Source organism: Streptomyces sp. GbtcB6 (assembly GCF_019091475.1).
Classification (GTDB): domain Bacteria; phylum Actinomycetota; class Actinomycetes; order Streptomycetales; family Streptomycetaceae; genus Streptomyces; species Streptomyces hyaluromycini.
Genome location: NZ_JAGXJL010000023.1, coordinates 57672 through 173014 on the forward strand (window position 1 = coordinate 57672; position 115343 = coordinate 173014).

Here is a 115343-nt window from a genome sequence, read left to right on the forward strand (position 1 = left end):
CACCGCCACGATCGCCGTGTACTCCAGCAGCAGGTCCCAGCCGATGAACCAGCCCGCGAACTCGCCGAGCACCGCATAGCCGTACGTGTACGCCGACCCCGCCTTCGGGATCAGCCCGGCGAACTCGGCGTACGACAGCGCGGCGCAGGCGCTCGCCAGGCCGGCGATGAGGAAGGAGACCGGCACGGCGGGGCCCGCCGTCTCGTTGGCCACCGTGCCGGCGAGGGTGCTGTGCTTATCTGGGGGACACCCCCAGACCCCCGGTACCCGCGCCGATGATGCCGCCCACGCCGATTGCGGTCAGCTGCCACAGCCCCAGCGGCCTGTCCAGCTGAGGCCCCTCGCTGACCTCGGTCTCCTCGAAGTGTTCGATGGGTTTGCGACGGAGAATTCATTCACCCATGCGGAGCCTGGCCATGTGCCTCACCTCTTCGCTGATCGCGAACGGCTGACGGCCGATCATGATGGCTCAGGGGCGTCAAGGACGGAAGACGCCACGCACGGTCTCGGCCCAGCCCGGCATCCAGGTACGGGCGGCGGTGCGCGGCGGGCGGGCGTCGGCGAGATGGGTGCGCAGGGCGGTGAGCGCCGGGTGCGGATTGGCGGCGGCCCACAGCAAAGAGTGCGGGTAGACGGGGGTCGGGTCGACCAGCGGGATCCGGCGCAGACCGTGGCCCTCCGGCCAGACCAGCCGGGTCTGCTCGCTGACCAGGGTCGCCAGGGTGTCGGAGCCCGCGAGCGCGTCCTGCAACGCCCCGGAGAAGTTGGGGCCGGAGGAGTCGATGGCGAGCCCGAACTCGGCGGCGAGCGAGGCGTAGTACGCGGCCCACTCGGTGCCGTCCACGATTCCGGGGATCCAGATCCGGTGCCCGGCCAGCTCCCCGGGCGTGACCGAGGCCCGGCCGGCCAGGACGTGCCCCGGGCCGGTGAGCAGCTGGACCGGCTCGTCGTACACCCGGGCGGCCTCGACGCCCCTGGGCAGCGGCCGGCCCGGCATGGCGACGGCCCGGAAGGACGCGTCGACCGCACCGGAGCGCAGCGCGGTCAGCGCCGAGTCCACGTCGAAGAGCGTGACGACGTCCAGCGGGAGGTCCGGATGCGCCTCGTGGAAGCCGCGCAGCAGCGCCGCCGGGGCGAGCCGGGCGCCGACCACGTCGACCCGCAGGGGGCGCCGGCCCCGCCGTACGGAGGCGGCCGCCCGTTCCTCGGCCAGCAGCAGCTCGCGGGCGTACGGCAGGAAGGCCTGGCCGTCGGCGGTCGGCTCGGCACCTCGGGCGGTCCGGGTGAACAGCCGCACCCCCAGTTCCTTCTCCAGTGCGGCGATCCGCTTGGACACGGCCTGCTGGGTGACCGCCAGCACGGCCGCGGCCTCCTGGAACTGCCCGCAGTCGGCCACGGTGACGAAGGTGCGCACGGCGGTGAGGTCCACGTCCACACCGTACAACCGGCGGTTGTGGCAGCGGGCCCGGGGGTTGTTTGATTCGGCGGCCACCTGCACGTTTTCATGTCCCGGGTCAACGGGAGGTTGTGCATGGGGCGGCGGTTCGGGTGGCTGTGGGCCGCGTACTCGGTGAGTGCGCTCGGCACCTATCTCGCCTTCGACGCGTTCTCGGTGATCGCCGTCATCGCGCTGCACGCGGGGTCCGCCGAGGTGGCGCTGCTCGCCGCGACCGGGCCCGCCGTGGGTGCGGTGGCGGCGGTGCCGCTCGGGCCGTGGGTGGAGTTCCGGCACAAGCGGCCGGTGATGATGGCGATGGACCTGGTCAGGTTCGCCGCGCTGCTCACGGTCCCGGCCGCCTACGTGCTCGGCGCCCTGGGCGTCGGCCAGCTGCTGCTGGTCTCGGTGGTCGTCGCGGCCGCCGACATCACCTTCGGCGCGGCCTCCGGCGCCTTCCTGAAGTCCCTCGTCCCGGCCGACCGGCTGCTCACCGCGAACGCCCGCTTCGAGTCCACCAACTGGACCGCGCTGGTCCTCGGCCCGCCCCTCGGCGGCGCCGCGATCGGCCTGTTCGGCCCGGTGACGACCGTCGCGGCGAACGCGGTCAGCTTCCTGCTGTCGGCCCTGGGCATCCGGGCCGTCGGCGGCGGCGAACCCCGCCCCGCACCCAGGGCGGCGCACCGCCTGCGCGCCGGCGACCTGCTCGACGGCTGGCGGTACATCCTCGCCAGCCCGGCCCTGCGGCCCCTCTTCTTCAACAGCCTCGCGGGCAACGCCCTGATCATGGTCGCCGCACCCCCGCTGGCCGTCCTCATGCTCGGCCCGCTCGGCTTCGCCCCCTGGCAGTACGGCCTCGCCTTCGCCGTGCCCTGCCTGGGCGGCCTCCTCGGCGCCCGGCTGGCCCGGCCGCTGGTCGCCCGGTACGGGCAGTGGCGGGTGCTGCGCGCCGCGAGCGCCCTGCGTGCCGTCTGGCCCCTCGGGCTGGCCTTCGTCGGGCCCGGGCTGCCCGGACTGCTGCTGGTGATGGTCCTGGAGCTCGGCGTGATCACCTGCTCGGCCGTCTACAGCCCGGTGTACGCCACCCGCCGCCTGGAGCACACCCCGGACGACCGGGTCGCCCGCACCCTGTCCGCCTGGTCCATCACCGGCAAGGCCACGACGGCCGCCATGACCGCCCTGTGGGGCCTGCTGGCGAGCCTCACCGGCCCGCGCACCGCGATCGCCCTCGCCGGGATCCTGCTCCTGGCGACCCCGCTGCTGCTCCTGCGGGAAACCGCTACGGAACGACCGTCACCGGCCACCGTCCCGCCTTCACCAGACGGATCGCGACCGAGCCGATGAACCGGTGGCCGGCCTGCTCGGAGGCGCCCACCACGACCGCGTCGGCCTTCAGCTCGTCGGCCGCCTTCACCAGTCCGTTGTAGGCGTCGCCGCGGAAGGTGTGGAACTCCCAGCGCACCTCGAATATCCCCTTGAGCCGCTCGGCCGCGTCCCGGATCTGCGCGACCAGGTCCTCCGCGATCTCGTCGGTGGTCTCCGCCACCGGTGCCCCGAGCGCCGCCCCGGCTGCCAGGACCGGCTGGACGTACACGACGGCCAGCAGCGCGTGCTGCCGCCGGGCCAGACCGCCCGCGTAGGACGCCGCGCGCCACGAGGAGTCCGAGCCGTCCACACCGACCACGATGACCTTGGGGCCGTCCGTGCCCCGCTCGAACTGGTGTTGTTCCGCCACGATCCGAGGCTATCGGAATTCGCAGGTCCGGTGGGTGTCAGGGGCCCCGCCGGTCCCGGCCGCGCGCCGTAGGGTGCGGGTCGGTGGGGGCTGGTCGCGCAGTTCCCCGCGCCCCTAAGGGGCGCCAGGTGTACGCCCCTGAAAGGGGCGCGGGGAACTGCGCGAGCAACCACCCACAGCCCGCACCCGTACGCCGGGCGAGCTGGGTCCGGCCGGGCCCGGGCCGCTCGACGGGCGGGCCGGGCGGGCCCTTCCTACAGTCGGAAACATGAGTGCCGCCGTGGAGCCCGCCACGGGCAGGGAGCGGGCGGGCCCGATACGCCCGCCCGGCGACGGGCGGCTGACCTGGGTGCCGGAGGCCTTCGGGACCTTCTTCGGCACCCTCGCCCTGCTGTGCGCCCTGCTCTCCTTCGTCGCCCCGCTGCGCGTGCTCCTCCACCCGGTCGTGCACTTCATCGACGCCGTCGTGGTGCCCGTCAGCCCCAACCTGGCCTACGCGGTCTTCCTGTTCCTGCTCGCCGGCGCCACCGCCGCCCGCAAGAAGGTCGCCTGGTGGCTGGTGGTGCTCTACCTCGGCCTGCTGGTGCTGGCCGACGTCCTGACCGTCGCCTTCGGCTTCGGCTGGTACCCGTTCAGCTCACTGGTGGTCTGCGGACTCGCCCTGGCCCTGCTGATCGTGGCCCGCCGGGAGTTCTACGCCGCCTCCCGAAGGGCCGCCGTCCGCCGGGCCCTCGGCGTCCTGCTGATCGGCCTGCTCGTGGCGATCCTGGCCGGCTGGGGCCTGGTCTCGCTCTTCCCCGGCTCGCTCCCGCACGGCCAGCACCTGGCCTGGGCGGCCGACCGGGTCTGCGGCGGCCTGGTCTCCGTCCGCAGCTACGGCGGCCGCCCGCCCCGCTTCGTCGCCTTCCTGCTCGGCCTCTTCGGCGCCCTCGCCCTGCTCAACGCCGCCGCCACCCTGTTCCGGTCACAGCGCCTGGAAGCCGCCCTGCACGGCGACGAGGAGACCCGCATCCGCGCCCTCCTCAAGGCCTACGGCGACCGGGACTCCCTCGGCTACTTCGCCACCCGCCGCGACAAGGCCGTCGTCTTCTCGCCCAGCGGCAAGGCCGCCGTCACCTACCGGGTCGAGGCCGGCGTCTGCCTGGCCAGCGGCGACCCCGTCGGCGATCCCGAGGCCTGGCCGCACGCCATCGCCGCCTGGCTGGACGTGGCCCGCCGGCACGCCTGGGCGCCCGCCGTGATGGGCGCCTCCGAGGACGGCGCCAGAGCCTACGTCCGCGCCGGGCTCGGCGCCCTCCAGCTCGGCGACGAGGCGATCCTGCACGTCGCCGGCTTCGACCTGGGCGGCCGCGAGATGCGGGTCACCCGGCAGGCCGTCAACCGCGTCCGGCGCACCGGCGCCAGCTGCCGCATCCACCGCCACGCCACCCTCACCGAGACGGAGATGGAGGAGGTCGTCGACAGGGCCGACGCCTGGCGCGACACCGAGACCGAACGCGGCTTCTCCATGGCCCTGGACCGGCTCGGCGACCCCGCCGACGGCGACTGCCTGCTCGTCGAGGCCATGGCCGAGGACGGCAGACTGCTCGCCCTGCTCTCCTTCGTGCCCTGGGGCGCCGACGGTGTCTCCCTCGACCTGATGCGCCGGGACCGCACCGCCCCCAACGGGGTCATGGAGTTCATGGTCGCCGACCTGTGCGCGGCCGCCCCCAAACTGGGCGTGCGCCGCATCTCGCTGAACTTCGCCGTCTTCCGCTCGGTCTTCGAGGAGGGCGCCCGCATCGGCGCCGGACCGGTGCTGCGGCTGTGGCGCGGGCTGCTGCTGTTCTTCTCCCGCTGGTGGCAGCTGGAGGCCCTGTACCGCTCCAACGCCAAGTACCGCCCCGAGTGGTACCCGCGCTTCCTCTGCTACGGCGACGCAGGCTCCCTCGCCAGGATCGGCCTCGCCTCCGGAATCGCCGAGGGCTTCGTCTCCGTACCGTCCCTGCGCACACTCTGGGGAAAGGGGCACCCGCGGACCGGACCACGGCCCGTCGAGGCGCCGCCGTCCGCGCCGCTGCCCGGTGTCGACGGAGGGGACGAGACCGGGCCCGGCGCACCGGACGCCGGCCTGCCGGACCAGTTCCGGGTCCGGCGCCGCAAGCTGGACCGGCTGCGGGCGGCGGGCGTCGACCCCTACCCGGTGGCCGCCGGTGCACCGCCCGGCGCCCTCGCCGACGTGCGCGACGGCGAGACGGCCACCGTCGCCGGGCGGATCATGCTGGTCCGCGACTTCGGCGGCATCGTCTTCGTGACGCTGCGCGACTGGTCCGGCGACCGCCAACTCGCCCTCACCCGCGACGGCTCGGGACCCGCCCTCGACCGGTTCACCGCCGACACCGACATCGGCGACCAGATCACCGCCACCGGCCGGGCGGGCGTCAGCGGCACGGGCGAACCGACCCTCTTCGTCACCGACTGGCAGCTCACCGCCAAGTGCCTGCGCCCGCTGCCCGACAAGTACCGCGGCCTCGTCGACCCCGAGGCCAGGGTCCGCCGCCGCTACCTCGACCTCGCCACCAGCACCGCCGCCCGCGCCGTGGTCCGCACCCGCTCCACCGCCGTACAGGCGCTGCGCCAGGGCCTCCTGGACCGTGGCTACCTGGAGGTCGAGACCCCGATGCTCCAGCAGATCCACGGCGGCGCCAACGCCCGCCCCTTCACCACCCACATCAACGCCTACGACCTCGATCTCTACCTGCGCATCGCCCCCGAGCTCTACCTGAAGCGGCTCTGCGTCGGCGGTCTGGAGAAGGTCTTCGAACTCGGCCGGACCTTCCGCAACGAGGGCGTCTCGCACAAGCACAACCCCGAGTTCACGATGCTGGAGGCCTACCAGACGTACGCCGACTACGACGTGATGCTCGACCTCGCCCGCGAACTGATCCAGGGCGCCGCCACCGCCGCCCTCGGCGCGCCGGTGGCCCGCAGGGACGGCCGGGAGTACGACATCTCCGGCACCTGGCCGGTCAAGACCGTCCACGGGGCGATCTCCGAGGTGCTGGGGGAGGAGATCGGCCCCGGCACCGAACTGCTGCGGCTGCACCGGCACTGCGACCGCGTCGGGGTGCCGTACACCGCCGACGACGGGCCCGGCGACGTGGTGTTGGAGATGTACGAGCGCCTTGTGGAGGAGCGCACCCAGCGGCCCACCTTCTACAAGGACTTCCCGACCGACGTCTCCCCGCTCACCCGGCAGCACCGCTCCGACCCGCGGCTCGCCGAACGCTGGGACCTGGTCGCCTTCGGCACCGAACTCGGCACCGCCTACTCCGAACTGACCGACCCCCTCGAACAGCGCCGCCGGCTCACCGCCCAGTCGCTGCTCGCCGCCGGCGGCGACCCCGAGGCGATGGAACTGGACGAGGACTTCCTCGACGCCCTCGAATACGCGATGCCGCCCACCGGCGGTCTCGGTATCGGCGTCGACCGGCTGGTCATGTTCCTCACCGGCCTGACCATCCGCGAGACGCTCCCCTTCCCGCTGGTCCGCCACCATTGATGTTTTTTGATCTTTTCTTACCGAAACCTCTCGCTGCTGGTCCGTGCGGGTGCTTTCCCGCCGCCGCACCGGTGTCGAAGTGGTGCGCCGGAGCCCCGCCGGGCGACTGATGACTCATGGAGAAGGATCAGTTGTTCACCCGACGCCGGCTGCTGCTCGCCGGCGGCGCCGCTCTGGGAGCCGCGGGTACCGCGGGAGTCGTGCTGGCGAGCAGCGCCGAGGAAGGGGCCGGCGGAGTCGCCCCGGCCGCGGGGGCGCAGGCCCGCCCGGCGCTCAAGTCCTCCGCCTTCCGGCTCCAGCCGCTCACCGGATACGGCCCGCCGCCCACCGGGCCGGGCAAGCTCAAGGTCCGCAAGGAGCCCATCACGGAGATCTCCGGCAGCGGCAGACGCATGATGCTCACCTTCGACGACGGCCCCAACCCGAACTACACCCCGCACATCCTGGACACTCTCGCCAAGTACGACGTACGGGCGATGTTCTTCCTGTGCGGGGAGTGCATCGTCGTGAACCGGGAACTGGTCGCGCGGATGGCCGAGGAGGGTCATGTGGTGGGCAACCACACCTGGACGCATCCGCTGCTGACCACCCTCGACCGCAGTGAGATCCGCGACGAGATGACGAGCACCAGCGACGTCATCGAGGACACCTACGGCGAACGCCCGCAGTGGTTCCGCGCGCCCTACGGCGCCTGGAACCGCGCGGCCTTCCAGCTCGGCGCCGAGATGGGCATGGAGCCGATGGCCTGGACCGTGGACAGCACCGACTGGACCGTCCCGGGCACCCGCACCATCGTCGACACGATCGAGAACGGCGCCGCCCCCGGTGTCGTGGTCCTCTCCCACGACGCCGGGGGCGACCGCTCGCAGAGCGTCCAGGCCCTGCGCGAGTATCTGCCCTATCTGCTGGACAACGGCTACCACCTGACCGTGCCGCGCCGCCGTATGTGAACGGGCCAGCGCCCGCCCGGTGGTGGCCTCAGCGGGCCTCGACCAGGCGGGCGAAGACCACGACGTTCCCGTCGTAGCCGTTCTGCTTCGAGAAACCGCCGCCGCAGGTGATGACCCGCAACTCCGGTGTGCCCTTGGAACCGTAGACCCGGTCGCCCGGGAAACCGGCCTTCGCGAAGACCTCGATTCCGTAGATCTCGAACACGGCCGTCCTGCCGTCCTGGCGGTCGACCTCGATCCGGTTTCCCTTCTTCAGGGAACCGAGTCCGTAGAAGACCGCCGGGCCCTTCGTGTTGTCGACATGGCCCACGACGACGGATGTGCCGTTCTCCCCGGGCGAGACACCCCCGGTGAACCACCCGGCCAGATTCGGGTCCTCCGGCGGCGGTGCCGCGATCCAGCCGTCCGTGTCCAGACCCACCGGCATCACCGGTGCGTCGACCCGGATCGCCGGGATCCTGATCCGGTCGGCCGTGGCGAACGGCAGCGGGGCGGGCGCCGTGGCGAAGGTGCCCGGGACCGTGGTACGGCTGTCCGGGGCGGCGGCCGAGGCCGGCTGCGGGGGACCGACGTCGAACTCTCCCGAACCGTTCCGAATGAGTGCCAGACCGGTCAGCAGAACGAGCGCTATCACGCCCCAGGGGGCACGCTTCCTCCGCCGCTCCTCCTCTTCGGCCAGCTCGGAAAGTTCGGACGCAGACATTCGCCATCCCCTCTCGACGCGGCCGCCTTCAGGTCCGTATTGCGCATGGGAAAAAGCTAAGTCCCCCACGCGTGTGCGGCGACGGGGCGACGGGCGAACGGGTGGCCCGCGGGTATTCCGGTGAGCCATCCGAGTTGCCGTTCCCAGGATTTTTCTGACGGTCCGTGACCTGCGGCAATATCCGATTGTGCGCTTTTCTCTCGGCGTGTCTCCTCACCAGGACGGACCATTCTCGAAATGCGGGCGTGTTCAGGGCGTCTGAGGGTCTTGTCGGGAGGTGCTTTCTCGCCGATCCACCGGGGACCGTTCCCGGGGCGCCTTCCGCGGAGGAAGAGATGCGAAACTCACGTGCGCTGGCGGCCGCGTGCACAGTGGTCGCCGTTCTCGGGGCCGCCGCCCCCATCGCCGTCGCGGACGGCATGGGCAACGGCGGCGGCCCTGCCAACACCCAGGCCCCGGTCGTCGGTGGGACGGGCGTCGCCCCTGGGACCGGAGTGGGCGGGGTGGGCGGAGTGGGCGGGGTGGGCGTCGCCCCCGGGACCGGAGTGGGCGGGGTCGGAGTCGCCCCCGGGGTGGGTGGGGTCGGAGTCGCTCCCGGCGTCGCGGCGGTCCCCGGAGTAGTGGTCCCCGGACTCGGGGTGGGCGGGTTCGGTGACGGGCGTTTCAACGGCGGCTTCGGCGGACGGGGCAACGAGGGCTTCGGCGGACGGGGCAACGAGGGCTTCGGCGGTCGGGGCGGCGAGGGCTTCGGCGGGCGGGGCGGCGAGGGATTCGACGACTTCGGCGGCCGGGGTGACGGGCGCTTCGACAACTTCGACGGCCGGGGCGACGGCGCGCGCGACATCGTCGCCCAGCCCCGGTCGATCGCCACCGGCCAGCGGCTCACCGTCACCGTCAACAACTGCCGCAACGGCGTCATGACCTCCCGTGCCTTCCGCACGGCACCGCTGTTCCCGTTCGGCGGCGACATGGCGCGCGGTGTCGCCACCATCGAACGGAATGCCAGCCCGGGCCCCTATGACCTGACCGTCCGCTGCGACGGGCGCACGCTGCTCCGGCCGGCCGCGTTCTTCGTGCTCGGCGGGGTGCGCGGCGGACTCGGCGGCAGCATCTCCACCGGGGCCACCCCGACCGACATGGCGATCGGCGGCGGCATGGTGGGTGCTGCCGTGCTCGCCGGCTGCGGGTTCTGGGTGCGCCGCCGGAGCGAGAAGCGGATCTGACCCGGCGGGCCTGTGCCCCGGTCCCTCGGCGGACCGGGGCACAGGCCCGCCCGGCCACATCGTGGTCAGGCGCCGTCCTCGCCGGCGCGCCTGCGCGAGAGCCGGTACGCCGTACCGACCGAGCCCACGACGAGCGCCGCGCCGAGGCCGATCTCCCTGACGTCGAACCCGCCGATGCTGCCGCCCTCACCGGCCTGGACACCCCGCCCGGGCGGAATGGGCTGCGGGTTGAGCGACTCGCCGCTGCCGGAACCATCGTCCGTGCGCCCGTCGGTACCGGCGTCGGTGCGGCTGTCCGTGGGGGTCTCGGTGCGACCGGCGCTGTGCTCGCCCGTGCCGCTGTCGGTGCGCCCGTCGGTACGTCCGCCGTCGTTCCCGCCGCTCTGGTCGTCGGCGTGCCCGTTTCCGTCTGTGTCGCCGTGTCCGGCCGACGCGCCGCTCGCGATGGCCAGTTCCGTCGTCGCGCTGGACCCGTCGCAGTTGAACGTCACCCGGTACGACGCCTGCGACTTCGCGTCCCGGTCGACCGTGGCCGTCACCGAGTCCCGCTCCGACGGGATGCGGACCGTGTCGAACACACCCGAAGTGACCGTCGCGGCGCCCCGGCAGCCGCTGCCGCGGTCCAGGTGCAGACTCACCCGGCCGCCCGCCGTCACGGTGGTGGGCGTCACCCGGAAGCCGAAGGGCGTGCCGTCCCGGCCCCCGTCGCCGCTGTCGCTCGCGAGGATGGCCGGAGCGGAGAGGGCGAGAGCACCGACACCCAGCAGTGCGGCCGAAGCAACGCGTATCGCGTGCATGGTGGTTCCTCCGGTCCCCGAGGAGCAGCATGCGGACCTGTTCCGCCAGTGCCGGGAATGCGCCTCGATGATCGGAACGCTAGAAACATCCGCACACGCGCGCGAACGCAGTAGTGCGAACGGGGGAGATGTCTGGGCCGTCCGGGGGACGCCGGCGGCGTGGCGCCGTGTCCCCCGGGGCACTTCCCGGACCTCGCTACCCCTTGATGTGCGGGAAGAGGTTCAGGAACGGCTGTGCCGTCGCCGTGATGCCGCGGCTGTACGGTTCGTCGAAGTCCCAGATCAGGAACAGCATGAAGGTGATGGTCGCGGAGAACAGACCGGCGAGGATCAGCTCGCGACGGGTGCGCCTGATCTGCAGCGCGAAGACCATGCCGATGGTGATCGCCGCTCCGGCCAGCAGCCCGATCCACACCACGTTCGGCATGGTCGCCCCGGTCGCGTCGGCCCGGGCGCTGCGCGCCTGGTCGAGAGCGGCCACCTGGTCCACCAGCGGCTGGTAGGCCTGCGCCTGGAAGTCGGTCTTCGGCTCGTAGTCGGTGACGTCCTGACGGATCTGCGCGAGCAGATCGGCACTGCGCTGGGAGAGCCGGCCGTGGTCGGCCATCTCCTTCCACTCCCTGTCGACGACCTGGGCGGCATAGGCGTCGACGTCCGCCCGGATCCGGTCACGCGTGTCGGGCGGATACACCCGCACCCGTTCGTAGATCTCGTGCAGCGCCTGCGCCTCCGCCTGTACATGGTCCTGGGCGGCGCTGCGGGCCTCCCACACCCCGGCCACCGCCAGACCGAGGACGATGGCGTAGATGACGCCGATCCACATCGTCATGTACTCGATGACGTCCGGCGTCTCGGAGGGATCCTCGTCCTCCGCCGCCCTCTTGTCGCGAACGAGGGTGATGATCACGACCACGGCGACGGCCGCGAGCATCGCGAGGACGAGAACAAGCCAATCCGGCAACGGAAGCCTCCAGGAATCAGTGGGCCGGCCGTCAGCGCGCGCGGAACGCGGCGACGGCGATGATCGCGGGTACGGCGATGAGCAGGACGTAGGTGACCGGGGAGGTGCGGTTCGGGGCCGCCGCGCCGGTCGACTGGACGTGGTACGGCGGGTAGGTCACCGGGGTCGGCGAGGGCCGCGGGGTGGGCTTCGGCGACGGGGTGGGGGTCGGCGTCGGCTTGGGCCGGGGCCGGGGAGCCGGTGGCGGGGTGGGCGTGGGTGTGGGTTTCGCGGCCGGCGCCGGCCGGGGTGGCGGCGGTGGTGCCGGGCGCGGGGGCGGCGGGGTGGGGCGCCGCGGCTTCGGCGTCGGGGTGGGTTTGGGGGTGGGCTTCGGTGTCGGTGTCGGTGTCGGGGTTGGAGTGGGCGTGGGCGTGGGGCAGGGCGGCGGGGTGGGCGCCGGACACGGCGGGGGAGTGGGCCAGGAGCCCCCGGCGACGGCCACCGCGTGAATGCCGTCGGGGCCCGTCGAGGCGGAGGCGCAGGCGTCGGCCGACGCCGTACCGACCGGACAGCCCACCAGGGTCCACGTCAGCGTCAGCAGGGCCAACACCCTTGGGACGGGCGCGAGTCTGGTCGCTTCGGGTGCATGCACGACGGAGATCATGGGGTGTCGGGCGCCGTCGCACGCCGGAGTACCGGGTGATTGGCCCGAACGGGGGACATGTGGCGTAAACCGGTTTGAATCATGCCGTCCCGTAGATGGCTCGAAGCGTACGCCCGTGCGGGATGCGGTCCGTGGCCACAGTGTGCCGAAAGAAATTTGTGCGCCCGTTGAACACTTCGGCCCCCGGCATCCGTACCTGGTGTCGTGCGGCGGCGCAGAGGCGCTGCAATAACCAGGCGATTAATGGGAGTTGACGATGAAGACCTCGTGGAGGAGCGCCTCGCTGGTGGCCACGGCCGCGGGGGTGATGGTGTTCGCGACGGCGTGCGGTCAGGACAACACGACCACTCCGTCCTCGGCGGCCCAGAACGTCGGTGCCACGGCCCCGGCCGGCATCGGCAGCATCACCAACCCCTCTGCCTCCACCGGCGCGGGCAACGGCTACGGCGCCGACGGCAGCCAGGCCTCCAGCTCCCCGGCCGCGGTCGCGCCCGCCGGCAAGCTGACCGTGGCCAGCAACCCCGACCTGGGCAAGGTGCTGACCGACGGCAGCGGCCTCACCCTCTACCGTTTCGATGCCGACACCGCCAATCCCCCCAAGTCGAACTGCGACGGCGACTGCGCCACCACCTGGCCGCCGGTCCCCGCCAACGACGCCACGGCCGGTGCGGGCATCGACAAGTCGCTGCTCGGCGAGGTCACCCGCACGGACGGCACCAAGCAGCTGACCGTCGCCGGCTGGCCGGTGTACCGCTACGCCAAGGACGTCAACGCCGGTGACGTCAACGGCCAGGGCGTGGGCGGCAAGTGGTTCGCGGCGGCTCCCGACGGCAAGAAGGCCACGCTGGCCTCGCTGCCCGGTCTGTCGGTGCGCAAGGACGCCAAGCTCGGCGACATCATCGTCGACAAGAACGGCATGACGGTCTACCGCTTCATCAAGGACAAGGCGTGGCCCAAGGTCGTCTCCAACTGCACCGGTGACTGCCTGGTGAAGTGGCCGGCCGTCGGGGAGGTCGCCTCCAGTGACACCAAGGGCATCGTGAAGAAGGGCCTGATGGGCTTCACCCGGCCCGACAACGGCCAGAAGCAGCAGACGGTCAACTGCTGGCCGATCTACACCTTCTCCGGGGACGCGAAGGCCGGGGACACCAACGGCCAGGGCGTCGGCGGTACTTGGTACGCCGTCTCGCCCGAAGGAAAGCTGGTCGGCGCGCCGAGCTAGTAGGGATCACCTCCCCAGGGCCGCACGCCGACACAACGGCGCACGACCGCCCGCCCCCTCCACACCGCACGGAGGGGGCGGGCTTCTTGGCGTCCCAGAGGGTTCTTTCCGAAGCGTCCCGATGCAACGCGCCCGCACCCGACGGAATGCCCGAACACCCCCAAAGCAACACCCCGAATTCCCAGGCCATGACCGGGAACGGACGGTCAATTTCCGTTTCGGCTCGCCCTGTTCGCAGACGATCAGTAGCCTCTGCTCGAACACCGGATCGCCTCAGCCTTGGAGAGATACATGGAGCGTCCCGCCTGGGCCCCACGAAGCATCGACATCTCGGTGCCGAGCGTTTCGCGTATCTACGACTACTACCTGGGCGGTTCGCACAATTTCGAGGTCGACCGGGAAGCGGCCCGCAAGGCGATGACGCACCTGCCCGGCCTGCCGAAGATCATGCAGGCCAACCGGGCCTTCATGCGCCGCGCGGTGCGCCACGCGGTGGGCACCGGCATCGACCAGTTCCTGGACATCGGTTCCGGCATCCCCACCTTCGGCAACGTCCACGAGGTCGCGCAGGCGGCGCACCCCGGCGCCCGCGTGGTGTACGTCGACCACGACCCGGTGGCCGTGGCGCACAGCAACGCCGTCCTGGAGGGCAACGAGGACGCGGACGTCGTGGCGGCCGATCTCCGCAAGCCCCAGGAGATCCTGTCGAGCCCTCAGGTGGAGCGCCTCATCGACCTGAATCGGCCAGTGGCGTTGCTTCTCGTTGCCATACTGCACTTCGTGGAAGACGCGGACGACCCGTACGGGGCAGTGGCACAGCTGCGCGACGCACTCGCGCCCGGCAGCCTGCTTGTTCTCACGCATGCCTCGTACGAGGGAATCCCGTTGCCGGCGGAGCGGGCCGAGGGCGCGGTGGACGTATACAAGGACATTCGCAACCCGCTGATCATGCGCTCGCGCGACGAGATCGCGCGGTTCTTCGAGGGGTACGACATGGTGGAACCCGGACTGGTGCCGATGCCTCGCTGGCGGCCGGAGTCGGCGCCGGAGGACGAGGATCCGTATGCCTTCTCCGGATTCGCCGGCGTGGGGATCGCGGCGTGACCGCGGAGCCGGGCGGCCCGGAGGACAGACTGCGCAGGTTCGCGACGATCTGGAGCCGGGCGGTGTTCCCGGTCACCTCGACGTCCCTGACCCGCCCGGAGTTCGAGGAGCAGCTGCTGCCGCTGGCCCGCCGGCTGAGCGAGATCCTGCTGGCGCACGGCTTCGACGCCGACGAGACCCGGCAGGTGGGCGCCGCGCTCATCGACGCGCACTGCACCGACCCCGAGGCGCTGACCCGCACCCTCGACTGCGTCGACGCGTACCTGGTCCTGTACTGCGGCGAGGACGGCCCCCAGGAAGAGCTGCGGATGCGGTCCTCACGGATCCAGCACGCGATGGCCGCCGGGTTCGCCCAGGCGCTGCGCGAGCGCACGCTGGCCGAGCAGGAGGCCATCGCCCAGGCCGCGTTGCGCGCCCAGGGCGTGGTCGCACAGGCGCTGCACGCCAGCGAGGCCCGCTTCCGCGCTGTCTTCGAGGGCGCGGCGATAGGAATCGGCATCGCCGACCTGGAAGGCAACGTCCTCCAGGTCAACGGCGCGCTGCTGCGCATGTTCGGCGGCTCCGAGCAGACCCTGCGCGGCCGCAACGTCATGGAGTGGACGCATCCCGAGGACGCGCCGCAGACCTGGCGGCTCTACGAGGAGCTGGTGCGCGGCGAACGCGAGCACTACCACGTGGAGAAGGCCTTCAACCGCTCCGACGGGACGGTCCTGTGGACCAACCTGACCGTCTCCCTGCTCCGGGACGCGGACGGCGACCCGCAGTACCAGCTGGCTCTCATGGAGGACACCACCGAGCGCCGCCTGCTCAACCTCCGGCTGCGCTACGAGGCCACCCACGACGCGCTCACCGGCCTGCCCAACCGCACGCTGTTCTTCGAGCGCCTGGAGAAGGCCCTGTCGGCCGGCGAGGGCCAGCGGTTCGGGCTGTGCTACCTCGACCTGGACGGCTTCAAGACCGTCAACGACAGCCTCGGCCACTCGGCCGGCGACCGGCTGCTCGTCGAGGTCGCCGACCGGCTGCAGTCCTGCGCGACCGCGCCCGGCGAGATGGTCGCCCGGCTCGGCGGCGACGAGTTCGTGGCGCTGACCACCGGCCCGGCCACCCAGCGCGAGGTCGACGACCTGGCCGACCGCATCATGAACGCCCTGGTCACCCCGATCAGCATCGACGGCCGCGACCTCATGGTCCGCGGCTCCATCGGCATCGTCGAGGGCCCGGCGGGCGAGCGCACCCCGGCCGAGGTGCTGCGCAGCGCCGACATCACGATGTACCGGGCCAAGTCGGCGGGCGGCAACCGCTCCGAACTGGCCGACCCGGAGGCGGACGCCCGCGCGATCACCCGCCACGGCCTGACCACGGCGCTGCCCGCCGCGCTGGACCGGAACGAGTTCTTCATCGAGTACCAGCCGCTGGTCCATCTCGGCGACGGCAGCGTCCGCGGCGCCGAGGCCCTGGTCCGCTGGCTGCACCCGCAGCACGGCGTCCTCGGCCCCGACCGGTTCATCCCGCTCGCCGAACACACGGGTCTCATCGTCCCGTTGGGCCGCTGGGTCCTGGAGGAGTCGATCCGCCAGGCCCGCGAATGGCGAGAACGCTATGGCGAGGACACGGCCGCCGGTCCGCTGCGGATCAACGTCAACCTCTCCCCGTGCCAGCTCAGCCACCCCGGCCTGGTCCAGGACACGGTGGACATCCTGGAGCGGACCGGGGTGGCCCCCGACGCCCTCTGCCTGGAGGTCACCGAGTCGGCGCTCATCGGCGCCGACGACGACCTCCTCAAACCCCTGCGGCGCCTCGCCGAGATGGGCGTGGACATCGCCCTGGACGACTTCGGCACCGGTTACTCGAACCTCGCGAACCTGCGCCGCCTGCCGGTGAGCATCCTCAAGCTGGACCGCTCCTTCACCCAGAGCATGCAGCAGTTCCCGGCGGATCCGGTCGATCTCAAGATCGTGGAGGGCATCGTCACCCTGGCCCACAGCCTGAACCTCGCGGTCACGGTGGAGGGCGTGGAGACGGGTGCCCAGGCGGAACAACTCCGGATACTGGGCTGCGACACGGCCCAGGGCTGGTACTACGCCCGTCCGGGCCCGCCGGAGCGCCTGCACGAGCTGGCACTGGTGGACGCTACGGGCTGACCCGGCGTCCCCTCGGGGGCCCTCAGTCGAGGTGGAAGATCTCCTCGGCGGGGGCCCACCGTTCGTTGTCGGCAGCGGTGTCCAGCGGCTGCTGACAGGGGTCGGTGCGGGCCCACCACTCGCGGGACACCGGGTCGGCGGCGATCTCCGCGGTGTCGGCGGCGTAGTCGCTCCCCGAGTACTCGAGGTAGCTGAACAGCAGCCCGTCCCGCAGGAAGATCGAGTAGTTGCCGATGCGGGCACGCTTGAGGGCCGCCAGCACCCCCGGCCAGGCGGCCGCATGCAGTGCGCGGTACTCGGACTCCTTCTCCGGGCGCAGCCGGATGACGGCGGCGAAGCGCTGCACCTTGCTCACCTCTCTCCTGAGGGACGAACGGCGAAGAATCTGTTTCATCTGTCGAGCAGGACCCTAAGGATCAGATCCTTCCAGCGCAACGGCCCTGAGAGATGTCGCTTACAGGCGGTATCGCCCTGTCTCATCAGGCACTTGAATCCAGTTCTGTTCAACATCTTCCCTGCGCGTAACGCGGATGTCATAGTGACCACCGCCGATGAACCTGATTAATTCGAACGCAGAGGAGGGGGTACACCGTGGCCGATCCGGCAGCGGTCTCCGACGGTCCCTACCGGCCGGGGTACGAACTGGTCGCCGAACAACTGCTGGAGTACATCGCCGAGCAGAACCTGCGGCCGGGCGACCGGCTCCCCACGGAGGCAGGCCTGGCCGAGATCCTGGGGGCGTCCCGCAACGTCACGCGTGAGGCCGTCAAGGTGCTGGCCGCCATCGGCCGGCTGAGCGTGCGCCGGGGTGCCGGCATCTTCGTCGCGGAGGCGTCCGGCGGGCTGGTGGACGACCACCTGTCGCACTTCCGGCCGACGAGCATGGAAGACGTCCTGATGCTGCTGGACTACCGCACGGTGATCGAGTCGGAGACGGCCCGCCGGGCCGCCGGCCTCGCCACCCCCATCGAGGTCCGCACCATCCGCGAGGGCGCGCAGAGTTCCCTGACGGCGGCCCAGCAGAACGACGGGCACGCCTTCGCCCGGGCCGACGAGGCCTTCCACGACGCGGTGGGCGCGGCCTCGCACAACGTGTTCCTGCGGTCGAGCGTCGCCGGCGTACGGCGCCTCGCGTCCCAGTCCGACGTGCTGCTCTTCCACGGCGACGCCCCCGGCTCGCTGGAGGTCGCCGCACGGCAGCATCTCGCCATCGCAGAGGCGGTCGCCGCGGGGGAGGCCGATCTCGCGAGCGAGTTGATGGTGGAGCACATCGCCACCACGCAGAGCCAGTTCGAGCGGAAGATCCGCGACCGGCTGTTCAACCTCGGCGACCGCGCAGCCCCCGGGGCACCCGCGCGGCCGTCGTCGGACAGCGGCCCCGGGGACTCCGGCCTTCCGCCGCAGACATCGGTGTCGTAGGCCGGTCGACGCGGTGCGGCCCGTGGGTGGTTGCTCGCGCAGTTCCCCGCGCCCCTGAAGGGGCGCCAGGTGCACGCCCCTGAAAGGGGCGCGGGGCTGTATCAGTATGCGGCTCCGCCGCGTGGGCGCGACCAGCCCCCACCGGCCCGCACCCGTACGACGAAGGTCCGCACCCCGGGAACCGGTCGGACGACCCGGTTCCGATGCTTCATTCCACCAGGCGATTGGATCTCCGTGTCTCTTCTGTCTGTGCGCAGGGGCAGAGCCGTGCCCCTGCCGAGAACCCTCATAGCCGCCCTGCCCGTCGCCCTGGCGATGGCCCCCCTGGCCGTCGCCCCGGCCCAGGCGGCCCCGAAAGCGTCCGGGCTCACCGTCTACGTCTCCCCGACCGGCAAGGACACCGGCCGGGGCAGCGCCGACCACCCCTTCAAGACCCTGGAACACGCACGGGACTACGTGCGCGACGCCAAGAGCAAGGTCGACGGCGACGTCCATGTCCGGCTGCTGTCCGGCACCTACCGGCTCAGCCGCACCTTCGCCCTCACCGCCCAGGACTCCGGCAGGGACGGGCAGCGGATCGTCTACGAGGCCGCACCCGGCGCACACCCGGTGATCAGCGGCGGCAAGCAGGTCACCGGCTGGACCAAGGCCGACGCCGACGGCAAGGTGTACAAGGCGAAGCTGACCGGCCTCGACACCCGCCAGCTGTATGTGAACGGCGAGTTGAGGACGCGGGCCCGCAGCGGGAAGAACCCCGCCGGCTTCAGCAAGACGTCCACCGGCTACACCTTCACCGACAGCAGCATCAGCAGTTACAAGAACCCCTCGGACCTCGAAGTCGTGAGCTCCTGGGGCTGGAAGCTGATGCGCTGCCCCGTCGAGTCGATCTCCGGCAACACGATGACGATGCAGCAGCCCTGCTGGCACAACGCCAACCTCCAGCAGGGCCAGGAGATCCAGAACCCGACCTGGCTGGAGAACGCGCGCGAGCTGCTGGACAGCCCGGGGGAGTGGTACCTCGACAAGAGTGCCGGCGAGGTCTACTACATGCCCGAGCAGGGCGAGAACATGAAGACCGCGGACGTCACCGTGCCCGTGGTCCAGGACCTGGTCGACCTGAACGGCACCCGTGACCACCCCGTCGCGAACGTGTCCTTCCAGGGCATCACCTTCTCCTACTCCACCTGGCTCGAACCGAGTTCGTCCGACGGGCTCATCGAGGGCCAGGCCGGCTTCCGGATGGTCGGCGACGACAACCCGACCTTCGACTCCACGCGCCTGAACTGGAAGAAGACACCCGGAGCCGTCAACGTCAGCCACGGGCAGGGCGTCGAGTTCACCGGCAACACCTTCACCCACCTCGGCGCCGTCGGCCTGAACCTGAACACCGGCACCCAGCACACCGCGATCACCGGCAACGTCTTCCGCCAGATCGCCGCGACCGGCATCCAGATCGGCGGAGTCACCTGGGGCGACGCCCATCCCGACGACCCCCGTGACATCACGAAGGACACGCTGGTCGATGACAACGTAGTCACCAAGGTCGCCGACCAGTACAACGGCTCGCTGGGCATCCTGGCCGGTTACACCGACTCCACGGTGATTACCCACAACAAGGTCCACGACCTGCCCTACAGCGGCATCTCCGTCGGCTGGGGCTGGGGCCTGACCGACCAGGGCGGCAACTCGGCCTATCCGAACAACGCCGGCGTCCCGGTCTCGGACACCCCGACGATCAGCCGTGACAACGTGGTCAGCGACAACGAGATCAGCGACATCATGCAGTCGCAGGCCGACGGCGGAGCCGTCTACACGCTCAGCAGCGACCCCGGCGGCAAGGTCACCGGCAACTACATCCACGGCATCCCGGCCCCCGCCTACGGCGCCGTCTACCACGACGAGGGCAGCCGGCACTGGGAGAACACCGGCAACGCGTTCTGCGACGTCTCCTTCCAGTGGCTGCTGATGAACCACGCCCAGGACAACGCGGCGACGGGCAACTACACCACCCAGCCCGCCTTCAGCGTCCAGTACCTGAGCCAGAACAACGACGTCAGCGGCAACACCACGGTCGGCTCCTGCGACCAGCTGCCCGCCTCGATCGTGAACAACGCCGGCCTGGAGAAGCCGTACCAGCACCTCGACCCGGGTCCCGCGGTCACCGACCACCAGGCACCCACCGCACCCGGCGACCTGACCTCCGTCACCGACTTCCCGACCGTCGCCGACCTCGGCTGGAGCGCCGCCACGGACGACACCGGGGTCACCGGCTACTCGGTCTTCCGGGACGGCAAGCTGGTCAGCGCCTCCGGCAAGACCTCGGTACGCCTCTCCGGCCTGACGGCGGGTCAGACGTACACCTTCACCGTCACCGCCCGTGACGCGGCCGGCAACGAGTCCGCGCCCAGCCGGTCGCTGAAGGTCACCATGCCCGACGGCGCGGACCTGGCGCTGAAGAAGCCGGTCACCGCCTCCTCCGACTCCGAGGGCAACGTCCCGGCCAAGGCGGTCGACGGCGACCTGTCGACGCGCTGGGCACAGGGCCTCGGGCTGCCCGACCCGTCCTGGATCCAGGTCGACCTCGGCGCGTCGTACGACGTGACCGGCGCGATCACCACCTTCGAGAAGAGCAGCGGCTACAAGTACCGCATCCAGGTGTCGCCCGACGAGGTCCACTGGCAGACGCTCGCGGACCACACCGCCGAGAACACCACCGCGCAGACCGACTACGCCGACACCGGCACCCCGGTCGCCGGCCGCTTCGTACGGCTCACCGTGACCGGCTCCAGCGGAAACGGCGGCAGCATCTACGACTTCCAGGTCTACGGCACCGCCCGCACCCCCGGCACCGACCACACCGCCCCCACGGCACCCGGACAGCCCACCGCCAAGGCGCTGCTGCCCAGCCTGGTGGACGTCAGCTGGCCGGCCGCCACCGACGACACCGGCGTGACCAGTTACGTCGTCTACCAGGACGGCACGCGGATCGGTGTCACCGGCGACACGACCTACCGGGTCGCGGGCCTGAAGCCGGGGACGAAGTACTCCTTCACCGTGGTCGCCCGCGACGCCGAGCTCAACGCCTCCGACCCCAGTGCGGCGGCGGAGGTCACCACCCCGTCCGACGACGACCTGGCCCTGGACAAGACGGCGACCGCGTCCTCCGACTCGGAGGGATACGCTCCGGCGAAGGCGGTCGACGGCGACCTGTCGACGCGCTGGGCGCAGGGCCTCGGCCTGCCCGACCCGTCCTGGCTCCAGGTGGACCTCGGCAAGGACACCAGTGTCTCCGCCGTGGTCACCACCTTCGAGAAGCCGAGCGGCTACAAGTACCGCCTGGAGTACTCCGCCGACGGCGAGAACTGGTCGACCTTCGAGGACCACACCGCGGACAACACCGTCGCGCAGACCAACTACTCCTTCGCCGACGAGCCCGTCACCGCCCGCTACCTGCGGCTGACCGTCACCGGCTCCAGCTGGAACGGCGGCAGCGTCTACGAACTCCAGGCGTACGGGGGCTTCTGAGCCGTCCGCTCCCGGCCGCCGTCGCCATCCCCTTTCCCACAGAAACGAAAGCCAGGATGAAGATCACCCATGTCGAAGTACACCGGATCGACGTTCCGGCGGCCAGCCCGCCCTTCCGCTGGCGGGAGGGTCTGAGCGGCAGCGCTCCGGTCGGCGACGGCGCGGTGCTGCGCATCGGCACGGATGAGGGGGCCGAGGGAGTGGCCCTGTTCGCCCGCCCGGGAGCCTTCACCACCCTCACCGAGCTGGTGGACCGGGTCTTCCGCGAGGAACTGGTCGGGGCCGACCCGTTCCAGCGGGAGTGGCTGTGGCACCGGGTGTGGGAGCTGGACCGTATCCACGAACTCCCGCTCCCCACCCTGGGCCTGATCGACATCGCCCTGTGGGATCTGGCCGGCCGCTACCACGGCCAGCCGGTCTGGCGGCTGCTCGGCGGCTTCCGCGAAGCCATTCCCGCCTACGCGTCGACGTCGACGTTCGCCACCACCGAGGAGTTCCTCGACGTCGCCGACCAGTGCCTGGACCTCGGCTACCGGGGCATCAAACTGCACGCCTGGGGCGACGCCCGCCGCGACGCCGAGCTCTGCCTGGCCCTGCGCGCGCACGTCGGCCCGGACGTGCCCCTGATGTACGACGGCTCGGCCGGCTTCGACCTGCCCGACGCGATCCGCCTCGGGCGGGCCCTCTCCGAGGCGGACTACCTCTGGTACGAGGAGCCGATGCGCGAGTTCAGCGTCTCCGCCTACCAGCAGCTCGCCGCGGCCGTGGACGTCCCGCTGCTGGTCGCCGAGACCTCCGACGGCGTCCACATGAACTCCGCCGACTTCATCCGGGCCGGCGCCGCCACCTTCGGCGTCCGGGCCGGCACCACCCTGCGGGGCGGCATCACCGGCGCCATGCGCACCGCCCACCTCGCCGACGCCTACCGGCTCCGCGCCGAGGTGCACGGTTCGGACATCCCGAACCACCACCTGTGCATGGCCATCTCCAACACCACCTACTACGAGTCCCTGGTGACCGCGACCACGGTCGTGCGCGAACGCCACGTGGACGACCGTGGCCTGGTCCACGCCCCCACGGGACCCGGCATCGCCCTTCCCCTCGACCTCGGCTACGGCAGCGAACTCCTGCCGTTCGTCGAACAGCCGCGCTGACCGGCAAGAACAGAAAGGCAAGACGATGAGGTCTTCCACGTCCATGAGAACTGGGGCCCCGAGACCGGGCCGCCACCGCACCGCACTGCGCACCGCGGCCGCCGCGCTCTCCCTGTCCACCGCGGCGCTCCTGGCCGGCTGCGCCAGCGCCGACACCACCGCCCAGTCCTCCTCCGGCCAGGCGACCTTCAAGCCGGCCACCCAGAAGGACGGCTCGCAGATCACGGTGTGGACGGACTCCACCCGCCTGCCGTCGGTGCAGAAGTACCAGAAGGCACACCCGGACGTGAAGATGGACATCGTCACGTACGACGGCGGGGCCGACGGCTCGACCTACCTCCAGTCCAAGGTGCAGCTCTTCGACCGCACCGGCAGCGGCTGGCCGGACGTGGTGTTCGGCTCGCCCACCGACGTCACCTGGGCCTCGGAGCCCACCAAGCCCGGCGTGCAGCCGTTCGCCGCCCCGCTGGACGACAAGCTCGTCCCGCAGAACACCCTGGACGGCTTCGCCAAGGGCTCCCTGACACCCTGTCAGTTCAACGGCCACACCTACTGCCTGCGCAACGACATCGCCCAGGTCGTCCTCTGGTACAACAAGTCCCTCATGGACAAGTGGGGTTACCAGGTCCCCACCACCTGGGAGCAGTACGAGGCCCTCGGCAAGAAGGTGGCCAAGGAACACCCCGGCTACCTGGTCGGCTCGGTCGGTGACACCAACTCCCACGAGTCGTACTTCTGGTCCGGCCAGTGCCCGGCGTTCGACCTGGTGAAGCCGGACACCCTGCGCACCGACCTGCAGGACCCGGACTGCACCCGCACGGCGAAGCTCCTGGACGGCCTGATCGACGCCAAGGCCGTCACCACCAAGGGCTTCTTCAGCCAGGGCTTCGCCAAGGAGAGCGGCAACAAGGTCCTGATGGCGTACGGCCCGTCCTGGTACGGCCAGTACCTCTTCAAGGCGGCCTTCAACGCCCCGGCCAAGCAGATCGCCGCGGCACCCCCGCTCACCTGGGAGGGGGAGACGAAGGCGGCCACCGGCAACGTCGGCGGCGGGGTCTGGATGGTGTCCTCGCACAGCGCCAACCTCAAGGCCTCCACGGACCTGGTCACCTGGCTGACCACCTCCGACGAGAACCAGGCGTCCGCGCCCACCTACCCCGCCTACACCGAGGCCGCGCAGGCCTGGCTGAAGAACCCCGCCAACAGCGACTACTTCGCCAACGACGTCAGCGAGGCGTTCCAGCAGGCCGCGGACGAGGTGTGGACCGGCTGGTCGAACACCAAGTTCTCCGACGCCACCGCCTGGTCCAGTGTCGTCCTGCCCGCGCTGACCGCCGGAAAGAGCCTGACCGACACGCTGCCGGCCTGGCAGAAGGAGATCAGCAACGAGGCGAAGGCACACGGATACAAGGTGGAGAACCAGTGACCCTGCTGGAGACCGAGCGCGTCGCCGTCTCCCCGCTGCGCCGCGGCACCCAGCCGCGGCGCGGCGGCCGCGGCCGCGCGGGCTACTGGTTCGTCGCCGGCTACGCGCTGCTGCTGCTCGCCTTCGGCATCGTCCCGACCGCGTACTCCTTCTACCTGGCGTTCACCAACGACCAGGGCCGGTTCACCGGCCTGAACCAGTTCGTCAAGGTGGTCCAGGACTACCGCTTCGGGCCGGCTTTCACCCACATGCTGATCTACCTGGTGCTGTGGCTGGTCACTCTCGTCGTCCTGGTCGTCCTGGTCGCGGTGATCCTGCGCAGCCGGGTCCGTCCCGGCACCTCCGCCCTCTTCCGCTTCCTCTACTACATCCCCGGCGCCCTCGCCGGCGTGGCCAGCGTCCTGGTCTGGCTGTTCATGCTGGACCCGGACGTCAGCCCGGTGTCCTGGCTCCTCAAGAGCCTCGGCATGCAGACCTTCGCGGCCGTCCTCGCCCCCGCGAACCTGCCGTGGATCCTCATGCTCATCGCCTTCTGGACCGGCGCCGGAGGCTGGATGGTGGTGATGTACGGGGCGCTCAACAACATCCCCGACGAGGTCATCGAAGCGGCCCGGATGGACGGGGCGGGTCCCTGGCGGACCGCCTGGCACATCCAGATCCCGATGATCCGGCAGTGGATCGTCTACATGACCATCATGGCGTTCGCGACCGGCACCCAGCTGTTCGTCGAGCCCCAGCTGCTCCAGACGGCCAGCCTCGGCCGGGTCAGCCCCACCTGGTCGCCCAACCAGCTCGCCTACGTGTACGCCTTCCAGCAGGGCGACTTCAACGGTGCCGCCGCCATCTCCGTGGTCCTGCTCGCCGTGGGACTCCTGGCCGCGGGCCTGCTGGTCGCCCGCTCGAACCTGTTCAAGTTGGATGAGTCATGACGCAATCAACTCTCTCCCCGGCAGCGCCGATCCGACGCGCCCGGCCGGCACGAGCCCTCTCCTTCCTGATCGTGGCCCTGCTCCTGGCCTTCCTGCTGGTGTTCTTCGTCCTGCCGGTGATCTGGCTGCTGCTCGCCCCCTCCAAGACGGCCGGGGAGGTGGTCCGCGACAACCCGCTCTCCTTCGGCTCGTTCGGGCAGATCGGCGCGGCCTGGCACCATCTCTTCGCCTTCCAGGACGGCGCGATGCTCACCTGGCTGAAGAACTCGGCGATCTACTCCGGCGGTTCCCTCGTCCTGACCCTCGCCGTCAGCGTCCCGGCCGGCTACGCCCTGGCCCTGACGAAGTTCAGGGGCCGCAAGACGCTCCTCGTGATCACCCTGGTCACCATGATCATGCCGCAGGCCACTCTGGTGCTGCCGGTCTTCCTGGAGCTCAACCGCTTCCACCTGATCGGCACGGTCTGGTCGGTGATCCTGCCCTTCTCCTTCTACCCGTTCGGCGTGTACCTCGTGTACATCTACTTCGGCAGCAGCCTGCCCAGGGACCTGCTGTCGGCCGCACGGATCGACGGCTGCACCGAATGGCAGCTCTTCTCCCGCATCGCGCTGCCCCTGGCGAAGCCGGTGATCGGCCTGGTCGCGTTCTTCAGCTTCGTAGGCAACTGGAACAACTTCTTCCTCCCCTACCTGGTCCTCCCGAACAGCAACGAGTTCCCGGTCCAGGTAGGCCTGAACCAACTCCTCACCTCCACCCCGTCCTTCAACCCGGTGGCAGGCGCGGGCCTGAACATCACCATCCCCGAACTGGCATTGGCGATCATCATCGCGATCCTGCCGGTCCTGGTCCTTTTCCTCTTTTCTCAACGCACCCTGGTGTCAGGGATGCTGGCGGGATCGACGAAGGAGTGACCGGTCCTTTGAAAGGCGCGCCGCCTACAGCGCCCCTTTAGGGGCGCGGGGAACTGCGCGACCAGCCACAACGAGCCCGCAGCCCGCCACGGTGCTCAGTCGTACGGCGATCCCGTTCTGTCACCTTTCCAACAGCATCCTCTGCAACTCCCTGGCGGCCCGAGGCGGCGCCACATCACTCCGGTGCGCCAACGCGATGGTCCGGTACAACCCCGGCCGAGCCAACGGAGTGACCCGCAGCCCCCGCCCCGACCGAGCGGCAACCATCCGAGGCACCACGGCCACCCCCAACCCGGCCCGCACAAACCCCAGCACCGCGTCCATCTCACCCCCCTCGACAGCAAACCCCGGCTCGAACCCAGCGGAGCGACACGCCGCGACGGTCAGCTCCCGCAGGTCGTACCCGTGCCGGAACATCACCAGCCGCTCCCCCTCCAGATCGGCGATCCGCACCCCGCCCCGCCCCCGCCCGGGCGCCGTCGCCTCGGGCGAGGACACCACCACCAGGTCCTCCCGCAGCAGCTCCACGGTGGTCAGCGCGGGCGACCCCGGCGGCAGCGGCAGCACGATCAGCGCCAGGTCCAGCGCCCCGCGCGCCAGCTCCCGTACGAGATCATGGGACCCGCTCTCCTCGATCAGCAGCTGGATCCCCGGATACCGGTCGTGGAACGCCCGCAGCACGTCCGGCAGCAGCCCGGTGCACAGACTCGGCGTCGCCCCCAGCCGTACCCGGCCACTGCGCAGCTGCACCAGCTCCTGCACCTCGTACCGGGCGGTGTCCGCGTCCGCGAGGATCCGCCGGGCCAGCGGCAGCAGCGCCTCGCCCGCGTCGGTGAGGGTGATGTTGCCCCGCGCCCGCAGGAAGAGATCGGCCCCCAGCTCCCGCTCCAGCGCCTTGATCTGCTGGGACAGCGACGGCTGGGCGACATGGACCAGCTCGGCGGCCCGGGTGAAGTGCCGGGTCTCCGCCACGGCGACGAAATACTGAAGCTGCTGGAACTGCATGGTGACACGATAGCTCCTGCCTATTGAATCAAGCCGGACCATGTCTTGGACCGATGGGGTCGTTCGGCCCTACCGTCCTGAACATGGCTCTGGCAACGCGGACGGACCGACGGCCGTCCATGGCGCGCACGATGTGGGACAGCTCCGTCGGCAAGAAGACGGTGATGGCCGTCAGCGGCCTGATCATGCTGCTCTACCTGGTCGCGCATGTGATCGGGAACCTGAAGATCTTCTTCGGGGCGGGCGAGTTCAACCACTACGCGCACTGGCTGCGCACCGTCGGTGAACCGTTCATGCACTACGAGTGGACGCTCTGGCTCATCCGGATCGTCCTGGTCGTCGCCGTGGTCGCCCACGCCACGTCCGCCTACCAGCTCAGCCGGCGTGACATCAAGGCACGCCCGAGCAAGTACGTGCACAAGAAGCCGCAGGCCACCTATGCCACCCGCACCATGCGCTGGGGCGGGATCATCCTCGGCCTCTTCATCGTCTGGCACATCCTCGACCTGACCACCGGCACCGTGCACTCCGGCGGCTTCCAGGAGGGCCACCCGTACCAGAACGTCGTGGACACCTTCTCCACCTGGTACGGCGACGTCATCTACATCGTCGCGATGCTCGCGCTCGGCCTGCACATCCGGCACGGCTTCTGGAGCGCCGCCCAGACCCTCGGCGTCGGCGGCCGCACCCGCGACCACGCCCTCAAGACCGTCGCCGATGTTCTCGCGCTGCTGCTCACGGCCGGCTTCATCGCCGTACCCGTGGGCGTCATGACCGGAGTGGTGAGCTGACATGACCGACTATGTGAACTACACGACAGGCGAAGCCGTCGCCGACGGCAAGGCCCCCTCCGGCCCGATCAACGAGCGCTGGGACACCCGCCGTTTCGAGGCCAAGCTGGTCAACCCCGCCAACCGGCGCAAGCACACCGTGATCGTCGTCGGCACCGGTCTCGCGGGCGGTTCCGCCGGCGCCACCCTCGCCGAACAGGGCTACCACGTCGTCCAGTTCTGCTACCAGGACTCCCCGCGCCGTGCGCACTCCATCGCCGCGCAGGGCGGGATCAACGCGGCGAAGAACTACCGCAACGACGGCGACTCCGTCCACCGGCTGTTCTACGACACCGTCAAGGGCGGCGACTTCCGGGCCCGCGAGTCCAACGTGCACCGCCTCGCGCAGATCTCCGTGGAGATCATCGACCAGTGCGTGGCACAGGGCGTGCCGTTCGCGCGTGAGTACGGCGGACTGCTCGACACCCGGTCCTTCGGTGGCGTGCAGGTGTCGCGGACCTTCTACGCCCGCGGCCAGACCGGGCAGCAGCTGCTCCTCGGCGCCTACCAGGCGCTGAGCCGGCAGATCGCCGCCGGGAACGTGGAGATGCACCCGCGTACCGAGATGCTCGACGTGATCGTCGTCGACGGGCGGGCACGGGGGATCGTGGCCCGGGACCTGATCACGGGCCGTATCGACACGTACTTCGCGGACGCCGTCGTCCTGGCCAGCGGCGGCTACGGCAACGTCTTCTACCTGTCGACGAACGCCATGAACTCCAACGCCACCGCGATCTGGCGGGCGCACCGGCGCGGCGCCTACTTCGCCAACCCGTGCTTCACGCAGATCCACCCCACCTGTATTCCGCGCACCGGCGACCACCAGTCCAAGCTCACCCTGATGAGCGAGTCGCTGCGCAACGACGGCCGGATCTGGGTGCCGAAGGCCAAGGGCGACACCCGGCCCGCCGACCAGATCTCCGAGAACGAGCGCGACTACTACCTGGAGCGCATCTACCCGTCCTTCGGCAACCTGGTCCCGCGCGACATCGCCTCCCGCGCCGCGAAGAACGTCTGCGACGAGGGGCGCGGCGTCGGCCCGGGCGGCCAGGGCGTCTACCTCGACTTCGCCGACGCCATCAAGCGGATGGGGCGGGCGGCCGTCGAGGCCAAGTACGGCAACCTCTTCGACATGTACCAGCGGATCACCGACGAGGATCCGTACGAGGTGCCGATGCGGATCTATCCCGCCGTGCACTACACGATGGGCGGGCTGTGGGTCGACTACGACCTCCAGACCACCGTCCCCGGCCTGTTCGCCGTCGGCGAGGCCAACTTCTCCGACCACGGCGCCAACCGGCTGGGCGCGAGTGCGCTGATGCAGGGCCTGGCCGACGGCTACTTCGTACTTCCGGCCACCATCAACGACTACCTCGCCCGCCACCCCCACCAGGAAGCGGTGACGGACGAACACCCCGTCGTACAAGAGGTGCTGGCGGAGACCGAGGACCGGCTGAACCTGCTGCTGTCCGTCGACGGCGACCGCACCCCCGACTCCTTCCACCGCGAACTCGGCGAACTGATGTGGGAGTTCTGCGGCATGGCCCGCACGGACGCCGGGCTGCGCAAGGCACTTGAGCGCATCCCGCAGATCCGGGAGGAGTTCTGGCGGCGGATCAAGGTGCCGGGGACCGGCGAGGAGTTCAACCAGTCCCTGGAGAAGGCCAACCGCATCGTCGACTACCTGGAACTGGCCGAGCTGATGTGCCTCGACGCGCTGCACCGCGCCGAGTCCTGCGGCGGCCACTTCCGGGAGGAGTCCCAGACACCGGACGGCGAGGCCGCCCGCAACGACGACACGTTCGCCTACGCGGCCGCCTGGGAGTTCACCGGCTCCGGGGACGCCCCGGTGCTGCACAAGGAAGACCTGGTCTTCGAGTACGTCCACCCCACCCAGCGGAGCTACGCATGAAGCTCACCCTGCGCGTCTGGCGGCAGCAGAACGCCGACGCCGACGGCGCGATGTCCACGTACGAGGTGGACGGCATCTCCTCCGACATGTCCTTCCTGGAGATGCTGGACACCCTCAACGAGGAACTCATCCTGCGCGGCGAGGATCCGGTCGCCTTCGACCACGACTGCCGTGAAGGCATCTGCGGCGCCTGCTCCCTCGTGATCAACGGGGACGCGCACGGGCCGGAGCGCACCACCACCTGCCAGCTGCACATGCGGTCCTTCAAGGACGGCGACACGATCGACATCGAGCCGTGGCGGGCGTCGGCCTTCCCGGTGATCAAGGACCTGGTGGTGGACCGGTCGGCGTTCGACCGGATCATCCAGGCCGGCGGGTACGTCACCGCGCCGACCGGGTCCGCGCCGGAGGCCCACGCCACGGCGGTGCCGAAGGCCGATGCCGACTTCGCGTTCGAGCACGCGGAGTGCATCGGGTGCGGGGCGTGTGTCGCCGCGTGTCCCAACGGGGCGGCGATGCTGTTCACCTCCGCCAAGATCAACCATCTGAACGTGCTGCCGCAGGGGGCGCCCGAGCGGGAGACGCGGGTGCTGGACATGGTGGCGCAGATGGATTCGGAGGGGTTCGGGGGGTGCACGCTGGCGGGGGAGTGTGCGACTGCTTGTCCCAAGGGGATTCCGCTGGTGTCGATCACGAGTATGAACAGGGAGTGGCTGCGGGCTACCCGGAAGGTGGGGAAGCGGTAGCGCCGTTGCGGGGTGCGGCGCCGTTGTGGCTGGTCGCGCCCGCGCGGCGGTAGCCGCACATCAAATACAGCCCCGCGCCCCTGTCGGGGCGCTGGTGTGCGGGGCGTTGAAAAGTGAAAGTCGTTCGCCGAAAGGTGCGGACGGGCGGGGTCGGTGTGGTGCTCACCGGCCCCGTCTCGCGTTTCCGAGTGGCCGTCGGACCACGGTAGCGTTACTCCGGCGCGTCTCTCAGTGACCGTACGCCCTCCGACCCCCGGCATTCAGCAGTCCCACATCCACGGGTCCCGCGCACGTCACGCCGAGTCCAGCCTGCCACGGAAGAAAGCAGGTGCAGATTTCCTCAGCTTCCGCTCGGCGCAGGAGACCTCCATGACCGCCATGCCCGCCTCACCCCCCGCTCTCGCCGCCCCGCCCGGGGACTCCGGCTATCTGGTGCAGCTCGCCCGTGACGAGGACGACGTCCGGGCCGCACAGCGGCTGCGCTACCAGGTGTTCGCCGGAGAGATGGGCGCCCGGCTCGACGGGCCGGAGCCGGGTCTGGACGTGGACGCCTTCGACGCGTACTGCGACCACCTCCTCATCCGCGAGGCCCTCACCGGCGAGGTCGTCGGCACCTACCGGCTGCTGCCGCCGGAGCGTGCCGCGGTCGCCGGCCGTCTGTACTCCGAGGGCGAGTTCGACCTGAGCCCGCTCGACGGGATCCGCTCCGGCCTGGTCGAGGTCGGCCGCTCCTGCGTGCACCCCGCCCACCGCGACGGCGCCGTGATCGGTCTCATCTGGGCCGGCATAGCCCGGTACATGGTGGACCGCGGCCACGAGTGGCTGGCCGGCTGCTGCTCCGTCCCGCTCGCCGACGGCGGCGCCCTCGCCGCCGCCACCTGGGACCGGGTCCAGGCCAAGCACCTCGCGCCGGAGGAGTTCCGGGTACGGCCGCTGCGGCCCTGGGTGCCCAGCGGTCCGGCCCCCGAGGGACGCACCGAGCTGCCCGCCCTGCTGCGCGGCTACCTCCGCCTCGGCGCCTGGGTGTGCGGGGAGCCCGCGCACGACCCGGACTTCGGGGTCGCCGACATGTACGTGCTGCTGTCGATGCGCCGGGTCAACGCGCGCTATCTGCGGCACTTCCTCTCGCTCGTCCCGGCCTGATGAGCGTCTGGCTGCCCAGCGCGCCCTGCACTCCGGGCGCCTGCGTGGAGCGCGCGGGGTCCCTCACGGCCCTGCCCCGGGCCGTGCTGCGGTTCGCCGCGGTCGTGGCCCTGATGCTCGTCGCCATCGCGCTGCTGCCGCTCGGCGGGCGGATCCCCGCCGAGTGGGTGCGGCGGTTCTCCCGGACGCTCGTCCGGGCCGCCGGGGTCCAGGTCCGGATCACCGGCAGTGCCCCGAGCACCGGCGGGGTGCTCCTCGTCGCCAACCACATCTCCTGGATGGACATCCCGCTGCTGGCCGCCGTACGGCCGGCGCGGATGCTCGCCAAGAAGGAGATCCGCGAGTGGCCGGTGGCCGGCGCGCTGGTGGCCGGGGCCGGGGCGCTGTTCATCGACCGGGACCGGCTGCGCGCGCTGCCGGACACCGTCGGGCGGATAGCGGGGGCGCTGCGGGAGGGGGCCGCGGTGGTCGCCTTCCCGGAGGGCAGCACCTGGTGCGGCCGGGCCCAGGGGCGCTTCAGGCGGGCCGTGTTCCAGGCCGCACTGGACGCCGGCGCGCCCGTCCAGCCGGTGCGGCTGCACTACCGGCTGGAAGCGGGAGCGGCCAGCACCGTGCCCGCCTATGTCGGCGAGGACACGCTGCTGGCCTCCCTCTGGCGAGTGGTGACGACCCGCGGCCTGGTGGCCGAGGTGGACATACGTCCGCTGATACCGGCCGGCAGCCACGCGGACCGTCGTACCCTCGCCCGCGCCGCCCAGCCGGGGACCCACGAACCCGCCTGGACGCACGCGGCTCTGGTGAGCCCCGAGCGGGCTTCTCAGTGGTCGGTCTCCAAGTGGAGCTTGAGCAGGTCGACCCCGTAGTCGCCGCCGTTGGGCGTGCGGATGATGGTGTGGATGTGCTGCTGGGTCGGCGTGCCGTTGGGGCCGCCCATGCCGCCGCCGCCCGGCCCGCCGGAGGGCATGCCGCCGGTGGGCTGCCCGGTCATCTGACCGGTGGGCTGGCCCGAGGGCCGGCCACCGCCGGTGCCGGTCTTCGTCCCGTAGGCGAGCGGGGACTGCGCGTCGTACTCGATGAGGACGACCGGGCTGTGCACCCGGTAGTAGAAGGCCGAGGTGTCCTTGGTCGCGCCCAGCCAGTAGAAGTACGTCTTGTCGAGGTACTCCTCGACCTCCTTCATCTTCACCCCGGCGTGGCCGTCGTCCATGTAGCCGACGTACACGCGGACCAGGTCGAGGAGCTTGTCCTTCTGTGCCGAGGTGAGCTCGGAGCCGGGCAGACCCTGGTAGGCGAGCTTCAGGTTGTCGGAGCCGGCGCCCGCCTTCATGTCGGTGCCGGACTTGCTCACCTTGGAGTCGATCACCTTGGCGCGCTGGGCCGAGGTGAGGGAGCGCAGCAGCGCCAGACCGGCCTTGGTCTCCGGCTTGAAGAGGGTGATCTTCTCGCCGTTGTAGGTGGCCGACGTCGGCTCGGAGCCCATGAAGGTCGGCGTCATCACGACCTGGTCGCCCAGGACGAAGTAGTTGATGGCGACATGGTGGCCCTCGTACTGGAAGCCCCACGGCTTGGTGGTCGACGGGGTGCCCATGAAGGTGAAGAAGTAGGCGCCCTCGGTCAGGGTGTCCCGGTTGCCGCCGTTGTAGTCGCCCAGGAACTGGTTGAGCTTCATGATGTTGCGGGTCTGGGTGAGACCCTTCGCGGACAGCGCGGCACCGAGCAGCGCGTAGCCCGACTCCCGCTTCTTGTCCGTGATGTCGCCCATCCGGACGCCCTTGCGCTCGTAGCCGTCGACGTTGCTCCAGGCCAGCCACTCGTCGTCGGCCACGTCGAAGGTGCAGGACTTGCGCTCCTTCGCGCTGAGGCCGTCCAGGAACGCCTGCGCGGCCTTGACGACCTTGTCCGTGGAGACGTCAGTGGAGTGGATCGAGTACAGGTCGTCGACGACCTTGCCGTCCGTGGTGAGGCCCGTGAAGTCCTTGTACTTGACCTCGGTCTGGCCGGGGCCCATGCCGCCGGCTCCGCCGGGGCCGCCTGAGGGCATGCCGCCGCTCGGGGCCCCGGAGGGCGAACTCGACGCGTTCGACGAGCCGTCGGAGCAGCCGGTCATGGTCGCCAGCGCGGCGACACCGCCGGCGAGCAACGCCTTGTTCATGAACCAGCGGCGGCTGCGTTCGGCTTCGGGGGTGCGGGGGTGGTGTCCGTGCATGCGCCCAAGGTTCCGGGGCAACCTGAAGCGTTCCTGAAGGCCCTCAGGGGAGGGAACGGGACAGATAGGGCGCGGTGGCACCGCCCTCGGCCCGGGCGACCTCGGCCGGCGGGCCGGCCGCGACGATCCGGCCGCCCCGGTCCCCGCCGCCCGGCCCCAGGTCGATCACCCAGTCGGCGTCCGCCACGACCGTCATGTCGTGCTCGACCACCACGACCGTGTGCCCGGCGTCGACCAGCCCGTGCAACTGCCGCATCAGCACCTCGACATCGGCCGGATGCAGTCCCGTCGTCGGCTCGTCGAGGAGATAGAGCGTGTGGCCGCGCCGTCCGCGCTGCAACTCACCCGCCAGCTTGATGCGCTGGGCCTCACCGCCGGACAACTCCGTGGCGGGCTGCCCGAGTCGCAGATAGCCGAGGCCCACGTCGAGCAGCGTGGCCAGGCTGCGCGCGGCGGCCGGGGTGTCCGCGAAGAACTCGGCCGCGCTCTCCACGGTCAGGTCCAGCACCTCGGCGATGTTCCGTCCCCGGTACGCCACTTCGAGCGTCTCCGGGTTGTAGCGCGCCCCGCCGCAGTCCGGGCAGGGCGCGTAGGTGCTCGGCAGGAACAGCAGCTCCACGCTGACGAAACCCTCGCCCTGGCAGGTCTCGCAGCGCCCGCCGCTCACGTTGAAGGAGAACCGTCCGACGCCGAAACCGCGCTCCCGCGCCTGCCCGGTGCCCGCGAACACCTTCCGCACCACGTCGAACAGGCCGGTGTAGGTGGCCAGGTTGGAGCGTGGAGTGCGGCCGATCGGCCTCTGGTCGACGGAGACCAGGCGGCGGACCCCGGCCGTCTCCTCGGTGATCTCGCCGATCAGCGTCGACTTGCCGGACCCGGACACACCCGTCACGGCGGTGAGGACACCGAGCGGGAACTCGGCGGTGACCGCACGCAGGTTGTGCCGGGTGATCGGGCCGACCTGCAACCAACCCGTGGGAGACCGGAGTTGATGTCCCGGCTTCGGCTCCCGTGCGAACAGGTAGCGGGCGGTGGCCGACTCCGCGACCCCTGCCAGCTCCGCCACCGGCCCGCTGTGCAGCACCTCGCCGCCGTGCTCGCCTGCCCGCGGGCCCACGTCCACCAGCCAGTCGGCGCCGCGCACCACGTCCAGGTGGTGCTCCACCACGAACACCGAGTTCCCGGCCGCCTTCAGCCGCTCCAGCACCGTGAGCAGCGCCTCGGTGTCCGCCGGGTGCAGCCCGGCCGACGGCTCGTCCAGGACGTAGACGACACCGAACAGCCCGGAGCGCAACTGGGTGGCCAGGCGGAGGCGTTGGAGCTCGCCCGCGGAGAGGGTGGGCGCGGCCCGGTCGAGGCTGAGATAGCCGAGGCCCAGCTCGACGACGGGGGCGATACGGGCGGCGAGGTCCGCGGTGAGGACCCGCACGGTCTCCGACCCGCCCTGGCCGCCCAGGAGTCGGTCCAGCTCGGTCAGCGGCAGCGCGACGAGTTCCGCGATCGTACGGCCGGCGAACGTCACGGCGAGGGCCTCCGGCCGCAGCCTGCTGCCGCCGCACACCGGACAGGGCGCACTGGTCAGGAACCGCTCCGCCCTCGCCCGCAGGGCCGGGCTCCTGGAGTCCGAGAAGGTCTTCATCACGTACCGGCGGGCGCTCATGTACGTGCCCTGGTACGGCCGTTGGATGCGGTCGGCGTCCCGGACCGGGTGCACGGTGACCACCGGCTGCTCGTCCGTGAAGAGGATCCACTCCCGCTGCCCGGCGGGCAGTTCCCGCCACGGCCGGTCGACGTCGTGGCCGAGCGCGTCCAGGATGTCCCGAAGGTTCTTGCCCTGCCAAGCGCCCGGCCAGGCCGCGATCGCGCCCTCGCGGATGGACAGCGACGGGTCGGGGACCAGCGACTCCTCGGTCGTCCGGTGCACCCGGCCCAGGCCGTGGCACTCCGGACAGGCGCCCGCCGCCGTGTTGGGGGAGAACGCGTCGGAATCCAGCCGCTCGGCGCCCGGCGGGTACTCCCCGGCGCGCGAGAACAGCATGCGCAGGGAGTTGGAGAGGCTGGTGACCGTGCCGACCGAGGAGCGGGAGGTGGGGGCCGAGCGGCGCTGCTGCAGCGACACCGCCGGCGGCAGCCCGCTGATCTCCGCGACCTTCGGCGCCCCGACCTGGTGGATCAGCCGCCGCGCGTACGGCGCGACCGACTCGAAGTAGCGCCGCTGGGCCTCGGCGTAGATCGTGCCGAACGCCAGCGACGACTTCCCCGACCCGGACACTCCGCTGAAGACGGCCAGCACGTCCCGGGGGATGTCCACGTCGACGCCCTTGAGGTTGTGCTCACGGGCGCCGCGGACACGGACGTACGGGTCGTGGGGGCTGTGCATCGGGCGGACACTCCGTGACGGGCGGCTCGCGGGGCAGCGACAAACCCCGCGATCCTAGCCCGCGCGGTCGTTCGTCACTGCGGAGGGTTGCCCTGCCTCCGCTCCCGCTCGATGTAGTCGTCGGCCTGCTTCTGGGCCGCGTCGACCTGGGACTGGTACTTGTTGCCGGTCCGCTGGTCGATCATGTCGCCGCCCTTTTCGACGCCCTTTTTGGCCTGGTCCTCGTGGCCCTTGAGCATCCCCTTGAGCTTGTCCAGCATGGACATGGCAGCCCTCCTCGCTGGTTGCGGCTTCCACCCCCAGCGTCACCGGCCCGGGCGCCGTCCGCATCTCGGCGGGCGTCCCCGTGCGGGCCCGGCGAGCCTGTGCGAGCTTGGAAGACGCGGAATTCCGCCGATCGCGGAGCCCTCCAGAGAAGCTCTCGCGCAGCCGCCCCGCAGAGCCGCCCGCACAGCCGTCCGCAGAAAGGCCCGGCCTCATGAGCACTTCCGGTTTCGGATTCGGACGCAGTCCCTTCGAGGAGTTCGACGAGCTGATGTCCCGCTTCTTCGGCGGATCCGGACCGGGTGCCCCGGCCCGCCGCCCGCAGCGCGTCGACATCGGCAGCCTGCTGTCCGAGCGGTCCCGGGAGCTGGTCGCCGAGGCCCGCGACCTCGCCGCCGTCGAGGGCAGCGAGGAGCTGGACGCCCGGCATCTGCTGGCCGCCGCCACCACCCACGACTCCACCCGGCGGCTGCTCACCGAGGTGGGCGCGGACCCCGACCAGCTCCGCGAGCGGCTCACCGCCGGCCACGGCGGCGGCGAGAAGACCGAGCCCACCGCCCTCACCCCGGCCGCCAAGCGCGCCCTGCTCGACGCCTACCAGATCTCCCGCGCCGAGGGCGCCTCCTACATCGGCCCCGAGCACCTGCTGCGCGCGCTCGCCGCGAACCCGGAGTCGGCGGCCGGGCGGGCACTGGGCGACAGCGGCTGGGAACCGACCCGGATGCCGGGCGAGGGCGCGGCGGAGCGCAGGAAGCCCAGCACCACGCCGACCGTCGACGAGTACGGCCGTGACCTCACCGAGGACGCCAGGGCCGGGCGCCTGGACCCGGTGATCGGGCGGGACGAGGAGGTCGAGCAGACCATCGAGGTGCTCTCCCGGCGCAGCAAGAACAACCCGGTGCTGATCGGTGACCCCGGCGTCGGCAAGACCGCCATCGTCGAGGGCATCGCACAGCGGATCGTCGCCGGGGACGTGCCCAGGACACTCGAAGGCAAGCGGATGGTCTCCCTGGACCTGGCCGGGATGGTCGCCGGCACCAAGTACCGGGGCGAGTTCGAGGAGCGGCTGAAGAAGCTCCTCGACGAGGTCCGCGAGCACAGCGACGAACTCGTGCTGTTCCTGGACGAGTTGCACACCGTGGTAGGTGCGGGCGGAGGCGGCGACGGGGCCCTGGACGCGGGCAACATCCTGAAACCGGCCCTCGCCCGCGGCGAGTTGCACCTCATCGGCGCGACCACCGTCGACGAGTACCGCAAGCACATCGAGAAGGACGCGGCCCTGGAGCGCCGGTTCGCACCCATCCTGGTCGGCGAGCCCACCGTCGACGACACCATCGAGATCCTGCGCGGCCTGCGCGACCGCTACGAGGCCCACCACCAGGTCCGCATCACCGACGAGGCGGTGGTGGCGGCGGCCGAGCTGTCCGACCGGTACATCACGTCCCGGTTCCTGCCCGACAAGGCGATCGACCTGATGGACCAGGCGGCCGCGCGGGTACGGCTGCGCTCGAAGACCCCGCCCACCGACACCCGGGACATCGAGGACCGGATCGCCGCCCTGAACCGGGAGAAGGACCAGGCCGTCGCCGACGAGGAGTACGAGCGGGCCAAGGAGCTCCGCGACCGCATCAAGGCGACCGAGGGCGAGCTGGAGCAGGCGGGCACCGCCGAGGAACACGCTCCCAAGGTCACCGCCGAAGACATCGCCGAGGTCGTCTCCCGTACCACCGGCATCCCGGTCGCCGAGCTCACCGAGGAGGAGCGGGAACGGCTGATGAAGCTGGAGGAGCACCTGCACGAGCGGGTCGTCGGCCAGGACGAGGCGATCACCGCCGTCGCCCGCGCGGTCCGCCGCGCCCGCGCCGGCATGAGCGACCCCAACCGTCCCGTCGGCAGCTTCCTCTTCCTCGGCCCGACCGGCGTCGGCAAGACCGAACTGGCCCGCGCCCTGGCCGCCGCCCTCTTCGGGGACGAGACCCGCATGATCCGTCTCGACATGAGCGAGTTCCAGGAACGCCACACGGTCTCCCGGCTGGTCGGCGCCCCGCCCGGATACGTCGGCCACGAGGAGGCCGGCCAGCTCACCGAGGCGGTACGCAGGCAGCCGTACGCCGTGCTGCTCCTCGACGAGGTGGAGAAGGCGCACCCGGACGTCTTCAACACCCTCCTCCAGCTGCTGGACGACGGCCGCCTCACCGACGCCCAGGGCCGTACCGTCGACTTCAAGAACACCGTCGTCATCATGACGTCGAACATCGGTGCCGACCGCATCCTGGCCGCCGGCACCGAGGACTACGCCAAGGTCCGCGCGGCGGTCATGCCGGCCCTCCAGCAGCACTTCCGGCCGGAGTTCCTCAACCGCATCGACGAGATCATCGTCTTCCGCGGCCTGGACCGCACCCAACTGCGCGAGATCGTCGACCTGTTGCTGGAGCACACCCGGCACCGGCTGCACGCCCAGGACGTCACCCTCGAAGTCACCGACGCGGCCGCGGAGCTGCTCGCCAACCTCGGCCACGAGCCCGACTTCGGCGCCCGCCCGCTGCGCCGCACCATCCAGCGCGAGGTCGACGACCGCCTCGCCGACCTGCTGCTCTCCGGCCAGCTGGTGGCGGGCGAGCGGGCGGTGGTGGACGCGGCGAACGGCGAGATCGTGATCAGGTCCGACAAGCCGGCCACGGTCTGAGCAGCCCGATCAGGAGATCACGATCCCGGCCAGCCGCCGGTAGGAGTCCAGCAGGGCCGCGCGGTCGTACGTACTCGTGGTGACCAGCACCTCGTCGGCGGCGGTCTCCTTCAGGACCGTCTCCAGCTCGTGCGCTACGTGGTCCTCGGTGCCGGCGATGTGCCCGGTGAGACCGGACTCGTAGAACCCGCGTTCCTTCGCGGTCATCGTCCGGGCCTCGACGGCCTCGGCCGGGGGCAGCGGCGGGAACGTGCCGTGGGTGCGGGAGTACGCCATCGACCAGGCCTCCGGGACGAGCAGCCGGTGCGCCGCCTCCGGGGTCCCGGCGACGGCGATCGTCCCGGAGATCACGACATACGGCTCGGCGGCCCAGGGGGAGGGGCGGAAGCGGTCGCGGTAGTGGTCGATACCGCGCCGCATCTTCTCGCGGTTCCGCAGGTCGCCGATGACCATCGGCAGCCCGGCCCGGGCCGCGATGTCCGCGCCCTCGCCCATCGCCAGCACGAACGGCGGCACGCGCAGCCCGTCCGCCGGGCGGGCCCGCACTCCCGTCGGCGAGGTGCCCTCGAACCAGCCGAGCAACTCGCCGAGCTGCGCCGCGAAGTCCTCGGCGTCGTCCTTGTCCCGTCCCAGCGCCCTGCGCACGCCGTCGGTGAAGCCCACCGAACGGCCGAGCCCCATGTCCACCCGCCCCGGATACAGGGACTCCAGCACCCCGAACTGCTCGGCCACGACCAGCGGCCGGTGGTTGGGCAGCATGACCCCGCCCGTCCCGACCCGGATGCCGCGGGTCGCGGCGGCCACGGCGGCGGCCAGCACGGTCGGCGCCGAGCCCGCGACCCCGGGCACCCCGTGGTGCTCCGACACCCAGAAGCGGTGATACCCGAGCGCCTCCACCTCCCGCGCCAGCGCCACGGTGTCCCGCAGCGCCTCGCCGGGCGTGTGCCCCTCCCGGGTGCGGGAGCGGTCGAGGACGGAGAACCGGGTCCGGGCGATGGTTGCGTTCACAGGGGGTTCAACAGCCGGGCGGCCCCAGGATTCCCGCCGTCACGCGCGGTCGCTCCCCGTTCTAGGGTTGCCGCGTGACAGAGAGCAGCAAGCGTCCGGTCGCCGTGTTCGACATCGACAACACGCTCGCGGACACCGCGCACCGGCAGCGGTTCCTGGACAGCAGGCCCAGGGACTGGGACGCGTTCTTCGCGGCCGCGCCGCACGATCCGCCGATCGCCGAGGGGATCGCGCTGGCCGTGGCGACCGCCGAGGAGTGCGAGATCGTCTATCTCACCGGGCGGCCCGAGCGCTGCCGGCGCGACACGCTGGACTGGCTCGCCGCCCACGGGCTGCCCGAGGGACGCGTGCACATGCGGCGCAACGCCGACCGCAGGCCCGCCCGGCACACCAAGCTGGAGATCCTGCGCCGACTCGCCGAACGGCGTGCGGTGCGCGTCCTCGTCGACGACGACGAGCTGGTGTGCGACGCCGCCGAACGGGCCGGGTTCACCGTCGTGCGGGCCCGCTGGGCCGACCGCTCGGCGGCGCTGGAGCAGGCCCAGGAGGGGGAGGGGCGGACCTGAGACCGGCTTCGGCCGTCAGCCCTCGTCGTCGATGCGGAAGCCCACCTTCAGGCCCACCTGGTAGTGCTCGATCTGCCCGTTCTCGATCTGGCCCCTGACCTGCGTCACCTCGAACCAGTCCAGGTTGCGTACGGTCTGGTTGGCGCGTGCGACACCGTTGCGGATGGCCTGGTCGATGCCCTCGTGCGAGGTGCCGACGATCTCGGTGACCCGGTAGGTGTGGTTCGTCATCGGGGAGCTCCTCTCGTCGTCACTCCACCGTGCCGCATCCGGAAGCGGAGCGCGAGGCGTCGGTTCCGAAACGCCGACAGCCCTTGACCCTCCGTATTGGTCCATACCAAAATCCCGTACACCCGCACGAGCCCCCGGTGCTCGTTCCCCCACGTCGGGCCCCTTTGCCTGTCCGCCAGACAGAACAGGACCCCCCTCGTGAGACATTGCCGCCCGCTCGCCCTCGTCTGCGTGTCCGCCGCCCTGCTGAGCGCCTGTGGAGTCCTGCCGGGCGGTGGGGGCGAGCGGCACACGGTCACGGTGTGGCTGATGCGCAACAGCGCCTCCGCGGACTTCCTGCGCCGGTTCACCGAGGACTTCGAGCGCACCCACAAGGACATCCGGCTGGACATCCGCATCCAGGAGTGGACCGGCATCGTGGACAAGGTGCAGGCCGCCCTCAAGAGCGACTCCGACGCCGCGCCCGACGTCATCGAGGTCGGCAACACCCAGGTCCCGCAGTACGTCGAGGGCGGCCGGCTCACCGACCTCACCCTGGAGTCCATGCGCGACTGGGGCAAGGAGCACTGGCTGCCCGGCCTCGCCGAGCCCGGCCGGGACGACTCCCAGCAGTACGGCATCCCCTGGTACGCCGCCAACCGGGTCGTCATCTACCGCAAGGACCTGTTCAGGAAGGCCGGGATCACCTCCCCGCCGAAGACCCGCGAGCAGTGGCTGGCCGACACCGAGAAGCTCGACTCCGGCGGGAACCAAGGGATCTACCTCGCCGGACAGGACTGGTACACCCTCTCCGGGTTCATCTGGGACGAGGGCGGCGACCTCGCCGAGGAGACGGACGCCGGCTGGAAGGGCACCCTCGACAGTCCGGCCGCGCTGCGCGGGATGGACTTCTACCGGCGACTCCAGGCCCTTGGCAGGGGACCCGTCGACGCCGACGAGGAACACCCGCCCCAGGCCCAGGTGTTCGCGGGCGGGCGGGTGGCGCAGATGGTGGCGGTGCCCGGCCTCGCCCAGTCCATCGTGCAGGAGAACCCCGAACTCAAGAACAAGATCGGCTACTTCCCGGTGCCGGGACTCACCGCGGACCACCCCGGCGCCGTCTTCACCGGCGGCTCCGACCTCGTCATACCGCAGAACACCGACCGGCCCTACGACGCGACCGCCGTCGTCGGCGCGCTGGCCGGCGCCAAGTGGGACACCGAGCTGGCCCGCACCATGAACTACGTGCCCAACAAGACCACGCTGGCGGGCGCGGTGGCCGGGGAGGAGGGGGTCGCCGCCATGGCGGCGGGCGCCGCGCGGGGACGGGCGACCCCCCACAGCCCGGACTGGCCGGCGGTCGAGGCCGACAACCCGATCAAGGGCTACATGACCAAGGTGCTCGGCGGAGCGGACCCCGCGACCGAGGCCCGCCGCGCCTCCCGGCGGATCACCGAACTGCTCGCGCCGGACTTCGGGTGACCCGGCGCATGCGGTTCGGCAGCGCCCCAAAGGGGCGCGGGGCTGTATTGCATGTGCGGCTACCGCCGCGTGGGCGCGGCCGGCCACGACGGTGCCGCAGACGATCGACGACGTGGCACGGCACTTCCAGCGGAGCGACTCAGCGGGCGAAGCTCAGGGAGAGCGCGAAGCGGCCCTGCGAGTCGGTCCACCAGTCGGTCAGTTCAAGGCCCGCGGTGGCCAGTTCGGCGGTCACGCCGTCCCGCCGGAACTTCGCCGACACCTCGGTGTGCAGCTCCTCGCCCGCCGTGAAGTCCACGGCCAGATCGAGCGCGGGCACCTTCACGGTCTGCGCGACCCGGGAGCGCAACCGCATCTCGATCCACTCGTTCTCGGCGTCCCAGAGAGCGACGTGGTCGAAGGCGTCCGGGTCGAAGTCGGCGCCCAGCTCCCGGTCGACCACAGTGAGGACGTTCTTGTTGAACTCGGCCGTCACCCCGGCCGCGTCGTCGTACGCCCGGACCAGCACCTCCTCGTCCTTGACCAGGTCGGTACCGAGCAGCAGCGCGTCGCCGGGCGCGAGCAGCCGCCGTACCGAGGCCAGGAACCCGGCCCGCTCGGCGGGCAGCAGGTTGCCGATCGTGCCGCCGAGGAACGCCACCAGCCGCGGCCCCGGCGTCCCGGGCAGCTCCAGCCGGCCGGTGAAGTCGGCGATCAGCGCGTGCACGGTCAGCCCCGGCCGCTCCGCGACGAGCGCCTGGCCGGCCTGCGTCAGTGCGCTCTCGCTGACGTCGACCGGGACGTACACCTCGAGACCGGTGAGCGCGTCGATGAGCAGGCGGGTCTTCTCGGAGGAGCCCGAGCCCAGCTCCACCAGGGTGCGGGCGCCGCAGGCCGCGGCGATCTCGCCGGACCGGGTGCGCAGGATCTCCCGCTCGGCCCGGGTCGGGTAGTACTCGGGCAGCTCGGTGATCTGCTCGAACAGCTCGCTGCCCCGGGCGTCGTAGAACCACTTCGGCGGCAGCGTCTTGGGGGTGGCGGTGAGGCCGGTCAGGACATCGGCGCGCAGCGCGGCGTCCGTCGCGTCCTCGGGAAGGGTGCGGGTGACACGGAAGGGACTCACGTACAGGGCTCCTTCGGGAATGTGGGCGCCCCCGCCCGGACGGAGCCGGGGGTGGGGGAGGGTGCCGGGTCCTCGACCGGTTTCGCGACCGCGTCCTCGACGGGGCCGAGTGCGACTCCCGCGCGGCTCGCGGTGAGCAGTGTGCGGTCGGGGACCTCCCGCCAGCGCGGGTCGTCGTCGTACGGCTCGGAGGCGACGACGGTGCGGTGGCCGGGTTCCGAGAGGTAGAAGAGGCTGTCGCCCCAGGTGGTGGCGGCGATGGTCTCGCCGTCGGTGAGCAGGAGGTTCAGCCGGGCGCCCGGGGCGGCCCCGGCCACCTGCCGAACCGTTTCGGCGAGGGCTGGGCCCGGTGCCGTGCCCGACCGCAGCCGGTCTAGGGCCAGCGCCCAGACGAACGCCGAGTCGGTGCGCGCCTCCATCGACAGGAGGTCGGCCGGGGGCACGAGCGGGACGAGGGAGGCCACGGAGCGCGGCCAGCCCGGGATCGCCCCGTTGTGGCTGAACAGCCAGCGGCCCGCGGCGAACGGCGCCGCCGCGGCCTCCCCGTCCGCACCCGCCAGGGTCGCGTCCCGTACGGCGGCCAGCAGCGCGCCGGTGCGCACGACCCGGGCCAGGTCGGCGAAGGACTGGTCGGCCCAGATCGGCCCGGCCCGCCGGTAGCGGGCCGGCTGCGGATCATCCGGGGCGTACCAGCCCACCCCGAAACCGTCCGCGTTGACCGTCCCGTACCGCTGCCGCCGGGGTGCCCAGGACTGCCGGTAGAGGGAGTGCTCGGGCTCCACGAGGAGCCGGCCGAGCGGCTCCTCGGGTCCCAGACAGGCCAGATGGCGGCACATCAGGCGGTCTCCGCCGAGCGTGCGGTGCGGAAGCCGGAGAAGATCTGCCGCCGGATCGGGTAGTCCCAGTTGCGGAACGTCCCCCGGCACGCCACCTGGTCCACGGCGAACGAACCGCCGCGCAGCACCTTGTACTCGGGGCCGAAGAACACCTCCGAGTACTCCTTGTACGGGAAGGCGGTGAAGCCCGGGTACGGCTGGAAGTCGCTGGCCGTCCACTCCCACACGTCACCGATCAACTGCCGTACGCCCAGCGGGGACTCGCCCTCCGGATAGCTGCCCGCCGGGGCCGGGCGCAGATGCCGCTGGCCCAGGTTGGCGTGGGCCGGGGACGGGTCGGCGTCGCCCCACGGGTAGCGCCGGGACCGGCTCTCGCCGGGGTGGTGCCGGGCGGCCTTCTCCCACTCGGCCTCGGTGGGCAGCCGGCGCCCGGCCCAGCGCGCGTAGGCGTCCGCCTCGTACCAGCAGACGTGCAGCACCGGCTCCTCGGGCGGCACGACCTCCGTGATCCCGAACCGGCGGCGCAGCCACTGGCCGCCCTCCCGGTGCCAGAACTGCGGGGCGGATATGGAGTGCTGCCGGATGTGCGCCCAGCCCTCCGGCGTCCACCAGCGCTCCTGCTCGTAGCCGCCGTCCGCCATGAACTCCAGGTACCGGCCGTTGGTCACCGGGGTGGTGTCGATCCAGTAGGACGCCACCTCCCGCCGGTGCGCGGGGCGTTCGTTGTCCAGTGCCCACGGCTCGGTGGAGGTGCCCATGGTGAACGGGCCGCCGGGGACCAGGACTTCGGCCGGGCCGGTGAACGGCGGGTCCGGGGCGGGGTCCGGGGCGGTCAGGGCCTGGGGGCCCTTGCGGAGCTGATGGGTGATCAGCATCGTCTCGTCGTGCTGCTGTTCGTGCTGCGCGATCATCCCGAAGGCGAAGCCCGCCTCGGTCAGCCGGGTGCCGCTGAACGCCGAACTGTCCAGCAGGTCCAGCGCCCGGCCGCGTACCTCCGCCGCGTACTGCCGGGCCTCGGCGGGCGGCAGCAGCGGCAGTGAGGGCCGCTCGGACCGCGGATGCTCGAAGGCGTCGTAGAGGCTGTCGATCTCGGGGCGCATCGCCTCCCGGCCGCCGACGTTGCGCAGCAGCCAGAGCTCCTCCTGGTTGCCGATGTGCGCCAGGTCCCAGACCAGCGGGGACATCAGCGGGGAGTGCTGGGCGGTGAGGTCGGGCCCCTCCACGCAGCTGGTCAGCAGCGTGGTGCGGTCCCGGGCCGTGGTCAGGGACTTCAGTGCCCGGTCCCGCAGGGCCGCGATATCGATGTCGACGTCGGTCTCGGTCATGCGCTGATGTCCTTCCCATGGGCGCGAGCGGCCGTGCCGCGGAGTCGGTCCAGCAGGTCGTCGGCCGGGCAACGGCCCCGCAGGACGTACCGGTCCCGGTACGCCGTCACGGCGTCCACGACCTCGGAGGTGGCGCCGAGCCTCGGCAGGGCCTCAAGGGCCGCCGCGAAACAGGCGACGGCCGCCTCGTGCAGCTCCGGGTCGCCGAGCCCGGACCGGGCCGCGTCGAGCCACAGCGGGTTGTGCGGGGCGGGCTGCGGCCCCGCGCGCTCGGCCAGCGGTTTCACCGTGCGGTACGCGGTCTCGGCGGCCTCCGGGTCGTCGAACAGCGCCGTCGTCACCGCCAGCGGCACGATCCAGCCGTCGTCGCCGGGCTGTGCGTCGATCATCCGCAGTTCCAGATGACCGCGTGGCCTGACCGGCGGGAACAGCGTGGTGAGGTGGTACGCCAGATCCGCGCCGGTGGGCTCTCCCGACCGGGTCCAGGCCCGGAAGGTCAGGCCCTCGGGAACCTCCCAGGGGCCGTCGTCCCGCCGTACGCACATCACCGGGGCGTCGAGCACATGCCGGGCCCAGGCGGTGCGCGGGTCGCCGTCCAGCGGGGGCGCGCCCGCGCGGCCCGCGCCGATCTCCATCCACAGCAGCTGCCGGGTGGAGACCCAGCCGGTGGGGCGGTGCCCGACCAGCGGGGAGTTCGCGAACGCGGCCACCAGCACCGGGCCCAGCTGATGGGCCAGCCACCAGCGCCGGGTGTAGCCCAGCGGGCCGGGCTCCTCGTGACCGGCGTCCAGGCACACCTGTACGGAGGCCGAGGAGCACATCATGTGGCGGCCCGCCGTGCCGGTACGGTCCAGGCAGCTCTCCATCGCGTCGTAGCGCGGTTCGCGCAGGAAGCGGCGGGGTGCGTGCCAGGGATCGTGACCGGCGCCCACGAGTCCGAGGTCCTGTTCGGCGAGGACCTTGCGGACGGCGTCCAGGTCGGCGGATACGGTGCCGATGCACTCCATGAGGGAGGCGGCGGGCGGCGAGCTGAGCTCCAGCTGGCCGCCGGGTTCGACGGTGAGCGCCGAACCCAGTGGCACCGTGCGCAGTGCGGCGTAGGCCGCTTCGAGCCGTTCGGGTGTCACGGGGAGCTGCGGCCTGCGCAGCTCGTGGACCAGCCATTCCACTTCGACCCCGAGGGTGCGGGGCGGGCCGGTCTTGAAGCAGATGCCCTTGACCAGGGCCTCCACCTCGGCCTCGGTGACAGCGGTGCGGTCGTCCGAGAAGTCGGTCCTCACAGACCCGTCGGTACAGTCGCCGTCGTCGGATATCGAGTCGGACATGTCGGGATCCTCCTGAAGATTCCACCATGCCACCGCCCCGGCCGTGGATGCGTCCGGGGCGGCATCGTCCGTTCCACCCAAGACCGTCGCGTCCATTCGCACAAGGGCACCTATGGGGACGTTCTAGATCGGTAACCTCTGCTTCCCTGCGAGTTTCCGGGCGTTTCGGGCCATGGAAACTCCGTTGCACGGCATCACCAGCATCGCCCAGGATGCGTGCATGAGCACGACGGGGGAGGCCGCGCGGTGCGCGGTCATGGCGTCCACGGGGGTGGCGCCATGAGCGCGCGCCTGCGCGGTATCGCCCAGCAGACCGAACAGATCGTGGCGGCGGGGAGCTACCGCGCGCCCGGCGGCCGGGAGGTTTTCCTGGCGCCCGGAATCGAGGCCGCACGGGCCGGGACGCGGCTGTACGGCCCGGGGCCGGTGCCGGTCCCGTCCGCCCCGGACCTGGACGCCGTCTTCGAGGTCACCGGCGAGAGCAGCCTGGAGGCCGCCCGCCGCCTCGCCGACGCCCCCGTGGCCGTTCTGAACTTCGCCTCGGCCCGCAATCCGGGCGGCGGCTACCTGAACGGCGCCCAGGCGCAGGAGGAGGCCCTGTGCCGCGCCTCCGCGCTGTACACGTGTGTGCGCGAGGCCGCCGCGTACTACGACCACCACCGCGCCCACCGCGACCCCTTCTACACGGACCGCGTGATCCACTCCCCGGCCGTCCCGGTCTTCCGCGACGATCGCGGCGGCCTCCTCGCCGAGCCCTACCGCGCCGGGTTCCTCACGGCCGCCGCGCCGAACGCCGGCGTGATCCGCCGTACGGCTCCGGAGCGGGCCGGCGAACTGCCGGGCGCCCTCGCCGTACGGGGCGAGCGGGTGCTGGAGGTGGCCGCCGCGCACGGCTACCGGCGACTGGTCCTCGGCGCCTGGGGCTGCGGGGTGTTCCAGAACGACCCGGCACAGGTCGCGGGCGCCTTCCGGGGGCTCCTTGGCCCCGGCGGACGGTTCGCGAGGACCTTCGAACACGTGGTGTTCGGGATCCTGGACCGCACGCCGGGATCGGCCACCCGAACCGCCTTCGCCGAGGCCTTCCGGACCGCTGAGGTCTAGGCGGATCAGGTGAAGTCGGCTGCGGGACCGCGCCCCGCAAGGGGCGCGGGGCCGTATCCGATATGCGGCTACCGCCGCGTGGGCGCGACCAGCCCCCACCGGCCCGCGGTGAACGAACCGCGCAACCAGCGGAGCGCCCGGCTCACTTCCAGCCGTAGCGCTCGTGCAGCCGGTTGCGTACGAGGTTGAAGCGGCCCCGGTCGATCGCGCAGGCCTCGCGGCGCATGCCGTCCTCGTGCAGCCGCAGCACGCGGTCCACGTCCACCCAGGAGTCGCGCCCGGAGCGGTCCCACGGCCCGCTGCCGATCGCCACCCACTCGCGGTCGTTGTCGTGCCGCTTGCTGGACAGCTGGACGGCGAGCAGGGTGCCGGCCGCCTCCCGGGCGACGACCAGCACCGGCCGGTCCTTGCCCCGCCCGTCGTTCTCCTCGAAGGGCACCCAGGTCCACACGATCTCACCGGGATCGGGGTCGCCGTCGTGGGCGGGGGAGTACTCGGTGCGCACCTTGCCGACCTCGTGCGGGTCGGCCTCGGTGGTCGCGGTGGGGCCGTACCGGCCGGGGATGTTCTCGTCGTCGATATACGCAGTCACGAGGGCACCCTAAGGGGCCTCAGCCTGCGAGGACAGGCGGGGTGGCGGTGCGGTGCAGCTCGGCCTCGATCAACTCGGCGGTGACGTCCGGGCGTTCGAGGTGCGGAAGGTGACCGGCCTCGGGGATCGGCGCGAACCGGCCCTGCGGGAAGGCCTTCGCGTAGGCGGCTCCGTACGCGGGCGTGACGATACGGTCGCTCTCGCCCCAGATCACCAGAGCCGGCTGCCGCACCCGCCCCAGCCGGGGCAGCAGCTTCGGGTCGGTCATCCGGCCGCCGTAGGTGAGCAGCCGCATGGTTGCCATGTTGGCCTGGCGGCGGGCGAGTTCGGCTGCGGGCAGGGTGGCCGGGTCGACGTAGAAGCGGTCCGGGTCGTGCCAGGAGTGCTCGGCCTGGGCGCGCGGATCGAGCGCGAAGAAGTCCGTGACCGGCTCGCCCTCGATGTCCGGGCCGACCGCGTTGACCAGGACCACGCCGGTGACCGTCCCCGCCGTGTCGCGTACGGCCATCTCGGCGGCGAGTCGGCCGCCCAGGGAGGAGCCGATGACCAGGACGTCGCTCAACTCGGCGTCCTGGAGCAGGTGGAGGTAGGCGACGGCGAGGTCGTCGACGCTCGTCAGCCAGTCGGGGCGGGGTGTGCCGTCCCAGCCGGGGTGGACCGGGGTGATGGTGTGGGCCGACCCGGCGAGGCGGGCGGCGAGGCCGGCGACCGTGGCGGGGCCGCCGCCTCCGTGGAGTACGAGCACCGGGCGGCCGGAACCGGCCTCGGTCAGGGAGATGGGGAGGTCGGGGTACACCTGGGCGATGCGATTCGTCGTCATGTCGCTCACTCTAACTAAGCATGTTTATATAAACAAGCTTAGTCATCGGCTACAGTGGAGCCATGCACGATGACCTGCAAGTTCTCGGAAGAGCGGTGAAACAGGCCCAGTACCGCCAGCACCGGGCGATGGACAGCGCGCTCTCGGCCGTCGGCACCACCCTCGCGCAGTGGGACGCACTGCGGGCCATCGACCGGTCGCCGGGCGCCTCGGCGCGCGAACTCGCCGCGGCCACCTTCCAGAGCGAGCAGGCCTTCGGCACGCTGGTCGGCCGGCTGGCCGCGCAGGGCCTGGTGGAACGGCGGCCGGGCCGCGGGCGGCGCATCGAGCACCATCTGACCCCCGACGGGGAGCGGGTGCTGGCGGCAGGGCACGGGGTGGCCGGCGAGGTGCTCGCCGACTGCTTCGCAGGGCTGTCGGCGGCGGAACGGGCGACGCTGCTGGAGCTGCTGCGGCGGCTCAACGCGCAGGAGTGACCACAGGGGTGCCCCCGGCGCGGCCGGTGGGGACCCCTGCTCTTCGGCTGTCACTCGCCTTCTACGGTTGTCACCCGCCTTTTACGGCTGCTGCTCGCCGTCCTGCTCCACCGGCACCTTCTGGGTCTTCGGGTCCGTGACCCCGTTGAGGGCCGGTGAAGTCCCGCCCGGTGCCTGCCCGTTCTGGTTCATCGAGGCAAGGAGCTGGCGGGCCAGACCCAGCCCCGTGCCGCCCATCGTGAGCGCCTTCGCGAACAACTCGGCCATGCCGTCGGCGCCGTTGAGCAGCACCATGTTGTCGACGTTGCCGAAGGCGGAAGCGCCGGCCCTGACGATCTCCGGCCAGTTCTCGGCGAGTTGCTGGGCGACGACCGCCTCCTGGTTCTCGGCGAGCGCGGCCGCACGGGCCTTGATGGCCGCCGCCTCGGCGAGACCTTTGGCCTTGGCCGACTCGGCCGCCGCCAGCCCCCTGGCCTGGGCGGACGCCGCCTCGGCCTCACCGGTGGCCCGGGTCGCGGCCGCGTTCGCCTCCCCCCGGGCCCTGGTCGCCTCGGCCTCGGCGCCCGCGGCCGTCTTGACCCGGGTCGCCTCGGCCACCGCCGCCAGCTCCGTCTCCTTCGCCTTGGCCTGGGCCGCCGAGATGCGCGCGTCACGCTCGCCCTCGGCCAGCGTGCGCTTCTCGTAGGCCGTGGCGTCGGCCGGCTTGCGGACGTCCGCCTGGAGCTGCTGTTCGCGCCGGTACGCCTCCAGCTCGGCGACCCGCGTCTCCTGGACGACGACCTCCTGCCGGGCGGCCGCGTCGGCGAGCGGACCGGCCTGGCGTGCCTCGGCCCCCGCCTTGTCCCGCTCGGCCTGGTAGCCGGCCTGGAGGATCTCGCTGTCCCGGGTGGCCTCCGCCATCCGGGCGAACGACTGCTGTTCCGCCTCGGTGGCGAGACGGTTCGCCTCCGCCTGGGCGATCCGCGCGTCCCGCTGGACGGCGGCAGCGTGCGGCATGGCCAGGTTCTTGATGTACCCGGTCGGGTCCTCGATCTCATGGATCTGCAGGGAGTCCACGATGAGCCCCAGCTTCTCCATCTCCGTGCCGCAGGCGGCCCGGGTCTGCCCGGTGAGCTTGTCGCGGTCGCGGATCATGTCCTCGACCGTCAACCCGCCCACGATGGACCGCAGATGACCGGCGAACACGTTGTGCACCCGCTCGGACACCAGCTTCTGCTGGTCCAGGAAACGGCGGCCCGCGTTGGCGATCGACACGAAGTCGTCGCCGACCTTGAAGATGACCACACCCCGGACCTTCAACGGAATGCCCTGGAAGGTCACGCAGTCCACCGATAACTCGGTCTCCTTGAGGTCGAGGGAGAGCTTGCGCACCGCCTGCACGCCCGGCATCACCAGCGTGCCGCGCCCCGTGACGATCCGGAACCCCATGCCCTCTTCGAGGCCCTCGTTGCGATGCTTCGAACCAGAGATGATGAGCGCCTCGTTCGGCTCGGCGACCCGCCACATCATCTTGAACACACCGATCAGCGCGAGAACGGCGACAACCGCCGCCCCCGCAACGACGCCGACAACCATCGGCATTCGCCCCCTTTGAATGGTGCCCTTTCGGCACTGAACGAAGGGAGTGTGCGCCCGCGCAAGCCCCGATTGAAGACGCGGACGGACCCTTGTTGCCATGTTGACGCACAAGCCCCTCACCTGGGGCTGGGGGTGCTCAACTCTCGTACGCGGGTGTGACATAGACCGTCCGCGGCGCCAGGTACTCGACCACCATGACCACCGTTCCCCGCTCGAAGCGGCCGGTGCCGTCGGCGGCGTACGCGAGGAAGTGCTCGGCGCCCCCGCGTACCCGGACGATCACCTCGCCGACGAGCCCGGGCCCGACCGTTCCGGTGACCCGCCCCATGAGCCCGACCATCGACGCATCGTCCATGGCCAGAGGCTACGGGCCGGTCAGGCGACTGGAAAGCGGCCGGTGTTCACGCCGCAGGGGAGTCCGCGGTCACGGGCTGCGGCGGCCAGAGCTCGTGCCAGCGCAGTCGGGCTTCCAGCTGGGCGGCGACGGAGACCAGCAGCGGCTCGCTGTCCGCCGGTCCGAGCAACTGGGCACCCACCGGCAGTCCGTCCCCGGTGAACCCGGCGGGCACGTTCACCCCCGGCCACCCCAGCACGTTCCACGGCCAGGCGTAGGGACAGGCGGCGATCATCGCCCGGTCGGTGGCGAACTGACCCAGCCCGAGCAGCGCGCCGACGCGGGGCGGGGGAGCGGCGGTGGTCGGCGCGAGGATCAGGTCGTACGACGTGAAGAAGGCGCCGATCCTGTCCCGCAGCGTGGCCTCCGCGCGCCGTGCGGCCCGCAGCGGGGCGCCGCCGAGCAGCCGGCCCAGGCGGGCCGCCTCCAGGGTGCGCCGGTCGAGGAGGTCCGGGTGCGGTGCCTCGCGGACGCGTTCGGCGATCCCGACCGTGGCGCGCGGCACGAAGGTGAGTCCGATCTGGCCGTAGGGCGGGTCGGCCTCCTCGACGGTGTGGCCCAACGCGGTGAGTTCTGCGGCGAGTTCGAGTACGCGGGTGCGTATCTCCGGCTGGAGACGGGCGGGCAGCGCGGTGAACGGCGGCTTGAGGGAGAGGGCGATGCGCAGCCGCCCGGGGTCGCGGCCGACCGCGTCGGCGAGGGTCAACTGTCGTGGCTGATGCGGGTCTTGGAGGTGATTCCCGCTCGCCGCGTCCAGCAGCAGGGCCGCGTCGGCGACCGTGCGGGCCAGGGTGCCGTTGACCGTGATGCCCTGGAACGACTCCCCGCGCGGCCAGGTGGAGATGCGGCCGCGCTGCGGTTTGATGCCGACGAGGTGGGTCCACGCGGCCGGGATCCGCACCGAACCGGCGCCGTCCGAGCCGAGCGCGGCCGGCACAAGACCCGCCGCGACGGCGGCGGCCGACCCGCCCGAGGACCCGCCCGGAGTGTGCCGCGGCTGCCACGGATTGCGGGTGGCGCCGAAGGCCGGCCCTTCCGTGAACGGCCACTGCCCCAGCTCACAGGTGTTGGTCTTGCCGATGATCACCGCCCCGGCCGCGCGCAGCCGCCGTACCGCCTCCGAGTCCTCCTGCGCGGCCGGGAACTCGCCCCGGCACCCGAAGGCGGTCGGCTCGCCGGCCACGTCCGTGTCGTCCTTCACCGCGACCGGCACCCCGAGCAGCGGCCGGCGCACTCCGTCGGCCAACTCCCGGTCGGCGGCGTCCGCTTCGGCGAGGGCCGCGGTGCGGCGCACGATCCGGAAGGCGTTGAGGGAGTCCTGGGTGGCCTCGATGCGCGCGAGACACTCCTCCACCAGCCGGCGGGACGTCAACTCACCTGCGGCCAGGGCGCGTACGGACTCGGCGAGGCCTGCGGAACGGTCGTACGGCATGCGGGGACCCACCTCCGGGGCACAGCGTTTACCGGAGAGTAACGTCGAACCGGCTCCCGAAGGACAGGTTTCGCACAGCCGGCGTCCAGCTGCGCCCCAGTCCTGCAGAAAGCATTGACGTGAACCTGCCGTGACTCTTACTTTCTGCGCGACTTGTCGAACCCAGTTCGAAATACCGGACGCGCCGCTGTGTCCGCGTCTGCACGAGCCCCGGAGAGCCGCCGTGACCACACGTCCCCCCACCCCGTCCCGTCGCACCCTGCTGCGCGCGCTGGCCGCCCTGCCCGCGACAGCCCTGGCCCTGGGCGAACTGCCCGGCCTGCTCGGCGCGGCCGAGGCCGCCGCGCCCGCGAGCGGCTACGCCACCCGCTACACGATCGTCCCGTTCCTCAACAGTGACGACGGCACGGTCAACGTCTACCAGTCCGACGACGCGACGGACTTCCGCCTCCTCCAGTCCTCCGCCTACACCCCGCCCAGCAACCGCATCCGCGACGCGAGCATCTTCAAGCACACGGACGGCTACTACTACCTCACCTACACCACCCACACCTGGGAGGACGAGAGCACCACGATCGGCTTCGCCCGCAGCGCCGACCGGGTCAACTGGACCTTCCTGTACGACTACACGATCCCCATCACCAATCTGTCCCGGGCCTGGGCGCCCGAGTGGTTCGTGGACAGCGACGGCAGCGTCAACGTCATCGTGTCCTGCTCGACGACGGACGACGAGTGGATCTTCACCCCGTACGTCCTTACGGCGACCAACTCCGCCCTCACGGCGTGGACTTCACCGACCGCCCTCTCCGGTATCGGCTCCAACCACATCGACACGTACATCGTGAAGGCCGGCTCGACATACCACGCGTTCACGAAGAACGAGACGGCGAAGTACATCGAGTACGGCACCGCCGCCAGCCTCAAGGGCCCCTACACGATCTCCAGGACCGGCGACTGGGCAGGCTGGGGCAGCTACCGCGAGGGCCCCTCGGTGATCCAGCTCGACAACGGCGGCTGGCGGATCTTCTTCGACGGCTACGGTGACGGCAACTACTACTACAGCGACAGCTACGACACGTTCGCGACCTGGAGCACCCCCACCGCCCTGGCCACGCTCTCCGGCACGGCCAGGCACTTCACGGTGATCAAGGAGACGGTGTCGGGCGGCACCTCGCTGACGAAGAACGCGACCCGCTCCTTCCGGTCCGTCAACTACACCACTCGCTACTGGGAGGAGGTGTCCTCCCTCCTCAACCTCCCGGTGGTGACAAGCTCCAGCGCCACCGCCGACAAGCAGGCGGCCACCTTCACGGTGGTCGCGGGTCTCGCCGACTCCAACGGCTACTCCTTCCGCGACGCCTCCGGCAACTACCTGCGCCACTACGACTTCCGGGGCCGCTTCGACGCCAACGACGGCACGACGACGTTCGCCGAGGACGCCACGTTCATCGCCCGCACGGGCACGACCACCGGCTCGGTCCGCCTCGAGTCGTACAACTACCCCGGTTACTACCTGCGCCACTACAACTACCAACTCCGCGTGGACATCTCGGACGGCACCGACCTGTTCCGGCAGGACAGTTCGTTCCTTCCGGTGGCATCCTGGGCCTGACCTGCACCGCTGTTGAGGAAGGTGCACTAGTTGTGCACTGGGCGCGGGGTGGGGACGGGCCTGGTGACCAGGTGGGAAGGGCCCGGCGAGCAGCAGATCGCTCGCCGGGCTCTCGACGTCGAGGCATGGCTGCGGCCCTGTGTGCGCGGGTTGTGGCGAGGTTCACAGCTTATGCGTCATATGATATGCGACCGGGTAGCCCATGTCCGCAGACCGTAGAGGCGGATGGTCCCAGCGAGGTCGGCCGGCGGGTGCGGGCTGGTGGTGGCATGGGGTGCGTCGGGGTGGGGCAGGTTGGAGGCCAGGTATCAGGTGGCCCTCTCCGGCAGGCCGGCCGGGTCGGTGGTGGCCATGGCCAGTCGACAGGGTGAATCGGGTCTGTAACCGCCCAGGCGGGCATCGGCGGCCCGCCAGGTTTCGGTGTGCCCGTCGCGGAAGTGACGTTCCACGGGTGTCCAGTCGCCGGGATGCTTGGCATGCCGCCAGATCAGGGCGTGGGCCGCTTCGACGGGGGTGTGCGGCTGGTCTGCCGGAGCCCAGGTGCCGCGGTGCGGCTTGATCGCGTCAACGTAGGCCAGGCCGGCCTCGCGCAGTGCGAGGTACCAGTCGTCACTGGCGGAGTGGGCGCAGTCGGCGACCACCGCCCGGCAGCCGAAGCCCGCAGCCTTCCCGCGAGCGAAGTGATGCGCGAGGGTGTAGGGAGTCGCTAGCCCGGCCAGGTACTCGCGAAACCCTCGCCCCTGGGCCAGGCTGAAGAAGAGGTCGTCGAACCGGGCCGCGTAGTCCTCCAACGGACCCGGCGCAGGCGGACACGGACGGCGAGCGGTCATCTTCACGCTCCAGCAAGCACCGGCCTACGACCAACCCGACCTGCCGTCAACCCACGCCCCCACCGGATTTAACGAACTGCCGGGAGCCGCTGTAAGACCGGTAGTCGATGATATCCGAATTCGGGGCCTTGATCCCGTAGATGCAGATCCGGCATTTTACCGAACCATGGAATTGTTCATTCTCCTTGAGGGGAACCTTGCGCTTGACTTGACTTCGCTGGCATGGCAAAGTCGCGAGCAGCTCTCGAATCTTGGGGTGATGGCGGTCTGACCATTCGTCATCGGGGCTTACCGGAGCTCCCCACCCAACGGGACTGCGGCACAACTACTGGGGAAGAGTTGAATAAAAAGCTTGCCCGTCGGGGCGCTATTTTTTCCGCGATGGGGATCACGGCGACACTCGTTGGCGCATCCGCCGGCACAGCGGTTGCGGCAGCGCCTCGGCTGTTCGGGCGCTGACATCGGACACGCCTTCCCCTCCGGTGTCGACCAGCGAATTCGCGTCGGCTCCGGTTCTCTCGCAGATTCCAAGTGCGAATCTCCAGAGCTCGCTTTCTTATCCGGTCGAGGTAAACAGCGGTTTCCAGAGCGTAATGCTCACGCTGACGGTGAGTGGTGTGGTGGTGGTTTCGGATATCTGAGCCCCCGCTACAGTCAGGCGGTTCGTACCGAGGCGGCATTTTTGTCCCACTCGGCATGGTGCCGTTCGGCACGGGCAAGCCCTCGAAAACCGCACGCCGATACAAATGCGACGACACGGCCCCGGTGAGCAGTGGCACAGACCCCCTCAGCGCTGCCGCGAGGCCCTGCCATGACGCCCTCGAAGCAGGCGCTTGATCCGCCGGTCGATGCGAACGGCTCGTGGGCTGCCCCACCACCACCCCACCCCGGCCGTGCAAGCCTTTCGAGCGACTCGGCTCGAACCTTGCCGCCCAAGACTTCGACGAGGTGTTCCGTGAACGTGAGCCAACATCATGACGCCACCGGGATGCCGGTGCAGCAGCCCGGCGGCCGAGGTCGCCCCTCGCCAGGTCGGGGAGGGCGGCGCGGCGAGTCCCGCCTCATGGTCGAGCAGGTGTTCGCCGACGTTGCGGCGGGCCGTGCGGGTGTCCTGTTGGTCGACGGCGAGGCAGGCATCGGCCGGACCACCTTCCTCCACGAGGCTGCCGAGCTCGCGAGATCGATGGGCTTTCAGGTGGCCTCGGGCCGCTGCCATCCCCAGGAAATGGACCTCCCGCTGGGACTGGTCCGCCAGGCCTTCGACTCGCTGCACATCGGCGACATCGCGTCCGAGCTGCCTTGGCTGGCTGAGGGCCTGGAGGGGGCTCACGTGTCGTCGCCGGCACTGCTCGGCGTCCTGATCGAGCTGTACAGGACGTTGGAGCAGATGACTTCGCGCTCCCCCCTGCTCATTGTCGTGGACGACCTGCAGTGGTGCGACGAGGCCTCCCTGCGGGCGCTGGGCAGGTTCGCACACGAAGGCGCGCCCCCGTTTCCGCTGGCCGTGGTCGCAGCGGTGCGCATCGACGATGTGGCGGGTCACCCCGCCGCATTCGAGGATGCGACAGCACACCTGCCGCGCACCCGGCTGACAGGGCTTGCTTCGGGAGAAGTGGAGGCCATGGTCCGGGACGTGTTCCCGGAGGAACCGCACCCGGATTTCGTCGACACGTGCCGGAGGGTGACCGCAGGCAATCCCACGCTGTTACGGGCCCTGCTCCAGGAGCTGGTCCACCAAGGCGTCTCTCCGGCCGACGCGACGACCAGCGTGCTGGCTCACGCACCGGAATCGACCGCACGCGACGCTCTGGCGCGGATCGATCGGCTCGGTCCGGACGCGGCGACGCTGGCCAAGGCCGTGGCACTGCTCGGTGACGGAGCGGAGCTCGACCGCGCCGCCAGGGTGGCCGGTCTCCCGTACGACCAGGCGTTGGTCGCCGTCGACGCGCTGTGCGGCGCCGGAGTGCTCTCCAACGACTACCGGCTCACCTTCCGACACGCTGTGGTCGGCTCGGCGCTCGCCCGCTTCCTGCCCGTCGGCACAGTGACCATGCTGCGCGTCCCGCGCACCGAAGACCCGCTGCGGGGTCGCCGACGCGTACGGGCCCGTCGCTGGAGATCCGTTGCCTGGGAGGGTTCAGTGTCAGGCGGGCCGGCATCGAGTTGGATCTGGCGCAACTGAGGCCGAAGGCACGGAAGTTGCTTCGGCTGCTGGCATTGCATGTGGGCACAGCCGTCCACCGCGACCAGCTGCTGGACGAACTGTGGCCCGGTCTGCCGCCCGAACAGGGAGTGCGTAACCTCCAGGTGACGGTCTCCCGGCTGCGGGCGTTTCTGGAGCCGGGGGCCGACCGCGGGGCGTCCCGACTGGTGCTGCGCCGGGCGGAGTCGTACCAACTCGTCCTGGACGACGGGGCCGTCTGGGACATCGGGGAGTTCGAGCGAGCCCGGGGGGTGTGGCGCCGGGCTCGGTTGAGTACCGACGCGGACGAACAGGCGAAGCTGCTGCGTACGTGTCTGCGCTGGTACCAGGGCGATCTGCTGCCTGAGGACGGCGCCGCCGAGTGGGTGGTCGTGGAGCGCGCCAGGCTGCGCAACCAGGCGGCGGAGCTGTCGCAGGTGCTCGGCGAGCTGGAACTGGAGCTGAAACACTTCGACTCGGCTGTCCGGGCTGCTCGGCGGAGTCTGGCCCTTGATCCGTTCCGGGACGTCAGTTGGCGGGTGCTGATCTCCGCGTACCGTCTGGCCGGCGATGCCGCGGCGGCCGGCCGGGTGAAGCGGGAGTACGCGCAGATGCTGCACTCGCTGGGCAGTGGTTCGGACGAGCCGGGTACGCGACGGCCGGGAGCCGATCGGGGCTTGCGATCCCCCCAATGACGTCTGCGGACTCATGGCTGCTCGAAGAACTCCACCTCGCCGATGGCGACCTGCCGGTCGCGGGCCGTGCCGTAGGCCGACCGGAGCGTGAGGCGTATCTTCGTCACGCCGACGACCGGTATCCGGACCGTCTGAGGAGCTGGTTCGTCGTCGAGATGGACCGTCCGGTGCACCGGGACGCCCGCGGTGACCCAAGCGGTGATCTCCAGAGCGGCGGGGCGGGCCTGGCCGAGGAACTCGTTCTGGTTCGCCGAGGCGCCCGAGCTGATCAGGATACGGGCCAGCCGGAAGGGCTGGTCGAAATCGGCCTCGAACCATGTCCCGTCCGGCTTGCGCGTCCGGGAGGTGGCAGGCGCCCAGTAGCTGTTCCGGACGCCGTCGACGGCGTCCTTGGGCGGGTGACCGGAGACGGAACCCGATGCACGGACCGAGACGGCGTGTACCGGTACGGGCGCGGTGAAGCGGTTACGCAGGGCGCTCACGGCGGAAGGGCCGAACGTGATCCCGGCCCACACCGCGGCTGCCGACACGGCCGAGGTGAGGAGCACCGAGACCAGGCGGCGGAGTCTGCTGCGTCGCCGCCGGCGCGATACCCGTCGCCGACGCCACTTCTGCCACCAGCGGCGCCACCAGGACACGGTCGTGGCGGGCGAATCCTGGGTGAGCGGGGCGCCGCAGCGGCGGCAGAACGCGCGCTCGGCCGGGTTGGCCGTGCCGCAGGCCGCGCAGTCGACGTCGTCCGGCCGCGTGACGTGGTCGTCCTCGACGGGCACCGCGACGGCGGGCCGTGGCGGTGTGGCCCGTCCGGGCTGCACCGCCACCGTGCCGGGGCCGACGGACGGCGGTGACGCCTGCGCCGCGGGCTCGGGCGGCGCCGGGCGGCCCGGTGGTGCCAGGTCCGGTGGTGCCAGGTCCGGCGAGGTGCCGGAGGGCGTGGTCGGCGCATCCGCGGCCTCGTGCGGCGCGTCCCACTCCATGAACGCGCCGCATACGCCGCAGAAGTCGTCGCCGCTCTGCGCCGCAGCGCCGCACTGATCACATGTCCGTGCCATGTGCTGTCCGTTTCCGGGCCGGTGGGGCCGCTGGTCGTGGTGCCGTCCTGGCGAAACGTGTCGTCGAGCGTCAGGGCGGGCCCGGAGGTATCACCTCAAGGGTGTAGGGGACGTGTGCGGGCCGGTTTGCTTCGATCAGCGCCGCCAGCCTGCGCAGGGGCACCGCGGCCGGGTCGGCGGCGCGGATCCGTACCCGGACGCAGGGCTCTGGAGAGCCCGGCAGATCGCCCCCGGGGGTGGCGCTCCATGTGGCCCCGCCGGTGTCGCTCACCTCGGCCGTCAGCCCGAGGACGGCCTGGATCTCGTCGGCCAGCCCACGGGCCGTGCCACGCCGCGCGTGCCGGCGCGTGGTGCCCGCCACCGCTTCCCGGCGTGCGTCGAGTGGCTGCCTCTCGGTGAGGGCGGGGTCCGCCGCCACCCAACTCGCCAGCCAGGGCAGGAAGTCCGTCGGGGCCAGCCGGGGGTTCCAGTACGCGTCCAGACAGTCGAGTACGCAGAACACCGGTGCGAGGATGTCGTCGAAGGCGGCGACGAGCCTTCTGGTGAGGTCGTCGTCCAGGTAGGGGCCGGGGAGCCGTTCGCCGAGCGGATGCGGGGAGAGCAGTCCTTCGACGGCTGCCCGGCCGGCGGGCGGAGCAGGGGTCACGGCTCCTCCACCCGCACCTGGTGCTGGTAGGAGAACACCAGCGCATGCGCGTCCAACTCGACCCGGTCAACCGGGGAACCGCGCTCCGCGGTCAGCGGATTGGCCGCGAACAGCCGGATGTCCTGGACGATTTCCACCCCGGGAAGGTGTTGCAGCACCGCGTGCACCTCTCCGGTCCGCACGGGCCGGCCGAACGGCCAGCCGGTGCCGTCGGGCCCGCCGACCAGCGGGTTGAAGTACCGGTGAAGGGCGTCCAGGGCCTGCTCGCGCAGCCGTCCCGGTTCCGCCGAGGACTCGGCGGCCAGCCGCGCGACCACGGTGACCCCCTGGTAGTACGGCGGTTGGACCAGCAACCGGGCTCCGACGGGCCGGCGTTCGTCGAGGCGGGCGGTGATCGTGGCGAGCATCTCCTGCGGGGGGACGAGTTGTTCGAAGCGCAGCCGGTCGCCGGGCTCCGGTACGGCCTGCGGAACGACCAGGACCCGCACCCCGCCCGCGTCCGTTCCCCCGCCGGCCGGTATGCAGCGGATCCGGGCGGCGGACGGGGCGGCCTGACGGGCGATCAGCTCGTAGTCGGCCACCGTCACGGCCCGGTCGTGCGATCGCAGCTGGAGCGGACCGCGCACCATGGCCTCGGCCGGCGTCTCGCCGTCCGCTCCGCCCGCGGCGGCCCGCCGGTTCTCCACCCTCGAGATGTACGGGATCGAGCTGCGCAGCACGGTGAGGGACCGGCGGGCGACATTGCCGTGGCGTCCTCCGCCGGTGCGGTAGCGGCGGACCCGGATGCGGGCGCCCTTGGGCGGGACGGCGCCGTAGTGCCGCAGTGTGCCGTCGGGTTCCCGTACCGCAGGGCCGAAGACGACCTCTCCGGCGGTCGGGTTCAGCCGAAGATGGCCGTCGCCGGGCCGGGAGTCGCCGAAGGCCTCGACGGTGGTCCACTCCTGCCAGCCGCCGCCGTCCGAGACCTCCACCACGAACGGCTCGGTCCCCAGGAGCACCGGGGGCCGGCCGACGGTGAAGCGCTGGCCGGGCACGCCCGCCGATTCCCCGAGGATCTCGCCGGTGACGGTCTCGGCGTGGACGGCACCGGCGGTACCGCCGACGGTGCAGGCCGAGGCGCTGCGGATGACGGGTGAGGCGGAGTAGCCCGGCAGCTCGGGCAGGCCGGCGGTCACCCGGCAGCGCAGCCAGCCGGCCCGGTGGCCGACCAGCGTGGCGTCGGCGTGGCCGGCGGGCACGTGCAGCACGATGTCACCGGCCCGGTTCAGCCCGCCCGTGGTGTCCTGGTCCACCTCGCACGGCAGCCACTTCGCGCCGTCGTACGCCTCCCAGCTCAGTGGCGGATGCCGGGGGTCGATGCCGGTCCCGGACACGCTGCTGTCCAGCCTGAGCAGCACTGTGCACCGCGGCACGGCCTGGGACAGCCCGAGGAGCAGGGCGTCGCCGACGGCCGGCGGGTCGGTGAAACAGGGAAGGCCCTCGTCGCGCAGGAGCTCCGCGGTGCGCTCGACCGGTCGGGCGTCCACGGCCTGCGTGGACACCAGGGCCAGGGTGCACGGGAGGATGCTGAGGTCGTCGGTCGTGGCGAAGACCTTCGCGTCCTCCGTCTCGGTGCGCACGGTGCCGATCTCGGTGCCTTCGCGCAGTACCACGGGGTATGGCTGCGGGGCGGACAGCCAGAAGGTGATGTCCGTCCTGGCGGCGGAGGGCGGCAGCAGACCGGTCCCGAGCAGGTCCAGGAAGGCGAGGTAGGACTTCTCCGGCACCCGGTTCAGGCGGTACAGCAGCTGGTCGGTCATGTGCGCGAACGCCTCGATGAGGGTGACGCCCGGGTCCGAGACGTTGTGGTCGGTCCACTCGGGGCAGCGCTGCTGGATGAACCGCTTGGCCTCGTCCACGAGTTGCTGGAAGCGGCGGTCGTCGAGGTCTGGCGCGGGCAGGGCCATCAGCGGACGTTCTCCTGGTCGTACGGGGTGCTCCGGCCGCCGAGGACGCCGGTCACGGGGTCCTCGGCCGAGGGGATCACGTAGAAGGGGAAGACCAGACTGCGCGGGTTGTTGGTGCCCCGCACGGTGTAACGGAGGTCGATGTAGAGGGTGCCGGGCTCCTGGGAGTCGAAAGCCACCTCGACGTCGGTCACCCGGATGCGGGGCTCCCAGCGGTCCAGGGCCCGGCGGACCTCGTACGAGATGAGCCCCGCCGTGTCCTCGTTCGCCGGGGCGAAGACGTGGTCGTGGATGCCGCAGCCGAACTCCGGCCGCATCGGGCGCTCTCCGGGTGCGGTGGCCAGGATCAGCCGGATGGACTCCGCGAGCTCCTGCTCGCCGGTGGCCATGGAGATGCCCCCGGTGGCGCTGATCCGCAGCGGGAAGGCCCAGCCGGAGCCGATGAACCGCTCAGACACCCGGACCACCTCCCATCGGCCCGGTACCGGTGGTGTGCCTGCTCAATTGAGCTTCACCACCCCGCCCTTGATCGTGCATTCGGACCCTCCGTCCAGGTTGAGGCCGGCCTTCCCGGACACCGACACTGACTGGCCGGTCAGCGTCAGCGCACCGGAGCCGGCGTCCAGGGTGATGCCGGCGCCGGTCACGGTGACCTCCTTGGCGGCGGTGATGGCCACCTTTCCGTCGCTGTGCACGGTGATCACGGTGTTCTGCTGGTCGAGGTGGAGGCTGAGCCGGTCCTCGTGGGTGCGCAGCCGCACCCCGGCCGGCCCGCCGGCGGCATCGAGGAGTTCGACGCGGTGGCCGCCGCGGGAAGCGATGGACCGCCGGTTGACCTTCCCCGTCCCCGTGTCGACGAGCTGCAGGCTGTCGGGCGTCGGCTGATCGACCCCGTTGTAGAGGCCGCCGATCACATACGGCCGGTCGAGCAGGCCGTGCTCGAAGGCGACCAGGACCTCGTCGTGCACCTCGGGGCAGATCACGCCGCCACCGCCGGCCCCGCCCCACTGGACGGTGCGCACCCAGTCGCTGACGTAGGCCGGCTCACCGGGCTTCGCGTCCGACAGCCAGGGAAAGCTGAGCCGGACCCAGCCCTGCCCGCCCAGCTCGGCCGGGGCGCAGACATCCGTCACCACGCCGATCGCCACCCCCGGCACCCGGGCGGACCGGGCCGGGGCACCGGCTCCGGTGACCAGGCCGTGCAGGGTACGGTCCTGCCGTGCGCTGACGGTGATCGTGGTCTGGTAACCGGCACCGGGACGGCTGGTGTGGCGGGTCGCGGTGACGGTGTACCTGCCGTCGAAGGGCGCTCCGGCACCTGACAGGCGGACCGGCCTGCCCACGCGCAGCCGCGGGTTGCCGAGGACGGTGATCTCCAGTTCGGCGATCGCCGAGGCCACCTGCGCGGCCAGTGCCGCGACAAGGGTCTGCACCTCGGAGTCCTTCCGGCAGGCCGCGTCGGTGACCAGCAGCTCCGCTTTCGGGAAGGGCCGTACCGCCTGTCCCGGCTCGATGTCGATCAGTGGCGAGGTGCCGGCTCGCACCTCGTGCTCGGACCGCAGCGCCTGCTTGCGGCTGACGTCCCAGCCGCGGACCGAGACCTTGTCGACCTGGCCGACGGCTCCGACCGAGGACCGCAACGCCAGGACGTTCTCGCCCAGTCCGATCACATACGGGTCCCGCGCCGCCGACTCGCCCGGTCCCGGCGCGGTGGTGGCCGGGACGGGGGCACGGAAGTGGAACCTGCCGTCCTCGACGACGGCCTCCCGGTCGTTCTCCTCGGCCAGCGCGGCCAGGAACTCCCAGTCGGTGGTGTTCGACTGGGTACGCAGCTGATACGCCACTTGGGTCTTGTCGATGTCGCCGAGCGGAATCCCGGCCCGGGCCGCTACCTCGGCGGCGATGTCCGAGGCGGTCCGTCCGGCGAAGGCGCTGATCCGGCGGCCGCGCCGCAGCCGGTGCGACAGGTCGAACGCCCGGATCGTGGTGAAGCTGCCGTAGCCGTCGAACTCCGCTTCCAGCGTGACCACTTCACCGCTGAACAGGGTGGTCGCGGGTTTGTCGGTCCGGATGGTGAGCTCGGTCCCGATGCCGATACCGGTCGCGGCGATCAGCTTCCGATCCGGGTCCTGGTAGCGCAGCTGGGCGACGGCGGGCAGGCTGGCGCTCTCCTCCACGCAGATCTCGACCGCCGCGTGGTTCCACGGTGGGGAAAGGACCTTGGGCGCCTCGACGACGAACATCGGCTATCTCACCGCCGCTTCGTCGCGGGCCGGCACCAGAATCTCGGTACCGACAGACAGCAGCAGGGGGTCCTCGATACCGTTCGCCTCCGCGATCAGCCGCCAGACCGTCGGATCGCCGTACTCCTGATGGGCGAGCAGCTCCAGGCTGTCGCCGGCTGCCAGCCGGTGCACCCGACGGCCGGTGAGCGACCCCGAGGTCGGGTTCTGACGCGGCGTCGGATTTCCCGCCTCGGTCAGCCGGACGCCGCATGTGGCGCGCAGCGGGCTGCCGTTGGCGTCGAAGAGCGTGTAGGTCACACTGACGTCCTCCAGATATCCGAAGAACGCCACGTCGGTGAAGCTTCCCCAGCTGAATTTCACCCAGGGCGCGCACGGAGCCTTCGCCTCGATACTGCGCGCAGTCGGCGCGCACCAGCTCAGCAGGCGCTCGGTGCCCTCGGCGACGGACGGGTCATGGGCCGCGCTCGAGTCGAGGAAGAGTTCGACGGTGAGCCTGCGCGGCAGCACCCCCGTGAACTCCGGAGCGGCGACCTCTTCCGCGCTACGGCTCTGGTGGCTGACCCAGCCCGCGCTCCGGGTCAGTTCGAGCTGGTTCGGATTGAACTGGAAGGTGATCGCCCCCAGTTCCGAGCCATGCGGCTTACCGGGCTGTATGGGCGGCTCGTAGGCGGTCAGGACGGCTTGGGCGGGCATGGGAACGCCTTCGACAGGTAGAAGCGACAGGACAGGGACGACGACAGGTGAGTCGGGGCCATCAGTGGAAGAAGCCGTGATGGGCCAACTCGATGCTCTCGACGGCGCCCTGGGAGGACGCCGGGTCGAACGACGGGCCGCTCCAGCCGACCACGACCACATCGCGCAGGGACCACTCGACGATCGACTCGGTCAGGTTCGGGCGCAGCGCCGAGATCTGTGCCGTACCGCGGGTGACCCGCTGCGACATGCCGGCGAGGAAGCGCGTCACCTTCGTCGACTCCGCGGTCAGCGGCCTGGTCATCGTGACGTTGGGGAAGCTGACGCGGGTCGGCAGCTGCCATACGAAGCCGTTGTTGCCGCCCTCGACCCGCTGCTCCACCTCGACCTGAGCGCTCAGGCCCTGGCAGGTGGTGAAGTGGCCCAGATCGATGCCGTCGATCCGCAGTTTGAAATGGACGCTGGTGCCGGGGTACTCCATGTGCTGCTCCTGTCCTCGCTACCGTCGCGTTCGTCACATCCCCGTCGGCCGACCGGAAACCGTCCGGACGACGCGGATCACCACCACTCACCGTCGAGCGGGCGTCCGGCCCGTTCGCGGCCGAGCCGCAGCTCCGCGCGCAACAGCCGGCTCAGCGGTTCGACCAGGTGGTGGGCGAGCTGGTCCAGTTGGGAACGGCCCAGTCGAAGGAGTTGCTCGGCCTCGCCCGCCACGGGCGTCGTTCCCGTCGGCGTGGTGTCCGCGTGGCTGCGCGCGGTGGACGGCGGCGGCCGCTGCGCCGTCCCGGGACCACCGGACGCCGGCGGCACGGCCGCCGCCGTGGTCTTGGGCGGCCGCTCGTACTGCCGGCGACCGCCCGCGGTCACGCTGCCGGGCGAGGGCACGTCGCGACGTACGAGGACGGGCGGACCCGGGGCAGGCTCGGGCTCGCCGGGCCGGTCGACCGGCAGGGCCGGGGGGCCGCCCGGGAACTGGCCGGGCAGCGTAACGGCACTGGGGATGCCGCCGTTGACCTGCGGTGCCGGGGCCTGGACGGATCCGGCACCGATGCCCGCGAGAGCGGCTGCCGGAGGCAGAACAGGCAGCGGCGATGCTGGGGTTGGGGCTGGGGCCGGGACGGTGAGGGTCGCCGGCGAGCCTCTCTCCCCGGTACGGGTACGGGCGTGCCTTTCGGGTGCGGTTACGGCGCGTTGTGCGGGTGTGTCCGGGGTGGGTGACCGGTGTGCGGGTGTGTCCGGGGTGGGTGACCGGTGTACGGGGGTGTCCAGGGTGGGTGACCGATGTGCGGGTGTGTCCACGGCGGTGTGCCGTCCGCTCGCGGCCGCCGGGCCGACCGTGAGCGGCACGGCGGTCGGCCCGGCGCCGGGGGCACGTTCGGAAGCCGCCGTCCGCCGGAGGACGGACGTGGTCTCCCGTACGCGCTGGACCAGTCGCGCCGCGCGGCCCGGCCCTCGGTGACCGGCCACCACGGAGCGGGGCGCGGAAACCGGCTGGGATGCCGGGTCCGCCGCTGCGCGACGAAGAGCGGGCGGCGCCGGGAACCCGTCGCCGTCGGGTGCCCGCCGCTGGACGGACGGCGGGGTGACCGGCGAAGCGGGCGGCGCCCACCGCACCGGCATCACTGCCGCGGCGGCCCCGATGGAGACGGGCCGGGAAGCCGTCGGCGCCGTGTCGCCGGGCAGGACCGCTCGCAGCGGGCGCTCGGCCAGCAACTGGACGTGGTGTTGTCGAGCAGGGACCGACATGGGCACTGCCCCGGCCACCCGATCGCCGGGTACGGCATCGCGGTGCTGTCCGGAACGCGGCCCTTCCGGGACAGGCAGGCCCATCACCGTCTCAGCCGCTCCCGGCGGACCCGCTGCCCGACGAAGGGACAGCTCGGCTGCCGGCTGCGGGCCCACGACCGTCGAACGCTGTACCGGCGCGGCACCGTCGGCTTCCGGGGCGGCCGTCGCGGTCTTCCGGGAGCGCGCGGGTCCCTCGGTGCGGCGCGGGGAGGAGTGCTCGCGGCTCTCGGTGACTGCCTGACGGCGGGCCTGTGGTCCCTGCCCCGGCTTCGTCTGTTGCCCGGTGGTCGTGGCCTGGCCTGATGAGGTGGCTGTGTCCGTTCCGGGCGTGGCCGTCCGGTGGGGCGGCTGCTGGCCGGCAGGGCGGGCGTGTGGGCCTCGCCGGGCCGGTGGGCCGGCGGGCGGTAGTGACGGGTTCACCGGACCGGTCCGGCCGACGTCTTCCTGCGGCGCCGTCAGTCCGGTGTCTCCCGTCGCCCTCCGCTGGACCAGCGGAGGCGGAGTGCCGGGCTTCACCCCGGACTCGCCGGTGGAGGTTTCCGGCCTGACGGTGGGAACTGCCGGCTGTGGGCCCACGGGCGTCGAACGCTGTATCGGCACGGCACCGTCGGCTTCCGGGGCGGCCGTCGCGGTCTTCCGGGAGCGCGCAGGGCCCTCAGGGCGACGCGCGGGGGAGTTCTCGCGGCTGTCGGGGACTGGTTGACGTTGGATCCGCGGTGGCTGTGTCGGCCCTGCCCCGAACCCGGTGGCCGTGGCCTGGTCCGATGGGGCGGCTGTGTCCGTTCCGGGTACCACTGCCCGTCGGGGCGACTGCTGTTCGGCTGAGCGGGCGGGTGGAAGTCGCGGGTGCGCCGGGTCTGTCCGGTGAGCGTCTTCCAGGGCTGCCCTCGGTCCGGTGTCTCCCGTCGCCCTCGGCTGGACCAGCGGTGGTGTGGGGCCCGGCTCCGTCAGCGGCCTGGTGGTGGGAGTTCTGGGCCTGTCGGTGGCTGTTGCCGGCGCTGTCTGCCGGGTCTTCGGCAGGACAGGGCCCGGACCTGTCTCGTCCATCGGTGACAGCGATGGACGAACGGTCTTGCCGGGGGTCGCCGGAGGGGGCGCTGATGAGCGCTGGATCGGCGGTGGCGGGGGGCCGGGCTGTGCTCCGGACTCGCCGGTGGAAGTTTTCGGCCTGGCCGTGGGAGTCGTCGCGGTCGGCCGCCCAGCCGCCGGACCCTCCTCGCCGACCCGCGGCAACTCGGGCTCAACGACCTCGCCGGAAGCAGCCGGAGCCGGAGTCGACGCCGCGCCGACCCGCGGCAACTCGGGCTCAACGACCTCGCCGGAAGCAGCCGGAGCCGGAGCCGGAGTCGACGCCGCGTTCCGCTGGACCACCGGCGGCGGGGAACCGGGCGCCGTCCCGGACCCGCCCACCGGTGTGCCCAGCCCCATCCGAGTCCCGGTACCGGGACCGGGACCGGGACGGGCGTCCGCCGGAGCGGGTGCGGCTGGACGGGAAGGACCGGGGAAGGCGTCGGTGTGTACGGTCGTCGGTCCTGCGGCGGGCCGGGCAGAGGCGGGCAGGGCGGGCAGTGGCGCGCCCAGCCCGGCCCTCGGCGCGGCGGAACGCTGGAGCGTCGGCTGAGCAGTCGGCCCGCCGCGCTGACCCGGAGTCGGGCGCGGCGGCGTTTCGTCAGCCGGACCGGGAGCCGTCGTCTCCGTCCGCCGGTCGCTGCGGGCGAGGGGGACCAGTGGCGGCCGGGTCGCTGTCGCGGGGCCGGCTGTCCGGGCAGCGGGACCGGTCTGGGGGACGCTGGGCCTGCGAATCGGCGGAAGTACCGGTGCGGCCGTCGTCAGCGGTGGCGCCGACTCCGAGGTGACCCTGTGGGGCACCGTTGCCCGGGCCACCACCCGGGGTGCCCGGGGCGGTGACACGGCGGGACCCGGCGCCGGCTCCGGCTCCGGCACGATCGCGGCATCCGGTCCGCCCCCGGCTTCGGCTTCGGCTTCGGCTTCGGGGATCGGGGCCGTCGGCCACACGTACGGCAACCCGGTCGCCGACTCCCGGTGTACTGCCTCGCCGGCCGGCCGGACGGCGGTCGCGGTCACCAGTCCACCGGGCGCGGAGTCCATCACGAGATGGCTGAGCCCCGTGTCGAAGACCGGCATCCGGTGCGAGGCCAGCCGGTTCCGGAAGCCGGGCGGATCCGAGACGAGCGCCTGGTCCGCCACGGCACGCTGGATCCGCGCCAGGGAATGCCAGCCTGGGTCAGCGGCACGCGCCGGTCCGTCCGTCGTGCCCGGAATCCGTCCGGAGTCCGGCGCGGAGCCGGACGCCGACGATGCGCCGGGCAGGCTGCCGCCTGCCGTACGGCGCGGGCGCAGCCCCCGCAGCCAGTCTCGCGCTGACATGGTCCGATCCCTCAACCTTCGTTGATCCTGGTGTTGATACGGGCGATCTGGGTCACCCAGCGCAACCGCTCCGCGTGGGTGAGGCCGAGGATCTCCTCGGACGGCCAGTGGAAGTGGTAGGCGATGTACGCGGCCTCCTCATAGAGCCGGTCGGCCGCGTACGTCACGATTCCCCCAGGCGCCCACCTGCCAGGTCGATCTCGAACGCCGCCTCGCAGCTGGGGCAGGTGACGGCGGCCCGGGTGTGGCCCTCCGCGTTGATCCGCTGGTAGAAGTCCTGGAGGAAGGCCAGGTCCGAGGCGAAGAGCTGCTCGATGACACCGGCATGGATGGTGGTGACGGCCCCGATCCGGGTGACCACCAGGCCGAGCAGGACCACCGAGAGGTAGGCAGGGTTCTCCTTCACCCGCAGATCGGCCAGCGGCGACAGCTCGTCCCGCGCGGTGGCCAGACGCATGGTGCCCTGACGGTGGATCGTGCCGGCGTCGTCCACGTAGCCGCGCGGCAGTTCGAACTCGTACTCCGTCCGGATACGTCCCGGGGCCGGGGGAGCGGCGTCCGCCGCGCTCCCGGGCGGGGCCGCTTCCTCCGGACCGGCCGACGGTGAGTCGGCGAGGAGCGCACCGGATCCCGTGCGGCGTATCACTGGAACTCGATGTCCTCGAACACGATGGTGACCTTCTCCAGGGCGGGCTGGCCGTCGCCCGCTTTCAGGCTCGGCCCTTCCCACTTGCTGGCCCAGGCGTTCTTCAGGTTGATCGTCCGGTCCTGCTGGCCCTTGGCGTCGGTGAAGATGATGCTCAGCTGCTGGCGGGCCGCCGAGACGTCGCCGTTCTCGAAGGTCTGCTTGATCCAGTCGGTGAAGCTGCCGGCCTTGTCCATGCCGCGGGTGATCGTCACCTCACCGCCCTTGCGGGCGCCCGGCAGCTTGCGGATGATCAGCTTGCCCTGTGCGTTGACCTGGACGATGTCGATCGTGTCGAGCTCCATGGAGAGCCCGCTGACCTCCTGGACGGTCTCGACCTGGATGCCGCCGAGTTGGACCTTGAAAGTATGGGTGGCAAGCGTGTCGCCGGTGGTTGGGGTGCTCATCTGGTGCTATCGCCCTTCGGTGTCGGGGGAGCGCTCGGCGCTGGTCACTCGTTGACGAGGCTGGTGCTGTCGGAGAACTGTGCGAGGCGGAAGACGACGAACTCAGCGGGCTTCACCGGGCAGATGCCGATCTCGCAGACCACCCGTCCCAGCTCGATCGACGCCGGGGGATTGGTCTCGGCGTCGCACTTGACGTAGAACGCCTCACTCGCGGTCGCCCCGAACAGTGCTCCCTGGCGCCACTCCTCGGACAGGAAGGCCGAGATGTTACGGCGGATGGTGCTCCACAGGAACGAGTCGTTGGGCTCGAACACCACCCACTGGGTGCCCAGCAGCACCGACTCCTCGATGTAGTTGAACAGCCGCCGGACGTTGATGTACTTCCAGGCCGGGTCGGAGGAGAGGGTGCGGGCGCCCCACACCCTGATGCCGCGGCCGGGAAACACCCGGATGCAGTTGACTCCGATCGGGTTGAGCAGGTCCTGTTCGCCCTTGGTCACGTTCGTCTGCAACTCGATGGCGCCGCGTACGACTTCGTTGGCCGGTGCCTTGTGGACGCCTCGCTCGGCGTCGTTCCTGGCCCAGACGCCGAGCATGTGGCCGCTGGGCGGCATGAAGCGGTTCTGCCCGCTGGAGGGGTCGAAGACCTTGATCCAGGGGTAGTACAGGGCGGCGTACTTCGAGTCGTAGCCGGCGCCCTCCATCCGCCATTCCTTGACCTGACGCGGCGTCATTTCCGGCAGGGGGTCGATGACCGCGAGCCGGTCGCCCATCAACTCGCAGTGGGTGATCATCGCCGACTGGACGGCCTTGACGCCCTCCGCGTCGATCAGGCCGCGCTGGTAGGCGGACATCAGATCGGGCACGGCGAGCATGGTGATCTCGTCGATGGCCTCCAGCGAGGCGAAGCCGGTGCGGTTATCGGCGGCCCCGATGTACTCCTGCGGAGAGATCACCGCCGGGAGCGCGTCCACGGTGCCCGGGGCGGGGAGCGCGGGAGCCAGCGCGACGGTCTGCTTCTCGGGTCTGGCGGGCGTGCCGGCCTCCTCGACCAGGACGAACGCGGAGCGTTCCCTGACCTGGGTCACCACGTAGTTCTTGACGCCCTTCTTCGCCGAGACGTCGAAGCTCTCCACCTGCTTGCCGCCCTGCCGGACGAGCAGGGTGAAGCGGTCCCCCGCCGGGTTGTCGCCCGCCGGGTCCGCGACCTCCACGGTGACGTCGCCCTCGGTCCCGGGGCGGGTGGAGACCTTGAAGGACCCCAGTGCGACCGGGGTTCCGCCCGTGATCTCCTTGGGCCGCGCTTCGGCCGCGCCGCCGTCACCGCCCGAGTCGCCGACCCGGACGACGTAGGCGATGCCACCGCCGTTGGCGAAGTACCCGTAGACCGCGTGCGCAAGGTAGGAACCCTCGACGAAATCGCCGAAGGTCTCCGTGTACTGACTCCAGTTGGTCACCAGGCTCGCCGTGTGGAGGGGCCCCTTCTCGGCGAACCCGACGAAGGCGGCGACCGAGGTCCCCACCGCCTCGATCGGCCGGGGCCCGCCGGGGGCCTCCTCCACATATACGCCTGGGGACAGGTACGTCGGCATCCTTGCTCCCTGATCGGGGACTGCGCTTCATGTCGGAGCATTCCGTGTGACCGGGCGGGCTCACATGGCTGACCGTCACCTTCCCCGGGCAGCGAAGAGCTGCCCGATGGGGAAGCTCACGGCCGCCGGAGGGGGTAGGCCATGTGCCGTGGCCCAGCGATCAGCGCGGATACGTCCATCCCACGTCCGCGGCCGCCTTGGGGTAGGCGCGGGTGATCACGCGGACGTGGTTCTCCTCGAGGGCTTTCCTGCGCGCGCTGTGCCGGACGGTCCGGGTGTCGAGCAAGGTCTTGAAGTGCTGAAGGATCTGTTTCTCGGTCAGTCCGTCGCCGTTCTGCTCGAATGCGACCAATGCGGCCCTCGCCGTGCCTTCCGCGTGCCCGTTGGTGTTGGCCGACTCAAGCGTGGCACCGGGCAGGCTCTCGATGTAGACGAGCAGGGCGGTGACGAGGCTCTGGAGTCTGAGGACCGTGGTGACCTCGTCGGCTTCGTTGGCCGCGGCGCCCGCCGCCGTCAGCGCCGTCTTGGCCTCGCTCAGACGAGCCTCACGCTCCGCGCTGAACGGGAACCCCGCAGCGCGCAGCCGAGGCTCGGTGCCGGCGGTCTCCGCCAAGACCTGCGCCAGGCGCTCCAGGGCCTGAGCAGGCAAGGCATTGCGCACCGCGTTGCGAATCGCATCGACATGGACGACCCACGCGGTGGTGTGCGCCCCCATGGATGTGCCGTACGCGGGCCTGGGCCTGCCTTCCGTGACCAGGTCTGTGATCCGCCCGTCCGCCCCGAGGGTCAGCTGCGCCACGAGGGTGCCGACATCTTCGGCGTCGGATGATGTCGTCAGGGAGGAACTCGCGGAACCGGTCGAGACGTGGCTGGACGAACTGCTGGAGGAACTGCTTGAGCTGCTTGAGGAACTGCTGCTGGGGGCGGTCGAGTCGTCCTCCGCGGCAGTGAGGTCCTCCTTCCGCCTGCGCTTGCCGGCGGCGGTCGAGTTGTCCTCCCCGGCGACGAAGCCTTCCCTCCGCTTGCGCTCGCGCTTCGGCCGGCCGCTCTCCACGTCCATCGTCCTCGTCGAGGGAGTCGGCTCGGCCGGGACGGTCCCGCCGTTGCCTTCGACCACCGCCTTGTATGTCAGACGAGTGGCGATCGCCGACTGCCAGCTTGCCTCATCGTAGTAACGGAGCGATCCGTCCGCCTTGCGATTGTTGTTGAGGGCATCGAGTTGGTCGTCGATCTTCCTTATCTTCGCCAGGTAGTCGTCGATGTCCTTCTGCTGACGCTGCTTCAGGAGATACCCGACGCTGCTGTGGATTCCGGCTGCCACCTGGTCCGGATGGCTGGCGCTCGGCCACCCGACGGCCAGCACGCCTGGATAGGCCATCTCCACGGAGTACACGTGCTGCCGAATGATCTCTGCAATTCGCTGGTCCGGGGTGAGTCCCGGATCGAGACCCGGCGCGAGGGCCTCCAATACGGCAGGGTTGGTCTCCACGGCGGCCAGCACCGCGCCCTGAACGTCGAACAGGCCCAGGACTGCATCCTGAGCCTTCCCGGAGGACGTCTCGGCGCTCGTGTCCGAGAGGATCTGCACAAGAGTGGCATGGTGCTTGGCCTCCCCGTGCCCCTTACCGGCGCCGGACTGGGCCACTTCGTTGGTCTTCAGGGTCGTCAGCGGGATCAGTTCCCGGAACTGCAGGAACGCGGTCACCAACTGCTGGAGGATCGGCAGCTCCCGGGCCACGGCCGGATTCTCCTCGTTCAGGGCGGCATCCATGTCCGCCGCGGCCTGGTTGACGGCCACCTGGGCGGCCACCAGACGGTTCCGGTGCTCGTCCGGGAGCCGAGCGGCCATCGCGTAGCCGGGAAGCCCCAGGCAGGCTGCGCACAGCTGATAGATGTTCGTGGCCGCCTGTTGCGGGGTGTGTCCGACCACGGCACGCCAGACGGCGTGCTTCTGAACCGTGAAAGCGGTGGAGTGGTCGCCCATCGTGCCGGAGAAGGGGGAGTCGGGCCGGCCGCCGATCTCGATCTCGGCGACCCTGTCGTCATCTGTGATGTCCATGATCTGGGCGGCGAGACGCTGGATCGCGGGGTCCTCCGGACTCCCCTGGGCCGCCGGCCCCATGGGCCGCGCGTGCGGGTGGGCCCGCTGTACCGGTGCCGGCCCGGCCAGGATCCGCCGGGCGTTGTCCTCGGCGGCACGCTCGAAGCGGTCCCCGGGGTCGGATATCCGCAGTCCCGCGCCGTTGTCGGTGCCCGAGACGGGGCCCTCTTCCTGTTGCTGGACGTGGGTCAGCTCGTGGACCAGAGTCTGCAGGCCCTGCCCGCCCTCGCCGATCACGATGTGGTTCCGCGAGGTGAAGGCCAAAGCCCCGACCTCTGCCGCGGAACGTGCGGCGGCCGGCCCCTCGTGCACCCGCACGGCACTGAAGTCGGCGCCGCCGAAACGAGCCTCCATGTCGGCCCGCAGCGGCTCGGCCAGAGGCCGTCCCGGAGACCGGAGGACGTCGGGCACCGTCGACCGTTGCGAGGGGTCCGGTCCGGCGGCCGCATCGTCTTCCTGACGTTGCAGTAGACGGACGACCGCGGCGTTCCCGTAGGCGCGCTGCAGCGCGAGCACCGTCATCGGGCTGAGCCGGGCCTCGGCCCGCGGCGCGGTACCGGAATCGGTGGGGGATGCCGGGCGACGGCCGGGGCGGAGATTCTCTTCACCGTCTCGTGCGTGCAACGTGTCTCCTGAGGATCACGGGAAGGGTGTGGTCCCGCCCGGAGGACCGGCCGGGCCTGTGCCGTTCGTGCCGCTCGCCGGTGTCCGCTCGTGCGGCTGGAACCCGTGCGGCGGGAACTCGTGCGGCGGGAACTCGTGGGGGAGGAGCAGGCGGCCGAGCTTGCGGTACTCGCTCTGTACGGCCGCGACCAGGTCGGCCATCGCCAGCGGCCGCCCGGCCTCGGCCGCCAGATAGGCGGCGGTCACCGCGCAGGCCCGGATCGAGCCGCCGGCCAGTTCGAAGCGGGAACAGCGGTCGAGGTCGAGGTCGTCGCCGCGGGGCAGTTCGCGGCCCAGACAGATGTCCCACAGGGCACGGCGTTGCGCTGCGTCGGGCAGCGGGAAGTCGATGACGACGTCCAGCCGGCGCGTGAAGGCCTCGTCGAGGTTGGCGCGCAGGTTGGTGGTGAGGACCGCGATGCCGTCGAAGGACTCCAGCCGCTGGAGGAGATAGGCGCTCTCCAGGTTGGCGTAGCGGTCGTGGGCGTCCTTGACCTCGGAGCGCTTGCCGAACACCGCGTCGGCCTCGTCGAACAGGAGGATGCCGTTGACCTCGGCGGCCTCGGTGAAGATCCGCTCCAGGTTCTTCTCCGTCTCGCCGACGTACTTGTCGACGACCGTGGACAGGTCGACCACATAGAGGTCGAGCCCGAGGTCGGCGGCGATCACCTCGGCGGCCATGGTCTTGCCGGTGCCGGAGTCCCCCGCGAACAGCGCCAGCACCCCTCGGCCGCGTCCGCCGCCGGGGCGCATCCGCCACGCCCCCAGCACCTGGTCCCGGTGCCGGGCGCGGAGGGCCAGCTCGCCGAGGTTCGCGGCGGTGGCCGCGGGCAGGACGAGGTCGTCCCAGCCGACCGCGGGTTCGATGCGCCGGGCGAGCCGTTCCAGACCGGAGGCGTTCTGGGCGCGGACGCCCGCGCGCAGATGAGCGGCCGTGACCGGGCCGTCCGTGAGCAGCGACTGCCGGCGCGCCGCTGCCCCGGCCCTGGCGATCTGCTGGGGGGTCAGGGACAGCGGAGCGCACAACCGCCCCACGTCGACGCCATGGTCGAGCCGGGCTCCGTCGAGGGCCTGCCGCCACAGCGACTCCCGCTGCGCCGGGGTGAGCGGGCCCGCTGTCACCAGCAGCGGGCTGTCCTCGGCCCACCTCGGGTCCCACCCGGTACGGCCGGTCAGCAGCACCGGGACGGGCAGGGCCGTCAGCCGGCGCAGCAGCCGCGCGTGGTCCGGGGTCGGTGCGTCGACCGGGCCCGCCACGACCGCGGCTCCGCGCAGCCGGGCCTCCCTGGCCAGCTCCGTCAGCAAGGGCTCGGGCACGGGTTCGGCGGCGAGCACGGCGAGGTCGAGGTGCAGGGCGGGGCGGGAGGCCGCGGCCAGGGCGGCGGCGGCCAGCGTGCTGGCGCCGCCGCCCGGTTCCTCGCGCAGGTAGGCGAGTCGCGCACCGGCCCGTACCGCGTGACCGAGAGCGCCGGAAGCGGCGGAACCGGCCGCTGGGACGGCCGGCGGCGGGCGCAGCACTCCGCCCAGTGCGGGGTCGGGGGTGTCGTCGCCCAGGAGGTGGGCGACGACGCGGTCCGGCACCCGCAGGGCGCGGGAGAGGAAGGGCCGGTCGGTGTCCTCCACGAGCAGCAGGCCGCCGGTGACCAGGGGGGAGCAGGGGGCGAGGCGTGACCGGGCGGCGGAGTGCGGCGGGCCGGACCCGGTGAGTTCCAGGGCGAGTCCGATGCCGGCCCGGCGGCGGGTGACATCGTCGTTGAGGTAGCCGTAGAGCTGCTCGAAGCGGCGGTCCGTCTCCGGGAGGACCGCGATCAGCAGGAGCTCGACGTCGAGTGGGGTGAGGGCGAAGTTCCGGGCGAGGTCCCTGAGGGGCAGTCGGGCGCGTGCCTCCTCGGCCCGGTCCGCTTCGGCCTCCGCCTCCAGCAGTGCGGTGTCCCCGGCCTCCGGTGGACCGCCGGTCGCGTCGCTGAGGATGCGGTCCAGGTCGGTTTCCGACAGGTACAACCCTCGGAAGGGGTCGTCCGGGGCCGGGTCGCCGCCGCGGCGCTGCTCGACGGCGTGCCGGATCCGGCGCTCGACGAGCCGGAGCCGTGCGGTGAGATGGCGCTGTCCGGCGTCGTCCGGCACGGTGACGGGCGATGGTCCGTCGGCTGTGACCGTCATCCCGGTGCCTGCTCCGGCCGGGAACGGCGGCTGTCCGTGCCACGCACCCGGCGCACGCCGACGGTGGTTTCCAGGGCGTCCCCTTCATAGCGTGCTCGGCGGAGCTCGGGTCGGGTCCGGTCGTCGGTCCGGTCGGAGGTGCGGACCAGCAGGCCGTCGGTGACCGGCGGGCCGACGGGCCGGGGTGCGGCGGACAGCGGCGCCGTCACCACCAGGTCCAGGGAGGGCTTGAGTTCGCCACCGAGGGCCGACCACACGTCGGCCAGTGCTCTGCCCTCGCCGGGCGGCCGCGCGATGGTGCAGGAGACGGTCAGCCCGAGGGCCGCCAGGGAGCCGGTGAGGCGCTCGGCGGGCAGTGAGGGGCGGGCCATCAGCCCGGCGAGCAGGGTGGCGAGCAGCCGGTGCTCGTCCTGGGGGCGGGTGGTCCAGGCGGTGACGAGGTAGGACAGCTCGAACCAGCGGGGCGGTTCGTGGACGGCGACCGTGGTGCCGTCGGCCGAGTGTTCGGGCCGTCGGCCTTGCTGACGGTGGGCCAGGGACTCCCGGAGGTCGTAGAGGAACAGGTTGACGGCGGGGGCGTTGCGGCGGGCCGCCCAGTCCCGGGTGGGTGCGTCGAAGGCGACCTCGACGCCGGCCGGGCCGAGGACTTCGGCGGTGAGCAGCCCGTGGAGGGCCTCGTCGACCTCGTGGATCACCGGTCGGCCCCGTTCCGCGAGGGAGCGTCTCCGAACAGCGGCGGGCCCCAGACCGGTTGGCTCACCAGGAAGGCTGTGCTGACCGGGGTGTAGCCGGTTCCGCTCGCGGTGATCGTGCGGGCCCCTGTCTCGTCACCCGGCATGATCAGCAGCTGGGCGGTGAAGCTGCCGTTCCGGGCGGGGACGACGGGCGCGCTCGCGGCGGTGAGCCCGGGTTTCCAGACCAGCTTGACGGGCACGCCCGGCGGGAAGTCACGGCCGCGCACGGACGTCACGAAGCCCGGAGGGCCGACGGCCGGGGCGGCGATGACGGCGGGCTGGAGCACGCGCAGGGTCTGCCGGGCGCGGCTGCTCTTGGGCGCGGGGTCCGGCATGGCCGCGGCCGTGACGGACCCGGCGAGGTGGAAGGTGCCGGCCGACGTCGGTGTGACGATCAGCTGGACGGCGACGGACGCGCCGGGGGACAGATCTCCGAGACTGCAGCCGTCGGCCGGATCGCAGCCGAAGGGCCAGTGCGTGGCCTGGAGGCCCTTCGGGATCACGGGCCGCAGCGTGACCCCGGTCGCGGGCTGCGCCGCGGGGTTGGTCACGGTGTAGGTGAGGGTGACCGGACCGCCGACGTAGGCCGGGGCGGGTGCGGCGGTGATCCGCAGGGCCGGTGCGGTGGCCGGGTGCCCGCCCGCGCTCACGTTCGCTCCGGCGTGATTGTCGCTGAGGTCCGGGTCCAGGACCCAGCCGTCGGTGCTCCAGCTGATCGCGTGGACCCCGGCGGTGTCGCCCGTCAGCCGGGCTGTCACCAAGACTGTCCGACCAACCGTCAGAGAACCGAGAGTGCAGCGGAATTCGGCCGCCCGGCAGCTTCCGCCCGGCGCGTCGAGGGCGGTGAGGCGCAGACCGGCGGGTACGGCGAGGGTCAGCTCGACACGGGAATCGACGGCGGGCCCCTGGTTGGTCACGGCGATGACGAGGGTGGCGGCCTGGCCCGGCGAGGCGGAGGGCGCGGGCGCCGGCGCCGAGGTGGCCAGGTCGGCGGTCGGCTGCCAGGTCGGTTCCGCCTCCTGCCCGGAGCCGGCGTCGAGTGTGTGGACCGACGGGCCGGAGACGGGCGTGACCGCCCCGGAGGCCGGGTCCACGATCACCAGGTGTGGGGACGGAGTGTCGAAGCGGGAGGCGTCGGCGCTGACGATGATCCTGCTGCCGTCGGGGGACCAGGACGGGGCGCCGCAGAGGGGGGTATCCGCCCCGGGCAGGCAGGACGTCGGGGTGCGCACATGGTGCCCGTCCGCGTCCATCAGGCCGATGCGGCTGCCGTCGCCGCTGCGGAACACCAGCCGGCGGCCGTCGGGTGAGTAGGCGGGGAGGTTGTCGCCGTCGCGGTTCTGCCCGGGGTCCTCCACGGCGCTGAGGTCCTGGGCACCGGTCCCGTCGGCGGCGCGCACCGTCCAGATGTGCGTCCGGTTGCCGTCGGCGGTGGGTTCGGTGCGGGCGAAGGCCAGGGTGCGGCCGTCGGGAGAGAAGACCGGTGCCGAGTCCTGGGCCTGGAGCGGCCTGGGGACGGTGTAGAGCGTCCTGCCGTCGGTCGCGTCCACCACGTTGACGGAACTGCCGGGTTGGTCGGAGTCCGGGGCGCGGTGGGCCAGTGCGATCCGGGTGCCGTCCGGTGACCAGGCGGGAAGGGTGTCGTTCTCGTCCGGCGTGGCGGCGGCGACCAGTGGCCGCGGATCGGTGCCGTCCGCCTCGGCGACCCAGACCCGGCACTTCAGCACCTCGGCGTCCCCTTCCTCCACCCTGTCCATCCTGGTGAAGGCGATCCGGCGGCCGTCGGGCGAGTAGCGCTGGCCGTCCTGGCAGTCCGCCGAACGGTCCCGCCCCACGTCGCGCAGGGCCAGTTGGAGGTCCCGCGGGTCGGAGCCGTCCGGCCGCATGTCGGACAGGTCCATCGTGCCGGCCGTGGCGGCGGTGTCCCGGGGGACCAGCAGCTCCTGCGCACCGTGTGCCGGCAGGAACCAGGTGGGCCGGCCGACCTGGCGGTCCTCGGAGAGACGCAGCTGCGGGTCCTGCGACTCGCCGGCCACCGGGACCGGGACGGTGTAGACGCGGTCCATCGTCCTGGTCGGAGGGCCGTCGGGCGGTGCGTCGCTGAGGAAGGCCGCACTGGTCCCGTCGGGGGACCAGCTGCCGGCCTTGGACTCCGCGATGGACGACAGCAGTCGCTCACCACCCGTCTGCACCTGGAGCACGATGATCTGCCGCCTGGTGTCCCCTCCGTCGAGCGGGCTGACCGAGGTGTACAGCAGGCGCTGGTGGGCGGCCACCGGATCCCAGTCGGGCTCGAAGTCGCCCAGGGCGGTGCCGCAGCGCAACGACGATTCGTGGGTGAGCTGCCGAATGGTGCCACCGGAGGCGTCGACGGTGTAGATCTCCGAGCACAGGTCCCCGGCCCGCGTGGCGCTGAAGCCGATCACGGTCCCGGACGGGTCCCAGGTGGGCCAGGTGTTGTCCCCGGTACCGTCGGTCACCCGGCGCAGGCCGGTGCCGTCGGCGTTCACCACCCACAGGTCGTGCCCGCCGTCGGTCCGGCCGGTCGAAGCGGCGAAGGCGATCCGGTGCCGGTCGGGCGACAGCACCGGATACTGCACCCCGGTGAGGCCCTTGGTGATCTGCACGGGTGCACCGTCACCCTGTCTGATGAACACCTGCGGCTGCGCAGAGGCCCGGAGGCTCGTCCAGACCACCGCGTCACCGCGCGCGGACGGCTCGTCGTCGTAGTGCTGCGGCCCGTCCGGGAAGAGCGGGGTACTGGTCGTGGTGTCGGCCGGGCCGATGACGCCGATGCTGCGGATCTGCGTGCCGCCGTACGCGATCCGGCCCTGGGCGGCCGGGCTGCTGGCAATCGCCGGGCCGCCCCTGTTCAGCACCGCCAGGCTCGCGACCAGGAAGGCCAGTACCAGCAGGACGGCCGGCCTGGCGATCGATCCATGACGGAAAGGACGAGAAAGACGACTCACCAGTGCTGTCTCCCGGTCGCGGGCCGCCCCCGTCACGACCCGGACGCGAGGCGGGCGCCGCCCGTCGGCGCCCGGAGCATCGTCAGCGATCGGCGGCGCCGCCCCCATGCCGGATCGGGTCGACCCGGAGGCAGCCCGCTTCGGCCCCTTCGGGCAGGCGCGGCGGGACGAGCCCGGCCCGCGGGCGTCAGAGCAAGCCCTCCCGCAGGGCGTACGCCACCGCGTGGGAGCGGTTTCGCAACTGCAACCGGCTGGTGATGTTGTACAGCACGTTCTTGACCGTCCGCTCCGAGTACGACAGCTGGGCGGCGATCTCGTGCGTGGCACGCCCCTCCGCAACCAGCCTGAGGATCTCGATCTCGCGGGCGTCCAGAGCCGAGAACGGCGCGCCGCGTGTGTCGGCGAGCTGCCGCTGGAGACGGCTCGTCTGGTTGAGCAGCCGCCCCAGCAGGTCCGGGGGCAACGTACCCTCGCCCCGCGTGGCGGCGATGATCGCCTGGGTGAGGCGGGTCGCGGTCGCCTCACCCCGCCGTACCAGCCCTACGACGCCGCACTCGACGGCTGCCGCCAGGCCGGAATCCGCCATCCGCGACACCACCAGGACCACCCCGGCCGAGGGCCTGCGTCGGCGCAGGGCGCGCAGCCCTGTCACCGTGTCGGGATCCATGCTCTCGGCCACCACCAGGTGGACTGCCGCCTGCGACTCCTGGTCCGTATCCAGCACCCGGAGCTCAGGGCACATCCGCAGCTGGCCGACGACACCGGACAGCGAGATCGGATCCTCGGCATGAACGAGGACGGCGACACGTTCCACGATGCTCCTCACAAACGATGGGCGGCTGCGGCGCAGGGCTGTGCCGGGCACGCCAGTTCGTGGACCGGGCCGCCCGCAGCCGGGGGACGCCCATTGTCCGAAGGAGACTTTCCATCCACCTAACAAGGACCTAACGACCAGGCCAGAGTGCCTCGGAGGCTTCCCCTTCCGCCCGTGTGCACGGCGCACGCCCTGCCTACATTCGGCCCCCATGACCGTCACTACCCACCTGGACCCGCCCTCCGTCTCCGTAGCACCGGGCGGCGAGCAGCAGGTCACCGTACGGATCCGCAACGAGGGCGACATCGTCGAGTCCTACCGGCTGGAGGTCGTCGGCGACGCCTCGGGCTGGTCCGAGGTCGAGCCACAGGCCCTTTCACTTCTCCCCGGCGACAGCGGTACCGCACGGCTCACCCTCCGTCCGCCGCGTTCCCACGACCTCCACGCGGGCCTGCTGCCCTACGCCGTGCGGGTACAGCCGTCGGAGCGGGCGGACGGCACAGTGGTGCCCGAAGGAACCATCGACGTCCTGACGTTCGACGAGCTGGAGACGCAACTCCTGCCGAGAACGGTGAGCGGGCGGCTGCGGGCCCGCTCCCAGGTCGAGATCCGGAACCGGGGCAACAGCCAGGCGAAGGTCCGGCTCACGGCCGAGGATCCCGCCGAGCGGCTGGGGATCGCCCTGAAGCCCGCCGCGGTCGACCTGGAGCCCGGTGAGCTGCGCTATGTCTCCCTGACCGTCCGCTCCCGTCGGCGTATGTGGCGCGGAAAGGTCAAAGCCCATCCGTTCGAGGTCCGGCTGACCGCCGACGAGGGTCCGGACGGCCGTCCCACGGTGCTCGCCGGCACGTACGAGCAGCTCCCCGTCGTCCCGGGCTGGGCATACGTACTGGCCGCCGGAGCGGCGGCAGCGGCGGCACTGTGGTTCGCGGCCGTCAGGCCGGCTGTCACCTCCGCCGCACGCCAGTCGGTCGCCGCCGCGGTCAAGCAGGCCGTGCAGCAGGCCGTCAGCCCGACGGCCGCGCCCGCCGGAGCGTCGGCCCAGCCGGCCGGTGGCAGCAGCCCGTCGGCCGGCCCGCAGAGCGGAGGGACGGCCGGGGCCAAGGCGGGCGCGGCCGGGGGTTCCGCCGGCGCAACCGGCTCGGCGGGCGCCGTGGGGGTCCCGAACGGACAGTATTCCAAGACGCTCAGCATCAGCGTGACCAAAGGAGACCAGCGCGATGCCACCTTCACGGTCCCGTCCAACCGCTTCCTGCTGCTCACGGACATCGTCGCGTACGCACCACAGGGAGACGAGGGAACGCTCACGGTGAGCATCGACGGCCAGCAGGTCCTCTCGCTGGCGCTGGAGAACTTCCGGGACCACGACAGCCCGTGGGTGACACCCATCCAGGCACCGCCGAAGAGCCAGATCGTGCTGTCCGTGGCGTGCCGCAAACCGGGTACGCCGGCCGACGCCTCGGCCGCTCCGGCGTGCGCGGAGTCGCTGGTCGTCAGCGGCACCTCGGTCACACCGCCCGCCCCCACCAGTACGTCACACTGACCGGCCGGGCTACCCCGCGACCTCGGTGCCGGTCTGGCCGGGCGAGACGATCTCGATCACACCCTTCCACTGGCACCTGCACTTCGAGGAGTTCGTCAGCGCCGCCTTTCCACCGATCAGCACCGTAGCCGATACGGGCGTCCAGGGCTGTTGTACCGCGGGCAGGCACGGTACGGGCACCTTCGCCAGCTTGACGAGCGGGTTGTCGGTACTCGTGCACATGCCGAGCGGCGGGATGTTCGCCATGGGCGCGCAGTCCGCGACGGTGGCGATCGGCAGAGGACCCACCAGGGCCGGGGCCGCGGGAACGATCAGGGGAAACGGCCCGCCCAGCCCCAAGGAGCACTTCAGTTCCGCTCCCGCCACAACCAGTTCGCCCATGGTGCACGCCCTCCGAGATCCGACTGCGCTTCGCGGGCGGAACCCGGTCCCGGTCCACCGCGCCCGACCGCACGGTCCGACCGCGGAGTCAGGGAATACGACGACAATCTCCCGGCCCGCCGGTGCGGCGAAGGAGGTTGGGGGCAGTCCCAAGGGCACAGCGGCACAGTCCCATCGGGCGGTTGGCGGCGATCCCGGAGGACGACCCGGGCGGAGACCTCTGCCGGCTCGCCGGACAGCCGAGACCACGCCCGGCGGTCGGCACGCGTCCACGTCTTCGCTGACGGATCGTCAACTCACCTGCCGGTTCAGGAAGAACGACAGCTCGTCGTCCCCACGGCACCGGGATCGGTACCCGATGACGCGTCGCCCGCCCACCCGTACGGCTGCCCGTGCCACGCTGCCGTTGTCCGCCGTACCGGAGCCACAAGAACACTCGTCCCCTCACCGTGCTCGTCGACGACCTGGCTGCCCGTTGCTGTGCCTCATTGAGACTCCGCGTACCAGGAAGCGGGCCCGTAGATCTGTCAGGCGCGTCGTGAACGTCGCGTGCTGTGGACTGACGAGGGAGCGGATGTGCGCGCGAACGAGCAACAACCGCAGGACAGTTCGTTCCTTCCGGTGGCATCCTGGGTCTGACCTGCACTGCTACTGAGAAATGTGCACCAGTTATGCACTGGGCGCGGGGCAGGGTGCCGGTGCGTCCCTTGGAGTCATCCTCACGGAATGTGCGGTCCCGCACGTGGTGCAGGAGGTTCTCGATGCCCCGGTGGCCTCTGATCCAGGTGGCGAGTTCGGTGCAGGTGGCATCGAAGGCGCTCTGGCTGGTGATCAGGTGGATGCGCTCGATGGTCGGGCGGCAGCTTGGGAGCTCAGTTGCTCCAGCGCGGCGAGGATGGGCGATGGCGGTGGTTGACCCACCATCTCCAGGGGCGCAACCGGCGGTTCACCGGGTCCGGGGTATGGCTGTGTCAGTCGGGAGATCTCGCCGGCAGCCATGGTTCGTGCCATCTCGAATATCCGGCGACGAGCTTGCTCGCGCCCGCCGGTCCCCAGGTCCCCTGCCCGTAGTGTTCGGGGTCGCCGGGCGCCTCCAGCAGTGGCTGGACGATTCGCCACGTCTCCTCCACCGAGTCCTCCCGGGTGAACAGGCTCGCGTTGCCTTGCATCGCATCACTGAGCAGGCGCTCGTACGGTTCGGGTGCCTCACCCAGCTCGGCCGCGAAGAGGAGGTCGAGGTCCACCAGCTGCGTGTCCTGCTTGCCCGGCTGCTTGGCCTGGATGCGGAAGTTCATGCCAGGGCTCGGATCGATCCGCAGGATCCACTGGTCGGGCTCGGGCGCGAACCGCTCAGCGAACGCAAGCCGCGGCGGGCGCTTGAACACGATCCGGATCTCGGTCACTCGCTCGGGGAGCGACTTGCCGGCGCGGATGAAGAACGGCACCCCGGACCAGCGCCAGTTCTCGACCTCCAGCCGCAACCCGACGAAGGTCTCGGTGCGCGAATGCGGCCGCACGCCGGGGACCTGCAGGTACCCCTCGTACTGCCCGCGGACGTAGTGGGCCGGGTCGGCGTCGGGGATCGCCCGGAACACATCAACCCGGCGGTCTCGGAGCGCGTCCGCATCGGCGGCTGATGGCGGCTCGGACGCCACCAGGGCGAGCAGCTGCAGCAGATGGTTCTGCACGACGTCGCGGAGCGCGCCGACCGGGTCGTAGAAGTGGCCACGGTCCTCGACCCCGAAGTCCTCGGCCATGGTGATCTGCACGCAGGAGACGTGGTCGCGGTTCCACACCGGCTCGAACACGGAGTTGGCGAACCGCAGGAACAGGATGTCCATCGCCGGCTCTTTGCCGAGGAAGTGGTCGATCCTCAGCAGCTGATCCTCGTCGAGGAGCTGACGCAGCTCGGCGTTGAGGGCGCGCGCCGACACGAGGTCATGCCCGAACGGTTTCTCCACGACAACCCGGGCGCCCTTGGTCAGCCCGGCGCCTGCCAGGCCCCCGACCACCCGGGCGAACAGCGACGGCGGGATCTCCAGGTAGAAGACGGGGCGCCGCCTGCCGTTGACCGCCCGGGCGAGGCGATGGAACGTCTCCTCGTCGGCGTAATCGCCCTGCACATAGCTGAGTCGGGCGGCGAACCGGGCAAAGACGCTGTCGTCGAGCGGCTCGCCCGTTGCCTTGATCGCCACGCGGGCGTGGTCACGCAGCGCGTCGTCGGACCAGTCGTCGCGCGCCACTCCGACGATCGGGCAGGTCAGCAGCTTGCGCCGCTCAAGCCGGTAGAGCGAGCGAAACGTCATCTTTCGCGCGAGGTCGCCAGTGATCCCGAAAATGACCAGCACGTCTGCGGGAACGTTCGACGAGTTCAGAGCCATCTGATCCCCCTTACGGGGCCGGCACGGCGATAGGGTCGGGCGTCAAGGTCATGCCGGCGACTGGGCACGGGCGCGCGGAGGGCCCTGGTCGGCGGCCGCCGCGTCCGCGAGGACGAGCGACGCTGCCGCCTCGACCCGGCCGGCGGGAATCGACCGGTCTCCCGCAACGAGCCTTGAGAGCGGTTCGCGCTTGTCCGACCCGGTGATGAGCCAGAGCACCTGCTGGGCGCGGGCGAGCGCAGGATAGGTGAGTGTCATGCGCTGGTGGCCCATGTAGGGCGCCGTCAGGGCCACCAGCCGGTCCGAGACTTCGAGCACCGGGTCCCGTGGCACCAGCGAGGCGGTGTGCCCGTCCGGGCCGAGGCCCAGGTGAACGAGGTCGAAACGCTCGGGCAGTGACCGCCCGTAGGCGGCGGCCGCCGCGTCAAGGTCGGCGTCGTTCACGGGCATCGCGATGACCTCGGCAGGGGCCGCACCGAGGCTCTCCCGCAGGTGGGTGAGGTTGCGGTCCGGGTCGCCGTGGGGCGCGACCCGCTCGTCGACCTGGAACACCGCCACCTGCTCCCAGGGGACCTGCTCATGTGCGAGCCGCGCGAACATCGCCCAGGGCGTGTGCCCCCCGCTGACGGCGAACGTGAATCGGCCGTGGGCTTGCACGCAGGCCCGGGCCAGCCGCGCCACGAACGCCGCCGCGGTGCCGGCGACCGCGTCGGGGTCGGCGACGACTTGGAGTTCGTGATGCACAGCCCTCAGCCCTTCTTTTCGGCGTGCCCGCCGAACTCCGAGCGCATCGCCGAGAGGATCTTGTCGGTGAACTCCCCGGCCTGCCTGGACTCGAAGCGCTCGTAGAGCGAGGTGGTGATGACCGGTATCGGGACGCCTTCGTCCACCGCGGCGAGGACGGTCCAACGGCCTTCCCCGGAGTCGGAGACCCGCCCGGCGAAGCCGTCGAGGGAGGGCGAGCCGGCGAAGGCGTCGGCGATCAGGTCGACCAGCCACGAGCCGACGACCGAGCCGCGCCGCCAGACCTCGGCCACCTCGCCGACGTCGATGTCGTACTGGTAGGCCCAGGGATCGCGCAGCGGCGTCGTCTCCGCGTCGACCTCTTGCCGGCCTTTGCCGGCGTCCGCGCGCTTGATGATGCTGAGGCCCTCGGCGATCGCGGCCATCATCCCGTACTCGACCCCGTTGTGGACCATCTTCACGAAGTGCCCGGCGCCGTTCGGACCGCAGTGCAGATACCCGAGCGGGGCGGTGCCGTCGGTCCGGGTCCGGCTCGGGGTCGGCTCGGCGCTGCCCTCGCCGGGAGCGATCGTCTTGAAGATCGGGTCGAGATGGGCCACGACCTCGTCCTCGCCGCCGATCATCAGGCAGTAGCCGCGCTCCAGCCCCCAGACCCCACCGCTGGTCCCGCAGTCGACGTAGTGCAGCGACTTGCCGGCAAGACGCTTGGCGCGTGTGATGTCGTCGCGGTAGTAGGAATTGCCGCCGTCGATGAGGATGTCGCCGGGCTCCAGCAGCGGCTCGAGCTGGTCGAGGATGGAGTCGACGATCGCAGCCGGAAGCATGAGCCACAGGGCCCGTGGCTTGTCCAGTTTCGCGACGAAGTCCCGGAGTGAGTCTGAGCCCGTCGCGCCTTCGCCGGCCAGTTCGGCGACGGCGGCCGCGTTGACGTCGGACACGACGCATTGGTGGCCGTCTCGCATCAGCCGACGCACCAGGTTCGCCCCCATCCGGCCGAGCCCGATCATCCCGAGCTGCATGGGCTTGTCTGTCGCCATGTGGTGCCTCCTAGTCCTTGAGCGTGCGGTAGTGCCGGATCAGCGCGTTCGTGGACGAGTCGTGGCCGAGCTCAGGCGCGGTCGCGCTCTCGAGCTCCGGGATGATCGCGACAGCAAGCACCTTGCCGAGCTCGACGCCCCACTGGTCGAAGGAGTCGATCCCCCAGATGCCCTCCATCACCCGGTGCGGTGCCACGTCCTGAGCCGTCCCCTCGGCGCGCACCTCGTCCTCGGTCTTGCCGAAGCCGAGCGCCTGGGCCTGGGCGAAGACGTTTGACGAGAGGATGTCGTGGTGCCTGCCGAGAGGGTTGATGGAGCGCCTGGGTTACGTTCACGCCCGCTCCCTACCGGCGGCCACGCACTCGCGGGCAACCTGGGTGACCTTCTCGGGAGTGAAACCGAATTTGGTCAGCAGCATCTTGAGCGGCGCCGATGCCCCGAAGGTGTGCATGCCGACGACCGCGCCGCCGTCGCCGACGTAACGGTCCCAGCCGAGGGTCGCCGCCTGCTCGATGGCGACCCGGGCCCTGACCCCGGGCGGGATGACCGAGTCGCGGTATTCCTTGGGCTGGCGGTCGAACAGTTCCCAGCAGGGCATGCTGACCACGCGAGCCGCGAGGCCCTCGGCGGCGAGCTCGTCACGGGCCGCGAGCGCGAGTTGCACCTCCGACCCCGTGGCGAGCAGGATGACGTCGGGCTTGCCGTCCACCGCGTCGACCAGAACATAGGCTCCCCTGGCCACCCCGGATGCGGCCCCCATCTCGGAGCGGTCGAGGGTGGGCAGTGCCTGACGGGAAAGGACCAGCACCGCCGGCTCGTGCCTGAGCGCGGCGACGACCCGCCAGGTCTCGACGACCTCGTTCGCGTCGCCCGGGCGGAACACCAGCAGCCCCGGCATCGCGCGCAGCGACGCGAGCTGCTCGACCGGCTGGTGGGTGGGGCCGTCCTCGCCGACCCCGATCGAGTCGTGGGTGAAGATGTGCACGACCGGGATCTCCATCAGCGCTGAAAGCCGGATCGCGCCGCGTGCGTAGTCCGAGAAGATCAGGAACCCCGACCAGTACGGGCGCAGCTTGGTCAGCGCCATCCCGTTCGTGATCGCGGTGGCGGCGTGCTCGCGGATCCCGAAGTGCAGGTTGCGCCCCGAGCGGTCATCGGCCTGGAAGTCGCCGGCGCCGGAGAACGTGAGGTTGGTCTTGGTCGACGGCGAAAGGTCCGCCGACCCGCCAAGCACCCACGGCACGGCTTGGGCAAGCGCGTTGAGCACCTGGCCGCTGGAGTCACGGCCGGCGATGCCCTTGGGGTCGGCCGGGAAGGTCGGCAGCGCCGACTCCCAGCCCTCCGGCAGGTCACGCCGCTGGATGCGCTCCAGCTCGTCGGCGAGGTCGGGATGGGTGGTTCGGTAGGCCTCGAATCGAGCCTCCCAGCTCGTCCGGGCTTCGCGACCGCGCGCGCCGACGCCTGCGGCGAAGTGCTCGTAGACGCCGTCGGGAACGAAGAAGTCCTTGTCCTCCGGCATCCCGAGGAATCGCTTGGTCGACTTGACGCCCTCCACGCCGAACGGCGCTCCGTGCGCCTTCGGGGTGTCCTCGACCGGTGACCCGTAGCCGATGTGGCTGTGCACCACGATGAGCGTCGGGCGCTCATTCTCGGACTTGAAGTTGTGCAGCGCGCGGGCCACGGCGTCGAGGTCGTTGGCGTCGGCCACGGTGGTGACGTTCCAGCCGTAGCCGATGAACCGGGCCGCCACATCCTCGGTGAACGCGATGTCGGTGTGGCCCTCGATCGTCACCCGGTTCGAGTCGTAGATCCAGCAAAGGTTGGACAGCCGCTGGTGGGCCGCGAGCGAGGCAGCCTCCGAGGAGATCCCCTCCATCATGCAGCCGTCGCCGGCCATCGCGTACACGTCGAAGTCGAAGACGGTGAAGTCGTCGCGGTTGTACCGGGCGGCGAGCCACTGCCCGCCGATCGCCATCCCGACCGAGGTCGCAACGCCCTGGCCGAGCGGGCCGGTCGTGGTCTCCACGCCGCTGGTCCACCGGTACTCCGGGTGCCCGGGGCAGCGCGAGCCGAGCTGGCGGAACGTCCTGAGGTCGTCGAGGGCCACGGCGGGTCGGCCGAGGACCTCGTAGTCGGGGTTGACAGCCTGCACGCCGGCGAGGTGGAGCAGCGACCAGAGCAACGCGGAGGCGTGCCCTTCCGACAGCACGAAGCGGTCGCGGTTGGGCCAGATCGGGTCGGCCGGGTCGAAGCGCAGGAAGCGTTGCCAGAGCGTGTACGCGACCGGAGCGATTCCCATCGGTGTCCCCGGATGGCCGGAGTCGGCCGCCTGGATGGCGTCCATGCACAGAGTGCGGATCGTGTTGACGGAAAGTGTTTCCAGGTCGTTGCCGCTCAATGCGAGCCTCCCTGAAGGTGCTGCCCCTGCGCTCATATCGAGCGCGGCAGACTAGGTTTGAGCTTTCCCGGCCGGGGCGATGAGCGCCGCGCCGACAATGCCCGCATCGTTCAACAGCTGCGCCGGCACGATCTCGGTTCTGAGCTCGATGTGCGGCAGGAACTTGTCGGCCTTCTTGCTGACGCCGCCACCGATGACGATCAGGTCGGGCCACAGCAGCCGCTGGACGAGCTCGAGATACGTCTCCAGACGGTGCGCCCATTTCTTCCAGGACAGGTCGTCGTGCTCGCGTACCGACTCCGCGGCCCAGTCCTCGGCATCCCCGTGGTGCAGCGGCAGGTGCCCCAGCTCGCTGTTGGGCACCAGGAACCCGTCGGAGAAGACGGCGCTGCCGATACCGGTGCCGAGTGTCACCATCACGACGACGCCCTTGCGTCCCTTGCCGACGCCGAAGCGCATCTCGGCGATCCCGGCCGCGTCGGCGTCGTTCACTACCTTCACGTCGCGGCCGGTCGCTCGTGCGAAGAGCTGGGCCGCGTCCGTCTCCATCCAGGCCGGGTCGATATTGGCCGTCGTCTGGACTTTGCCGCCCCGGATGACTGCCGGGAGCGTCAGCCCGACCGGTCCTGGGACGCCGATCTGGGAGAGCACCTGCACGACCACGTCCGCGACTGCCTCCGGGGTCGCCGGTTGCGGGGTCGGGATCCGGATCCGCTCACCGATGAGGCTGCCGAGCTCAAGGTCGACCGATGCTCCCTTGATACCGGTCCCGCCGATGTCGACCCCCAGTACGTGGGCCGTCTTGTCCTGGCTTGCCTGCGCCACTGCCCGCTCCCCTCAGGGGCCGGCCCAAAATGTGTTGTTTGAATTTTGGACGTCAGGCCCCGTAAGAGCTTCGCCATATAGTCCTTAACACTCGCACATATCCCTTATATTCACCACTTCGCTCTGACAGGGTTATATCGAAGCCCAAGGGGTACATCCAAAATTTGCGCGCCCTCAAGGGCATTGGTCTTTCCCTCTGTTCGGAAACCAAGCCGACCGGGAACCCCTCCCACAGGTCCCCCGCATCCATGAGCCGCTGCCTCTCCCCACCCGGACCGGCCGCGCCCGGAGCTTACGGAGGCGTGATGCCAACCTGCCCGATCCGCCTGCTTCTTGCCGACGTCGACGGCACTCTGGTCACGAGCGACAAGGTCCTCACCGACCGCGCCGTCCGTGCGGTCCACAAGCTCTACGACGCCGGCGTCCTCTTCGCGGTGACCAGCGGGAGACCGCCCCGCGGCATGTCCATGATCATCGAGCCCTTGGCGCTGGTCAACGAACTCGCCGCCTTCAACGGTGGTCTCATCGTCAACCCGGATATGACCGTTGTCGAGCAGCAGGTCATTCCCGAGGAGGTGGTGGCCCCGGTCGTCGCGCTGATGGAGTCGTTCGGCCTAGGCGTCTGGATCTACCGGGGTGCCGACTGGTACGTCCGCGACGTGAAGGGGCCGCACGTGGACCGCGAGAGCTGGACGGTGCAGTTCGCGCCCACGCTCGTGCCCGGCTTCGACGGGCTCGAGCAGGGCGTCGCCAAGGTCGTCGGGGTCAGCGATGACCACCAGGTCGTCGAGGCGGCCGCGGTCGCAGCTCGCGCGCAGTTCGGCGAGCATGTCTCGGCCGCGCGCTCGCAGCCCTACTACCTCGATGTGACCCATCCGCAGGCCAACAAGGGGGGTGTCGTCAAGTACTGGTCCGCCAAGCTCCGGATTTCCCCCGAACAGATCGCCACGATCGGCGACATGCCCAACGACGTACTGATGTTCGCCCACTCGGGACTGTCCATCGCGATGGGCAACGCCAGTCACGAGGTCCAGCGCGCGGCGAGGCGGGTCACAACGAGCAACGAGGAGGAGGGCTTCGCGAACGCGGTCGAGCAGTTCATCCTATGACCCGCGTCACCGCATGCCCGGGCCTGGCGCCCTGAGCCTGAGACCTGCCTGGTCAAGGGGGAGGACCGTGAGCGTCCAGCATGAGAGGCAACGTGCCGCCGAGGCTGCGGCCGAGCTGACAGAGGACGGCATGACCGTCGGTCTCGGCACCGGCTCGACCATCGCCCACCTCCTGCGCCGGCTCGCCGCGGTCTGTCACCGCGGTGTGTCGCGACGCCGCCGCGGACCGAGGGAGGCAGCCCTGATACTCGATCTGCGGGTCTGCGGGTCGAACCGTTCGGCAGCACCGACCGCTTCGACGTCCGGGATGGGAGTTGGGCGGGTCGGTGTGTGTGGGGGCAGACGAGCCGACGAACTTCGGAGGCTGGTCGGTGCCTGCCCTATCTCGGCGTGTCCCTCGCCGAGGCAGGCACCGGCGCTGTTTGAATCGTCATATGACCAAGGGTGACGATGCGGCTCTTTTCGGCAACCGATTCTTGACCGTGCCCGCTCCCTCGGAGACCTTCCCCGAGGAAGGCATGGCTGCGACGGACGCAATGAGGCTGCTGGATGTGGACCTCGCCATGGAGGGTGACCCGCAGCGTAACCTCGCCACGTTCGTCACCACGTGGATGGAGCCGGAGGCGCAACGGATCATCGCCGAGAATCTCCACCGCAATTTCATCGACCATGCGGAGTACCCGATTTCCGCCGAGATCGAGCAGCGTTGCGTGCGCATGCTCGCCGGACTCTTCAACGCGCCGGGCAGGACAACCGGATGTCGGACCCAGGGCTCGTCCGAGGCGATCATGCTCGGGGCGCTGTCGCTGAAGTGGAAGTGGCGGGAGCGCCGCCGGGCGGCCAATCTGCCGGCCGACCGACCCAACTTGGTCTTCGGCGGGGACGTCCACGTCGTGTGGGAGAAGTTCTGCCGCTACTTCGACGTCGAGCCGCGGATCGTGCCGCTTGCCGAGGGCAAGTACACGATCGGCCCGGAGGACGTGGAGCCTCACCTCGACGGGAACACGATCGGTGTCGTCGCCGTCCTCGGTACCACGTTCACCGGCCACAAGGACGACGTCGTCGGGATCGACAAGCTCCTGCGGGACGTCCGCAAGGAGCGGGACCTCGACATCCCGATCCACGTTGACGGAGCCAGCGGCGCATTCGTGTGGCCCTTCCTCTACCCGGACTCGAAATGGGACTTCCGGCTCGAGCAGGTCCGTTCGATCAACGTCTCGGGACACAAGTACGGCCTGGTCTACCCCGGCATCGGCTGGCTGGTCTTCCGCGAGGAGTCCGACCTGCCCATGGACCTCGTGTTCCACGAGAACTACTTGGGCAAGACCGACGCGACGTTCACGCTGAACTTCTCTACCGGCGCGTCGATGGTGCTCGCGCAGTACTACAACTTCGTCCGGCTCGGTCGCCAGGGCTACACCTACGTCATGAAGATGTTGCAGGAGAACGCCCACGTGCTGGCGGACAACCTGCGTAGCAGCGGCCGCTTCGAAGTAATCGGGAGCGACCTCGAGCAGTTGCCGCTCGTCGCTTTCCGCCTCGCCGGCAAGCACGCCTACGACGAGTCCGACGTCGCCTGGCAACTCTCGGCCGAGCGCGGCTGGATGGTGCCGGCGTACACGCTCCCGCCCAACGCGGAACGGGTGAAGATCATGCGTGCCCTGGTCAAGGAGACCCTGAGCCGCGAGCAGATCGATCGCCTGAGCCAGGACATCACCGACGCGTGTCGCACGTTGGACGACAAGGGTGCGACCCATCAGATCGAGCGGGCCCAGGTCAAGCGCGGCACCGGCTACTGACGCACCTCTGCCTCCGGTCGCACACACCTCCCGGCTCTGAGGGCATCTCAACCGCGAACCTGCCTCGGGTAGATCTGCTGCGTGTGCCAGATATGTACCAGATCGAACGGTCTGCCCGAACCAAGGGCACCACGCCCGGGCCTCGTCCTCCGGCTGTGGGACGCGCACAAGGACCTGCGGAGCGAGAAGTATCTGGTCCTGGTCCCTCTCGCCTGACCGGCCCCGGGTGCGGTGGCCGGGCGTACCCGTCCGCCCTACCGTGAACAGGGGGGTGGGCGTGTCTCTGTACCGAATCGACGAGGAGGCCACGGGTGCCCCTTCGCGGTGGGCCGGAATGGCTGCGGGCCCGTGATCCGGGCCTGCGGGCGGTGCGTCGTTCGGCGCGGGTGACGCTGGTGGCCTGCACGGGGTTCTACGCGGCGCGCTACGGCCTGGGAAACCATGTCGCAGCGGTCTACGCGCTGTTCGGCGCCATCGCCACCGGCGGAATGTCCTTCGTCCCGGGCACGCCGCGTGACCGCGCCCGCACGCTGCTGGCGGTGCTGCCGGTCGCGGCCGCGCTGGTCACCCTGGGCACCGTGCTCGGAGCGCACTCGTGGACGGCGGCCCTCGGGATGCTCGGGGTGGGCTTCCTGGTTTCGTACGCGGGGGTGGGCGCGCCCCGACTGGGCGGGCTGGCAGGCGGCCTCCAGGCGCTCTACATCCTGGCGTGCTTTCCGCCGTACGCCCCCGCGACGCTGGGGGCGCGCCTGGCCGGGCTGGCGACCGGGATCGTGCTGATGGCTGCAGCGGAGATGTGGCTCATGCCGGCTCCCCCGCCGGGGCGTTACGCGGACCGGCTGGCGCGCGCCGCAGCGGTGGCATCCCGGACGCTGCGGGCGCTCGCGGCGGAGTCGCGGTCACCGCCGTTCGACAGCCCGGAGCGGCTGATGACGGCGGCGCAGGAGCTGCGGCTGAGCCGGGTACCGGACGACGAGCGCCCGACATCGGCGTGCGCCTGGCCGAGTCGTTCCGCAGGCCCGCCGACATGGAGCGGTGGCGCACGGCGAGAGACACCGTATTCGAGCAGGTCATGGCACGAGGGTGGAGCGAGAAGGAGCGCGCCTTCGTCCAGCACTACGACGGCGACGTCCTGGACGCCTCGCTGCTGCTCATGCCCAGGGTCGGGTTCATCGCCCCGAAGGACCCGGCGTGGCTCTCCACGCTCGACGCGACGGAACGCAAGCTCGTCTCGGACAGCCTCGTCTACCGCTACGACCCGGCGGCATCGCCGGACGGGCTGCGCGGCTCGGAGGGCACCTTCAGCCTGTGCACCTTCCTCTACGTCGACGCGCTGGCACGGGCGGGGCGGCTGGCCCGGGCCCGCTACACCTTCGAGAAGATGCAGACCTACGCCAACCACGTCGGGCTGTTCGCCGAGGAGATCGGTCCGAGCGGGGAGCAACTGGGCAACTTCCCCCAGGCGTTCACCCATCTCTCCCTGATCATGGCCGCCATGACTCTCGACAAGGCTCTCGACGCGGAGACCGGGCGCTGACTCATGGCCACGCATGCCCGTCCGTCCGGACCGCCACCGCTGACGGCGACCGAGTTCGACGCGCTGTACCGGCGCCTGCTCTCGCGCGCTGCCTGGGCCTCGGAGGACCGGGGTGCTCTGGACGCGCTCACTCCTGACCGCGTGGTGGCTGCCACCCAGGAGGTGCGGACCGGCCGGACGGTGACGCTCGCCGCGCCGGTGGAGACGGTGCCCGGCCCGGACAATCCGGAGCCCGCGAGGCACCGGATCAGCGGGCAGCCTGAGGAAGACGCCTCGGGCGGGCTCCACTTCGCGAGGGACAGCTTCGCGATGAACGTGCACGGCGACGCCGACAGCCACATCGACGCCCTCTGTCGAGTTCGCCCGGTTCATCGGCCTGCCGCTGCCGTCCCGCTACAACCAGGTCGAGGTCACCAACAAGGTCTGCGACCTGCTCTGCACCCTCGGTTGGAGCACGCACTGCAAAGCCGCGGACAATGATCGACATGGCAGCCACATCTCCCGCATCCCGCCTGGTCACGGCGGCGGCCCGTGAGGCCCTCCAGCCCCTCGGCCTCCAGCAGCGCGGAAGGTCACGCACTTGGATCGACGACCACGGATGGTGGCTGGGCATCGTCGAGTTCCAGCCCGGCCGGAATGACGGCAGTTATCTGAACGTCGGCGTGATGTGGTTGTGGCAGGACAGAGACCATCTGGCATTCGATGTCGGCGGTCGTGAGCCCGGATTCGAGCGGTTCGTGAACCCCGCCCAGTTCGCCCTCGACGCAGAGAACCTCGCGCAACGAGCCGCCGGCCTGGCGCTGGAACACCGGGCCAGGTTCATCGACTTGGCCTCCACCACCGACTTCCTGACATCGCAGAAGCCTCGCCCCGGCTACTTCTGGGACAACCACCACGCCGGGATCGCTGCCGGACTGACCGGTGAGACCGCTGTCGCGCGGCAACGCTTCGACCGGGTCCTGGCCGAGGACGCCCTCGCGCCCTGGATGGTCCAAGCTCAGGAGTCCGCCCGGCAACTGCACGGCCTGGCAGAAGACCCCGAAACCTTCGAGGCATGGGCGACGTCGGCCACCACCTCCTGCAGGCAGCAACTCAAGCTCCAGACGTGGGAAGCGGCAGCGACCAACGGCAGCTACTGGAGCTGATCAATGCACCGAAACTGCCATGCTGCGTGAGAAACCCGCCGGTGACGTCTCGGCCAAGCTGACGCACCACAGCTCAAAGCCCCCATACCCGCCATGATCGATGAGAGACCCGATCCCTCCAGATCCGACCCCCGAACTCAAGGCCGTCCGTCCTCGACCCAAGTCTCACCCGGACCTGACACCTCGCAGGTCAGGGCGCATCCAGCTGACGTGCTCAATGCGACGGGACAATGACCTTCCGTGTGCTGGGCCCGACGCTGGTGGCGATCAGCAAGACCCGGGCGGGTTCCTGGACCCGCGCCACTAGCCCGACGGACTCGCGGGATCCGCATCAGGGAGTCACCCAGCATGCGTTAGTTGTGCAAACGGCGAGCGGGTCGCCCTCCGGTGGGCTCACAGTGGGTTCATGACAACGGGGGGCACACCACGGCCGGGGGCGCGGCGTGCGCAACTCCAGCGCATCGCCGGGCGGAGGAGGCCACCGCGGAGCGCGCCGGTCGCCTCCCCACTCGGAGCCCGGCAGCGCGGCCAGCGCGCAGGGGCCACTGGGCGGCCCCGTACGCTCATCGGGTCGGTCGCCGCCGGTGATCCGCATCCCGGTGCGGCGCACAGCGGTGCCGCACCCGAGCGCATGAACTGGTGGGTCCGTCTGGAACGCTCCCTCGGCCTGCTCGCCACGATGGCGACTCTCGCCGTTGCCGCCTTCGCATGGGTGTCGATCAAACAGGTAGGCCATGAGCAGGCCATCACCCAGGAGGGACAGATAACCGACCGCTATAACGTGGCCGTCGGCAACCTCGGCGCCGACTCCGAGGACGTGCGCCTGGGTGGCATCTACGCCCTGCAGCGCATCATGCAGGACTCCCCACGCGATCAGCACACCGTGATCGACATCCTCTCCGCCTACATTCGCGCGCACGCGCCGAAACCGAAGAAGGGCGCTCCCGTCCCGGGGCGTCTGACCAGGGACGCGGCGGCAGCCCTCTCGGTGCTGTGTGTCAGGGACGGCCAGCATGACGGTACGGCCGTCGTAGACCTTGAGGGAACGTATCTCCCCCACGTCGACCTCAGCGGTGCCGACCTGCGCGGCGCGAATCTGAGCCATACCGACCTGCGGGACGCGACCCTCAACCATGCGGACCTGAGCGGCGCCGATCTGAGTCAAGCCCGGCTGAGCGATATAGGGGCCGATCATTTGGTCATGCGCCGAGCGAATCTGTTCCGTGCGGTCCTGCGGAATGTCAGCGTGAGCCAGGTGGACTTGAGTGACGCGTCGCTCATGGCCGCGGACCTGCGGGACGCCTACCTGGATGGTGCGGACCTGCGCCGAGCCAACCTGCTGGGAACGGATCTTCGCGGCGCGTTCCTGCCCGACGCGGACCTGCGGCAAGCCGAGGTCTTCGGGGATCTTCGAGGCGCCTACCTGGGGGGTGCGGACCTGCGCAACGCGTCCATGAACAAGGCAGACCTGCGCGATGCGACGCTGGGCTCCGCCGACCTCAGCGGAGCCGATACCACCGAAGCCGATCTGCGAGGTGCTGATCTGACCCGCGCCTCGATGGGAGGGCTCACCACCGATATTCCGGACAGGATCACCAAAATCACCGTGCAGCAGCTGCTGTTCGCGAGAATCGACGCGGCCACCCGGTTGCCGGCCAGGCTCGCCTCAGACCCACGCGTGAAGAAGGCGATGGCAGGTCCAACACAGGCCCACCCTTCTGCACATGGGTGACGACTTTTCCTGTCCGACCTCGCTCGCGGCCGAGGCGATGAGGCTGCCCTCCCGTCCCGCCGGGTCACGGCCGGGGCGTCAGCCCAGTCCTCGTCCGCCGCCGTCGTGATGACCTCGTCGGCACCGGCGAGCGCCGAGGACGGCGGCAACAGGCTGTTGGGGTTGCAGGCGGAGGTTTGGACGGCGGTTGCCTGTCCGGCGTTCAGCAGGGTGACGGACACGCCGAGGGGACCGAGAAGGACGGCGGCCTCGTGGACGCGGCGTAGCAGCCGTGTCTCGGCCGCGCGTCGTGCGGCGGCTCCGGTCGTGACGGTGGGAATGCGGGGCCGTACGGGCTCCAGCAGGACGAGTAGGACTTGGCGGCACAGGAGATCTCGGCCGAGAGCGAGCTTGTCGAGGAAGTAGGCGTGTTCGCGGGCGGCGGCCTCCAGAGCCGGGTGGGACAGAGACACAGCCCGCGGCCTCAACTCGCCGATCTGCGCGGACGGGTCCAGGTATTCGGCACGTACGAGGATCTGGACGGGGGAGGTGAGGGAGTGCAGGTACCGGCCGAATCCGGCGACGAGGGCGTCTTGTTCGGCAGAGGTACGCAGAGCGAAGTTCACGGTGCCGTCCGCTCCGAGATCGATGACACCAGCCTCGTCCACGCCCTCGGCAGGGAGGCCGGAACGACAGCATCACCGGACTGGTGGCCAGTGGCTTGTCGGGCGAGCCGGCCAGGCGTCGCAAGGATGCCCTCCGGGGCGGCGACCTGGAGCCGGGGTGTCCTGCGCTGGAGCAACGCGGCGACCAGCAACCGGTCCAGCGACACTCCGTCGGCGGGAATCCGCACGGGCTGTGTCATGGCGAGTCACCTGTCGGGGGGCCAGCGCCCCGGCGTCGGGGCGGGGTGCGTCAGCCACGGCCCAGTCCTCGCCCGCGTACAGCGGTGTGCCCGTCGCGAGCTCCTCGTCGTCCTCGAAGGTCAGACCTTCGATGTCACCCCCGCCCTCGCCGGCCGCCGGGCAGCTGCCACGCGCCCCGGCACGGGCCGCGCCAGTCGCAGTGAACGTATCGCGGCGAACCGCAACGGCACCGTGAGTGCACCCAGGCACACCACCAACACCACCGACGGTGCTCTCTACCACGGTATGGCTGGCCCCACCTGAGATTGGTTGGCCGCCGTGATGACCGTGCCGAGGTGCCGATGGTTCGATGACCGTCATGGTCATCCATCACCGAATTCCTGATTCCACGGTCACCCGAATCGGAGCCGTCTCCTGGATCGTTGGCGCAGGAATTTTCGTTCTCGGAAATATCATCGCCCAGCTGGCCTGGAATACCCCGTACAGTCTGCGCAACAACAACATCAGCGACCTGGGGAACGTGTCCTGCGGGAACACCGACCCCGTCGACAATCCACCCGTCCGCTATATATGTTCTCCCGCGCATACGCTGTTCAACGGCGCGATCGTCGTGGCCGCACTGCTCGTCCTCCTCGGTGTCCTGCTCACTGCGCAGGCCTGGGGAAGAGGGCGGGCCTCGGTGACCGCGCGGGTGTTGATCGGCATCGGCGCCTGCGGGTATCTGCTCGCCGCGTTGTGGCCGGCTGACGTCGATCTCAATATGCATGTACTCGGTGCGCTGTTCATCATGGTCGGGGGGAACATCGGGCTGCTCGTCGCCGGAGTGGCTTTCGGGCGTGGACCGCTGAGGGCCCTCAAGGTGCCGACTCTGGTCATCGGGACGCTCGCGTTCGCCGGGACGATCGTGCACTTCGGCGACAACTATTTCGGTCTCGGAATGGGCGGTGCGGAGCGCATAGCGGTTTTCTCCCTGCAGGTCTGGCTGGCGATGACCGCCACCGTCATCCTTCGCGGTGTCGCTCAGCGAGCCGAATTCCGGAGATAGGCGAGCACCGCCAGGACCCTGCGGTGGGTGCTCTCGGTCGGCGGCAGGTCGAGTTTGCCGAAGATGCTGCCGACGTGTTTGCCGACCGTGGCCTCGGAGACCACCAGGGTCCGGGCGATCGCGGCGTTCGAGCAACCCTCGGCGATGAGACCGAGCACCTCGCGTTCGCGTGCCGACAGGCTCGACAGCGGGTCGCGCTGCCGCTGCAGCAGCTGCCGCACGACCTGCGGATCGACCACCGTTGCGCCCGCCGCCACGCTGCGCAGCGTGGCGGCGAACTCCTCCACATCGACCACACGGTCCTTCAGGAGGTAGCCCACGCCCCGGCCGTCCGCCGAATCGAGCAGGTCGGAGGCGTAGCTGAGCTCGACGTACTGGCTCAGGGCGACCACGGCCGTGCCGGGGCGGGTACGCCGCAGTTCGACGGCCGCGCGCAGCCCTTCGTCGGTGAAACCCGGCGGCATCCGGATGTCGGTCACCACCAGATCCGGCTCGTGCTCCGCGCCGGCCGCCCGGAGCCCCTCCGCGTCGCCGACCGTCGCCACGACCTCGAAACCGAACCTGCCGAGCAGACTGGCCAGGCCTTCCCGGAGCAGCAGCCCGTCCTCGGCCAGGACTACCCGGATCGCAGATCGTTCTGGCTGCACGGAAGCTCCACACGTAGCAGGGTCGGTCCGCCGTCCGGACTGGACAGCAGTATTCTGCCGTCGACCACCGCCAGCCGGTCCGCGAGGCCGGTCAGGCCCGTGCCCCGCACCGGGTCGGCGCCGCCGATGCCGTCGTCGAGGACCTCGACCGCCAGCGTCCGCCCTTCTCGCCGGACCGTGATCGAGGCGGCGGTGGCCCGGCTGTGCTTGGCGATGTTCGTCAGTGCCTCGGTGGCGACGAAGTACGCAGTCGTCTCCACGTGTTGGGGCAGCCGGTCCGTCACGTCCGTCAGCTCTGTGCGTACGGTGACCGGGATCGCGGACCGGTCGGCGAGCTCGCCGAGCGCCGCCGTCAGCCCCCGGTCGGTCAGCACTCTGGGGTGGATGCCGCGGATCAGCTCCCGCAGCTCGCCCATGAGCTGCTTGGCCTGCTCATGGGCGTCGGTCACGTTCTGGTACGCCTGGGTCCCCGGCGCGATGTCCAGACGCGCCAGACCGAGCCGCAGCGTCAGGCTGACGAGCCGTTCCTGGGTGCCGTCGTGCAGGTCGCGTTCGATGCGGCGCCGCTCGGCCTCGAACGCGTCCACGAGCCGCGCCCGTGACCGTGCCACCTCCACCAGCTCGGCCCGCAGCCGGTGCTCGTCCCCGTCGCCGAGGAGGGCCCGCGCCACCGCGCCGTGCGCACCGGCGAGCAGGGCCAGGAGATACGGCACGGCGGGAAGCATCACCACCCCCGCCAGCGCGTACCACAGGGCGTCGCCGACAGTGCCGGCACTGCCGAACCCGAGCGCCACCGGAGTGTCGTCATGGACCAGCAGCGGGGCGGCGATGAACCCGGCCACCAAGAACGCGACGCCGAACACCACCAGGTACGCCACCGGGCCGACCGTGACGAAGAGGACGGCATAGGCGACCTCGCGCCAGGTCGCCGCCTCGCGGCAGCGGGTCCGGACCCACGGCCAAGGACCGGGCCGCGGCGGCACCCGGTGGCCCGAGCGCACCGGGCGCGTGTCCACCAGAGCCAGCCTCCTGCGTTCCGCGACCGCCAGCGGCATCGCCGCCAGCGGAGCGCCGACGGCGATCAGCACGCCCCCGCCCAACACCGAGGCGAGCATGCCGCCTGGTGGGACATGGACTCCGTGGACGACCTGCGACCAGGCCATGAGCCACGGCAGCGCCAGCGCCCCGATCACCACACCGGCCGACAGCATCAGCGGCACCGACGCCAGCAGGTATCCCAGCGCACGCCACGGCCAAGCGCCCAGGAGGAACCGGCGCCCCTGCATCGACTCCCACACGGTCTGCGGATTCCCGGGCACGGGAACAACGCTAACCGCCCGCAGCGCACCGACCCTGCCGGCCAGGCCCCGTCTTCGGGGTATGCCTGGCCATACCCCGATCGGACGGGACACGAGAGCCCGGCGGTCAGCTTCTGGTCAGGATCCGCGTCCTGTCCGGGTCCTGCGTCTCCGGCGGGTTCTCGCCGGCCGAGTACAGGTAGTCGGAGTACATCCGCCCGGTGGGCTGCCGTACCGGCCGGGTGTCGGCGGTGGCGGGGACGGTATTCACGGTCCGGCCTCCGGGATGAACCCCGAGCGCCGGTGGGTCAGTCGGGCCCTAGCCCCGCGTCCCGCGCCAGCAGCGCCGCCTGGACCCTGTTCTCGCACCCCAGCTTCGTCAGGATGCGGCTGACGTACGTCTTCACTGTCGCCTCGCTCACATGGATCCGGGCGCCCGCGTCGGCGTTCGACAGCCCCTCACCGAGCAGCGCGAGCACCTCCAACTCCCTTGTGCTCAGGGCTTCCAGGCGCCGTCGGGCCTCCTCGCCGCGCTCTGCCGCCCTGCTGGAGGCGAGCGAGTCGACCACGTGCCGGGTGGCGGCGGGCGAGAGATACGCGTCCCCGGCCGCCGCCGCCCGTACCGCCTGGATCAGCTCGGCCGGTGCCGAGTCCTTCAGCAGGAATCCGGCGCCGCCCTCGCTCAGCGCGCGCAGTACGTTCGCCCGCTCGCCGAACGTCGTCAGGATCAGGGCCCGCACGGCCGGTGCCGCCCGGCGCAGTTCGGCCAGCGCGGACAGACCGTCCAGTACGGGCATCTGGATGTCGAGCAGGGCCACGTCGACGGCGTGCGCGCGGACCAGCTCGACCGCCGCGCGGCCGTCGGCCGCCTCCGCGACGACGTCGATGTCGTCGGCGGAGGTGAGGATCATCCTGATGCCCGCCCGGATGAGCGGTTCGTCGTCCGCGACGAGAACCCTGATCACAGCTCTCCTGCAAGGTGGTCGTGGCTACGACGTGCTCATGGCTACGACGTGCTCATGAAGGTCCGCTTCTCGATCAGTCTGCCGTCCCGGAAGCAGAAGCGGTAGGCGGGTGCCTTGCCTCCCTCGTCCGGCCAGTCCCCGCTCGACAGGTAGGACGAGCACGTCGCTCCGCGCGGTACCGGGGGAGAACCGTGGTCGCTGTCCAGAGCCCTGGCCAGGAAGGACCTGCCGTGCGGCAGCTTGTCCCGTACGGCCGCCTCGGTGTCGCCGACCCGCACCGAGGCGTAGACCGACGGATCGAGCATGAGCTTGTCGGCCTCATCGCCCACCAGTTTGACGATGAACACGACGGCCAGCCCCCCGAGCACCACGAAGGCCAGCAGCGCGCCACCGCATCCGATCCAGAGGCCCTTCTTCCTGCTTCCCATGGCGATGTCGAACTCCTTCTGCCTGTCCGGCGGACCGGACCAGTCGATGAGGTCGCCACCGTCTCCGGGCACCTGCCCTCCGCTCTGCCCCCGGAAGTCGTCCGCCGTGTCGACGAAGGTCGCCATCTCCCGCCCCGGATAGGGCAGGACGCCCGCGATCCGGAACCCGCCGTCGGCCGTGGCCCCCGCGTGCACCAGGCCGCCGATCAGCCGGGCCCGTTCCTGCAGCCCGGTCAGGCCCTGCCCGCCGCTGACCACGGTCTGCCCCGCGTCCTCGGCCGGCGCGGGCACCGGTCCGTTGGCGACCTCGACCACCAGGGAATCCGGCTCGTAGCGCAGCGCCACGGTGACCGGGGCTCCCGGGGCGTGCTTGAGGGCGTTGGTGAGGGCCTCCTGCACGATCCGGTACGCCGCGTGGTCGGCGGCGGGGGCCAGCGGCCGTGCCTCGCCCGTGCACCGGAGCTCCACGACCGCCCGCGTGCCCCGCGCCGCCGCCACCAGGGCGTCGATCCCCGCGGCGCCCCGGGTGACGGTCTCCGGTGCGTCCTCGCGCTCCCGCGCCCGGTCCGGGGTGCCGTCATGCAGGATGCCGACGGCCTCGCGCAGTTCGTGCATCGCGGTCACGGACGCCTTCCGCAGCACGCCGACCACCTCGCGCTGGCCGTCCGTCAGGCCCCGGTCCACCTCCAGCGCGCCCGTGTGGACGGCGATCAGCGCCAGTTGGTGGCCCAGGCTGTCGTGCATGTCCTGCGCTATCCGCTGCCGCTCCCGCAGGCGCGCGTGGGACGCGATGATCTCGCGTTCCCGCAGCAGCTGGGCGTTCTGCTCGTGCAGCGCGCGCAGCAGCCTGTGCCGCTGGGCGCGATAGCGACTGGCCAGACCGGGTACGACCACCGCCGCCAGGAATCCGAGCGTGGCGAACAACAGCGTCTGCGGCGCGGACAGCGGGAACGCCGCCTGCTGGACGGAGAGTCCCGCGTAGAGGACGTACGAAACCGCGAACAGCGTGAGCGCCCGCCGCGGCGCCTCGATCCTGGACCCCGCCGACCAGCTCACGACCATCAGCAACAGCCAGAAGGCGCCGAGCACGCCCGCGAGCGCCGCGGTGAACACCAGCACGCTCCCCGGGAACGCCCGCCGCAGCAGCACAGCCACCACGACGGCCACCGCCACGGCGACCGCCCGCGGCACGCTCCCGTCCGGCAGGTTCACGGCCGTGAACAGGGCCAGCACGAGGGCCAGCACCGTCTCGCCGACGATCCGCCGCCGGGGCCACATACCCGCCGCGCCCAGGTGTTTCCGGATGTCCTCCCGGACATCGAGGGCCTTCATCGTCACATCCACGCGCCCACGGTAGGCACCCCCGCCCGGGCACACAGCATCCGTTCGTCGCACCGGCCCGCGACGAAAGTCGCGCACTCGGGCGACACAGGCACCGTCTAAGCTCCGGGCCATGCGCGTTCTGGTCCTGGAGGACGATCCCGAGCTGGGCCCTGTCGTCGCCGCTCGGCTGCGTGGCGAGGGCTTCGCGGTGGATCTGGCGGGGACTCTGGCCGAGGCGGATCTCAAGCTCGCCGTCAATCGCTACGACTGTGTCGTGGCCGACCGCTCGGTGCCGGACGGCGACTCGCTCACGCTGCTCGCCGCACACCGGAGTACCGGATCGGCGATGCCCTTTCTGCTGCTGACGGCGCTGGACGCGGTGGACGAGCGGGTGGCCGGCTTCGAGCACGGCGCGGACGACTACCTGGTCAAACCGTTCGCCTTCGCCGAACTGGCCGTACGGGTAAGGGCATTGTGCCGCCGGGAACGGCCCGCGCGGCCGCCGGTCCTGCGGGCGGGCGACCTGGAGGTCGATCTGCCACGGCGCAGGGTGTCCAGGGCCGGGGTGCTGCTGAGCCTGTCGGCCAAGGAGTTCGCAGTGCTTGAGGTGCTGATGCTGCGCGCGGGCGAGGTCGTGACGCGCACCGAGCTGATCGAGAGCTGCTGGGACGAGGCGAGCGAGCCGATGTCCAATGTGGTGGACGTCCTCATCGGCCAGTTGCGCCGCCGGCTCGGCCCGCCCGATCCGATCCGGACGGTGCGCGGTGTCGGCTACTACCTGGGCGGCGAGGCGTGAGGCGTCGTACCACGGCATCCGCCATGTCTCCCGCCGTGGCCCGGCTGCGGCGCACCCGCCGACTGATGACGCTCCTGTTCGCCTCGGCCACCGCGGCCTGTCTCGTCGTACTCGCCGCCGTCGCCGTCCGCATCGACGCCGGGTCCCGTCGCTCCGGCCTCGACCACGAGGTCGGCAGCCGTGCCACCGGTCTGTCGCGGGCGGTGTGGTTCGACGCGGGGGTGCTGCACCTGGAGCCGCTGCGGGAGGACGAACTCGCCCGGGGCGCACAGGTGCTGGCCGTCCTCCAGACTGCGTCGGGGAAGGCGCCGGCGGTGCGGAACGTCGTCCCCGCGCGCTCGGCGCTGCCCGATGCGGAGCGGCTGGACGGGATCTGGCGGAGCGTCCTGGACGAACAGGAGACCGTGCTGGTCAGCGCACCTTCCGCCGGAGGCGGGCGGTTGCGGTGGGCGGCGGCTCCGGTCTGGGACGACGACCGGATCGGGGCAGCCGTGCTGGTCGGCACGGAGCTGGCGCGCAGCGAACACGATCACGACGTCCTGGTGCGGTGGCTGGCGCTCGGCTGTACGGCGCTGGTCTGCTGCGCGGCGGCCGTCGGCCATGTGCTGTCCGGCCGCGCCATGCGGCCCGCGGTGCGCGGGCTCGGGCAGCAGGAGCAGTTCCTGGCCGAGGCGGCACACGAACTGCGCACGCCGCTGGCGACGTTGCGGCTCGTGGTGGAGCGGGGTGGTTCCTCCGACGAGGCGCTGCGGCTGGTGGACCGGCTGAGTCGACTGGTCACCGGGCTGCTCGCCCGGGCTCGGCTGGAGGCGGGCGCGCAGCGGGCCGAGCTGGTGCCGCTGCGCCTGGACCAGCTGGTGGAGACCACGGTCGAGGAGCTCCCGGACCACGACAGCGTCACGGTGACGTCCGAGCCGGTGGTGGTCCTCGGCGATCCCGACCTGCTGGCCCAGGCGGTCCGCAACCTGGTGGAGAACGCCCAGCGGCACGGGGGCCCGACGGGGGCGCCGGTGGAGGTCACGGTCGCGCCGGGGCTGGTGACGGTGCGCGACCACGGGGCGGGGGTGCCGGTGGCGGACCGGGAGCTGGTGTTCCGCCGGGGGGTCACGGTCACCAGGGGGTCCGGGGCCGCCGCGGGTACCGGCGCCGGACTCGCCATCGTGCGCTGGGTCGCCGAGTTGCATCACGGCACCGCCCGCCTCACGGACGCCCCCGGCGGCGGGCTGCTCGCCGAGCTGCGGCTGCCGTCGCATCCGGCCCGCACGGCACCGGCGTCCTCATCGTCATCTCATGAAGGCCCCGGCACCGTGGGCGCATGAACTCATTGCGCACCCCCGGGCTGCCGGTCGCCGCGGGCGTCACCGGCCTGGGCACCCTGCTCGTCGCCGTGAACCTGTTCGGCATGCCCTTCGGCGGCGCCCGCACACCGCCCTCGACCGACGTGGCCGTCCGGGTCGACCAGGTCGGCTATGTGCGGGGGGAGGCGAAGCAGGCCTACGTCATGGGGTCCTCGAAGGCTCTGGCCGGAGCCCGCTTCAAGGTCGTCGACGCCGAGGACGAGGACGACGTGGTCGCGGCGGGCCGGCTCGGTCCCGTCACCGGCCGCTGGAACGCCACATACCCCTCGGTGCGCACCGCCGATCTCTCCGCCCTGAACACCCCCGGCACCTACCGTGTCGTCCTCACCGGCACCGCGGCCGGCCGCTCGCCCGCCTTCCGGATCGCCGGTGCCCGCGAGCTGATGACCCCGCTGGTCCGGGACAACATCCGCTTCCTCCAGGCCCAGCGCGACGGAGCCGACGTCCTTTCCGTCGGCGCCCTCAAGCGTGGCCCGTCCCATCTGGCCGACGAGGACGCGACCGTCTACGCCGACCCGGAGTACGACGAGGAGGGCACCGAACTGCTCGACGAGCGGCTGACCCCGACCGGCGCCCGGGCCGACGTCTCGGGCGGCTGGTTCGACGCGGGCGACTTCCTCAAGTTCACCGGCACCACCTCCTACTCGGTCGCCGAACTCCTGCTCGCCCAGCGCGAGTTGCCGCACATGCGGGAACTGTCCGCCGAGGCCTCGCACGGGCTGGAGTGGCTGGACAAGATGTGGGACGAAGACACCGGGACGCTCTACGCCCAGGTCGGCATCGGCGCGGGCAACGAAGCCGTACGGACCGACCACGACGTGTGGCGGCTGCCGGAGGCCGACGACCGGCTCGACGTGTCACCCGGTGACCCCGACTACACGATCAAGCACCGCCCGGTCTTCCGTGCCAACGAGCCGGGCGAGCCGATCACCCCCAGTCTGGCGGGACGGGTGGCCGCGGTCTTCGCCCTCGCCGCACAGCGCGTGGCCGGTACGGACCCGGAGGAGGCGCGGGACTGGCTGGACAAAGCCGCCGCCGTCTACGACCTGGCCGACACCGACCCGGACCCCGACGAGCCGCTCTTCACCGCCTTCCCGAGCGCCTTCTACCCCGAGGACTCCTGGCAGGACGACATGGAATTCGCCGGCGCCGAACTGGCCTTGGCTGCACGTGAGTTGGGAGACGACCGAGAAGGTGGCTGGACGGCTGACGCGGCCCACTGGGCCAGGGCCTACGTGGACTCCGACGTCAAGGGCACTCTCGACGTCGCGGACGTCAGCGCCCTGGCCCACGTCGACCTGGCCACCGCCCTGGACGGTGCGCGCACCAACGGCATCGGAGAGGCGGACCTGTACCGGGATCTCCGCCGCCAGTTGGACGACGGCGTCGACCGTGCCGGGCACGACCCGTTCGGTGCCGGCGCGGTCTACGACGACTTTGACGCCGTACCGCACACCTTCGGCCTGGTGGCCACCGCCCGCCTCTACGCCAGGGCCACCGGCGACACCCGCTACGGGACTTTCGCCGGCCGGCAGCGCGGTTGGGCCCTCGGTGCGAATCCCTGGGGGACCAGCTTCATGATCGGTGCGGGCGAGGTCTACCCGCACTGCCCGGAACACCAGTTGGCCAACCTCCGGGGCAGCCACGACGGCAAGGGTGCCATCTTGCGGGGTGCCGTGGTCAACGGGCCCAACGCGGCCGCGCAACTCGCGGAGTTGAACACCTTCCCCACCATGAAGAAGTGCACCGCCGCTCCGCCGACCGGATCCTGGACGGACTTCGACGGCAAGGGGTCGCGGTACGTGGACGACGTGGGCGCCTGGCAGACCGTGGAGCCCTCGCTGGACTTCACCACGACGGCACTGCTGGCCTTCGCGCTGACATAGACGTCGCTGCGCGAAGGCTTGACCTGGCACGACCGCGAGCCACACGGCCGGGACAGCTCGTCCGCGCCGGACTGCGCGGGCTGAGCCGTACCTGGTCGGCCTGGGCGGGGACGGACAAGGCGCCACCGCGTGGCGTTCGACGTTGTGGACGCCCGTCCCGGAGCGCCGCTTCATCGCCCGCAGCGCGGACGGCGACCGCCGCACCGTACCGCTGAGCGTGCCCCTGCCGAAGGCCGACCCACAACGGTTCACGGCCGAGGCCGACACCTCGCGCTCTCTCCTGGGGCCGGCTTTTCCGGTGTGGGGGCTGGCGCAGCGAGGCTCATGCGCAAAGCTGCGTCCATCAGCTCGGCACGGCCGCCCCCTGTTGTGTCGGCGGTAGGTCTCCCGGTCGAATGCCGGTGGTCTGCCGCCGTTGCGGCCGCGGCTCAACCTCTGGCGTTGCTGGTCGTTCTTCTCCGCAACGCTGGTCAACGGCCGAGCATGTGCGACGTACCGTCACCGGGCCGGAAAGCTGGTGCCCCAGTGTTCCTCTTCCAGGAGGAGCCCATTGGCCAGGTAGCTGATGGTGCGGTACCAGCCGGCCAGAACGAGGAGTTCGAGCAGTTGGCCGTCCTCGTAGTGCACGCGCAGGGCATCCCAGGCAGCCTGCGAGAGCTGCGCCGTGTCGTGCAGTTCGTCGACCGCGCCGAGCAGTGCCGCGTGGCGTGGCGGCCATGAGACGTTCGCCGCGGGATCGGTGTCGGTCGTCGCCTGAAGCTGTTCGGGGCCGAGCCCGGCCTGCCGGGCGAGGGTCGCGGCGTGTACGCCCCACTCGTAGGAACAGCCGGTGCGCGCGGTGACGCGGGCGATGACGAGCTCCCGGTCGATGGCGGGGAGGCTGCCGTGTCCCAGGAGCCCGGCGCCCAGGGCGAACATGCGTGAGGCCAGCTCCGGGTTGCGGTGCAGGACGCGGAACAGCGTGAGCGGCTCGTGCGGCACGCCGGGGGGCATCCACCGGCGGAGTGCCTGGTCGACTTGGGCCGTGTACGGCGGGGCGAGCGGTTCGATGCGCGGCATACGACATCCCTTGCTTCGATTTTCGAATCACTATCATGCTTCGAGAAGCGAAGCGCAAGGAGTGGGTAATGGGAGCCAGAGCGCCACGGCCGGGCGTGCCGGTGCGGGGGTCCGAGTCGGGCCGTCCGGTCATGGCCGCACTCGATCTGCTCGGACGGCGTTGGACGATGCGCATCCTGTGGGAACTGAGTCAGGCACCGACAGGCTTCCGCGAACTGCAGCGCCGATGCGAGCGCATGTCCTCCAGCGTGCTCAGCACCCGCCTCGACGAACTGACCGGCGCCCGCCTGCTCACCCTGCACAGCGACGGCTACCACCTCACGCCACTCGGTCAGGACCTTGTCGAGGCGCTGAGTCCGTTGGACGCCTGGAGCCGACGATGGGCAAGGGAAACGGACAACGCTGCGGCCGAGGACTGAAATGGTCGCGGCGCGACTGGTGCGACCGCGGCGTCGAAGCCGTGAGGGGCTTTCTCAGGAGGGCAGCTCGATGAGCGCGCCGAGGACGTAGAGGACGACGGTCACCAGAACAGGGGTGTCGCTGAGGAACAGAAGGGCGTCCCGCCCACGACCGACACTCCTGCGTCGGCCGGGACCAACCCAGGATCCTGTTCATCGTGACCTGGATCTCCGGAACACCCGCGCGTCCTTCGTCTTCCGGAGCTCCGGGTTGAGGAACACCCCCCCCGCGTTGCTTCGCCAAGCCGCCAACCTGCCGACCAGGGCCGCTAATTGACCCAGCTGCGCGGGTCCCGTCTCACGCGCCCCGTCGGCCCCGCATCAAGATTCCGATGGCGCGGCGTCAAAGACGCGACAAGACAGGACTACTCCGTGTTCGAAACGCAAGAGTGGCCCTCGCGGAAGGCGCGGCGCAGGCCGCTCCGCAGTGCCCGCGCATCGCGCCTCACCGAGGACGACTCATGGGCGACCTGGATGGTCTCGACGGGTCTGCCGCCCGAAGAGGTATATGCGGACAGCAGTGCCCATACCATCACCGCCTGGCTCGGCGCGGACCCGGACGAACTCGATCCGGACACCACCACCTTCGAGCCGGACGGACCGGGGGTCGTGGTGGTGTGCACCGACGGGCTGTGGAACTACGCCTAGTCCGCGCAGGAGTTGGCATCGGCGGTACCGGCGGACGCCCGCGCGCACCCCCTGCGATGCGCGCAGGTGCTGGTGGAGGCGGCGCTCGACAGGGGTGGCCGCGACAACGTGACGGTCGCTGTCCTGCCGTTTCCGGTGTCTGCCGCACGAGCGGAGCACGAACCCAGCGCAAGCGGAACACGAAGCCGCGTCATCCGCGTGAAGCGGGCCCAAAGGAGCGCAATCGATGGCTGTCTTCGCCAAGTCGACCGTGCCGCAGTTCGCGGTCGACATCTACCAGAACGAGTACCTCCCAGTGCGCGGAGGGGCGAAGGGCGCCCTGCGGCGACCTCGCCCGATTCTGCGAGGAGTGCCGCTACGACCTCACCACTCAGGCCGGCGCCCTCTCCGCCCCGCCGTCCCCCTCCTCACAGCCTCCCGTGTGGCGTTCACGCGGGCACCGACGGCCTTCCCCGGCCGACGGTGTCGAGCAGTAGCTTCGCGGCCGCGGCCGGCCCGTCGGTGCGGATGCCGTTGGCCACGGCCCTCGCCCGTGCGAGGGTCTCGGCGCCGAGGGCGGTCCCGAGTGCGGCTGACAGGGACTCGGTGGTCGGAGTCGGGCCGTCGTGTGCCGCGCCGATGCCGAGGGCGGCGACCCGCCCGGCCCAGTAGGGCTGGTCCGCCGCCTGGGCCACCACCACCTGCGGCGCCCCGGCCTGGGCGGCCGTCGTCGTGGTGCCCGCGCCGCCGTGGTGCACGACGGCGGCCACCCTGGCGAACAGTGCCTGCTGATTGACCTCGCCGACGACGAAACAGTCGTCGCGGTCGTCGATCAGGGCCAGTTCGGCCCAGCCGCGACTGACGAGCGCGCGGCGGCCGTGCGCGCGCACCGCCTCGACGGACACCCTGGCGATGTCCGCCGAGACGCCTCGCATGCTGCCGTAGCCGACGAACACCGGGGGTGCGCCCGCGTCCAGGAACGCCAGCAGGTCCTCCGCCAACGGGCGTTCGTCGGGAAGGATCCACGCCCCGGTGTGCACGACGTCGAGCTCCGGGGTCTCCCGCCACGGCCCCAGGACCGGGTCCGAGGCCAGCCAGGGCCGGTCGGTGAAGATGAAACCGTAGACGTCGTCGACCGGCGGCAGACCGACCGAGGCCCGGTGGGCGTTGAGCGCCTCGCCGTGCAGCGCGTTGAAGGTCCGGGCGTTGAGTTCCCACAGCGCCAGGTTGTCGGTCACCTCCGGCGGGAACGACTGGCCCGGCAGCAGCGCGGGGGGCGCCTGGTGCGGAGACCGCAGCAGGAACGGGCAGAAGGTCGCGTACACGTAGGGGATACCGAGTTTCTCGGCCGCCGACCGCGAGGAGAAGTGCGCGAGCCCGGTCGCCAGGAGGACGTCGCACCCCTCGGCGGCCGCGACGACCGTGTCGAACTGTGCGGCCAGTTCGGCCACCCGGCTGGAGGCCGCCGATTCCGTCGACGGCGCCGTCATCGTGCCCATCGGCCTGCCGACCGCGACCAGTTCCACCCCGACCCTGGCCAGCAGCCGGGCGAAGACCTCGTCCGGCGGCGCACAGACCCTCACCTGCGTACCGAGCTCCCGCAACCGCACCGCGAGCGCCACCAGCGGCTCGACATCCCCGCGCGACCCATACGTCGACAACAACACACGCACTACGCGACTCCCGTTTTCGCAGGTACTGGCCTCGGCCGGCGATTCTGCGGCCTGACCGGGGCCTTGCCGCAAGCCCCCCGGTGCGCTATACGTTGAGCACGGCAAGGAGCGGGAATCTCCTTGCCGTTGCCTTTTTGCCGTCCGTGGCGAACGGACGACCTCCCGATGCAACGGCGGTGTGCCGCGTAGCAGGTCGGGCTGCACTGGCTGATGTCGACCAGCAGGGAAGACTCCGCGTGCCGTCAGCCGCGAGGGGAGCCGGGCTTCCCCCTTCATCCCGCTCTGCGGCATCGTGCCGAATCGGGAACCGGCATGCGGGGTGTGCTGTCAAGGGGCATGTGACGGACCTGTATCGTCCCGCACGACATGCCCGGTAGCCGGCCTGCGCCGAGGAGGATCGACATGACCAGCCATCGGCACCCGACCGGCTCGGACGAAGGACCAGCAACGGGGCTGCCAGGGCCTCATGCTCCGGATCCGCGAGCCGCAGTCCGCCTCTCGCTGATGGTCGGGGCGCTCGGTGTGGTGTTCGGCGACATCGGGACCAGCCCGATCTACACCCTCCAGACGGTGTTCAACCCGGGCGACCCGCACCCCGTCCCGGTCAGCACGGAGAACGTGTACGGGGTGGTGTCCCTGGTGTTCTGGTCGGTGATGATCATTGTCACGGTCACCTATGTCCTGCTCGCGATGCGCGCCGACAACGACGGCGAGGGCGGCATCATGGCGCTGATCACCCTGCTGCGCCGGTGGAGCGGACAGCGCGGTGCGCGGGCCGCCGGCATCCTGGCGGCCCTGGGCATCTTCGGCGCGTCCCTGTTCTTCGGCGACAGCATGATCACACCGGCGATCTCGGTGCTGTCCGCGGTCGAGGGCCTGAAGGTAGTCGAGCCGTCGCTGGGCGATGCGGTCGTGCCGATCACGGCCGTGATCATCGTGGTGCTGTTCCTGGTCCAGCGCAGGGGAACCGCGGCGGTGGGCCGGGTGTTCGGGCCGATCATGATCGCCTGGTTCCTGGCCATCGGCGCCTGCGGCGTCGTAGGCATCGCCGACCACCCGGAGATCCTCAAGGCGCTGTCACCGACCTACGCGGCGGGCTTTCTGTACGGCCACTTCGGGACCGCCTTCTTCGCCCTGGCCGCGGTCGTGCTCGCGGTCACCGGCGCCGAGGCGCTCTACGCCGACATGGGGCACTTCGGGCGCCGCCCGATCACGCGGGCCTGGCTGTTCCTCGTCTTCCCGGCGTGCGTCCTCAGCTACCTCGGCCAGGGCGCGCTGATCCTCGCCGACCCGGGCAACATCAGCAGCCCGTTCTTCCTGCTCGTGCCGGGCTGGGGACGCTGGCCGATGGTCCTGCTGGCCACGGCCGCCACGGTGATCGCCTCCCAGGCGGTGATCACCGGCGCGTACTCGGTGACCTCCCAGGCGGCACAGCTGGGCTACCTGCCGAGGCTGCGGATCGCGCACACCTCCGAGTCCGCCGTGGGCCAGGTCTACGTCCCCTGGGTCAACTGGCTGCTGATGGTCTCGGTCCTCACCCTGGTCTTCGCGTTCCGCAGCTCCGCGGCACTGGCCTTCGCCTTCGGTATGGCGGTCACCGGCACCATCACCATCACCACCCTGCTGTTCTTCTACGTCGCCCGCGCCAAGTGGGGCACACCGCGTTGGCTGATCGGTACCGGCGCGGCGCTGCTGCTGACGGTGGACCTGCTGTTCGTCGCCGCCAACCTGACCAAGCTGGTCCACGGAGCCTGGCTGCCGCTGCTGATCGGCCTCACCGTGTTCACCGTCATGACCACCTGGCAGCGCGGCCGCGAGCTCGTCACCGCCGAACGGGCGCGACGCGAGGGTCCGTTGGAGGAGTTCATCGAGGAACTCCGCGCCAAGGAGGCGACGACGCTCCGCGTGCCCGGCACGGCCGTCTTCCTCAACCGCGGCAAGCAGACCGCGCCCCTGGCGATGCGGGCCAACCTCGAACACAACCACGTACGGCACGACCACGTCGTGATCCTGGCCATCACGACCGAACCCATTCCCCGCGTCCCGGCCGACCGGCGGATCACCGTCGACGGCCTCGGCTACGCCGACGACGGGATCGTGCACGTCACCGCCCACTTCGGCTACATGGAGACACCGGACGTGCCCGGCGTCCTGGCGGCGCTGGACCCGGCCTCGACCGAGGGGCCGCTGCAACTCGACGAGGCGTCCTACTTCCTGTCCACGATCGAGCTCCGCCGCGGAAAAGCGCCCACGATGGCGCCCTGGCGCAAGCGCCTGTTCATCGCCACGTCCTACATCACAGCCGATGCCGCCGAGTACTTCGGCCTGCCCCGCGACCGGACGGTCATCATGGGCTCCCACATCGAGGTGTAGGCGAGCGCAGACTTCCACACCGAGACCGGACCGGCCCCTCCCGGCCACGCCGTCACCACACCGTACGGCCCGGGCTCCTCGACGTACGCGCCCTTCCCAGCCGTGACCGGAGTTCGACGAGACAGAGTGCGACGCTCGGCTGTTCGGCCTGGTGGGTCAAGGATCGTGCGCGCCGGCGCCTGATACCGCACACCCGAGTCGGCCGCGCCTACCGCCTCACCTCGGACCATCTCGCCGAGATCGCGGTCGTCATCCGTGGTCCGGACCTGGCTGGGCGGTGTCGTGCGAGTTCGTTCGCGGTTTCGTGTGGAGGATCTCGCGGGCCTGTTCCGCGGAGCGGGCGATGCTCTCGCTGACGAAGTCGAGGAAGCGGGCGACGTTCTCCAGGCGGGTGGCGGCCGGGGTGCCGGGGACGAGGACGCCGACGCCCTGCCGTGCGGTCTCCGCGACCTGGGCGGTGGACCGGGCGCTGGCCATCATCGACTGGTAC

At 71.1% G+C, this 115343-nt stretch carries 94 protein-coding genes and 6 pseudogenes (2 of these 100 cut by a window edge); 42 read left to right on the forward strand and 58 right to left on the reverse strand.

All coding sequences use genetic code 11. The features are described 5' to 3' along the window. Together KVT45_RS32705 and KVT45_RS32710 are read right to left on the reverse strand one after the other, a co-directional pair. Window positions 1-391: pseudogene (locus KVT45_RS32705) on the reverse strand (amino acid permease) (it extends 1034 nt beyond the left edge of the window). Between the two features lie 87 nt (window positions 392-478). Continuing rightward, window positions 479-1429 (reverse strand): LysR family transcriptional regulator, encoded by a 951-nt coding sequence (locus KVT45_RS32710; RefSeq protein WP_217552765.1) that lies wholly within the window; start codon window positions 1427-1429, stop codon window positions 479-481. 102 nt (window positions 1430-1531) lie between these two features. Between KVT45_RS32710 and KVT45_RS32715 the strand changes: the two genes are divergently transcribed. Continuing rightward, entirely contained in the window at window positions 1532-2779 is a 1248-nt protein-coding gene (locus KVT45_RS32715) for an MFS transporter (RefSeq protein ID WP_254647680.1), read from the forward strand. On the opposite strand, the gene KVT45_RS32720 is transcribed toward KVT45_RS32715, so the two are convergent. Further along, window positions 2715-3170, reverse strand: coding sequence for a universal stress protein (locus KVT45_RS32720; RefSeq protein ID WP_217552767.1), 456 nt, complete (start codon window positions 3168-3170; stop codon window positions 2715-2717). The genes KVT45_RS32715 and KVT45_RS32720 overlap by 65 nt on opposite strands. A gap of 268 nt (window positions 3171-3438) precedes the next feature. Between KVT45_RS32720 and lysX the strand changes: the two genes are divergently transcribed. Both lysX and KVT45_RS32730 read left to right on the forward strand, forming a co-directional pair. After that, window positions 3439-6711, forward strand: a complete 3273-nt coding sequence (gene lysX / locus KVT45_RS32725) for a bifunctional lysylphosphatidylglycerol synthetase/lysine--tRNA ligase LysX (protein ID WP_217552768.1) — start codon at window positions 3439-3441, stop codon at window positions 6709-6711. Between the two features lie 116 nt (window positions 6712-6827). Next, window positions 6828-7661, forward strand: a complete 834-nt coding sequence (locus KVT45_RS32730) for a polysaccharide deacetylase family protein (protein WP_217552769.1) — start codon at window positions 6828-6830, stop codon at window positions 7659-7661. Between the two features lie 28 nt (window positions 7662-7689). Here KVT45_RS32730 and KVT45_RS32735 read toward each other — a convergent pair whose 3' ends face one another. Next, entirely contained in the window at window positions 7690-8364 is a 675-nt protein-coding gene (locus KVT45_RS32735; RefSeq protein ID WP_217552770.1) for a class F sortase, read from the reverse strand. A 335-nt stretch (window positions 8365-8699) separates the two neighbouring features. On the opposite strand from KVT45_RS32735, the gene KVT45_RS32740 reads away from it, so the two are divergent. Next, window positions 8700-9587 carry a hypothetical protein gene (locus KVT45_RS32740; protein WP_217552771.1) on the forward strand — a complete coding sequence of 296 codons (888 nt, stop codon included), beginning with the start codon at window positions 8700-8702 and terminating at the stop codon, window positions 9585-9587. 65 nt (window positions 9588-9652) lie between these two features. Here the strand turns inward: KVT45_RS32740 and KVT45_RS32745 are convergent, their stop codons facing one another. From KVT45_RS32745 to KVT45_RS57790, 3 genes are all read right to left on the reverse strand, one after another. After that, the gene (locus KVT45_RS32745) at window positions 9653-10384 is read right to left on the reverse strand and encodes an MSCRAMM family adhesin SdrC (RefSeq protein WP_217552872.1); all 732 of its coding nucleotides are present in this window, start codon (window positions 10382-10384) and stop codon (window positions 9653-9655) included. A gap of 196 nt (window positions 10385-10580) precedes the next feature. After that, window positions 10581-11345: a DUF4239 domain-containing protein gene (locus KVT45_RS32750; protein ID WP_254647681.1), complete on the reverse strand. Its 765-nt coding sequence runs from the start codon at window positions 11343-11345 to the stop codon at window positions 10581-10583. Window positions 11346-11376: 31 nt separating this feature from the next. Further along, window positions 11377-11505, reverse strand: a complete 129-nt coding sequence (locus KVT45_RS57790) for a hypothetical protein (protein ID WP_256216080.1) — start codon at window positions 11503-11505, stop codon at window positions 11377-11379. A 739-nt stretch (window positions 11506-12244) separates the two neighbouring features. Between KVT45_RS57790 and KVT45_RS32760 the strand changes: the two genes are divergently transcribed. From KVT45_RS32760 to KVT45_RS32770, 3 genes are all read left to right on the forward strand, one after another. Continuing rightward, window positions 12245-13210, forward strand: coding sequence for an SCO0930 family lipoprotein (locus KVT45_RS32760; protein ID WP_217552773.1), 966 nt, complete (start codon window positions 12245-12247; stop codon window positions 13208-13210). A 291-nt stretch (window positions 13211-13501) separates the two neighbouring features. Further along, window positions 13502-14314 (forward strand): SAM-dependent methyltransferase, encoded by an 813-nt coding sequence (locus tag KVT45_RS32765; protein WP_217552774.1) that lies wholly within the window; start codon window positions 13502-13504, stop codon window positions 14312-14314. After that, entirely contained in the window at window positions 14311-16455 is a 2145-nt protein-coding gene (locus KVT45_RS32770) for a bifunctional diguanylate cyclase/phosphodiesterase (RefSeq protein ID WP_217552775.1), read from the forward strand. The genes KVT45_RS32765 and KVT45_RS32770 overlap by 4 nt, the downstream gene beginning before the upstream one ends. 22 nt (window positions 16456-16477) lie before the next feature. Here KVT45_RS32770 and KVT45_RS32775 read toward each other — a convergent pair whose 3' ends face one another. Continuing rightward, complete coding sequence (locus KVT45_RS32775) at window positions 16478-16801, reverse strand: L-rhamnose mutarotase (RefSeq protein WP_308310930.1); 324 nt, start codon at window positions 16799-16801, stop codon at window positions 16478-16480. 245 nt (window positions 16802-17046) lie between these two features. Here KVT45_RS32775 and KVT45_RS32780 point away from each other — a divergent pair, with 245 nt between their 5' ends. From KVT45_RS32780 to KVT45_RS32805, 6 genes are all read left to right on the forward strand, one after another. Further along, on the forward strand, window positions 17047-17874 hold the full coding sequence (locus tag KVT45_RS32780; protein WP_217552777.1) for a FadR/GntR family transcriptional regulator: 828 nt from the start codon (window positions 17047-17049) through the stop codon (window positions 17872-17874). 315 nt (window positions 17875-18189) lie between these two features. After that, entirely contained in the window at window positions 18190-21399 is a 3210-nt protein-coding gene (locus tag KVT45_RS32785) for a discoidin domain-containing protein (protein WP_217552857.1), read from the forward strand. Between the two features lie 56 nt (window positions 21400-21455). After that, window positions 21456-22553, forward strand: a complete 1098-nt coding sequence (locus KVT45_RS32790) for an enolase C-terminal domain-like protein (protein WP_217552778.1) — start codon at window positions 21456-21458, stop codon at window positions 22551-22553. A gap of 25 nt (window positions 22554-22578) precedes the next feature. Beyond that, a complete protein-coding gene (locus tag KVT45_RS32795; RefSeq protein WP_217552779.1) occupies window positions 22579-23979 on the forward strand; it encodes an ABC transporter substrate-binding protein in 1401 nt (466 codons plus the stop codon). Then, window positions 23976-24908 carry a carbohydrate ABC transporter permease gene (locus tag KVT45_RS32800; RefSeq protein ID WP_217552780.1) on the forward strand — a complete coding sequence of 311 codons (933 nt, stop codon included), beginning with the start codon at window positions 23976-23978 and terminating at the stop codon, window positions 24906-24908. The genes KVT45_RS32795 and KVT45_RS32800 overlap by 4 nt, the downstream gene beginning before the upstream one ends. After that, on the forward strand, window positions 24905-25819 hold the full coding sequence (locus KVT45_RS32805) for a carbohydrate ABC transporter permease (protein WP_217552781.1): 915 nt from the start codon (window positions 24905-24907) through the stop codon (window positions 25817-25819). The genes KVT45_RS32800 and KVT45_RS32805 overlap by 4 nt, the downstream gene beginning before the upstream one ends. 120 nt (window positions 25820-25939) lie before the next feature. Here KVT45_RS32805 and KVT45_RS32810 read toward each other — a convergent pair whose 3' ends face one another. Next, window positions 25940-26824 carry a LysR family transcriptional regulator gene (locus tag KVT45_RS32810; RefSeq protein ID WP_217552782.1) on the reverse strand — a complete coding sequence of 295 codons (885 nt, stop codon included), beginning with the start codon at window positions 26822-26824 and terminating at the stop codon, window positions 25940-25942. A gap of 119 nt (window positions 26825-26943) precedes the next feature. Here KVT45_RS32810 and KVT45_RS32815 point away from each other — a divergent pair, with 119 nt between their 5' ends. The 5 genes from KVT45_RS32815 (at window position 26944) to KVT45_RS32835 (ending at window position 32318) form a co-directional block, all read left to right on the forward strand. Then, on the forward strand, window positions 26944-27615 hold the full coding sequence (locus KVT45_RS32815; protein ID WP_217552858.1) for a succinate dehydrogenase: 672 nt from the start codon (window positions 26944-26946) through the stop codon (window positions 27613-27615). A 1-nt stretch (window position 27616) separates the two neighbouring features. After that, window positions 27617-29566, forward strand: coding sequence for a fumarate reductase/succinate dehydrogenase flavoprotein subunit (locus KVT45_RS32820; RefSeq protein ID WP_217552783.1), 1950 nt, complete (start codon window positions 27617-27619; stop codon window positions 29564-29566). After that, entirely contained in the window at window positions 29563-30312 is a 750-nt protein-coding gene (locus tag KVT45_RS32825; protein ID WP_217552784.1) for a succinate dehydrogenase/fumarate reductase iron-sulfur subunit, read from the forward strand. Before KVT45_RS32820 ends, KVT45_RS32825 begins: the two co-directional genes overlap by 4 nt. Before the next feature lie 378 nt (window positions 30313-30690). Beyond that, window positions 30691-31455 (forward strand): GNAT family N-acetyltransferase, encoded by a 765-nt coding sequence (locus KVT45_RS32830; protein WP_254647702.1) that lies wholly within the window; start codon window positions 30691-30693, stop codon window positions 31453-31455. After that, entirely contained in the window at window positions 31455-32318 is an 864-nt protein-coding gene (locus tag KVT45_RS32835; RefSeq protein ID WP_217552786.1) for a 1-acyl-sn-glycerol-3-phosphate acyltransferase, read from the forward strand. Before KVT45_RS32830 ends, KVT45_RS32835 begins: the two co-directional genes overlap by 1 nt. Here the strand turns inward: KVT45_RS32835 and KVT45_RS32840 are convergent. From KVT45_RS32840 to KVT45_RS32850, 3 genes are all read right to left on the reverse strand, one after another. Beyond that, window positions 32273-33661 (reverse strand): DUF3500 domain-containing protein, encoded by a 1389-nt coding sequence (locus KVT45_RS32840; RefSeq protein ID WP_217552787.1) that lies wholly within the window; start codon window positions 33659-33661, stop codon window positions 32273-32275. The two genes, KVT45_RS32835 and KVT45_RS32840, sit on opposite strands and share 46 nt — an antisense overlap. Before the next feature lie 43 nt (window positions 33662-33704). Then, window positions 33705-36041 (reverse strand): excinuclease ABC subunit UvrA, encoded by a 2337-nt coding sequence (locus KVT45_RS32845; RefSeq protein WP_217552788.1) that lies wholly within the window; start codon window positions 36039-36041, stop codon window positions 33705-33707. A gap of 74 nt (window positions 36042-36115) precedes the next feature. After that, window positions 36116-36307 (reverse strand): antitoxin, encoded by a 192-nt coding sequence (locus KVT45_RS32850; RefSeq protein ID WP_089106098.1) that lies wholly within the window; start codon window positions 36305-36307, stop codon window positions 36116-36118. Window positions 36308-36519: 212 nt separating this feature from the next. Here KVT45_RS32850 and KVT45_RS32855 point away from each other — a divergent pair, with 212 nt between their 5' ends. Further along, a complete protein-coding gene (locus tag KVT45_RS32855) occupies window positions 36520-38991 on the forward strand; it encodes an ATP-dependent Clp protease ATP-binding subunit (protein ID WP_217552789.1) in 2472 nt (823 codons plus the stop codon). 9 nt (window positions 38992-39000) lie between these two features. Here the strand turns inward: KVT45_RS32855 and KVT45_RS32860 are convergent, their stop codons facing one another. Beyond that, on the reverse strand, window positions 39001-39999 hold the full coding sequence (locus tag KVT45_RS32860) for an LLM class flavin-dependent oxidoreductase (protein WP_217552790.1): 999 nt from the start codon (window positions 39997-39999) through the stop codon (window positions 39001-39003). A 74-nt stretch (window positions 40000-40073) separates the two neighbouring features. On the opposite strand from KVT45_RS32860, the gene KVT45_RS32865 reads away from it, so the two are divergent. Beyond that, on the forward strand, window positions 40074-40565 hold the full coding sequence (locus tag KVT45_RS32865; protein WP_217552791.1) for a hypothetical protein: 492 nt from the start codon (window positions 40074-40076) through the stop codon (window positions 40563-40565). Between the two features lie 15 nt (window positions 40566-40580). On the opposite strand, the gene KVT45_RS32870 is transcribed toward KVT45_RS32865, so the two are convergent. Continuing rightward, on the reverse strand, window positions 40581-40796 hold the full coding sequence (locus KVT45_RS32870) for a dodecin (RefSeq protein ID WP_217552792.1): 216 nt from the start codon (window positions 40794-40796) through the stop codon (window positions 40581-40583). Between the two features lie 231 nt (window positions 40797-41027). On the opposite strand from KVT45_RS32870, the gene KVT45_RS32875 reads away from it, so the two are divergent. Next, entirely contained in the window at window positions 41028-42257 is a 1230-nt protein-coding gene (locus KVT45_RS32875) for an extracellular solute-binding protein (protein ID WP_217552859.1), read from the forward strand. Window positions 42258-42396: 139 nt separating this feature from the next. Here the strand turns inward: KVT45_RS32875 and egtD are convergent, their stop codons facing one another. The 4 genes from egtD to egtA are packed head-to-tail and all read right to left on the reverse strand — an operon-like array spanning window position 42397 to window position 46845. Then, complete coding sequence (egtD, locus tag KVT45_RS32880) at window positions 42397-43359, reverse strand: L-histidine N(alpha)-methyltransferase (protein ID WP_217552793.1); 963 nt, start codon at window positions 43357-43359, stop codon at window positions 42397-42399. Then, complete coding sequence (egtC, locus tag KVT45_RS32885; protein WP_217552794.1) at window positions 43356-44195, reverse strand: ergothioneine biosynthesis protein EgtC; 840 nt, start codon at window positions 44193-44195, stop codon at window positions 43356-43358. The genes egtD and egtC overlap by 4 nt, the downstream gene beginning before the upstream one ends. Next, window positions 44195-45520, reverse strand: a complete 1326-nt coding sequence (gene egtB / locus KVT45_RS32890) for an ergothioneine biosynthesis protein EgtB (protein ID WP_217552795.1) — start codon at window positions 45518-45520, stop codon at window positions 44195-44197. The genes egtC and egtB overlap by 1 nt, the downstream gene beginning before the upstream one ends. Next, window positions 45517-46845 carry an ergothioneine biosynthesis glutamate--cysteine ligase EgtA gene (egtA, locus tag KVT45_RS32895; protein WP_217552796.1) on the reverse strand — a complete coding sequence of 443 codons (1329 nt, stop codon included), beginning with the start codon at window positions 46843-46845 and terminating at the stop codon, window positions 45517-45519. The genes egtB and egtA overlap by 4 nt, the downstream gene beginning before the upstream one ends. A gap of 279 nt (window positions 46846-47124) precedes the next feature. On the opposite strand from egtA, the gene KVT45_RS32900 reads away from it, so the two are divergent. Further along, complete coding sequence (locus KVT45_RS32900) at window positions 47125-47946, forward strand: TIGR02452 family protein (protein ID WP_217552797.1); 822 nt, start codon at window positions 47125-47127, stop codon at window positions 47944-47946. A gap of 142 nt (window positions 47947-48088) precedes the next feature. Here the strand turns inward: KVT45_RS32900 and KVT45_RS32905 are convergent, their stop codons facing one another. Both KVT45_RS32905 and KVT45_RS32910 read right to left on the reverse strand, forming a co-directional pair. Continuing rightward, complete coding sequence (locus KVT45_RS32905; RefSeq protein WP_217552798.1) at window positions 48089-48538, reverse strand: type II toxin-antitoxin system PemK/MazF family toxin; 450 nt, start codon at window positions 48536-48538, stop codon at window positions 48089-48091. Window positions 48539-48557: 19 nt separating this feature from the next. Continuing rightward, on the reverse strand, window positions 48558-49358 hold the full coding sequence (locus KVT45_RS32910) for an alpha/beta fold hydrolase (protein ID WP_217552799.1): 801 nt from the start codon (window positions 49356-49358) through the stop codon (window positions 48558-48560). Between the two features lie 62 nt (window positions 49359-49420). On the opposite strand from KVT45_RS32910, the gene KVT45_RS32915 reads away from it, so the two are divergent. Further along, on the forward strand, window positions 49421-49834 hold the full coding sequence (locus tag KVT45_RS32915) for a MarR family winged helix-turn-helix transcriptional regulator (protein ID WP_089106110.1): 414 nt from the start codon (window positions 49421-49423) through the stop codon (window positions 49832-49834). A gap of 81 nt (window positions 49835-49915) precedes the next feature. Here the strand turns inward: KVT45_RS32915 and KVT45_RS32920 are convergent, their stop codons facing one another. The 3 genes from KVT45_RS32920 to KVT45_RS32930 form a co-directional block, all read right to left on the reverse strand. Continuing rightward, window positions 49916-51415, reverse strand: a complete 1500-nt coding sequence (locus tag KVT45_RS32920) for a flotillin family protein (protein WP_217552800.1) — start codon at window positions 51413-51415, stop codon at window positions 49916-49918. Window positions 51416-51548: 133 nt separating this feature from the next. Further along, a complete protein-coding gene (locus KVT45_RS32925) occupies window positions 51549-51767 on the reverse strand; it encodes a hypothetical protein (protein ID WP_217552801.1) in 219 nt (72 codons plus the stop codon). Window positions 51768-51813: 46 nt separating this feature from the next. Next, window positions 51814-53238: an amidase gene (locus KVT45_RS32930; protein ID WP_217552802.1), complete on the reverse strand. Its 1425-nt coding sequence runs from the start codon at window positions 53236-53238 to the stop codon at window positions 51814-51816. Window positions 53239-53461: 223 nt separating this feature from the next. Here KVT45_RS32930 and KVT45_RS32935 point away from each other — a divergent pair, with 223 nt between their 5' ends. Next, window positions 53462-54850, forward strand: coding sequence for a glycoside hydrolase family 43 protein (locus KVT45_RS32935; RefSeq protein ID WP_217552803.1), 1389 nt, complete (start codon window positions 53462-53464; stop codon window positions 54848-54850). 308 nt (window positions 54851-55158) lie between these two features. Here KVT45_RS32935 and KVT45_RS32940 read toward each other — a convergent pair whose 3' ends face one another. Then, complete coding sequence (locus tag KVT45_RS32940) at window positions 55159-55680, reverse strand: transposase (protein WP_254647682.1); 522 nt, start codon at window positions 55678-55680, stop codon at window positions 55159-55161. 988 nt (window positions 55681-56668) lie between these two features. Between KVT45_RS32940 and KVT45_RS32945 the strand changes: the two genes are divergently transcribed. Further along, the gene (locus tag KVT45_RS32945) at window positions 56669-57862 is read left to right on the forward strand and encodes an AAA family ATPase (RefSeq protein ID WP_302832590.1); all 1194 of its coding nucleotides are present in this window, start codon (window positions 56669-56671) and stop codon (window positions 57860-57862) included. A 41-nt stretch (window positions 57863-57903) separates the two neighbouring features. Further along, on the forward strand, window positions 57904-58557 hold the full coding sequence (locus tag KVT45_RS32950) for a BTAD domain-containing putative transcriptional regulator (RefSeq protein ID WP_308310931.1): 654 nt from the start codon (window positions 57904-57906) through the stop codon (window positions 58555-58557). Window positions 58558-58568: 11 nt separating this feature from the next. Here KVT45_RS32950 and KVT45_RS32955 read toward each other — a convergent pair whose 3' ends face one another. The 17 genes from KVT45_RS32955 to KVT45_RS33035 all read right to left on the reverse strand — a co-directional run bounded on the left by KVT45_RS32955 (window position 58569) and on the right by KVT45_RS33035 (window position 81441). Further along, the gene (locus KVT45_RS32955; protein ID WP_217552806.1) at window positions 58569-59609 is read right to left on the reverse strand and encodes a discoidin domain-containing protein; all 1041 of its coding nucleotides are present in this window, start codon (window positions 59607-59609) and stop codon (window positions 58569-58571) included. 70 nt (window positions 59610-59679) lie between these two features. Further along, on the reverse strand, window positions 59680-60255 hold the full coding sequence (locus tag KVT45_RS32960) for a phage tail protein (protein ID WP_308310925.1): 576 nt from the start codon (window positions 60253-60255) through the stop codon (window positions 59680-59682). Continuing rightward, window positions 60252-62201 carry a putative baseplate assembly protein gene (locus tag KVT45_RS32965; protein WP_217552807.1) on the reverse strand — a complete coding sequence of 650 codons (1950 nt, stop codon included), beginning with the start codon at window positions 62199-62201 and terminating at the stop codon, window positions 60252-60254. Before KVT45_RS32965 ends, KVT45_RS32960 begins: the two co-directional genes overlap by 4 nt. Further along, a complete protein-coding gene (locus tag KVT45_RS32970; RefSeq protein WP_217552808.1) occupies window positions 62201-62659 on the reverse strand; it encodes a GPW/gp25 family protein in 459 nt (152 codons plus the stop codon). Before KVT45_RS32970 ends, KVT45_RS32965 begins: the two co-directional genes overlap by 1 nt. Before the next feature lie 42 nt (window positions 62660-62701). Beyond that, on the reverse strand, window positions 62702-64444 hold the full coding sequence (locus KVT45_RS32975) for a VgrG-related protein (protein ID WP_217552809.1): 1743 nt from the start codon (window positions 64442-64444) through the stop codon (window positions 62702-62704). 3 nt (window positions 64445-64447) lie between these two features. Then, window positions 64448-65140, reverse strand: a complete 693-nt coding sequence (locus KVT45_RS32980; protein ID WP_217552810.1) for a peptidase M23 — start codon at window positions 65138-65140, stop codon at window positions 64448-64450. A 61-nt stretch (window positions 65141-65201) separates the two neighbouring features. Next, entirely contained in the window at window positions 65202-65621 is a 420-nt protein-coding gene (locus KVT45_RS32985; protein ID WP_217552811.1) for a phage tail protein, read from the reverse strand. Window positions 65622-65698: 77 nt separating this feature from the next. Next, window positions 65699-66886: a hypothetical protein gene (locus tag KVT45_RS32990; protein WP_217552812.1), complete on the reverse strand. Its 1188-nt coding sequence runs from the start codon at window positions 66884-66886 to the stop codon at window positions 65699-65701. A 2441-nt stretch (window positions 66887-69327) separates the two neighbouring features. Then, entirely contained in the window at window positions 69328-69483 is a 156-nt protein-coding gene (locus tag KVT45_RS32995) for a DUF6760 family protein (protein WP_217552813.1), read from the reverse strand. Beyond that, window positions 69480-69959: a hypothetical protein gene (locus KVT45_RS33000; protein WP_217552861.1), complete on the reverse strand. Its 480-nt coding sequence runs from the start codon at window positions 69957-69959 to the stop codon at window positions 69480-69482. Before KVT45_RS33000 ends, KVT45_RS32995 begins: the two co-directional genes overlap by 4 nt. Then, window positions 69959-70408, reverse strand: coding sequence for a phage tail protein (locus tag KVT45_RS33005; protein WP_217552814.1), 450 nt, complete (start codon window positions 70406-70408; stop codon window positions 69959-69961). The genes KVT45_RS33000 and KVT45_RS33005 overlap by 1 nt, the downstream gene beginning before the upstream one ends. Before the next feature lie 44 nt (window positions 70409-70452). Continuing rightward, on the reverse strand, window positions 70453-72000 hold the full coding sequence (locus tag KVT45_RS33010) for a phage tail sheath subtilisin-like domain-containing protein (RefSeq protein WP_217552815.1): 1548 nt from the start codon (window positions 71998-72000) through the stop codon (window positions 70453-70455). Window positions 72001-72160: 160 nt separating this feature from the next. After that, on the reverse strand, window positions 72161-74623 hold the full coding sequence (locus KVT45_RS58160; protein WP_217552816.1) for a DUF4157 domain-containing protein: 2463 nt from the start codon (window positions 74621-74623) through the stop codon (window positions 72161-72163). A gap of 117 nt (window positions 74624-74740) precedes the next feature. Beyond that, window positions 74741-76924, reverse strand: a complete 2184-nt coding sequence (locus KVT45_RS33020) for an ATP-binding protein (RefSeq protein ID WP_217552817.1) — start codon at window positions 76922-76924, stop codon at window positions 74741-74743. Next, window positions 76921-77619 (reverse strand): DUF4255 domain-containing protein, encoded by a 699-nt coding sequence (locus tag KVT45_RS33025; RefSeq protein ID WP_217552818.1) that lies wholly within the window; start codon window positions 77617-77619, stop codon window positions 76921-76923. The genes KVT45_RS33020 and KVT45_RS33025 overlap by 4 nt, the downstream gene beginning before the upstream one ends. After that, window positions 77616-80627 (reverse strand): DUF11 domain-containing protein, encoded by a 3012-nt coding sequence (locus KVT45_RS58165; protein ID WP_217552819.1) that lies wholly within the window; start codon window positions 80625-80627, stop codon window positions 77616-77618. The genes KVT45_RS33025 and KVT45_RS58165 overlap by 4 nt, the downstream gene beginning before the upstream one ends. A gap of 187 nt (window positions 80628-80814) precedes the next feature. Next, entirely contained in the window at window positions 80815-81441 is a 627-nt protein-coding gene (locus KVT45_RS33035; RefSeq protein WP_308310926.1) for a response regulator transcription factor, read from the reverse strand. A gap of 211 nt (window positions 81442-81652) precedes the next feature. Between KVT45_RS33035 and KVT45_RS33040 the strand changes: the two genes are divergently transcribed. After that, on the forward strand, window positions 81653-82984 hold the full coding sequence (locus tag KVT45_RS33040; protein WP_217552820.1) for a hydrolytic protein: 1332 nt from the start codon (window positions 81653-81655) through the stop codon (window positions 82982-82984). 9 nt (window positions 82985-82993) lie between these two features. On the opposite strand, the gene KVT45_RS33045 is transcribed toward KVT45_RS33040, so the two are convergent. The 7 genes from KVT45_RS33045 to ppgK all read right to left on the reverse strand — a co-directional run bounded on the left by KVT45_RS33045 (window position 82994) and on the right by ppgK (window position 90750). Next, complete coding sequence (locus KVT45_RS33045; RefSeq protein WP_217552821.1) at window positions 82994-83365, reverse strand: DUF4280 domain-containing protein; 372 nt, start codon at window positions 83363-83365, stop codon at window positions 82994-82996. Window positions 83366-84336: 971 nt separating this feature from the next. Next, the gene (gene zwf, locus KVT45_RS33050; protein WP_217552822.1) at window positions 84337-85746 is read right to left on the reverse strand and encodes a glucose-6-phosphate dehydrogenase; all 1410 of its coding nucleotides are present in this window, start codon (window positions 85744-85746) and stop codon (window positions 84337-84339) included. A gap of 48 nt (window positions 85747-85794) precedes the next feature. Continuing rightward, a complete protein-coding gene (pgl, locus tag KVT45_RS33055) occupies window positions 85795-86490 on the reverse strand; it encodes a 6-phosphogluconolactonase (RefSeq protein ID WP_217552823.1) in 696 nt (231 codons plus the stop codon). A gap of 5 nt (window positions 86491-86495) precedes the next feature. Then, window positions 86496-87509: a phosphogluconate dehydrogenase (NAD(+)-dependent, decarboxylating) gene (gnd, locus tag KVT45_RS33060; protein WP_217552863.1), complete on the reverse strand. Its 1014-nt coding sequence runs from the start codon at window positions 87507-87509 to the stop codon at window positions 86496-86498. A 28-nt stretch (window positions 87510-87537) separates the two neighbouring features. Beyond that, window positions 87538-87840 (reverse strand): hypothetical protein, encoded by a 303-nt coding sequence (locus KVT45_RS33065; protein ID WP_217552864.1) that lies wholly within the window; start codon window positions 87838-87840, stop codon window positions 87538-87540. Between the two features lie 18 nt (window positions 87841-87858). Continuing rightward, window positions 87859-89925 carry a transketolase gene (gene tkt, locus KVT45_RS33070; RefSeq protein ID WP_254647684.1) on the reverse strand — a complete coding sequence of 689 codons (2067 nt, stop codon included), beginning with the start codon at window positions 89923-89925 and terminating at the stop codon, window positions 87859-87861. A 51-nt stretch (window positions 89926-89976) separates the two neighbouring features. Continuing rightward, entirely contained in the window at window positions 89977-90750 is a 774-nt protein-coding gene (gene ppgK, locus KVT45_RS33075; RefSeq protein ID WP_308310927.1) for a polyphosphate--glucose phosphotransferase, read from the reverse strand. A gap of 305 nt (window positions 90751-91055) precedes the next feature. On the opposite strand from ppgK, the gene KVT45_RS33080 reads away from it, so the two are divergent. The 6 genes and pseudogenes from KVT45_RS33080 (at window position 91056) to KVT45_RS33105 (ending at window position 98072) form a co-directional block, all read left to right on the forward strand. Next, the gene (locus KVT45_RS33080) at window positions 91056-91859 is read left to right on the forward strand and encodes a Cof-type HAD-IIB family hydrolase (protein WP_217552825.1); all 804 of its coding nucleotides are present in this window, start codon (window positions 91056-91058) and stop codon (window positions 91857-91859) included. A 434-nt stretch (window positions 91860-92293) separates the two neighbouring features. Then, window positions 92294-93658: a glutamate decarboxylase gene (locus KVT45_RS33085; RefSeq protein ID WP_217552826.1), complete on the forward strand. Its 1365-nt coding sequence runs from the start codon at window positions 92294-92296 to the stop codon at window positions 93656-93658. A gap of 982 nt (window positions 93659-94640) precedes the next feature. Then, window positions 94641-95195, forward strand: a pseudogene (locus KVT45_RS33090) (glycoside hydrolase family 15 protein); the annotation flags it as partial. Window positions 95196-95198: 3 nt separating this feature from the next. Next, window positions 95199-95675 carry a hypothetical protein gene (locus KVT45_RS33095; protein ID WP_254647685.1) on the forward strand — a complete coding sequence of 159 codons (477 nt, stop codon included), beginning with the start codon at window positions 95199-95201 and terminating at the stop codon, window positions 95673-95675. A 5-nt stretch (window positions 95676-95680) separates the two neighbouring features. After that, window positions 95681-96340, forward strand: coding sequence for a hypothetical protein (locus tag KVT45_RS33100; RefSeq protein WP_217552827.1), 660 nt, complete (start codon window positions 95681-95683; stop codon window positions 96338-96340). Between the two features lie 631 nt (window positions 96341-96971). After that, window positions 96972-98072: a pentapeptide repeat-containing protein gene (locus KVT45_RS33105; protein WP_254647686.1), complete on the forward strand. Its 1101-nt coding sequence runs from the start codon at window positions 96972-96974 to the stop codon at window positions 98070-98072. Between the two features lie 601 nt (window positions 98073-98673). Here KVT45_RS33105 and KVT45_RS33110 read toward each other — a convergent pair. Next, a complete protein-coding gene (locus KVT45_RS33110; RefSeq protein WP_217552828.1) occupies window positions 98674-98916 on the reverse strand; it encodes a hypothetical protein in 243 nt (80 codons plus the stop codon). Between the two features lie 350 nt (window positions 98917-99266). Here KVT45_RS33110 and KVT45_RS33115 point away from each other — a divergent pair, with 350 nt between their 5' ends. Further along, entirely contained in the window at window positions 99267-99962 is a 696-nt protein-coding gene (locus KVT45_RS33115; RefSeq protein ID WP_217552829.1) for a DUF998 domain-containing protein, read from the forward strand. On the opposite strand, the gene KVT45_RS33120 is transcribed toward KVT45_RS33115, so the two are convergent. The 5 genes from KVT45_RS33120 to KVT45_RS33140 all read right to left on the reverse strand — a co-directional run bounded on the left by KVT45_RS33120 (window position 99938) and on the right by KVT45_RS33140 (window position 104632). Beyond that, window positions 99938-100609 (reverse strand): response regulator transcription factor, encoded by a 672-nt coding sequence (locus KVT45_RS33120; protein WP_217552830.1) that lies wholly within the window; start codon window positions 100607-100609, stop codon window positions 99938-99940. The two genes, KVT45_RS33115 and KVT45_RS33120, sit on opposite strands and share 25 nt — an antisense overlap. Continuing rightward, window positions 100579-101928, reverse strand: a complete 1350-nt coding sequence (locus KVT45_RS33125) for a sensor domain-containing protein (protein ID WP_308310928.1) — start codon at window positions 101926-101928, stop codon at window positions 100579-100581. The genes KVT45_RS33120 and KVT45_RS33125 overlap by 31 nt, the downstream gene beginning before the upstream one ends. A 106-nt stretch (window positions 101929-102034) precedes the next feature. Next, the gene (locus KVT45_RS33130) at window positions 102035-102178 is read right to left on the reverse strand and encodes a hypothetical protein (protein WP_217552831.1); all 144 of its coding nucleotides are present in this window, start codon (window positions 102176-102178) and stop codon (window positions 102035-102037) included. Between the two features lie 37 nt (window positions 102179-102215). Beyond that, window positions 102216-102872 carry a response regulator transcription factor gene (locus KVT45_RS33135; RefSeq protein WP_217552832.1) on the reverse strand — a complete coding sequence of 219 codons (657 nt, stop codon included), beginning with the start codon at window positions 102870-102872 and terminating at the stop codon, window positions 102216-102218. 41 nt (window positions 102873-102913) lie between these two features. Beyond that, window positions 102914-104632 (reverse strand): sensor histidine kinase, encoded by a 1719-nt coding sequence (locus KVT45_RS33140; RefSeq protein WP_254647713.1) that lies wholly within the window; start codon window positions 104630-104632, stop codon window positions 102914-102916. A 121-nt stretch (window positions 104633-104753) separates the two neighbouring features. Between KVT45_RS33140 and KVT45_RS33145 the strand changes: the two genes are divergently transcribed. The 4 genes and pseudogenes from KVT45_RS33145 to KVT45_RS56625 all read left to right on the forward strand — a co-directional run. Continuing rightward, window positions 104754-105419 (forward strand): response regulator transcription factor, encoded by a 666-nt coding sequence (locus KVT45_RS33145; protein WP_217552833.1) that lies wholly within the window; start codon window positions 104754-104756, stop codon window positions 105417-105419. Window positions 105420-105442: 23 nt separating this feature from the next. After that, complete coding sequence (locus KVT45_RS33150; RefSeq protein WP_254647687.1) at window positions 105443-106738, forward strand: sensor histidine kinase KdpD; 1296 nt, start codon at window positions 105443-105445, stop codon at window positions 106736-106738. Then, a complete protein-coding gene (locus KVT45_RS33155) occupies window positions 106735-108663 on the forward strand; it encodes a glycoside hydrolase family 9 protein (RefSeq protein WP_217552834.1) in 1929 nt (642 codons plus the stop codon). The genes KVT45_RS33150 and KVT45_RS33155 overlap by 4 nt, the downstream gene beginning before the upstream one ends. A gap of 100 nt (window positions 108664-108763) precedes the next feature. Then, a pseudogene (locus KVT45_RS56625) lies at window positions 108764-108952 on the forward strand (hypothetical protein); the annotation flags it as partial. 86 nt (window positions 108953-109038) lie between these two features. Here KVT45_RS56625 and KVT45_RS56630 read toward each other — a convergent pair. After that, window positions 109039-109134, reverse strand: a pseudogene (locus KVT45_RS56630) (IS5/IS1182 family transposase); the annotation flags it as partial. Window positions 109135-109161: 27 nt separating this feature from the next. Next, window positions 109162-109722 carry a carboxymuconolactone decarboxylase family protein gene (locus tag KVT45_RS33160; protein ID WP_217552835.1) on the reverse strand — a complete coding sequence of 187 codons (561 nt, stop codon included), beginning with the start codon at window positions 109720-109722 and terminating at the stop codon, window positions 109162-109164. 68 nt (window positions 109723-109790) lie between these two features. On the opposite strand from KVT45_RS33160, the gene KVT45_RS33165 reads away from it, so the two are divergent. Both KVT45_RS33165 and KVT45_RS33170 read left to right on the forward strand, forming a co-directional pair. Further along, a complete protein-coding gene (locus KVT45_RS33165; protein ID WP_089106279.1) occupies window positions 109791-110141 on the forward strand; it encodes a helix-turn-helix domain-containing protein in 351 nt (116 codons plus the stop codon). A 462-nt stretch (window positions 110142-110603) separates the two neighbouring features. Further along, window positions 110604-110966 (forward strand): annotated as a pseudogene (locus KVT45_RS33170) (PP2C family serine/threonine-protein phosphatase); the annotation flags it as partial. A gap of 290 nt (window positions 110967-111256) precedes the next feature. Here the strand turns inward: KVT45_RS33170 and KVT45_RS33175 are convergent. After that, on the reverse strand, window positions 111257-112480 hold the full coding sequence (locus tag KVT45_RS33175) for a glycosyltransferase (protein ID WP_308310929.1): 1224 nt from the start codon (window positions 112478-112480) through the stop codon (window positions 111257-111259). Window positions 112481-112882: 402 nt separating this feature from the next. On the opposite strand from KVT45_RS33175, the gene KVT45_RS33180 reads away from it, so the two are divergent. Together KVT45_RS33180 and KVT45_RS56635 are read left to right on the forward strand one after the other, a co-directional pair. Further along, window positions 112883-114853: a potassium transporter Kup gene (locus KVT45_RS33180; RefSeq protein ID WP_217552836.1), complete on the forward strand. Its 1971-nt coding sequence runs from the start codon at window positions 112883-112885 to the stop codon at window positions 114851-114853. A 125-nt stretch (window positions 114854-114978) separates the two neighbouring features. Beyond that, window positions 114979-115095, forward strand: a pseudogene (locus KVT45_RS56635) (DNA-binding protein); the annotation flags it as partial. Window positions 115096-115102: 7 nt separating this feature from the next. On the opposite strand, the gene KVT45_RS33185 reads toward KVT45_RS56635, so the two are convergent. After that, on the reverse strand, window positions 115103-115343 hold the end of the coding sequence (locus tag KVT45_RS33185; RefSeq protein ID WP_217552837.1) for a GbsR/MarR family transcriptional regulator. The gene runs 515 nt beyond the window's last position; only the last 241 of its 756 coding nucleotides appear in the window; its start codon lies off the right edge, out of view; the stop codon is at window positions 115103-115105.

What these genes read in the sequence shown, in the direction of transcription:
- KVT45_RS33080 (WP_217552825.1), top strand. Translation starts at nt 91,056, where the DNA reads ATGCCAACCTGCCCGATCCGCCTGCTTCTTGCCGACGTCGACGGCACT.
- KVT45_RS33095 (WP_254647685.1), top strand. Translation starts at nt 95,199, where the DNA reads ATGGCCACGCATGCCCGTCCGTCCGGACCGCCACCGCTGACGGCGACC.
- KVT45_RS32815 (WP_217552858.1), top strand. Translation starts at nt 26,944, where the DNA reads ATGGCGCGCACGATGTGGGACAGCTCCGTCGGCAAGAAGACGGTGATG.
- KVT45_RS33140 (WP_254647713.1), bottom strand. Translation starts at nt 104,632, where the DNA reads ATGAAGGCCCTCGATGTCCGGGAGGACATCCGGAAACACCTGGGCGCG.
- KVT45_RS32870 (WP_217552792.1), bottom strand. Translation starts at nt 40,796, where the DNA reads ATGACGAACCACACCTACCGGGTCACCGAGATCGTCGGCACCTCGCAC.
- KVT45_RS33100 (WP_217552827.1), top strand. Translation starts at nt 95,681, where the DNA reads ATGGCAGCCACATCTCCCGCATCCCGCCTGGTCACGGCGGCGGCCCGT.
- KVT45_RS32765 (WP_217552774.1), top strand. Translation starts at nt 13,502, where the DNA reads ATGGAGCGTCCCGCCTGGGCCCCACGAAGCATCGACATCTCGGTGCCG.
- KVT45_RS33150 (WP_254647687.1), top strand. Translation starts at nt 105,443, where the DNA reads ATGTCTCCCGCCGTGGCCCGGCTGCGGCGCACCCGCCGACTGATGACG.
- KVT45_RS33160 (WP_217552835.1), bottom strand. Translation starts at nt 109,722, where the DNA reads ATGCCGCGCATCGAACCGCTCGCCCCGCCGTACACGGCCCAAGTCGAC.
- KVT45_RS32715 (WP_254647680.1), top strand. Translation starts at nt 1,532, where the DNA reads ATGGGGCGGCGGTTCGGGTGGCTGTGGGCCGCGTACTCGGTGAGTGCG.
- egtC (WP_217552794.1), bottom strand. Translation starts at nt 44,195, where the DNA reads ATGTGCCGCCATCTGGCCTGTCTGGGACCCGAGGAGCCGCTCGGCCGG.
- KVT45_RS32975 (WP_217552809.1), bottom strand. Translation starts at nt 64,444, where the DNA reads ATGTTCGTCGTCGAGGCGCCCAAGGTCCTTTCCCCACCGTGGAACCAC.
- KVT45_RS32760 (WP_217552773.1), top strand. Translation starts at nt 12,245, where the DNA reads ATGAAGACCTCGTGGAGGAGCGCCTCGCTGGTGGCCACGGCCGCGGGG.
- zwf (WP_217552822.1), bottom strand. Translation starts at nt 85,746, where the DNA reads ATGGCTCTGAACTCGTCGAACGTTCCCGCAGACGTGCTGGTCATTTTC.
- KVT45_RS32925 (WP_217552801.1), bottom strand. Translation starts at nt 51,767, where the DNA reads ATGGACGATGCGTCGATGGTCGGGCTCATGGGGCGGGTCACCGGAACG.
- KVT45_RS33165 (WP_089106279.1), top strand. Translation starts at nt 109,791, where the DNA reads ATGGGAGCCAGAGCGCCACGGCCGGGCGTGCCGGTGCGGGGGTCCGAG.
- lysX (WP_217552768.1), top strand. Translation starts at nt 3,439, where the DNA reads ATGAGTGCCGCCGTGGAGCCCGCCACGGGCAGGGAGCGGGCGGGCCCG.
- KVT45_RS32855 (WP_217552789.1), top strand. Translation starts at nt 36,520, where the DNA reads ATGAGCACTTCCGGTTTCGGATTCGGACGCAGTCCCTTCGAGGAGTTC.
- KVT45_RS33155 (WP_217552834.1), top strand. Translation starts at nt 106,735, where the DNA reads ATGAACTCATTGCGCACCCCCGGGCTGCCGGTCGCCGCGGGCGTCACC.
- KVT45_RS32930 (WP_217552802.1), bottom strand. Translation starts at nt 53,238, where the DNA reads ATGCCGTACGACCGTTCCGCAGGCCTCGCCGAGTCCGTACGCGCCCTG.
- KVT45_RS32940 (WP_254647682.1), bottom strand. Translation starts at nt 55,680, where the DNA reads ATGACCGCTCGCCGTCCGTGTCCGCCTGCGCCGGGTCCGTTGGAGGAC.
- KVT45_RS33180 (WP_217552836.1), top strand. Translation starts at nt 112,883, where the DNA reads ATGACCAGCCATCGGCACCCGACCGGCTCGGACGAAGGACCAGCAACG.
- KVT45_RS32785 (WP_217552857.1), top strand. Translation starts at nt 18,190, where the DNA reads ATGGCCCCCCTGGCCGTCGCCCCGGCCCAGGCGGCCCCGAAAGCGTCC.
- KVT45_RS32945 (WP_302832590.1), top strand. Translation starts at nt 56,669, where the DNA reads ATGCCGGTGCAGCAGCCCGGCGGCCGAGGTCGCCCCTCGCCAGGTCGG.
- KVT45_RS33005 (WP_217552814.1), bottom strand. Translation starts at nt 70,408, where the DNA reads ATGAGCACCCCAACCACCGGCGACACGCTTGCCACCCATACTTTCAAG.
- KVT45_RS58160 (WP_217552816.1), bottom strand. Translation starts at nt 74,623, where the DNA reads ATGACGGTGCTCGCGCTGCAGCGCGCCTACGGGAACGCCGCGGTCGTC.
- KVT45_RS32735 (WP_217552770.1), bottom strand. Translation starts at nt 8,364, where the DNA reads ATGTCTGCGTCCGAACTTTCCGAGCTGGCCGAAGAGGAGGAGCGGCGG.
- KVT45_RS32835 (WP_217552786.1), top strand. Translation starts at nt 31,455, where the DNA reads ATGAGCGTCTGGCTGCCCAGCGCGCCCTGCACTCCGGGCGCCTGCGTG.
- KVT45_RS32955 (WP_217552806.1), bottom strand. Translation starts at nt 59,609, where the DNA reads ATGGCACGGACATGTGATCAGTGCGGCGCTGCGGCGCAGAGCGGCGAC.
- KVT45_RS32920 (WP_217552800.1), bottom strand. Translation starts at nt 51,415, where the DNA reads ATGCCGATGGTTGTCGGCGTCGTTGCGGGGGCGGCGGTTGTCGCCGTT.
- KVT45_RS32795 (WP_217552779.1), top strand. Translation starts at nt 22,579, where the DNA reads ATGAGGTCTTCCACGTCCATGAGAACTGGGGCCCCGAGACCGGGCCGC.
- KVT45_RS32990 (WP_217552812.1), bottom strand. Translation starts at nt 66,886, where the DNA reads ATGTCGGTCCCTGCTCGACAACACCACGTCCAGTTGCTGGCCGAGCGC.
- KVT45_RS33110 (WP_217552828.1), bottom strand. Translation starts at nt 98,916, where the DNA reads ATGACACAGCCCGTGCGGATTCCCGCCGACGGAGTGTCGCTGGACCGG.
- KVT45_RS32740 (WP_217552771.1), top strand. Translation starts at nt 8,700, where the DNA reads ATGCGAAACTCACGTGCGCTGGCGGCCGCGTGCACAGTGGTCGCCGTT.
- KVT45_RS32745 (WP_217552872.1), bottom strand. Translation starts at nt 10,384, where the DNA reads ATGCACGCGATACGCGTTGCTTCGGCCGCACTGCTGGGTGTCGGTGCT.
- KVT45_RS33040 (WP_217552820.1), top strand. Translation starts at nt 81,653, where the DNA reads ATGACCGTCACTACCCACCTGGACCCGCCCTCCGTCTCCGTAGCACCG.
- KVT45_RS32850 (WP_089106098.1), bottom strand. Translation starts at nt 36,307, where the DNA reads ATGTCCATGCTGGACAAGCTCAAGGGGATGCTCAAGGGCCACGAGGAC.
- KVT45_RS32845 (WP_217552788.1), bottom strand. Translation starts at nt 36,041, where the DNA reads ATGCACAGCCCCCACGACCCGTACGTCCGTGTCCGCGGCGCCCGTGAG.
- KVT45_RS32810 (WP_217552782.1), bottom strand. Translation starts at nt 26,824, where the DNA reads ATGCAGTTCCAGCAGCTTCAGTATTTCGTCGCCGTGGCGGAGACCCGG.
- KVT45_RS32980 (WP_217552810.1), bottom strand. Translation starts at nt 65,140, where the DNA reads ATGCCCGCCCAAGCCGTCCTGACCGCCTACGAGCCGCCCATACAGCCC.
- KVT45_RS32910 (WP_217552799.1), bottom strand. Translation starts at nt 49,358, where the DNA reads ATGACGACGAATCGCATCGCCCAGGTGTACCCCGACCTCCCCATCTCC.
- KVT45_RS33085 (WP_217552826.1), top strand. Translation starts at nt 92,294, where the DNA reads ATGACCAAGGGTGACGATGCGGCTCTTTTCGGCAACCGATTCTTGACC.
- KVT45_RS32915 (WP_089106110.1), top strand. Translation starts at nt 49,421, where the DNA reads ATGCACGATGACCTGCAAGTTCTCGGAAGAGCGGTGAAACAGGCCCAG.
- KVT45_RS32830 (WP_254647702.1), top strand. Translation starts at nt 30,691, where the DNA reads ATGCCCGCCTCACCCCCCGCTCTCGCCGCCCCGCCCGGGGACTCCGGC.
- KVT45_RS32825 (WP_217552784.1), top strand. Translation starts at nt 29,563, where the DNA reads ATGAAGCTCACCCTGCGCGTCTGGCGGCAGCAGAACGCCGACGCCGAC.
- egtB (WP_217552795.1), bottom strand. Translation starts at nt 45,520, where the DNA reads ATGACCGAGACCGACGTCGACATCGATATCGCGGCCCTGCGGGACCGG.
- KVT45_RS33010 (WP_217552815.1), bottom strand. Translation starts at nt 72,000, where the DNA reads ATGCCGACGTACCTGTCCCCAGGCGTATATGTGGAGGAGGCCCCCGGC.
- KVT45_RS32730 (WP_217552769.1), top strand. Translation starts at nt 6,828, where the DNA reads ATGGAGAAGGATCAGTTGTTCACCCGACGCCGGCTGCTGCTCGCCGGC.
- KVT45_RS33145 (WP_217552833.1), top strand. Translation starts at nt 104,754, where the DNA reads ATGCGCGTTCTGGTCCTGGAGGACGATCCCGAGCTGGGCCCTGTCGTC.
- KVT45_RS32900 (WP_217552797.1), top strand. Translation starts at nt 47,125, where the DNA reads ATGAGCGCGCGCCTGCGCGGTATCGCCCAGCAGACCGAACAGATCGTG.
- KVT45_RS33045 (WP_217552821.1), bottom strand. Translation starts at nt 83,365, where the DNA reads ATGGGCGAACTGGTTGTGGCGGGAGCGGAACTGAAGTGCTCCTTGGGG.
- KVT45_RS32840 (WP_217552787.1), bottom strand. Translation starts at nt 33,661, where the DNA reads ATGCACGGACACCACCCCCGCACCCCCGAAGCCGAACGCAGCCGCCGC.
- egtA (WP_217552796.1), bottom strand. Translation starts at nt 46,845, where the DNA reads ATGTCCGACTCGATATCCGACGACGGCGACTGTACCGACGGGTCTGTG.
- KVT45_RS33115 (WP_217552829.1), top strand. Translation starts at nt 99,267, where the DNA reads ATGACCGTCATGGTCATCCATCACCGAATTCCTGATTCCACGGTCACC.
- KVT45_RS33020 (WP_217552817.1), bottom strand. Translation starts at nt 76,924, where the DNA reads ATGACGGTCACAGCCGACGGACCATCGCCCGTCACCGTGCCGGACGAC.
- KVT45_RS32790 (WP_217552778.1), top strand. Translation starts at nt 21,456, where the DNA reads ATGAAGATCACCCATGTCGAAGTACACCGGATCGACGTTCCGGCGGCC.
- KVT45_RS32985 (WP_217552811.1), bottom strand. Translation starts at nt 65,621, where the DNA reads ATGGAGTACCCCGGCACCAGCGTCCATTTCAAACTGCGGATCGACGGC.
- gnd (WP_217552863.1), bottom strand. Translation starts at nt 87,509, where the DNA reads ATGCAGCTCGGGATGATCGGGCTCGGCCGGATGGGGGCGAACCTGGTG.
- KVT45_RS32805 (WP_217552781.1), top strand. Translation starts at nt 24,905, where the DNA reads ATGACGCAATCAACTCTCTCCCCGGCAGCGCCGATCCGACGCGCCCGG.
- KVT45_RS32965 (WP_217552807.1), bottom strand. Translation starts at nt 62,201, where the DNA reads ATGGCCCTGCCCGCGCCAGACCTCGACGACCGCCGCTTCCAGCAACTC.
- KVT45_RS32820 (WP_217552783.1), top strand. Translation starts at nt 27,617, where the DNA reads ATGACCGACTATGTGAACTACACGACAGGCGAAGCCGTCGCCGACGGC.
- KVT45_RS33105 (WP_254647686.1), top strand. Translation starts at nt 96,972, where the DNA reads ATGAACTGGTGGGTCCGTCTGGAACGCTCCCTCGGCCTGCTCGCCACG.